Genomic DNA, 115,343 nt, shown 5'->3' with positions numbered 1-115,343 from the left:
GCAAAACGCGGTTATAACCGTTCATTAGAAACCTATAATGCGTATATTGCATCAATGCCTGCTGCACTTATTGTTGGCATTATTCCCAGCTTAAAAATATCGAAAGAATACTGGCGTCTTGATGAAGAGACGATTAAGTCTGAAGAATCACGTCGCATTAATTTTGACTAATTATCGATTCATTGCCATTTGGACAAATTATCGGAACAGCTTAGGACGTTCCGATAATTATCTGTGATAGAAAGCAGGGTATTTTATGGATTTTCGTAACGTCATACGTAAAAATAATATTCGGACTCGTTTTGTCGTGATGAGCTATGTTTTTATTATGCTTATCATTGGGTTATTAGCGGATATTGCAACGCATCCAAATGAACAGTTAGATTTGTTTGATAATGCAATAGAGTTTGTGACGTTAAAAGAAATGCCAATTGCGACATTTATCGTTTTAGGTTTGACATTCCTCGGGTTGGTTTATATTCATTTCCGTGGCCATAAAATGATGTTAGCAGGGATGAATGCGAAAGAAATTAACCCTGAAACTGCCAACAGTTCAGAAGAAAAACAGCTATTTAATATTATTGAAGAGCTGAGTTTAAGTGCGAGTTTAGGTTATATTCCTCGTTTATATATTTTAGAAAGTGATGAACCAAATGCATTTGCCGCAGGCTGGAATAGCAGTAATGTGCTGGTTGGGGTAACGCGAGGGTTACTACAAACGCTGAACCGCCAAGAAGTACAAGCAGTTCTGGCACATGAAGTCGGCCATATTATACATGGTGACTCGAAGCTGACTTTGTATGTGGGTATTTTAGCGAACGTGATTTTAACGATAACCAATGTATTTAGTCAGATTTTTATTCGTACCGCAGGGCGAAGCCGTAATAATGCGGCCAATAAAGCCCAAATGATTTTATTGGTGTTGAATTTTGTGTTGCCGTGGATCACGCAAATTCTGTATTTTTATTTGTCCCGTACCCGTGAGTATATGGCGGATGCGGCAGCGGTTGATCTTACCTCTGATAACCAAGCGATGATCAGCGCGCTGAAAAAAATATCGGGTAAGCATGAAACCCACGAATATGATGAGAGCAGTACAGGGCAGGCTTACCGTAAAGCGGCTTATATTTTTAATAAGGGGGATTCTGTTTTTTCCACTCACCCGTCTATTGAAAATCGCATTGCCGTTTTAGAAGGTAAAAAGCAGTTTTAGCCACATAAATTAAAGGGCTAATTAACAATTCGCCGTTTTTCAGCAAATATTGGCGTTTTTTTTAGCGAACTTTGCCGAGGGACGCTGGAACAACACGTCATTACCCCCTATAATTCCGCCAACGTAACATTTTGATGTTATGTATTTTCATTTCTAAAATATTTAACCAGGTTATCATTTTATGACTGACATAGCGCATCACTGTACCATTGTAGGTATATCGGGAGCCTCTGCATCTGGCAAAAGCTTAATTGCAAGCACTCTATATCGTGAATTACGAGAAAAGGTTGGTGATCATAATATCGGTGTTATTCCAGAGGACTGTTATTATAAAGACCAAGCAGATGTACCGATGGAAGAACGACTTAAAGTGAACTATGACCATCCTAATTCAATGGATCACAGTTTGCTTTATGAACACCTCAGATCGCTAAAAAGTGGTCAAGCAGTAGAAATTCCGCAATACGACTATGTCGCTCACACTCGCAAAGAAAAAACCATTACATTCAAACCTAAAAAAGTCATTATCATTGAAGGCATTTTATTGTTAACCGATAAACGCTTACGTGGTGAAATGGATTTTTCGATTTTTGTTGATACACCACTCGATATTTGCTTGATGCGTCGCATTAAACGTGATGTAAATGAACGAGGCAGAACATTAGATTCCGTGATTGACCAATACAATAAAACGGTTCGTCCAATGTTTTTGCAGTTTATTGAGCCATCGAAGCAGTATGCCGATATTATTGTGCCTCGTGGCGGGAAGAACCGTGTGGCAATTGATATCTTAAAAGCGAAGATCGGGGAATTTTGCCAAGAGTAATCAAGGTAAAAACTAACATTATGAAGGGGGAAACAGCCATGCGTCTTTGTGACCGCGATATTATTCAATGGATGGATGATGGTAAATTAGTCATTAGCCCGCGCCCACCTGTTGAACGGATCAATGGTGCGACCGCAGATGTCCGTTTAGGAAATCAGTTCCGTGTTTTTCGTGGACATACCGCGGCATTTATTGATCTAAGTGGCCCAAAAGATGAAGTGAATGCCGCGCTGGATCGTGTGATGAGTGATGAGATCGTGCTGAGTGAAGACGAGCCATTTTTCTTACATCCAGGGGAATTAGCGCTTGCAGTGACGCTGGAGTCTGTTACGCTCCCTGATAACCTTGTGGGTTGGCTTGATGGTCGCTCATCACTGGCTCGATTGGGCTTGATGGTGCATGTTACTGCACATCGTATTGACCCAGGGTGGAAGGGGCAAATCGTGCTAGAATTTTATAATTCAGGTAAATTACCCTTAGCATTACGCCCTGGCATGGTTATTGGGGCGCTAAGCTTTGAGCCGTTATCAGGCAGTGCAGATCGCCCTTATAATAGTCGCCAAGACGCAAAATATAAAAACCAACAAGGGGCAGTTGGTAGCCGTATCAGCGAAGACTGATACTCGCTAAACTTCGCGGAAATTGTGTTATTAATGGATTTTAATGGCGCAATTTTCGCCCATTTTCAGGGAAAGTAATGGTGTGAGTTCACGTTGGTGATTGTCGCAGGTAGAGTTTAAGAGAGGGAAGCATGAAACGTTTTTTAACGACACTGATTATTTTACTTGTCGTCATTGTTGCGGGTCTGACAACATTAGTGATGTTGGTAAATCCGAATGATTTTCGCCATTATATTGTCGAGCAAGTAGAGAAAAAAAGTGGTTATCAGCTGGAATTTAATGGGGATATGCGTTGGCATGTTTGGCCAACATTGAGCATTATCACCGGTCCCGTCTCTTTAACTGCACCAAATGCATCCAAACCTGCCTTGAGCGCTGAAAACATGCGCTTAGATGTTGAACTGTGGCCTTTGATTTCCCACCGTTTGTCTGTTGAACAAATTGTGATTGATGGTGCTGTGATCCGCAAAACGCCAGAAAGTGAGCCTCAAGCACACAGTAGCGACCCGATTGCACCTGGGGGCTCAACCTCTCAGACTCCCCCTATTGATAAGAATAACTGGTTGTTAGATATTGAAAAAGTTGATATTTCTAACAGTTTAGTGATTTGGCAAACACCAAAAGATGAATTTAACCTCCGCAATATTAATCTGTCGCTGAAAAAAAATAATAACAAACAAGTAGCGGTAAAGTTCAGCGGTAATCTAAATAAAAATCAACAAGAATTTGTGTTCGATACTCGAGCAGATTTTGATTTATCAGCGATAAATCAAAAAATTAGTGGTCAATTAACGCAGTTTGATTATTCACTTAGTGGTGTAGATTTACCTGAAAATGGCATTTCTGGGCAAATTACCACAGATTTTCTATATACCAAAGGGCAACAATCTAACGCGACTTTGACCAACCTATCGATTAAAGCCAATGAAAGCCTGTTAACAGGGAATATTCGTGTAAAACTGAGTGATATCCCACAGCTGGCTGTTGAATTAGCGTCTGAAAAGTTAGATTTAGATAGTTTATTGGGGACGGTAGTGACAGCTTCGGCTTCTGAGGTGGAAACCAATAATAACCGCGTTGGGGTCAAGCCTGTTATTTCGGGGGCAAATACGCAACGATATGATTTATCAGGTTTAAAATCATTCACGGCTAACGTTGACTTATCGGTAGGGAATTTAATTTACCGTGGAATGTCTGTAACTGATGTGGTGATTAGTGCCCAAAATCAAACCCCACGTTTAACGGTTTCTAAGTTACAAGGAAAAGCGTTTGGTGGTGAGTTTTCATTACCTGTTACTCTAAATTATAGCGTAACCCCCGTTACTGTTTCAGCAAAACCTGACTTTAAAAACATCGATTCAGCACCGTTGTTAAAAGCCTTCGATATGCCGCAAAAACTGAGTGGTATTATCTCCCTCAATGGGGCGTTATCAGGTGTCGGTTATGATGATTATGCAGTGAAGAACCAATGGCAAGGGCCTGTTAACTTTGAACTGAGAAATGCGAAATTACATGGGTTGAATATTCCACAATTAATTCAGCAATCAGTTTCCCGTGTGACGAATAAAATTAATGCGCCTGTGAATTCAGGGAATTATACAGAAGTTGAATTATTCACAGTTAAAGGCTATTTAAACAAAGGCAATATGAGCATTTCATCAATGAATGCGAAGTCTTCTTTAGTGAATATTAATGGACAAGGTCGCGTAAATATTCCAAATGAAACGATTGATGTGAATTTGGGCGTGAATATTTTTGGCGGATGGGCGGGGGATTCTCGTCTTGTGCAGCAATTGCAAGGGATGACTATTCCGCTGCGTATTTATGGTAATTGGCATAGCTTGCAATATCAGCTAGATGTAGAGAAATTACTGCGTAGTGAATTACGTACACAGGCCAAAGAGGCTATTGGTAACTTTTTGAAAAAAGAAGAGAATAAAGGGCTTAATGAGTTATTGAATGCATTGTAGAAGAAAATGCATTTATATTATAGAACAACCCCCTAGAGTTGGATTCCAACTTTAGGGGAGCTAAATAAATCTTAGAAAAGTCATCTATTATTCAAAGTATTACTGTAATCGGTTCTTTTAATAGCTCTTTCATTTGATTCTTGCATACGCTGGTTTTTTTCTACTTCAGGCTGTTTTGTTAGTTGATTATTTTTAATATTACTTTTAATTACTTCTGTTTCCATATTCTCAATTTTCTTTGTTAGCTTGTCTAGCGTAGTGCTTTTGCTAGCATTATGCTTATAAGAGCTTATAGAAAATGCGTTAGTTTTATAGTTAATGATTTGTGCTTTTAGGCGATCTAAACCTTCCTGCATATTCCTAGATTCGTTTTGATCTGGTCTTCTGCTTGCGTTACTGTCATTCGCTTTATCTAAAAAGTCTTTCGCATCTTTAATTACGCTATCTATTTGTTTTGATAATATTTTTAAGTCTTTGGTTACCACTGTTTTTGTGGTGACTTTGCTATTATCTTCTATTTTTGGTAAATGATTTGATAAGTTTTTAATAGTACCAATGACTTGTGCCATATTAGATTGATTTTTATGGCTATTAATGTAATTAATTGCTGGTTGATGTGATACGATATTTTGGTTGACTTTCATTGCTATATTCCACCTGTGATTGGGTTATCTTTGACTATTAAAATTATGTATGAATGAAAGTATTTTTCTTTAATAAAGCGATGCTCTATTTATCATTAATAAGCAAATTATTTTTAGATTTTTCAAAAAGGTTGTTCTTATATGTTCTATATAGAACATATAGATTTACTTATTGATATAAAAAAAATACCGACTCAAAGAGCCGGTATTTATCATTAGTTCAGAGCCAAAGATTAATCATCTTCATATTCATAACCATCCCCTTCACGGGCGGGTGGTGTGATTAATACTTTATTGACGCGGTGACTATTCACTTCCAATGGTTGGAATATGCAGCCATTAATGGTGACTTGTTCGCCCACTTCTGGAACACGTTGTAAATGCTCCATTAAAAGACCTGCAATGGTTTCGTATTCACGTTTGTCATCTAATTCCATCGGTACAAACATGATCAAGTCTTCCAGTGGCATAAAGCCATTGGCAATCCATGTACCATCATCAAGCTTCTGAATATCATGACGTGAATCATTCTCCTCATCACCAACAGGTAAGTTACCTGCGATAGTTTCCATCACGTCGGTCAATGTCACGATACCTTCAATTGAACCAAACTCATCAACCACAAAAGCAAAGTGAGTATGTGCTTTACGGAATTGTTCAAGGGCTTTGAGCAGTGATAGACCTTCTGGGAAAATCAGCGGTTGAGTGATTAATGCACGTAAATCCAGTGGGTTACCATTTAGTTGCTGTTTCACTAAATCCATCACATGTACAACACCGACAGGCTCATCACTAATCGTTTCATCAATCACCACAAGGCGCGAGTGTGGGTTTTTCTCCATCAATTGCAACAAATCGCTAGAAGATTTATTGATATCAAGATAGTCCACATCGTGGCGTGAGGTCATGATACTTTCAACGTTACGTTGCGCCATCCCTAACACTCGAGCAATCATTAAACGCTCTTGTGGGTCGAAGACAGATTTATTATCTGCGATAAGATCTGAGGTGTGAGGGTCTAATTCTCCACGCTCTGAATTACCACTTAATATGCGCAACACAGCTTCTGCTGTACGTTCACGCAGTGGGCGCGTCCCCGTTAGGAATTTACGGCGGTTAAATTGCGCGAATTGGTTTAGCACCTCAATCATAATGGAGAAGCCGATAGCGGCGTACAAGTAGCCTTTCGGAATGGCGTAGCCAAAACCTTCTGCCACAAGACTGAAGCCAATCATCAATAAGAAGCTTAAACACAGTATGACAATAGTAGGGTGGTTGTTCACAAAGCTGGTCAGTGGTTTACTTGCCCAGATCATCAGCAACATGGCAATCGTGACCGCCGCAATCATTACGCCGATATGGTCAACCATACCGACAGCGGTGATGACAGAGTCAAGAGAGAACACGGCATCAAGAACAATAATTTGTGCAACAACAGCCCAGAAATTCGATGTCTTTCTTTGGGTATTTGCGTGTTCGTCTTTCCCTTCTAGCCGCTCATTGAGTTCCATTGTTGCTTTAAACAACAGGAACAGTCCCCCAATTAACATAATTAAGTCCCGAGCACTAAAAGGATGCTCGAACAATGTGATTATCGGTTTTGTGAGGGTAATGAGCCATGACAGGCTGAATAGAAGCACAACACGCATAACTAAGGCTAATAAAAGTCCAGTTACACGGGCTCTATCACGCAGCTTTGGCGGGAGCTTATCTGCCAGAATGGCAATGAAGACGAGGTTATCAATACCAAGAACGATTTCTAGAACGATTAGGGTAGCGAGGCCCGCCCAAATCGAAGGATCTGCGATCCATTCCATACAGTTTGTTTTACCTTCTGATATGACGGCTTATACCGACTGAAGAATAATGCGGTTTGTTGAAAGAAATATCAATAAAAATCCACATTAGTTGGATAATTCTTGACAAAAAAAGGGGGAATACGTCATCGATTGCATCAATAACTACCATGCGAAACAATCCTAGGTTAATATGTGATCCCGTTAACAGAATGTCAGCACATTGAGGCTGACTTGGTCCTAATCAGACAGGAGTTGTTCATGTCAAAGCAGCAGATTGGTGTTGTCGGAATGGCTGTCATGGGGCGTAACCTTGCGCTCAACATTGAAAGCCGTGGTTACTCAGTGTCTATCTTTAACCGTTCTAAAGATAAAACAGACGAAGTAATTGCCGAAAATCCAGGGAAAAACCTCGTTCCCAACTATACAATTGAAGAGTTTGTTGACTCTCTGGAAAAACCACGCCGCATCTTATTGATGGTTAAAGCGGGTGAAGCAACGGACAAAACAATTGCCTCGCTGACTCCTCATCTGGACAAGGGTGATATCCTTATCGACGGTGGTAACACGTTATTTACGGACACAATCCGTCGTAACCGTGAATTATCTGCACAAGGTTTTAACTTCATCGGAACAGGTGTTTCTGGTGGCGAAGAAGGCGCATTAAAAGGCCCTTCAATTATGCCTGGTGGTCAAAAAGAAGCTTACGAATTGGTTGCGCCAATCTTAAAAGAAATCGCAGCGAAAGCAGAAGGCGAACCATGTGTGGCTTATATGGGGCCAGACGGGGCAGGCCATTATGTTAAAATGGTACATAACGGTATCGAATACGGTGACATGCAATTAATCGCTGAAGCCTATTCATTATTAAAAGGTTCATTGAATCTGAGTAATGAAGAGCTGGCAGGCACCTTTGCAGAGTGGAACAAAGGTGAATTGAGCAGCTACCTGATTGAAATTACCGCGGATATCTTCAAGAAGAAAGATGAAGACGGTAAGTACCTTGTTGACGTGATTTTAGATGAAGCAGCAAACAAAGGTACAGGTAAATGGACGAGCCAAAGTGCGCTGGATTTAGGCATTCCTCTGACATTAATCACGGAGTCTGTTTTCGCTCGTTATATTTCTTTCTTAAAAGACCAACGTGTTGCAGCGTCTAAAGTCTTAACAGGCCCAGTCTTAAAGCCTGTTGACGGTGATAAAAATGCGTTTGTTGAGAAAGTGCGCCGTGCGTTGTATTTAGGTAAAATTGTTTCTTATGCGCAAGGCTTCCAACAGCTAAAAGCAGCATCTGATGAATACAACTGGGATCTAAACTACGGTGAAATTGCGAAAATTTTCCGTGCAGGATGTATTATTCGTGCGCAATTCTTGCAGAAAATCACGGATGCCTACAACCAAGATGCGAAAATTGCTAACTTACTGTTAGCGCCATATTTCAAACAAATCGCGGACGAATATCAACAAGCACTGCGTGATGTTGTCTGTTACGGCGTGCAAAATGGCATTCCAACACCAACATTCTCTGCGGCAATCTCCTATTACGATAGCTACCGTTCAGCGGTATTGCCTGCAAACTTAATCCAAGCGCAGCGTGACTACTTCGGTGCTCACACTTATAAACGTACGGATAAAGACGGTGTATTCCACACTGAGTGGATGGAATAATTACAACATCATCCTTTACCGATGATGCAAAAGGCGCTAAATTTAGCGCCTTTTTTACCTTTCAAGGATAGAAAAAAGCCGCATCAAGAAATAATGAATTTATGTATTTTATTATTTCTTTTCTGATAGATAGCTTGATGTTTTTTCTACATTATTCATCACTCTTCGAGTGACATAACTTTTTATATTACGGCGTCTGAGCATAGTTTTATGCGTAACTTTCTAATTTTATTACTTTTATTAGTCTTGCTGGGTCCTTTGGGTATTGATTTATACTTGCCAACGATTCCTGATATTGCGAAAGATTTAGGCAGCAGTGAATCCGTTATTCAATCGACCATTGCGTTATTTATTTTAGTTTTAGGCTTGGGTCAATTGATTTCAGGGCCGCTGGTGGACAGATATGGACGCAAGCCTATCGCTATCGTGGGGATGGTGCTCTACATTATTGGCTCGGGTGTTGCCATAGCGGCCACAACACCAACGGTGTTTATTGCCTCGAGACTATTGCAAGGGGTTGCAGTCTGTTGCACTTCTGTGGTGGCATTTAGCAGTGTTCGTGACCGTATGAATGGCACTGAAGCAGCCCGTGCGTTTGGCTTTCTCAATGGTACATTGAATATTGTGCCTGCTCTCGCACCACTATTAGGTGGTTTGCTGGCCGAAGCATGGGGTTGGCGTGCACCGTTTTGGTTCCTTGCGTTATACGCCGTCATCGTAATGGTATTAATCGTGGTATTTTTACCTGAAACACGGCCAACAAATCTGCACAAAGTGAAAATTATTCCTTTGGAAACTTATTGCCGTATTTTAGGCCATCGCCAATTTATTATTTTTGCTCTCGTCAATGCAGGTACGATGGGGATGGCATTAACCTATGTTTCCCTTGCCCCAACGGTGTTGATGGGGGAGGCTCAGTTGAATCCGTTAGCGTTTTCCATTGTGTTTGGGATTAACGGTTTTTGGATTATGTTTGCCAGTTATGTCGCTAACCATTTTATTCATAAAATCGGGCGTCCAGCCTGCTTGTTGGTTGGTAGCTCAATGATGGCGATCGGCTGTTTAGGCTTGATATTAGGCTTCGTTGTGTTGCCAGAAGCTATTCAAAGTCATTGGGTTGTCTATATGTTGCCTGTGGCTTGTGCTTGCACTGGACTGGCCTTTATGATGGGAACCGCAACCAGTTATGCTTTGGAGCCTTTTGGTAATGAAGCGGGTACGGCATCTGCGTTAGTTGGGTTTGTGCAAATGGCTGGCGGTGCAGCATTAGGTCTTTTGGCGATTGCATTACCGATCGCGCCAAAACTATCGTTAGCAATTGTCATGCTCGTTGGTTGTATTTTTGGATTAGTGGCGAGAAAAACGAGTTTAAAGTTAATAGGATCCCATTAATGATGTAAGAGCAGGATGATAAGCCTGCTCTTATTCATATTGGTTTAAACGGTTAGTCCATTAATGGTCGTGGGTAATTTAAGTTCTCTAATTTCAATATCTTTAGATTCTTTTAGCTCACCTTTAATAAAAATTTTAACTTTAACAGGCTTTAAGTCTCTCTCAATATTCACATGAAAACGGTTCATATGAGATGCTCTGAAATTGCTCCCATGAAGTTTGTATTGTCGCGTTGTTCCATCTTCAAGGTCGAATTCCAAATAAGAAGAACAAGAGTCTAGTTTTTTATTGTCTTCATAAACCATGCCTGAAGAACCATATAAAATATCTTGTACATGGTTTGATTTTTGTGTTTCAGGATTGGTGACTAAAATTTGCCCTTCAGGATCATAAAAACCAAGTACGGTAATAACGGGAACATCTTGTTTTATTGGTTTTTTGTGTAACCCGTGACGATGAGATTTCACCCATGACTTACCATCGGAAATATAGGTTATTTTTTCATTTTTCTTAATTTCTTCAGTTTCACCATTAAGATGAACAGTCGTATCCCAGTCAGCCCAAGTTTCTATTATGATGGTATCTTCTGCATTTCTAGATGATGCGTCAGGTAAATGTATATTTTTGCTATGATAGCCATTACCTAATTGTATTTTTAGCACATCATATTTTTCGAGTGCTTTGCATAATTTGTATTGAGTGATCTCTTCACCATTTTCAACAGGAACATTAAATTGAAGAAAGCTTGGTAATTTTAAATAGGCATCTTCCATTTTTTTTGTTTTAGAGTTCCATTTTTGATAACCCGTTGAGGAATCAGTATTAAAGGCGTGAAGTTTTTCTAGCCGTTTTTGGATAGCGGCTAATGTATTTGGTGTATAGAGTGAATAAGCATTATTTTTTTTATCTTTCGGGCTTCCACCATTCATTGCATCATGGTCTGCCATCCCAGAGTGTTCGAAATTTGGGATAAACATATTGTTATCCGCATCCCAGCCCCATGTTGAGTTCTTCTGATGAGAAGGGCGATGGATACCAAGTTCTGTACGCCCACCATAAAAGTCAATAATATCAAAGTTATGACCTAATTCATGGCTAAATTCATTGCCTATTGAATCCTCAACAGAAGCAAGCCCTCCGACATAGCTACCGAGTCCCCCATGGACAACTCGACCATTTTGATATTGACCAACAGCGTTATAGACGACTATTTGAGGGGTCGGTACAAATGAGGGGCCATTAGCAGGTGAACTATTAATACCGGAGGTTGCCATATGAATACCTTCACCGTATGCCTTGCGAGTAATTTTTGAAATAGACTTTTCATGCCAATGGCCTTCTTCAGGAATAATATCGTTTAAAATTGTCCCATCACTGAAAACAAATTGATCGACACGCGTTGATTCATAGCGGTTTACAAGAAGTGTTGAGGCTGGAATGTGTTGATAATATTGCCGATTAAGCTCAGGTGTATCCCTAAAATCGTATTTATCTCTCGGTTCAGTGAAAATACCAATATCTAAGAGGTGCAACCTTAACGTCGTTGGTGCCCCTATGCTACTCTTGGGTAGGAGCCCCATTTTATTTTTATGTATAAAACCAATTTTTATATTAGGCTGAATATACTGACTAGGAATCGATGTTGACCACGTATTTTCCATATATTCAAGGTTATTCATATGTTCAGGAAGGACCATTATTGGGTTATTTCGCCACTTCTGAGTCTCACTGACAAAATCAAAATTTAATGGTTCCCCTTTTTTTAGCTCTACATATGTGCCATCAATAAAAATCGTTGTGTTCTTGCTTGCCGTCGTATTGAAGGTGATATAACAATAGCGATTTCCACCCGGTAATTCGATAGAATCAACCCAGTTGTCATCATTAATGTCTACCCTGATTTGCTTTTGATTTCGCAATAGTAAGTTTTTCATAAACTGAGTGCTTGCTTGCATTTGTTTTAGTTTTTCTTTCTCATTGATGACTTCATCATATTGGAAGTTTCTTCCTAAACTCAGTTTTGATACATCGGTATTGATTGGCAGTTTTCTCCAAATACCATTTTTATTACAGGTAAAATAAAGAAAATCTCCTTTTTTTAACGTTATCACCTTATTATTGAACTCAATTTTTTTCTTGTCCGTAGACTCCGAAGAAAATTGTATTAATTTTGAGGCATATTGCTTATTATTTTTTAATTTGAACGTTTTTACGTCAGCGTTATCAGGAACATTTACTTTTATACTAGAGTGATCTTTTAATAATAGAGAAAATTCGGAATTATAGTTATTTATTCTCTCTTTATCATTTAATTCATAATCGAAAGTTTTAGGGATTTTTTTCGCTATAGAGAGTTCTTTTAGCTGTTTGGTTTCAGATTTTGTTAACCATCTTCCATTGTTATCACAAATAAATAGGGTAGAATGGTTTTTTTCTATTTTATAATGTTGATTACTATATCGGATAATAATATTTGAATTAGTTGTATTATGTAAAAATATTTTTTTACCACGATAACGTGGGTCTGAATTAAGTTGGATAGGCTTAGCCAAATTATCGGGTTTTATACCACTGAAGGTAATTTTTATATTATCGGATTGAGAGATAAATTTGTTAAAATAATTAGGATTTTCAACTAGTTTATTCAGTTGACTGACATCGCTAATCTCTAAATCAAAAGAACACGGTTTTTTAAAATCTCGGGTTCTTAGATTTGTTTCATAAATGCTTAAGTAGGATAATTGGGGAAGTTTTGAAGGAGAGGAAAGCTTTTTAGTATATATTCCGGTTCCTTTGTTATCAGTGATTTCTATATAAACATCTTCGTTATCGGGGATCCTCTCTTGGGGTTTAAACATGATTAAGGTTTTTCGGTTAGCAACTAATGTTGGGTGTTTATCTCCTTCAATTCGATTAACCGCAGGGATGATTGAATTTTGTGCAAAATAAACGCTTCCTTTTAAATCACCATAAGTATCTGAGGTTTCTGTTTGTGTTGACATGCCAATGAATTTATTTTGGTTATAATAAAATTTTTTATCTTCTGTATTATAAATAGCAGGCATAAGAGGATAATAACTTTCTTTTGTATCTGACATGGAATATGTCTGATGTGGAAAAAAAACATGCCTCATACTGTTTAGTACATCCACAGAACTGTAAAAATAATTCATGCCATCTATTGAATAATTATTAGTTGGAATTCTGATGATTAACTTGCTTATTAATGTATCGAGTAAATGCGTATTTTCAGTCATGATATACCTTATGAGTAAACCTTATTTTTTATTAATATTTCAATATTAATTTATTAAATATTTAACTAAACGTTAAGTATTTATCTATGAATTTATTCTGAAATAAAATTCAATAATTATTAATTAGCTTTTTATTTAATAACATTTGTTTTTATGAATATGATATTATGTAAAAATTGATAGGAAGCCTGTGAGATAGTGTTAGATGTTAAATCCATTATTAAAACAGCCTCGAGTGGCTAAAGGTGATGTGTTTTGAGCGCGAATACATCACCATAGGCAGCGTTCTATGGTAATCATAAACAACTAAAATAGGTTTATTACCATGAATAAGAAACATTGGTCAAAATATCAGCTATTACATGAAGTTGTGAAAAATCCAAACATTCATATTAAAGGCTGCCATAGCTATTACAGTGATTGTTGGGATGACGGCTTTGAGAATTCCGTTGTGCGTTATTTGCAAGGGGACGAACAGAGCCTTGATTGGCAGCTTGCGTGGGATGTGGACCAACTGTATATCGGCGATTATGTCTGCATTGGCAGTGAAGTAGTAATTTTGATGGGGGGAAATCATACCCATCGAATGGACTGGTTCTGTTTGTATCCTTTTCTTGAATATATTGAGGAAGCCTATGTTGGCAAAGGGGATACCGTCATTGGTGACGGTGCATGGATAGGTATGCGGGCATTTATAATGCCTGGCGTTAAAATCGGTGAGGGTGCCGTCATTGCGACTAACAGTGTGGTCGTTAAGGACGTTGAACCTTATTCCATTGTGGGGGGGAACCCTGCGAAGCCAATTAAACATCGGTTTGCACCTGAAGTGATTGCCGAACTGTTGGCTCTGAAAATCTACGATTGGCCAGAAGCAAAATTTACTGCGTTAAAGCGTGTTATTTGCGGGAGTGATTTTCAAGCACTAAAACAAGCCAGTATCGAATATGACCAACAATTGAATCTATAATTGTTATAAGGGGAATTCTACGGGATCCCCTTTTTGCTATTAGCGATTAGCTTTCTTCTATGCGAATAAACTCAACCAACGTAGGGTTTGCAATTCGTTGGTAATCTTGTGTATTTAAAATAATTGACCGCTCTAACGTTCCTGCATTGAAGGCCAGTTCATCAAAACGTGCAAACAGTAACGGATCGGCAATAAGCCGTAAATTAGGGTGAAAGCTAAACGGGGGGATTGCACCAAATACACACTGAGTCAGTTCATCCACTTCTTTTGGGCTTGCCAGTGATGCGCGAGTTCCACCAATGGCGATGGCGATTTTGCTTAAATCGGCTTGCTTATCTGCAGGTAAAATGGCTAAAACATGCTGTTTAACCCCATTTCCTTTCACATGGCAAACTAAACCTTTAGCGCCTTGCCCTAATTGCGTTCCACGAATTTTCGCGACTTCTTCAGATTTCCCTGCGGTGGAGTGCTCCATCACACGGTATTTGGCTTGATTATCATCTAATAACTGCGTTAATTGCCTAAAAATTACGTTTTCTGACACCGTTTTTTCCCTTTAAAACCCCATCAATATCAAGGAATGATAACAAGTTCATTGGGAGATACAACCGCAAAACGTAAGAGCCAATAAAGGGGCTAATTTGGGAAATAGTATAAATTGCATATCAGATGCGTTTTTTATCTGTTTTGTCCATCTATCTACGGATTTTATTGCGGTATATTCTGAGGTGTTTTCATTTATCAATAAATTCAATTGGTTAAAAATAAAAAATTCATGTTAATAATGAGAATGAATATTGTTAAGAATTGAGCTTGATCATTTACGCTCTATTTTATTCTCGGTAATATAAATTTTTATATAACGAAAATAGATAACATGAAACGTAAAACTCACTTATATGTCATCACGTCATTGATCGCAGGGATCGCACCATCCATCGTTGCAGCTCAAGTCACCGAACAAATCAGCAAACCTAAACAAGACAAAATGTTAGTCACTGCCGCACCGACAGATGTCACTGGTGAAGCTCAAGCTGGTGCGGGTTTCTTTACTTCTCAAATTGACCTTGGGCCATTAGGCGATGTGGAATGGATTGATACCCCTTATTCCACCACTACGATCAGCCGTGAAATGATTGATAACCAGCAAGCGAAAAGTGTCAGTGAGCTGCTGAAATACGCCCCAAGCGCACAAATGCAAGCTCGCGGTGGGATGGATGTCGGCCGTCCTCAAAGTCGTGGTATGCAAGGAAGTGTGGTTGCCAATAGCCGCCTGGATGGGCTCTACATGGTGTCAACAACCGCATTCCCTGTGGAAATGCTCGACCGATTAGATGTCATCAACAGTCTAACTGGGGCATTGTATGGCCCAGCGAGCCCAGCAGGGCAGTTTAATTTCACTGCAAAACGCCCTGAAGATATTCAGCGTTTATCATTAGGTTACCAAAGCCGCAATGCTTATAGTGGGCACGTTGACCTTGGGGGGTATTTCGATGCCGATAAGCGTTTTGGTTACCGTTTGAATTTAATGGATGAAGAGGGGACGGGGAACGTAAAAGACAGCACCTTACGCCGTAAACTTGCATCTATTGCATTTGATTGGAACATTCAACCAGGCACACAATTGCAATTGAACGCCAGTCACTACAATTTTGTGCAAAAAGGCTATGTCGGCAGCTTTAGCTATGGTCCTGACATTAAATTACCCAAAGCACCAAACCCACAAGACAAAAACTTAGCCCTGCATACCGCGGGGAATGATTTAACCACTGATACCGTTAGCACTCGTTTAATTCATGATTTTAATGAAGACTGGAAACTGACTGCGGGTGTCGGCTTCCAACAAGCGGACAGGGCGATGCGTACGGTTTCAAGCCAAATTGTTGATAATCAAGGTGAGATAAAACGCTCATTGTCGGATTCCCCTGCATCGGGGCGTTTTCGTGTCCTAAGTAATTCTGCGGTTCTCAATGGCCATGTAGAAACCGGCTCAATTGGTCATGATTTATCATTTGCTACTAACGGTTATGTTTGGTCAATTTACAGCGCGAAAGATGGCAGTATTAAGCGAGATCTCGGTTCAACCAATATGTTCAACCCCTCGCCGATGGAGGAGCCATCTGATGGGCGAATTCATACAGGCGGCTCCCGTTATAAAGCCAGCGAAAACCGCCAACAAAGTATCACGGTGGGTGACACCATCACTTTTGACCCGCAGTGGTCGGCGATGTTTTATTTGAGCCAAAGCTGGATTGAAAGCCAAAGTTTTGACAAACAACACCATAAAACCAGCCAAACCAATGATAACGGGCTGAGCCCACAAGCGGCAGTGATGTATAAAATTACCCCGCAAGTGATGACTTACGTGAGCTACGCGGATTCTCTTGAAGAAGGGGATACCGCGCCAATGAATCAACATATTAAAAATGAAGGGCAAACGCTCGATGCCTATCGTAGTAAGCAATATGAAATTGGGGTTAAAGCAGATGTAGCTGATTTAAACCTTGGTGCAGCACTGTTTCATTTAGAGCGTCCATTTGCTTATGTTGATAATAATGATGTATTTCGCAAACAAGGGGAACAAGTCAATAGAGGGCTTGAGCTGACTGCTACAGGACACGTTTGGCAAGGGTTAAATGTGTATAGCGGTATTACTTTCTTGGATCCGAAATTGAAAGACACGAAAAAAATCGAGGCGCGTAATAAACGTGTTGTTGGGGTGCCTAAAATCCAAGCGAATATGTTAGTGGAATATGCCCTGCCATCTATGCCTGAATTGGTGTACAGCGCCAATGTGCATTACACCGGTAAACGTGCTGCTAATGATACCAATACCAGTTGGGCGGGAAGTTACACGACGTTAGACCTTGGCACACGTTACAGCACAAAAATCAATCAAACGCCGACAACCCTTCGTTTATCAGTGAATAACATCACTGACGAACGTTATTGGGCATCTATTTTCCCATCAGGGATCAATGGTGAAGGCCGTGGTGGTAGTGCCTTCTTAGGCGCAGGCCGTGAAGTTCGCGCAACCGTTACGTTTGATTTTTAATGATAAAAGTCTAGGAGCACGCCGTTTTGCATTAAGGCGAAGCGGCGAAATAAATATGAGAAAACCCCTTTTCCTGCAATCAGCCATTTTACTGTTTGGGTTGTTAATGGGCAGTGCAACACAGGCGAAGACAGATAACCCCGCATTGCGTATTGCGACGCCTTGGCCAGCACAAAATACCATTATTATGATGCTAGGTTACGGCGAGCAAATTGTTGGTACTTCGATGATTGCGAAAAAAATCCCACTGTTTCGCCAGATGCTGCCAAATATCGATGATGTTCCCGTGATCAGTATTAGCAATCAATTGAGCCCAGAACAGATCATTTCACTACGTACTGAATTACTGTTTGTCGCCAAAGGAATGGAAGTCCCACAACGCGATTTATTAAAAAGTGCAGGGGTAAGAGTGGTTGAATACCCTGCTAACTCTTTAAAATCGTTACAAGAAAGGGTACAGGAAACGGCAAAAGAGTTGGGCCCAGATGCACAAAGTAAAGCGGTTGAATACCAACGTTATTTCGACCGTAATGTCGCATTGGTTAATGCACGACTGGCAGGCTTAACGGAGGCGGAAAAACGTACGGTTTACCACAGTATGGGAAGTGCGCTGTTTACCTCGGGGCGGCCGTCGTTAAATCAAGATTGGATGGATTTAGCAGGGGCAAAAAATGTGGCAGAAACTTGGTTTGCAGATAAGAAAAATAACTCTGGTGAGGTATTACTGGAAACGGTGATCGCAGCTAATCCTGATGTGATTGTGGCGATGAATAGGGAAGATGCCAATATCATCAAATCGTCTTCCCAATGGCAAGAGATGGGCGCGGTCAAAAATCAGCAAGTTTATGTCAACCCCAAAGGTATGTTTTGGTGGTGTCGTGAAACCTCTGAAGAAGCACTACAGTTCTTATGGTTAGCTCAAACGCTGTATCCAGAGCGTTTTACGGATATCGATATGAGGCAAGAAACGGCTGATTTTTACCTGAAATTCTTTGGTATTTCACTGAGTGAGGTGCAAATCGATAATATTTTGCATCCATAAAATAAAACTGCCTGCTAAGCAGGCAGTTTATCAATTACTGATGACGTTCTTTCAAGCGTTTGATTATCGCGCTTAAATCGAGATCCTGATCTTGCAGCAATACCATTAAATGGTACATCAAATCCGCAGCTTCGTTAGTTAATTCAGCGCGGTCATTAACGGTTGCCGCCAGTGCAGTTTCAACCCCTTCTTCACCCACTTTTTGTGCAATACGCTTGGTACCACTGGCGTACAGGCGAGCTGTATAAGAGCTTTCTGGCGATGCCGTTTTGCGCTCTTTTAGCAGTGTTTCTAGTTCAAACAAAAAGCCCCAATCACTTTGTGCAGGTGCGAAACAGCTTTGAGTGCCGTTATGGCATGTTGGGCCATCTGGCAGGGCGAGTGCCAATAAAGTGTCACTGTCGCAATCAGGGTAAATATCTAATAAATTCAAAAAATTATTAGAGGTTTCCCCTTTTGTCCACAAACGCTGTTTGGTTCTTGAATAAAAGGTCACTTTGCGGCTCTCTAAGGTGACTTGCAGTGCTTCAGGGTTCATGTACCCCAGCATCAGCACATCCCCTGAAACTGCGTGTTGTACGATAACTGGCATCAGATTATCGACTTTTTCCCATGCCAGTTGGCTACATTGTTCTGTGGTTAACATACTCTAATTTGAACTCCATTTTCGGCTAGGTATTGTTTTAAGTCACCGATATTAATAATTTGTTTGTGAAAGACGGAAGCGGCTAAGGCACCATCAACACCAGCATCAGCGAAGGCATCAAGGAAGTGAACTTTTTCACCTGCGCCCCCTGAAGCAATTAACGGCACTTGGCAAACCTCACGCACTTTTTTCAGTTGTACCAGATCATACCCTTGGCGTACACCATCTTGGTTCATCATATTTAAGACGATTTCGCCTGCGCCGCGTTGCTGGGCTTCTTTGACCCAATCCAAGGTTTTCCAGCGGGTTTGTGTGGTGCGTTTTTCATCTCCCGTAAACTGGTACACTTGGTATTCATTGGTGCTGTCATCGAACCAAGTATCAATACCGACCACGATGCACTGAACACCAAAGCGGTCGGCTAAACGGGTGATTAACGTTGGATCAGACAGTGCGGGGGAGTTAATCGAAATTTTATCTGCGCCAAAGGATAAAATCTGTGCTGCATCTTCCACACTCTTAATGCCGCCTGCCACACAGAACGGAATATCAATCACTTCTGCAACTTTAGCAACCCAGCTTTTATCGACAACGCGGCCATCAGATGATGCAGTAATATCATAAAAAACCAACTCATCGGCACCTTCTTGCGCATAGCGCTGCGCTAATGGCACGATGTCACCGATAATTTCATGGTTACGAAATTGCACACCTTTAACGACTTGCCCGTCGCGAACATCCAAACACGGAATTATGCGTTTTGCCAACATTCGATTGCCTCCGCAACGGTAAATTTACCTTCGAGTAATGCTCTACCCACAATAACCCCCGCAGCACCTGAAGCAGGGATGGCAGCGATATCATCTAAGTCGCCAATACCGCCAGAGGCTTGAAACAAAATATCGGGGAATTTTTGACTGATTTCTTGGTACAGATTAACGTTTGAGCCTGCCAGCGTGCCATCTTTTGAAATATCAGTACAAAGAACATGTTTTAAGCCGTAAGGCCGATAAATTTCAATGGCTTGTTCTAATGTTAGATTAGAGTTTTCTTGCCAGCCGCTAATGGCGATTTCTTTTACGCCTTCGGCATTGATCCGCACATCTAGCGCCAACACGATCGCTTCGCCACCATAGGTTTCAAACCATGTTTTGACCAATTCAGGTTTGGTGACAGCCGTTGAGCCAATCACCACACGAGTCGCTCCCGCATTTAATAATGCTTTGATGTCATCTTCGGTACGAATACCGCCGCCCACTTGCACGGGGACACTCACACCCGCCAACAGTTTTTTCAGCAGGGGAATTTGGCGTTTTTGTGGGTCTTTCGCGCCCGTTAAGTCCACAAGGTGTAGGAGCTTAGCGCCTTGTTTTTCATATTGTTGTAAACGCGGTAGTGGATCAGTGCCGTAATCCGTTTGCTTAGCGTAATCCCCTTGATGTAACCGTACGACGGTACCATCGATTAAATCTAATGCAGGAATGATCATGGTTCTTACATCTCCAAAAAGTTTTGAATCAAGCGAGCGCCAGCGGCACCTGAACGTTCAGGGTGAAATTGCACGCCGAAAAAGTTGTCGCGATTCACCGCACTGCTAAATGGGTTGCCATATTGAGTTTGTGCGATGGTATTTTCTGAAATTGGCATCGAATAGCTGTGCACAAAATAAAAATAGGCGTCATCACCAATCCCTTTAAATAACGGGTTACCTGCGAGAGCTTTCACTTGGTTCCAGCCGCTGTGAGGGACGGGTAAACCATTGGCATCCATTTTGCGCACAGGGCTATCAATCAGGCCGAGTAATGGAATTTCCGTTTGGCCTTCCTCACTGATACTTCCCAGCAATTGCATGCCCAAACAAATCCCTAAAACAGGCTGAGTCAACGCTTTGATTAAGGGCACTAATTCACGCTCTACGAGTTTTTCCATTGCAGCGCTTGCTGTGCCTACACCAGGTAAAAAGACTTTATCGGCTTGCAAAATGGTGTTGGTATCACGGCTGACCACGGGGTTGTAACCTAGGCGTTGTACTGCATAGGTCACCGACGCTAAATTTGCACAGCCAGTATCGAGGATGACAACGTTCATCAAAGAACCCCTTTTGAGCTTGGTAAAGTATCCCCTTCAACACGGATAGCTTGGCGCAATGTGCGACCAAACACTTTAAATAAGCTTTCTGCTTTGTGGTGATCGTTTTTCCCTTTAGTTTTCAAGTGCAACGTACAACCCATAGCGTAAGACAATGAACTAAAGAAGTGCTCAATCATTTCGGTGCTTAAATCCCCAACGCGCTGGTATTTAAATTCGGCTTTATATTCAAGGTGAGGGCGCCCTGAAATATCCAGCGCACAGCGTGCTTGGCACTCATCCATCGGTAGCACAAAGCCAAAGCGTGCGATGCCGCGCTTATCGCCCAGCGCCACTCTCAACGCTTCGCCTAAAGCAAGGCCAGTGTCTTCGACGGTGTGGTGGTCATCGATAAATAAATCCCCTTTGACTTCAATATTTAAGCGGAAACCACCGTGGGTTGCGATTTGGTCTAGCATGTGGTCAAAGAAGCCAACGCCTGTGTTAATTTTGCTGCCACCTTCTTGGTCTAACCAAACTTCCACCAGAATATTAGTTTCTTTGGTGACGCGCTCAACACGTGCATGGCGGTCTCGTTTGGTTAATTGGGCAGTGATGGTTTCCCAATCGAGGTCGGTCGCGCTATAGCGTAACCCTTTGATCCCCATATTTTTAGCGAGTTGAAGATCCGTTTCACGGTCACCGATGACATAGCTATTGTCACTGTCGAGCACATTGCTGTCTAAATAACGCTCAACTAATTGAAGTTTAGGTTTGCGACAAGCGCAGTTATCTTCAGGTTTGTGCGGGCAAATCAGGACTTCATCAAATTTTACGCCTTGTGATTCAAAAACTTGCATCATCAAGTTGTGTGGTGGTTCAAAGTCTGCGGTTGGGAAGCTATCGGTGCCTAAGCCGTCTTGGTTGGTTATCATTACTAAACGGTAATTGGCTTTTTGCAGAGCAAGTAAACTTGGAATGACGGCCTTTTCGAAGGCGAGTTTACTTAAGCTATCCACTTGGAAATCAGTCGGTGGCTCGGTAATTAATGTTCCATCACGGTCGATAAATAAAATTTTCTGGCTCATGAGTCATTCCTAATTAGCAAAGTGCTTCAATAGCTTCAATAACACGGACATTTTCAATTTCTGTCCCGATAGTAATACGCAGGCAATTTTCCAGTCCCGGCTGCTTGCTTTGATCACGTAAGATAATGCCTTGATCCCACAGAGCTTTAAAGACTTTATTGCCGTCAGTAAAGCGCACTAAAATGTAGTTGGTTTCGCTTGGGTAAACTTTTTCGACAACCGATAAACTACGCAGAGCTTCAGACAGGGCAATGCGGTTTTCCGTTACCGTCGCAACACGGCTCTTCATGGTAGCGATACCTTGTGTATCAAGCGCTTGCGCTGCAATCATCGCGACTGGGGTCGATAATGGATAAGGGGCGATAACTTTTAATAAAACCTCAATGACTTCAGGTGACGCGAGTGTGAAGCCGCAGCGCAGGCCTGCTAATGCAAAGGCTTTTGATAACGTTCTTAAAATCACCAGATTTGGGTATTTTGCTAACCAGCTTGCGACACTGTATTGTGGGCAAAACTCAATATAGGCTTCATCGACCACTACCAGTGCACGACCTGCGGCCATCTCTAATACTTCCAGTAAGTCTTTGTTATCGATAATATTACCGGTTGGATTATTTGGGCTACAAATATAAATCAGTTTAGTATTTGTGAGGTTCTCGCGAATAGACGCCACATTTAATGACCAATCTGGCAGAGCCATAATTTTTTTCTGCTCGACACCAAAGGTTTCAGCACTGACGCTGTACATGCCGTATGTCGGAGGGCAGAACATTACCGCATCTTTACCTGGTTCACAAAATGCGCGGATCAGCAATTCAATAGATTCATCTGCACCGCGGCACACTAAAACTTGATCAGGTTCAATACCTGCGTATGTTGCATAGTTATTGATCACCGCAGCAGGTTGGCATTCAGGGTAACGGTTTAGGTTGCGCTCACTAAATTGGTAATCTGGTGCGATAGGGTATTCATTCGCATTGAGCCAAACGTCCCCATTTCCCCCTAAACGGCGCGCAGACATATACGGGGTCATGGTTTTGACATTTTCACGCGCAAGGCTGGCAGCATTAAATTTTTGGCTCATGACTTACTCCTGATTTTGTTTTTTTAGTTCTGTGACACGTAAAGTCACCGCATTTTTGTGGGCAGTCAGTTTTTCCGCCTGCGCTAACGTTTCAATGGTGTTGGCTAAGCCTAATAAACCCTGTTTAGACAGCTTTTGCACGGTCATGCGCTTCATAAAATCCGCAAGGCCGAGGCTTGAGTACGTTGCTGTGTAACCATAGGTTGGTAAAACGTGGTTGGTGCCTGAAGCGTAATCCCCAGCAGACTCTGGTGACCAATCACCAACAAAAATAGACCCTGCACTGGTGATGTCCGCGACTAAATCATCCGCATCACGAGTTTGTAAAATTAAGTGTTCTGGCCCGTAGCGGTTACTGATTTCCACACATTGTTTGATGGAGTCAGCAATAATGACGCGGCTGGCGCTTAGGGCTTCTCTCGCAATGGCTGCACGTGAAAGCTGGGCGAGTTGTTTTTCTGTTTCCGCTATCACGCGCTGGGCGAAGTTTTCATCGTCGGTTAGTAAAATGACTTGAGAATCTGGGCCGTGCTCCGCTTGGGATAATAAATCAGAGGCGGTAAACGCTGGGTTCGCTTGGCTATCGGCAATCACTAACACTTCAGATGGGCCCGCTGGCATATCAATTGCTGCCCCTTCGTGGCTTTGGCTGACTTGGCGTTTTGCTTCTGTCACATAAGCATTGCCTGGGCCAAAAATTTTATCGACCGCAGGGATGCTCTGTGTCCCAAAGGCCATCGCAGCAATCGCTTGCGCACCGCCGACTTGGAAAATTTCTGTAATGCCACACAGTTTTGCTGCATACAAAATTTCATCGGCAATAGGGGGTGGGGAACATAAAATAATTTTGCGGCAACCCGCAATATTAGCTGGTGTGCCTAGCATCATGACCGTTGATAATAACGGCGCTGAGCCACCTGGAATATACAAACCAACTGCATCAATCGGGCGTGTGACTTGCTGGCAAACAACACCCGCTTGGGTTTCTACCGTTATGGGGGTGGGGATCTGCGCTTCGTGAAAACGGCGAATATTGCTAATTGCTGTTTTCATTGCTGTTTTAATCTCATCACCGAGGCGTGCTTCAGCTTCATTAACCGCATTTGGTGCAACACGCACGGTATCAATTTCGGTTTTATCGAAACGGCGGCTTAAGGCTTGGAGGGCGCTATCGCCCTCACGACGGACTTGATTGATAATGTCACTGACTGCGGTGCTAATACTACCAGAGGCAGCAATAGCAGGGCGCATCAGTAATGCACTTTGTTGTTGTTTGTTGCAATCTGCCCAGCGAATTGGCTGGTTGAATCCCATTTCCATGACGATTTACTCCATCATTTTTTCGATTGGCAGAACAAGAATTGAACTTGCACCTAATGCTTTTAGTTTTTCCATGGTTTCCCAGAATAAGGTTTCTGAGCTGACCATGTGCATAGCGACACGGCTGTGGTCACCTGCTAGCGGCAGAATAGTTGGACGCTCAGCCCCTGGCAGTAACGCGATGATTTCATCCAGTGTTTCACTTGGTGCGTGCAGCATGATGTATTTAGATTCGCGAGCTTGGATAACGCCTTGAATACGGGTCATCATACGGTCGATAAGCTGTTGTTTGTCCGCAGACATTTCGCCATCACGCTGAATTAAACACGCTTTAGAGCGATAAATCACTTCTACTTCTTTCAGGCCATTAGCTTCTAAGGTTGCTCCCGTTGAAACGAGGTCACAGATGGCATCGGCTAAGCCAGCACGAGGAGCAACTTCAACAGAACCATTCAATAAGCAAGATTTAAACTGAATGCCTTTTTGGTCGAAGTAGCGTTTTAGCAAGTGTGGGTAAGAGGTGGCAACGCGTGAGCCATTTAAGCATTCTGCCCCAGTGTAGTTAAAATCTAATGGTGCAGCTAAAGACAGGCGGCACCCACCGAAATCCAAGCGGCGCAATGTTTTGTACTGAGGGTCTTCCCCTTGTGCGCGGCGGTTTAATAACTCTTCTTCAAGGACGTTTTCACCGATAATGCCTAAGTCCACAACACCGTCCATAACCAGCCCTGGAATATCGTCATCACGCACACGAAGTAAATCAATAGGCATATTTTCTGCATAAGCAATCAAACGTTGTTGTTGTAAATTGATTTTGATCCCGCAGCGAGCCAATAACTCTCTTGATTCTTCGCTTAAACGACCTGACTTTTGAATAGCAATACGTAAACGTGATTTATCCAACATAACCTTACCCCATATTCCTTTAGTAACTTTTTGTTTTAATATAAAAAAACCCTCGGAAGATTATCTTCCGAGGGTTCTCTCATTTGCATTTCAGCCACCGGAAGATTCGTTGATCGTCTTCCAGCACACATCGCCCGAAAGACTAATCAGGATGATGGTGATGATGATGGTTGCGTGAAATACGATTCATGATGTCTTCCGTTCTCTTATTTAACTGAATGACTAAACATTCACTGTGCTAACTAAATACTCATTGGTATCCAACCTATCCGATTTCCCCCTATGAATGCAACCTTTTTTTAAAAAATAACCAATAATAATTCGTTGGGCAGGTTTTATAGTGATTAATCCCTCCGAAAATCTATTCGGAAGTTTTATGGTTTTCAGCTAATCTAAGAAAAAACTCAGTGCCTTAGTAGATTTGGAGTCGAAGCATGAAAAAAGTCACAATTATTGGATTGGGTTGGCTGGGGTTACCATTAGCACAGGCTTTACTTTCCAAAGGTATCCAAGTGGTGGGAACTAAAACAACGCCAGATGGTATTGAGGCCGCTCGAAGTGTGGGGATTGAGTGTTACTCATTAAAACTGACGCCTGAGTTAGAATGTGACGCTGATGATTTAACGCAATTGATGGAAGACAGTGATGCGCTAGCCATTTTGTTGCCGCCCTCTAAAGTGAATGTGGAACATTATGTGTCAGCGATTGAAACGCTGGTAAATAGTGCGATTATCTTTAAGGTGCCCAAAGTGATTTTTACCTCTTCTACGGCGGTGTACGGGGAGCAAAATGGTGAAATGACGGAAGGTTCTCCGTTAGAAGGCGTGACGGCTTCCGCACAGGCGTTGATTGATACCGAAAATTGGCTACATCAATTGCCAAACATCTCTGTGGATATACTGCGTTTAGCGGGGCTTGTAGGGGAAAAACGCCATGCAGGGCGTTTTCTAGCAGGTAAAATAGGGGTTAAAGGAGCCATGCAGCCTGTGAATATGGTGCACCAAGACGATGTTATTAAAGCCATTTTAGCGTTACTTAACCAGCCAGAGGGTGGACATCTTTATAATTTATGCGCACCTATGCATCCAACACGAGGTGAATTTTATACACAAGCGGCGAAATCACTGGGGCTCGTTCCCCCTAAATTTATTGACTCAGTGAATGAAGCAGAAGGAAAGTGGATTAACGGAAATCGAATTTGCCAAGAAATCGGGTTCGAATACCAATACCCAAACCCGAATAGCATGTTGATGACTATTTAATTGGGATCATCACGATTTTTTGGAACGCGGGGCGTGTGGTGAGCAGCTGGTACCAGCGCTCTAAGTTCTTAAATTCAGGGCGTTCGGTGACAATTTCGTGCCATGGGTAAAATAATGGTGCAATAGCGATATCAGCAATACCGAATTTATCACCACTGAAATAGGCCTGATGGGCTAAAGCGTCATCGGCAATTTGCAGTAATTTATTGATATTGGCATAAATGATTTTTGCTTGCTCTGGGTCTCTATCGGCTTCTGGGACGCGGACGATTTTGTTCATCATCTGTTTGATGTGATCAAACAAATTCGCGTTGCTCCAATCCATCCATTTATCCGCTGCGGCTCTTTCTTGTACATCTTTAGCAAGTAATAAGTGAGAGTGATCAAACTTTTCCGTAAGGTAACGTAAAATCGCGTTTGATTCCCACAGCGCAAAGTCATCATCCTGTAGAGTTGGGATTGTGCTGTTTGGATTCATTTTTTTGTATTCAGGTGTATCAAGCCCACCAAATGGGCCACCTACATCTTTTTGATTATAAGCCACATTTAATTCTTCTAAGCACCAAAGTACTTTTTTGACATTGGAAGAATTGGCACGTCCCCAGACAGTTAACATTGCAGTCTCCTAATTGATTTTTGTCATTAGCCATGTCATTAACCATAGTTAAGATAGATTAAATTCGCTTTCAGGCAAATCTTTATTTCCTATAGGTGGTCTTAGTGGAAATAAAGCCTTATATTATGATGAGTTAGCAATTTTTATCACGGCGAAGGGTTCATCGTTTAGTGGTGGTGAGTAATACAATAGTGATTTTAAATGTGTAGTATTAAGTCAAGTGAAGGAATAACCGATGAGTAAAAAAATGTTGTCCCTAAAAACCCGCCGCGCTGGCATTGGGTTGAGTCTTTTGATGGCCGTTAGCACCAGTGTTTATGCGGCCGAGACACCGGTTGCTCCTCAAGTCGATGTAAAAGCGTATGTCCTGATGGACTACAATAGCGGGAAAATTTTAGCATCAGGTAACCCTGATGAACGTTTAGACCCAGCCAGTTTAACTAAGATCATGACAAGTTATGTGGTGGGGCAGGCCGTGAAGGCGGGGAAAATCACCACGCAGGACATGGTAACAGTCGGAGAGGATGCATGGGCGACAGGGAATCCAGTCCTGAAAGGCTCTTCGTTAATGTTTTTGAAGCCAAAAGACCGTGTTTCTGTATTGGATTTGAACAAAGGGATTGTTATTCAATCAGGTAACGATGCCAGTATTGCCCTTGCAGATTATGTCGCAGGTAGCCAAGATTCATTTGTGAGCTTGATGAATCAATATGTGCAGCAGATTGGTTTGAAAAACACACATTTTAAAACAGTTCATGGGCTGGACTCTGAAGGGCAATACAGCACTGCACGCGACATGGCGTTATTAACACAAGCAATGATCCGCGATGTGCCTGATGAATATGCTCTGCATAAAGAAAAAGAGTTTACCTTCAACAAAATTCGCCAGCCTAACCGTAACCGTTTGTTATGGAACCAAAACTTGAAAGTGGATGGCGTGAAAACGGGGCACACGAGCGGTGCTGGCCATAACTTAGTGGCATCAGCAACAGAAGGGGACATGCGTTTGATTTCGGTTGTGCTTGGCGCGCCGAGTGATCGTGTACGTTTTACCGAAAGTGAAAAGTTACTGACTTGGGGGTTCCGTTTTTTCGAAACAGTCACACCAATTAAAGCGGATGCGACATTGAAAAAGCAGCGTGTCTGGTTTGGTGATACCTCTGAAGTGGCATTAGGTGTGGCGGATGATGTGTCTGTGACTATCCCTAAAGGTCAGTTGAAAAATTTGAAAGTCGATATTCAGATGACCAATGATTCGTTAGAAGCACCATTAGCGAAAAACCAACAAGTGGGTACTATCAACTTTATCTTAAATGATGAAGTCATTGAGCAGCACCCACTTGTGGCAAAATCTGCGGTTGAAGAAGCGGGCTTTTTTGGGCGTATTTGGGATTATATTATGAAAACCATTAGTGGCTGGTGGAGCGCAATTTTTGGTTAATTAAAACAACGTTTAAATATGAAAAGACCTCAAATGAGGTCTTTTTTAATGTATTAGACTTGTAGTTATAGTAATTAAATTAAAAATAACATTCAGCAAAATTATTATTCTATGGGTAGCACTAGGCGATTTTACAGATAAACTTCAATTGAAATGTATTTAGGGTTATTTAATAATAAACCTAATCATTTACCTTTTAATGATTAATAAAATAATTTTTGTTTCAATATGGATTTTAAATATAAAATTAAATGGAGTTATATCTATGAATACATTATCTAATACTATCGATGCTAGACTTCAAGAGTTATTAGCAATGAATAACAAAAAAACAGGCGATAATAATATAGGTCACAATACAGTTTATGGTGGAGATGCCGTAAATCAAGGGATAAATAGTGGTGTAATGCAATCTGGCGATGGCATTGATTCAGGAAATGGTCATGGAACGGTTAAAGGGGGAAATACAGTCAATGAACATACGAATAATCATGTAATGATGGGGGCAAAGGCGCGTAATGACGGTACGAATAATGGCCAAGTTGAAGGCGGTAATAGCACTAATAAAGGGCTAAATAATAATGAACTAGTTGGTGGTATGGCTCAGAATGATATTGGAAAAACCAATGATAAAAACTCTTATATCAAGGGGGGTAATGCGCTTAGGGCTTTACAAAATGGCATAGAAAAATATGAAGGACTGCAAAAGCAACTCGCCGATGCTAATGTTGAATTAATTAAAAAAAATAAAGAATTAGAAATGGCTAAACAACAACTCGATACTCAAAAAGAGGACTTAAAAAATAAAAATAAAGAATTGGAAATGCAAAATGACAGTAATCAGGAGACTTTGGATAAATTAGATAGATTAACCCAGTCATTAGAGATGAAGGAAAAAGAAGTTGTTTCACTAAATGATGAAATCACCAAAAATAAAGAACAAATAACTAATTTAGAAGAAGGTATGGCATCTCAACGTAAAGAAATTGAATCGTTAAAAGTTAAATTAGAGAGTGCTAAGTTAGAAAGTGAAGAATTAAAAGTAAAGTTTGATGATATTAATAAAAAGAAAAATGATATTGAAAAAAGATTATTAAAACAGAGTGACAAAAACAAGGAACAGGAAAATAAAATTACTGGGCTTGAGTCAAAAATAAATATAAAAAATGATTTGATCCATAATCTAGCTAAACAGCTGGATGAAAACAGCCAGAATAATGGTAAATTGGAAAGTAAAATAGAAAAATTACAAAAAGAGGTGACTGAATTAAATACTAAACTTGAAAAATTAAAACAAGTTGAGAGCACAACTCGAGCTAAAGCCCAGGCACTACAGAAACGCATTGACTCGTTATTGAAAAAAGAAACCGAGTTATCAGAAAAAATCACCAGCCTAGAAAGTGAGTTAAAAATTTCACAAGAAAAATACGCTAAGTTCGAGTTATTAGTTGAGAAAGAAAGAAAAGATAATAACCAACGACTTAAGCAAATGTTCTCTGAAGTTAGTAAAATTGCGAAAGAGGGAGAGGAAGTATTAGACCAACCTGCAAGTGAACATACCAGAACAACGAAAGTGGTTGAGTATTCATCAAAAACAGAAACAACGAAACAAGACGATAAGGAACAAGGAAAATCCTCCGTTTTAGGTGGTTCTGCTCAAAATTTAGGTATGAATGTAGGCTTGATCCGTGGGGGGGATAGTTTTAGTCAGTCACTCGTTATTGATGGCGTTGTGGTTACCGATGATTCGCACATTGCTTCTTTAGCTGCAAGTATCAGTGAATTTAAACAAACTGTTGAAACAACCATTAATGATGTAGCTCAAGACACTAAAAAATCGGTGGAAACAGTATTGGCGGCGGTACAAGGTCAATCTTTCTTTTCATTATTTTAATGAATTTTAGGCAGTAATATAAAGCGGGAATGAAAAGGATGTTATCCCGCTTTATTTACAAAACCTATCCAATCTGTTGCTAAACATTGTACGTTTGCCCGCAGTTTGAAAAATGCCTGCTTATTGCAGGCATTTTTGTCGAGGAATAAATAAAATTACTCGCAGTGTGCCAGCTTTATGGCGAGTCCACCTTGTGATGTTTCTCGGTATTTTGCATTAATGTCTTTACCCGTTTCATACATGGTTTCGATCACTTTATCGAGGCAAACTCGCGGATCACTGACACGGCGCAATGCCATACGTGCGGCGTTAACGGCCTTAACAGAGGCAATTGCATTACGTTCAATGCAAGGAACTTGTACTTGGCCGCCTACAGGGTCGCAGGTGAGGCCTAAGTTGTGCTCCATTGCAATTTCAGCGGCAATACATACTTGCTCTGGGCTACCACCCATCAATTCCGCAAGCCCTGCAGCTGCCATTGAGCAAGCAACGCCCACTTCACCTTGGCAACCCACTTCAGCCCCTGAAATAGAGGCATTCATTTTATACAGTGCGCCGATTACCCCTGAAACAAGGAAGTAACGCGTATAGGAATTTTCATTCACTGGGCGAATGAATTTATCATAATAGGCGAGTACCGCAGGAACGATACCACAAGCCCCATTCGTTGGCGCTGTCACTACACGTCCACCCGCAGCGTTCTCTTCATTGACCGCAAGGGCGTACATATTGATCCAATCAATAACCGCCATTGGATCCATGTTAGTGCTATCCGTGGTGACAAGTTGACGGCGTAGCGCGGCTGCACGACGCGGAACACGCAGTGGACCAGGTAATAGACCCTCGGTGGTTACTCCACGTTCAATGCCTGCTTTCATCACATCCCAAACGGAGGAAAGATATTGTTGGATTTCATCTTTGCTGCGTAATGCTAATTCATTTTGCATGACAAGCGCAGAAAGTGATAACCCCGTTTCTTTGCAATGCTTTTGCAAATCAGCCGCATATTTAAAAGGATAAGGGACTTGAACAGCGTTTTCGTCGACTTTACCGAAATGTTCCTCATCAACGATAAACCCGCCGCCAATCGAGTAATAATTTTTGGTATACAGAAGGTTATCACCTGCAAATGCAGTGATTGTCATGCCATTTTCATGGAGTGGTAAATTTGTGCTGTGAAAATTCATGCCGCCATCGACAGGGAAATCGACTTCATGTTGCCCTTGAGCAAGTAAAAGTTTACCTGTTTGTTCGACGTTGCGCATAAATGCAGGAATAGCGTCAATATCAATGGTATCAGGTAAGTTGCCTGCGAGACCCATGATGATGGCCATATCGGTAGCATGGCCTCTGCCTGTCAAAGACAGCGATCCATAAACATCAACGGCAATACGCGTTGTGTTAGCCAGTAAATTTTGCGCGATAAGGTCATCAACGAATTGTTTGCCCGCTTTCATTGGGCCGACGGTGTGGGAACTTGAAGGGCCGATACCGATTTTGAAGATATCAAATACACTAATCATATTCAGTGCTTCCTTTTGTAGAAAGTCATTGAAATCAGGTAGCTATCATTATTAATAGCTACCTGGGGCTTCAATTAGAAGAATAACTTATATGTTGCCGCAGAGATAGCGACCAGACCCATAATTACGATAAATACATTGCTGATTTTGCCTGAGTATTTACGCATTGCAGGGACTTTACTGATGGCATACATTGGCATCAAGAACAGTAAGATAGCAATAACAGGGCCACCAAGACTTTCGATGATATCCAGAACGCCTGGGTTTAATGTCGCAACAATCCAAGTGGTCACTAACATAAAGATAGCGGTGCCGCGGTTTAATTTGCGAATATCGACAGTTTTGCCTTTTGCACGGTATGCACGTTCAACTAAACCATTGAAACCTTCACGAGCACCTAAGTAGTGGCCTAAGAATGATTTGATAATAGCAATAAATGCGATGATTGCTGCTGCATATTTAATGAATGGTTGATCAAAGTAGCCAGACAGGTAGTCAAGGATACTGATATTTTGTGCTTTTGCTTGCGCGAGGTCAGCTGACGATAAAGTAAATACACAGCTAATCACAAAGAACATGACTGTTAAAACCATCAGGATATGTGCTGATGCTAAAATGCGAGAACATTTTTGCTCTGCTTCATCGCCGTATTCTTCACGTTTTGCCACTGAGAATGCAGATATAATTGGTGAGTGGTTAAAGGCGAATACCATGACGGGGATGGTTAACCAAATGGTAATCCAAATGCTTTGACCCCCTGTATTTTTGGTCGCTTCTGCAATGCCTTCGAAGGTTAAGGTATTCAGGACATCACCAGACCAATGCGGGATCATATATAAAGAGAATGCAACCAGCACTGCAATGAATGGGAACACCAGCATACTCATCACTTTAACGATGTATTTTTCACCGAAAGCAACGATAGCCATAACACCCCCAACCAGAATTAAGGCCAGTAACCAACGTGGCGGCGCACCAACACCTAATAATTCGGTTAAGAATTTATTGACGTTATTGGTGATAGAAACACCATAAACGAGCAGAATAGGATAAATAGCAAAGAAATACAGCAGAGTGATCCAGTTACCTGCGGTACGTCCAAAGTGTTCTTCAACAACTTCAGTGATATCGCCATCTTTTTTAGAACCAGAAAGAACGAAACGTGTTAAGCCACGGTGAGCAAAAAATGTCATTGGGAAGGCTAGAACAAGCATCAACAGAACAGGAAGTAATCCGCTCATACCTGCATTAATAGGCAAAAACAGAACACCAGCACCGATAGCTGTACCATATAAACCCAGCATCCATACTGTGTCAGTTTTACGCCAAGCTTTACTGCTCCCTGTTTGCGAGGCTGTTTTGTCGATGGAACCAACTTTAGTTGCGTCCATAATAGTCTCCAAAAATAAAAGTCAAAAAATTCATTTTAAGTAACAGCCAACGGCGTTACTGGGTTTTAATCTTTTGGTACGAATAATCTCTTAATAAAAAGGGCTTTCTTTTACGTAACAATCTGATTGGAAATAAAACTAAATTTTGGACTAAATTCATTTTCAATCAGTTTTGTAATTTTATCAGTTATTTTTAAATCTGGTTTTTGAGGGTGTGAATTTATATTTTACCAGAACAAAATGCCGTGATCATTATCTCAAAAGAGAAATATCCCCTTAGATTGCGTAGAAACATCAGATTTTATAAAATTGTTAATAAAATTTAACTTAAGTTTATTTGTTGTCATGTTTTTCCTGTTTGGAAAATTCAATTCATTAAAATAAACAAGAGCAGAATAATATTCTGCGATAAAAATATTATTATATTAATGAATATTTTTGTGTTGTTTGATTTATAATCTATATTAATCTAATTATTGAGCTGTACTGTGATACTGCTACATAGAATATATAAAGAAAACCAATTAAGGTATTGATAAATAATCATTAATTTTAAATTTTAATAATGGTTTAGTGAGTGATTAATTAGGCCGTTTTGCCCTGATTTTAGGGGCACATATTAATTAATTTTTGTTTTTTTAGATAGTATTTAGTGCACTTTTTTTGCGTCGAAAAAAATAATTAAAAAAGGTAACAAAATATTTGTTATAGAGTTGTTTATTAATTAATTTGATAATCTAAAATTAATTTTATATACCGATAAAAAAATAAAAGGAAAGTTTGATTTAGCGCAATTTTTTAAAAGCGAAAAAGTACTGGTGTTTATTGCCACCAGTACTTAAAAAGAAATGATTAAGGTTGGAACCAACCTTTGCGGATAAATGAACCAAAGATGAAATGGTAGAGTTGGGTGATCGGTGCTTGGATTTTACTAATACCAAGTGACCACAGAATTTGGGCTAAACCACAGGAAACGATAGCAAGGATAAATGCGCCTGCCATGTCTAAAGGCCAGTGAACACCAAGGTAAATTCGTGACCAAGCAATCACAATGGCAGGGATCATCATCACAAGGCCAACCCAAGTGCGTAGCCAGAACAAGAAAGCAAATGCAAAGGTAAATACGATAGTGCCGTGGTTACTTGGGAATGATGGTGTTGCGTCGTGATCAGAGAAATTAGTGCCGATCCCCATCACAAATGGGCGGTCATGGGGGGCAAAATACCCAATTAGCCATGAGATAGTAAGCCCTAACACAATGGCAATCGCCGCTTTACAGGCAAAAGCGCGTTGGCGAGTCATGTTTGGCTGGGCACCCCAAAACCAACAAGCAACTGTAAATATTGGGAAAATAAGAACTAAGCGCTTAGCAATTACATTTGCCATCGCAATCGTTCCGCTTGCAGTTTCAGGTGCGGCATTGATCAGGTTAAACAGATCAAGATTGAGTTGTTCCAGCACAGTTTCGTACCTCAGACAGAGAGTGGGTCAGTAAGACAAAGAAAAACAGAGCTTAAAGTTTCAAGCTTCATAGGTAAAGCCCCTTTGTCTTATTATTGATACTATTACGCGACAAATTTACGTGTGGTTTAAGAATTACTCAATAATTATTTCACTTATCTAAAGCTCGATTTGGCGAAAGAAGGGGAGACAAATGTGGTGGCAAAAACAGATACAGCTTAATGCGCGGGAAAGAGGCTTTCATTTAGTCACTGAGGAGATTTTAAGGCAAGTTCCTGAGCTCAGTTCGCTTCGTATTGGGATGATGAATATATTCATTCAACATACCTCTGCCTCATTAACGATCAATGAAAATGCAGATTATACCGTACGAGAAGACTTTGAGAGCTTTTTCAATAAGGCAGTACCTGAAAATGAACCTTATTATAAGCATGACTATGAGGGTAGTGATGATATGCCGGCGCACCTGAAAAGTAGCTTACTGGGTGCGAGTTTAACAATCCCAGTGACAAACGGTCGTTTAAATATGGGGACGTGGCAAGGGATTTATTTATGTGAACATCGAAATTTTGCCACAAATCGCAAGGTAATCATTACATTGCAAGGTGAGGTCGTTAGTTAGAAATAGGCAATAAAAAACCCGATAGCATTAAAACAGAGAGTTGGCTATCGGGCTCCTCAATATGGGGACATCAAAGAAAAGCAGTGGCATAAATTAAGACTCCATCTAAAAAGGAAAGTTCTCTTGTTGATGAAAAAAAATGCAATTTTGGGTGGGATTTGACTTAAATAGCACAAAAAGAACAAGCAAAGCATACTTCAGCCTAAGTAGTGAGATGTTTTGCTTGTTAATAATCGAAAATTAGAAGGGATAACTATTTGTAAAGATTCAAATTTTCTTTTGCGTAAGCTTCAAAATCAGTGCAACCACCGATGTGCTTCTCATCAATGAAAATTTGTGGGACAGTTTCCACAGGTTTACCGACAGTTTTAGACAAATCTTCTTTTGAAATACCTTCTGCTTGGATATCGACATAGCGGTAGTCAAAATCTTCACGTTCATTTTTCAGTTTTTCTGCCAGTTCTTTCGCACGAACGCAGTATGGGCAGCCAGGGCGACCAAAAATAACAGTATACATAGTATCTCCTTTTTATCTCAAACTCAGATTCGAGTCACAATGCTCAATACTATGCCTATATAAATTATGAAATAAAAGTCGAATTTTCCTTTTATAGCTATAGGTATGTCATATAATTCGTGAAGTAAAATGCCAAATCACAGTGAAATGGGGGTTGAATGAACAATAAACCACAATCAAAGAGAACCATGCGTTCATTGGCAGACATGCCAAAACCTATCTTGATCTTAGAAGGTGTTGGGATAATCCTCTTGATTTTAATCTTACTCACGCTGAATGATTATATTGTTTTGCCTGAGCCACTTATGCACCAAGGGGCGATAGTGACCATTATTATGGTTGCGATTGGGTGTTTGATCCCTGCAATGATTAATATTGTGTGGCGAGCTATTCATGGGTTAACTTTTTTAGGGATAGATAATAAGCAGTCAGAAAACCCAAGGAATAAAAATAATATTCAAAATGATAAACAGGATGAAAAGCCCGAATAGCCGTGGTTTTGCTGGCATTTTTCTTGGTGATGTGTGAAAATTACCCGCTTTGCGCTAGGGGTTGCCATTCTCTAGCAAACTGTTTTTTGCATTATTATTTTTGAGTTGAAGAAGGTTATTGCCCATGGATTCTATTCGTTACCCTGACATTGCACAATTACGTGAATGGTTAGAACAACTCAAAACGTCTTATTTCGAGTGCGACTCTTGTGCTGCGCTGCATTTACCTCATATGCAAAATATTGAGGGAATTTTTGATGCAAAACTCGATATCGTCAATAATGTGTTGGTATTATCTGCATTAGCGGAGCTAAAACCCACCGCGATAATTACATTAGTGGCCAATATTAGCCAAATTAACGCAAGTTCATTGACGGCAAAAGTTTTTCTCGAAATAAATGATGAAAACCTGCCAAAGCTAGTGGTTAGCCAGTCATTTTCATTAGAGGCTGGGATGACCTACCGCCAATTCTGCCATTTCCTTCAGCAAGCAGAAGACCAAATTTCAGCGATTGTCTTTGAGATCTTCAGTAATAATTTACTGTATGCAGCTCAAGATGAGTTTAGCGAAGAAGAGGATAATGGCGAGGATGAGTCCGAACTTACCCCAGATGATAAACCCGCCATTATTATTCATTAAGTTTTAATTATGCATTGTGAAAAATATATTGCGGGTGAATGCCGATCTTGCCAATGGCTAGAATTCTCACCTGAGCAACAAATTGCCCAAAAGCAGCAGCAACTTTCCGCGTTATTGCCGACAATCGACCCTGCTATTTTTGTCCCACCCGTGACAGGGCCTCAATTAGGCTTTCGTAATAAAGCCAAAATGGTGGTGAGTGGAAGTGTAGAAAGGCCGATTTTAGGTATTATTGGGAAAGATGGTGCAGGTGTCGACTTAACTAGCTGTCCGTTATATCCCGCGTCATTTTCTGACGTTTTTAGCGTGATCACGCCGTTTATTGCTAGAGCAGGGCTCACACCATATAACATCGAACGCAAGCGCGGCGAACTCAAATACGTGTTATTAACACAAAGCTGGCACACCGGTCGGTTTATGTTGCGTTTTGTATTGCGCTCAGAAAAAAAACTGAAACAGCTCAAAAATGCATTACCTTGGTTGCAAGAACAATTACCTCAACTTGAGGTGATCACAGCAAATATTCAGCCAGTGCATATGGCAATACTTGAAGGCGATGAGGAGGTTTTCTTAACGGAGCAACACACGCTGCGTGAAGAGTTTAACCAAGTGCCTTTATTTATTCGCCCGCAAGGTTTTTTCCAAACGAATCCTGTTGTCGCGGCTAAATTATACCAAACGGCAAGGGAGTGGGTTAAAGCATTAGATATTCATAGTATGTGGGACTTGTTTTGTGGTGTAGGTGGCTTTGGATTGCACTGCGCTGAAAAAGATACACGTTTAACAGGCATTGAAATTAGCGCCCCAGCTATTGCTAGCGCACAACAATCTGCAGATGAAATTGGGTTAAAATATGTTGAGTTTAAAGCCCTTGATTCAACACATTTTGCCACCGCACATCAAGATATCCCTCAGCTTATTTTAGTTAATCCGCCACGAAGAGGAATTGGTAAGGCGTTATGTGATTACCTTTCTCATATGCAGCCTGAATATATCCTTTATTCAAGCTGTAATGCACAGACTATGGCGCAAGATTTACAATTGCTGTCGGGTTATCAAGTGTGTAGGGTGCAGTTGTTTGATTTATTTCCACACACGGCTCATTTTGAAGTACTGACATTGCTAAAGCGAAAGAATAATTAAAACGAATTTATGAAAAAAAAGCTTGGTATTTAGCCAAGCTTTTCTCTTAATGCATTGAATTAATTATTAATTTCTGTGTTCAAAAGCAAGTGCTTTGCGTTCGATTAAACGCATTAGAATGGTTAAGATGGCATTAACCACTAAATAAATAATCCCAGCCGCAACAAACGCCATCACATCCCATGTCTGACCAAAGACTTGGCTACTGTAACCCATGATGTCTAACATGGTTATCGTACTGGCCAGAGAGGTACTTTTAAACACTAACACCACTTCATTGGAATAAGAGGATAAAGAGCGTTTAAAGGCGTAAGGCAGGATAATACGCATAGTTTGTACTTTACTCATCCCCAATGCTTGGCATGACTGCCATTGCCCAGATGGAATCGCTTTTACGGCACCGTGGAACAGTAAAGTTGAATAAGCGGCACTGTTTAACGCTAATGCAATCATTGCACAGAACCAAGGTGTTGAAATTAGATCCCAAAATAGAGGATAGTTTTGCAACGACTTAAATTGGCTCGGGCCATTATAGATTAGGAAAAACTGCACTAATAATGGTGTGCCTGTAAAAATGGTGATATACACTTTCACAATTTGCGAAATGACTTTGGTTTTCAGGGATAAAATTAACGTAAATAACCCCGCTAACAGAAAAGCCACAAGTAACGCACTGAACGTTAGTGATAAACTGGTTGGTAGCCCAGGTAGAATTTTTAGGATCATGTCAATCATTTGGACTCACCTCGTTCAAAGCGCGTAGTTCGCAATTCAATACGCTTTAATACCTGCTGGCTAATCAACGTAATGACAAGGTAAATCAGACCGACGATAACGTACCAAGTAAAAGGTTCGCCAGTACGGTTAACAATAGTTTTTGTCTGTAACATCAAATCGTTCACGCTGATTAAAGACACTAACGCGGTATCTTTTAGCAGAACTAACCATTGATTCCCTAACCCAGGCAGGGCATGACGCCACATTTGCGGCATAATAAAACGAAAGAAAATCGTGCGTTTTTTGAGGCCGAGTGCAAAACCTGCTTCCCACTGGCCATAAGGCACAGCTTTGAGCGCGCCTCTTAACGTTTGTGAAGCATAAGAGGCATACAATAGGGCGAGGGCAATCACACCACAAACGAACGGTGTGTAGTCAAATTCGCCGCTATCGGCAAAGAAGATGCTGGGGTCAATTTGCACTGTGGTTTGCCAAAAACCGAGGTTAATATTAAACCCATCCCCGAGTAGGTTGATAAGCTGTAATGTCCCAAAATAGACGAATAGGACGACCAGCAGTTCAGGTAACCCACGGATTAGCGTCACCCAGCACGTGCCTAAAAAGGCAATTGGCTTAAAGCGGACAGACTCCCACGCGGTGAATAGCATGGCAAGAATTAAACCCAAGATCAGGGCAGAAACAGCAAGGCCGACGGTGATACCGGCGGCACTTGTTAAAAATAGAAGGTTGTTCATTAATTATATCGATTACTGTTGAAACCATTTTTTGTGGATAGCATCATAAGTGCCGTCAGCTTTAACTTCTGCTAAGGCTTTATTCATTTTATCCAACAACTCTTTATTTCCTTTACGCACTGCGATACCTAAACCGATACCGAAGTATTGTGGATCGGTAACTTTCTCACCCACAGCGGCTAAGTTTTCGTTGCCTTTGGTTTTTAACCATTCGTCAGCAACGGCAGTGTCACCGAATACAGCATCAATACGGCCATTTTGCAGGTCTAAAACCGCAGATTGGTAGTTATCATAAGGCACAGTGGTCATGCCTTTGTGTTGTTCCATGATATATTTTTGGTGAGTGGTTCCGTTTTGGACGCCGATTCTTTTGTCTTTCAGTTGGTCAACGGAGCTGATTTTTTCTTTTACTGCAATAAATTCTGCAGAGTTAGGGTAATAAGTTTCGGTGAAATCTACTTGTTGTTGACGCTCAGGGGTAATGTCGATACCTGCCATTAATGCTTCAAAACGACGAAATTTCAGGCTAGGAATTAAGCTATCGAAAGATTGATGAGTAAATGTACAAGTTGCATTCATTTTTTCACACATCGCATTAGCTAAATCAACGTCAAAACCGACGATTTGATTGTTTTTATCAAACATTTCAAACGGCGCGTAAGTTGCTTCAGTTGCAAAACGAATGGTTTCTTTTTCCGCAGCAGTTGCCGATAGGGTTACAGCGCCCAGCAGCGCAGCTAATATAATTTTTTTCATTGCTTAATCCTATATCTATTAATGTGACAGATAATTTGCAAAGGCGTCAGTTTGAGGTGCTGCGAAATGGCTAGCATCTCCCTGTTCTACGATATGGCCGTTTTCCATATACACCACACGGCTAGCGGTTTTTCGAGCAATCTCCACCTCGTGAGTGACGATCACTTGCGTAATACCTGTCGCAGACAATTCGCGAATAATATCGACAACTTGAGCCGTAATTTCTGGGTCAAGCGCTGCGGTTGGTTCATCAAATAATAGAACCTTAGGTTCCATCATGAGTGCCCGTGCAATTGCCACACGTTGTTGTTGACCTCCCGATAAATGCAGTGGATAACGGTCTGCAAATTGAGATAAACGTAAACGGTCTAAAAGCTTAGCGGCTTTTGCATGTGCTTCTTGCTTAGATAATTTTAATACACGGCAAGGGGCTTCAATTAAGTTGTCCATCACACTAAGATGTGGCCATAAATTATATTGTTGGAATACCATGCCAACATTTTGGCGTAAGTCACGAATAGACTTTGCATCTGGTGTCGATGAAAAATCAAATTGCTGCCCAGCAATATTCAAATGACCTGAACGTGGCATCTCTAATAAATTGAGAACACGTAATAGCGAACTTTTACCTGCACCACTTGGCCCGAGTAATACCATAGTCTCACCCGCAGAGCACTCTAGATTGATATCAAAGAGTGCCTGATGGGAACCATAGAAACAGTTGATGTTTTTTAATTGAATGCTCATGCTTACCAATAATATCCTTTTTAACTACCAGCGATATTAATCCTGTAAGCATATTTATGCAATAATTTCTGCATAAAAAATTGGTTTTTACACTGAAATTAGTCAGGTTTTTCGGTCGGATGATCTGTTTGCTGTTGTTTGGCGAGTTGTTTATCTCGTTCAAACGCGAGGTCGCTAATCCGTTTTGCCATTCCTTTGAAGATAAACAGGTGGGCAGGCATCATAGCAAACCAATAGAGTAGGCCGCAAAAACCCGCAGGGTGCCACCAAGCGCGCACATCTATAGAGCGTCGGCTGCCGCTATCGTGGATAGTAAAAGTTAAACGTCCCAGCCCTGGGGCTTTCATACCAAACAGTAAACTGAGTTGTTTGTTAGGCTCAAGGTTAATCACTCGCCAGCCATCAACTTCATCGCCAAGTTGCAAATATTCTCTGTCAGGGCGACCATATTTGATTTTATTCAACATCATGTCATCCATGATGGCACGGGTTTTCCATAGGCCATTGGCGTAGAAATAACCATCTTTCCCCCCAATTTGTTGTACGGTATGCCATAGGGATTCTGAGCTCGCTGTTGTGCCAAGGGTTGACCCTGCTTGTTTGGGATAATAGCCATAGCCTGGGCGCCAGCGTTTTCTTACTTCAGGGTCATAACCCCAATCAGCATTGTCTATCGCATCTGCTTCCTCAGCTAATGTGGTTCTTACCGCATCATCAAAGGAAATCAGCGTTTGTGGAATCAGTTCTCGTAGTGCTTTATCGTTAGCGGGAAGGTCGTGTTGTAGTCCTTGAATCAGCTCTTTTGCAATAGTCGGTGGCACCGAGGTAATCAAGCTAATAAAATGTACCGAAATCATGCTAATAGGAATAGGAATTGGGATCAGCAAGCGGCGTTTACCACTGACTTTGATAAATCGTTTGAAAAGCTCTTGATAGCTAATAAACTCAGGACCGCCTGCATCAAATATACGGTTTTCATTTGTTGGTGTTTTGGCGAGCTGAGTTAAGTAATATAGGATATTCGACAATGCGATAGGCGATGATTTAGAGCGTACCCAGCGTGGAGGCGTTAGAATCGCTAAGTTGTACACCATATCTCGCATAATTTCGAAGGCCGCAGAACCTGACCCAACAATAATTGACGAGCGAATTTCAGTAACAGGAATATTGCTTTCACGCAGGATATCCCCCGTTAAGCGCCTGGCTATCAGGTGCGGGGAATAGGTGTGGCCATGTTGTAATGCGCTGAGATAAATAACGTGTTTAACATCTGAACCTTCGAGAGCCTGTTGAACATTACGTGCAGCGCTACGCTCACGTTCAATAAGATTAGCTTGGTCAGCCATGCTGTGCACAAGGAAATAGACAATATCGATTTCCTTCATGACATCTTTTAAAGTCTCAGGGTCATGTAAGTCAACAAAGATACAGCGAGTATCTTGCCAGCCTTGAGAAAGCATCCAATCAACACGACGTGCAGCCGCAGTAACGTCATAACCTTGTTCAATCAGTTGGGGGATAAGATTCTGCCCAATATAGCCGCTAGCGCCCAACACTAAAACACGTTGTTTTTCTGTCATGTTAATTTCCTGTTTCACGCAAATTAACGGCTATTGTGACTGAAATTTTACCTATGTAAAGAAGGCCATAAGAATTGGCGTAATAAGACTCAGTACGAAGCCATGAACAATCGCGGCAGGCACAATCGAAACACCGCCACTGCGTTGCAAAACAGGAAGGGTGAAGTCCATGGATGTTGAGCCACAAATGCCCAAGGCCGTTGAACGGTAGCGATTGATAATGATAGGGATCAACATGATCGCGGCTAGCTCGCGGGCTAAATCATTAAAAAAGGCGGCGCTCCCCATCACAGGGCCATAGGCGTCAGTTAACACGATCCCTGTGAGTGAGTACCAACCAAAGCCCGATGCGAGAGCTAGCCCCATTTTAACGGGTAAGCCCAGTAATAATGCCGCCAGCGCGCCTCCCGCTAATGCACTTACTCCCATCACAAAGGCAATGGTTGTCCCGCGGCGATTAATTAAAATTTGTTTAATGCTCATTCCGCTGTTGCGTAATTGAATGCCGACCAATAATAACAGGAGCATTAGCGCAATTTGACTACCCTTATCCGCATAATGCAGAAAATCAAAACCCGTTAGGCCCACAATAAAGCCTAAAAGCAGGACGCCACACAATTGTAGAGATTCCAGCACCATTTTAATGCGTGACGGCGGTTTTTCTTGCTTATGTTGTGGAATTTTCCACGGATCTAACTTATCGAGTAATAACAGTGAGATAATATTAAGTGAAAAAATACAGGCAAAGAAGGTAATGGCATAAATGAGAATAGAAAAGAGGTGTTCACTTAAGTTTTCAAGCAGCGCGAGGGTGATCCCCATTAAAAATAAAATCACATACACCATTGAATTCAATGATTGATGCACACGGTGAAGAATTTGTTTGTTTTTAATAGGGATAAGATAACCGAGAGTTAACGGTAGAAGAATAATTAAGAGTCCTGAATACATCGCCGCATCCTTAGTGGTTACCTTATCAATATAATCAATGAGTTATATTTATTTTTTTATTTTCGTTATGTGAAATTTAACTCGCCATACTAATGCATTTTTTTCCGATAAAATTTTATTATTGGTGACTGAGTGAAAAATAGGTCAAAAACACTAAAAAAGAAAGTTTTACCATTTTATAACACTGCTATTGCTAGCTCAACTCAGTTGTCAATTTTGTTACAAAGATTTTTTATTTTGCAGACATACTTATAGTAAAGCCATGGGTTAATCGATAAGCTCTAAATGTGCGTTTTGTCAGTACAATTATTGATAATCTGAATGCAAATTGCCGAGTTCAGAGTATATTAAAGAAAATATGACAAGGAGTGAGATATGTATCTGGAACGTGTTGAGATATACGGATTTAGAGGGATCAACCGCCTTTCTTTAGAGCTCAATAACAGTACTGTTTTGATCGGGGAAAACTCATGGGGTAAATCCAGTCTCCTTGATGCGCTCGATTTGCTTCTCTCACCAGAACATCAAGATTACCAATTTAATCTGCACGATTTTCATCACCCCACAGGGGACAACGCTTCCCGTTATCGGTCATTGCAAATTGTTTTAAAATTTTGTGAAAGGCATAAAGGCCGCCACCAATCTTATCGTTTTCATAATCTTAGCTCAGTTTGGGTTGATAATGGTGATGATCTAAAACATATTTTTTATCGAGTGAGTGCTGAGCTGCGAGATGACAATACGATTGTGGTGGATAAAAGCTTTTTAAATTCAGGGGGAAATAAGCTTTCTCTGGATAATGTGGGTAAGTATATCAAAGAGATTATTCGATTATACCCTGTTATTCGCCTGCGTGATGCGCGTTTTTTACAAACCCTCAACCCTGAAACCATTGTCGTTGGTGAAAAAGAGTTTCGTGATGCATTTAATATACGTATCAAAGAATTAACCAGTGCCCTAGTGAATAATCCAGAACGTTTAAGTGATGATGAATTAAGTGACGGCGTAGACGCTATGCAGCAGTTATTAAGTCACTATTTTTCAGGGCAAAGTGCTCATATGATCAAGCTTAATGACAATATGGTGAATATTGAGCCACGCAAGCAAGGCTGGAAAGCGTTGGATAACATCAGTCGTTTGATTGCAAAACCTAATCAACGAAATATTCGTTTGATTATTTTGGGGATGTTTTCTTCTTTATTACAATCCAAAGGCAATATTCATTTAGACAAACACGCCCGCCCGCTCATTATTGTTGAAGACCCCGAAACTCGCCTGCACCCGATTATGCTGTCGATTGCATGGGGATTGCTAAGCTTGTTTGCGCTGCAACGGATTACCACGACAAATTCAGGAGAGTTACTTTCTCAAGCTCCCCTTGAAGATTTATGCCGTTTAGTACGTGATACTAATAAAGTCTCTGCTTATCGTTTAACGCCAAATGATCTCAGTACAGAAGAATTGCGAAAAATTTCGTTTCATATTCGTTTTAATCGACCATCATCGTTATTTGCACGTTGTTGGTTATTAGTTGAAGGCGAAACAGAGATTTGGCTAATGAGTGAATTTGCTCGCCAATGTCATTACTATTTTGAAACTGAAGGAATTAAAGTTATTGCGTTTGCACAAAGTGGCTTGAAACCGCTATTAAAATTTGCCAATAAAATGGGAATTGAATGGCATGTTTTAACCGATGGCGACGAGGCAGGGCGTAAATATGCAGCAACTGCGACCCACTATGCGAATAAGATCAATTCACCCGATAGGGATCGCTTAACCATGCTCACTGCGCCAGATATGGAACATTTCCTATATCGTGAGGGGTTTAAAAGCCTTTATCATGAAATTGCTGACATACCAGAAAATGCACGGGTGTCGACACGCCGCGTGATTATTAAAGCGATTTCCCGAACGTCAAAGCCTGACTTAGCGTTGGCTACGGTGAACCGTTCCGCAGAACTGGGCCCTGATAGCATACCATTACAACTAAAAAGTATGTTTTCTCGGGTAGCATGGTTAGCGAGGGGGAAAGCGTATTGATAACGAAAATGAATGTATTGTTGATTGAATATTTATAGATAGCGGGTGTTTATCTATAGTATGTTTAATTAAACGATAACTTAAGTGATATAGCATAGTATTTAGAAGGGGGCGCCGCCCTCTTTTTAATGATAGGAAGTGGAGAGTGATGAAGGTAAAACCGAAAAAAAAGTGGCCGATTTATTTGGTGATCCTGATTGTTGCCGTTGGCGCTGCTGTCTTTCTCTTTAAAGGCGAGAAAGAAGAGGTTTTCCAAACTGTTGACGTGACGCGTGGTGACTTAGATAAACAAGTTCTCGCGACGGGCAAATTAGACGCTGTACGTAAAGTTGATGTGGGTGCACAGGTTAGCGGGCAGTTACAAACTTTATATGTTAAAGAGGGTGACTACGTTAAAAAAGGCGATTTACTGGCGGTTATCGACCCGAAAAAAGCGCAAAATGATGTCACTGAGTCTGAAGCGACCACTCGTGAACTTGAGGCTAATTTATCGTTAGCACAAGCAGAGTTGAAACTGGCGCAACTGACTTACAAACGACACTTAAGCTTAGCCAAATTGCAGGCTGTCGCGCAACAAGAACTGGACAAAGCCAGAACTGATGTGGATATAAAAAAAGCGCAGGTAGCGACTTATCAAGCCCAAATTAAACGCAACCAAGCCACACTAGATACGGCAAAAACCAACCTAAAATATACGCAAATTACCGCGCCGATGGATGGAATTGTGACATTTATTAAAACGTTACAAGGCCAAACAGTGATTGCGGCACAAGAGGCACCAACCATCTTAACCTTAGCGGATTTAGACACTATGTTGGTTAAAGCCGAAGTGTCTGAAGCGGACGTGATTTATTTAGAACCAGGTCAAGAGGCTTCATTTACGGTACTCGGTGCGCCAGACAAAAAATTCTCAGGTCAATTGAAAGATATCTTGCCAACCCCTGAGAAAATCAATGATGCTATTTTCTATTATGCGCGCTTTGAAGTTCCTAATCCTCAGCATCTCTTAAAATTACAGATGACTGCACAGGTCAAAATCGAGCTCGATTCACGTAAAGATGTGCTGATATTACCCCTTTCTGCGTTAGGGGATGAAGTTTCACCGCAGGTTTATGATGTGGAAGTGCTAGAAGGGCAAAAAGCAGAGAAAAAACAGATTGAAATTGGTAGTCGCAATGATGTGTCAGTCGAAGTGATTAAAGGACTGAATGAAGGTGATAAAGTGATTATTGGGCACAGTGGTTCGGAGAGTTAAGATGGCCACACTCATTGAGCTCCAAGGGATCACTCGCCGTTATGGTGAAGGTGAAAATGAGGTTACTGTCTTAAAAAACGTTTCTTTGCAAATAAATGCAGGTGAAATGGTTGCGATTATCGGTGCTTCAGGTTCAGGTAAATCCACTCTAATGAATATCATTGGTTGCCTCGATAAGCCATCATCTGGGGAGTACCATATTGATGGGCAAAATATGGCGTTGCTAGACAACGACCAACTCGCAGAGCTTCGCCGTGAACACTTTGGTTTTATTTTCCAACGCTACCACTTATTAAACCACCTTAGCGCAGAGCAAAACGTTGAAATCCCAGCAGTATATGCAGGTTCTGGAAAAGCGGAGCGGCGCGAACGCGCGACGCAATTACTTCAGCGCTTAGGGTTAGGCGAGCGGGTTAATTACCGGCCGAGCCAATTGTCTGGTGGGCAGCAGCAGCGAGTCAGTATTGCGCGTGCATTAATGAATGGGGGGCAAGTTATTCTTGCCGATGAGCCTACGGGGGCCTTAGATAGCCATTCAGGTGAAGAGGTGATGAAGATCCTCAAAGATCTTTGTGCTCAAGGCCATACGGTGATCATCGTTACTCACGATCCATCCGTTGCACAACAAGCTGAACGTATTGTCGAAATCAAAGATGGCGAAATTATTCGAGATTCAGGTTCAAAAAACAGTAAATTAGCCAAATTGTTATCAAAAGCCCCTACAAGGAAACTATCCCTTGGGCAGGTTTATGGCCGATTTAGCGAAGCATTGTTGATGGCTTGGCGTGCCATGGTAGTCAATAAAATGCGTACTTTGTTGACTATGCTAGGGATTATTATCGGGATTGCTTCGGTGGTTTCTATTATGGTCATCGGCGATGCTGCCCAAGGTATGGTGCTTAATGATATCAAGTCGATTGGTACCAATACGATTTCGATTTACCCTGGCACTGATTTTGGAAGTGATGATGCACAAAATCGACAATCTTTAAAAGCCACGGATATTGATGCTCTTGCTAAGCAGCCTTATGTTCATGCGATTTCAGGCCAGCTAAATGGTTCCGCACGTTTAAGGAAAGGGAATTTAGATGCATCTGCACAGTTAACAGGAATTGGCCGCGATTATTTCAATGTGTATGCTTCAAAATTTTCAGAGGGCATGAATTTTACGCAAGACATGGCGGATAGGCGTGCTCAAGTGGTTATTATTGATGAGAACACGAAACGGCGTTTTTTCCCCAAACAAGCAAATGTAGTAGGGGAAACCTTGCTCATCGGTAATATGCCAGCGACAGTAATTGGTGTGCTGGAAGATCAGAAATCGGTATTTGGCTCCAGTAAATCGTTGTCTGTTTGGCTCCCTGATACCACGATGAACAGCAAGATTTTAAATCGACCTTATTATGACAGCATTACGGTGCGCGTTAAGGATGGGTATGACGCCAAAAACGTCGAGCAGCAATTGACGCGTTTATTAACGTTACGCCACGGCAAAAAAGATGTTTTCACCTATAACCTTGATACTTTTGTAAAAACAGCGGAAAAAACCACCCAAACTATGCAACTGTTTTTAACCTTAGTCGCGGTGATTTCGCTGGTGGTCGGGGGGATTGGCGTGATGAATATCATGTTGGTGTCGGTGACAGAAAGAACTCGCGAAATTGGTATTCGTATGGCAGTTGGTGCGAGAACCAGTGATGTAATGCAGCAGTTTCTCATTGAAGCGGTATTGGTGTGTTTAATGGGGGGCTTGATGGGAATTGCACTTTCTTATGGGATCAGTTTACTGGCACAAATGGCACTACCTGGTTGGACGTTCGCGTTTGACCCTGTCGCGCTTATTAGTGCGTTTGTCTGTTCAACCGCGATTGGGGTTATTTTCGGCTTCTTGCCTGCACGCAGCGCCGCACGTTTAAACCCGATTGATGCATTAGCGAGAGAGTGATTTGTTAATATATATTCTCCTCTGTAGTTCAGTGACGACAAAGGAGAATAAAGTAAGGTTAACGAAGCTGATAAAATATTTTTCCTAAAGAATTTATACAAATTTTTGCTGACGTTAATAAAGGAACTTTATTTATCGAGTTAGTGATTAACGCTATCGTTGAATGAATGTCACATAAGGTTGAATAAATGGTAAAAGTATCCCCCTCCTTTTTTAGTTTCATTGTCAGTTTATTATTATCTTGAGAATACTCATCAAAAGTTAGTTTGGTACTTTTATCTAAGTTGATACTTACTTTATTCTCAGTAAGCTGTTTTTTGATTTCAGATTGTAGTTCTGCATTGTTGACTTTCGGTAATTTCATTCTTTTTGAGAGTGTTCGTGTTTTTTGTAGTTTCCGTATACAACCAATAGTTACATCAGTCTTTGTTTTTTGTGTAGAAGCATTAGGAAGTGTAATTTTGAGGTTTATAATTTGTTTTAAAAAATCAATAAATTCTTTTGTATTAGATGATTGCATTAACCCATAATTTGGTTCAAAAAAACTAAAAAGGTATTTTTTTTCTTGTGGAGAGTATTTCCCGCAAATTGCCATTGCGTGGTTATTTGAACTGTAAATTATAGCGAGATCTTGTTTTTTAAGGTTTTTTTCAGTAATTAGTTCCTCTAGTTGTTTAAAGGATACACTTTCCCAGCTAGGTTCTACATTAATAGGGGACAAAGGAGAACAACGATTATCAATTGTTAACCCTGAATTTAAATTAAATAGTGCTGTTTCACTTGCATAATGTAACATACAATATGCATATATCTCTTTAATAAGGGAGTGCATTTCATTTAGAGTGATGTCTTTATCTTTTTGAATCTTATCATATAGGTTTTGTTCTGCTTTATATTTCGGTGGAGTAGGTGTTTTATTGCCAAATCTTATTTTGTTATATAGATCATAGGTGATTTCTCTTTCTATTTTAATATCAGGATTAAAACTGGGGTCTATATTCTTAGAACATATATTTTTGTTATTTTCTTCTAAGCATTGAATGATATATTCAATGTTTGTTATGCCTTTAGGTTTTGGTACTGTGTTAATGGTATTATAATTTTGATATAGGTTATTATAGCCGTAATATTGGTATTGATTTATCTGTATATCAAAAATATCAGTACAACGTTCAGCTAACAAATTTGACATGCATTTAGAATAAGCTTTCTCTACACATTTGTTGACTTCTTTATAAGCTGATGTTGGTGGTATAAAGGGAGTCAAGCAATTTTTGAGCTGATGTAGGGATTCAGCCCCCAGCCCGTTCATCTCATAAGCTGCGAATGTGTGTGATAAACCTTGGCAAGCACCATTTTTACATGCATATGTAATATTGGAGATGTTTTTGAGTTGTTGGGCAAGTTTGTTTATTAGCGGGTCATTCTTATATACATAGTTCAATAGGTCATTCTGACAAAATTTAATGGGGTAGTTTATTTCAGTTGGCATGCTATGTTTCCGATGTTAACTATTTATAGAAGCCTATCAACTCAGCATCCCCATTTCTTTCATAAATCATTTGTTCCCACTAAAGCTAAATTTTTTTTCTAATCGTATAACTTCGTACTCGGATACTCTAAATTGGAGTGATTACTGCTAGCTAGAGGTAAATTACCGCTAAAGAATAGTCCTATTTTATGGAACCGAGTTTCTCACTCCAATTCTGCTAATTAAACACGTAATTTTTAACCTATTCATTTATCGATGAAATTTTTTATTAGTGTGGTATTTCCTCGCTCCGCGAAATATTCCATAATAAAAAAGTTATCTGAAAAGATAAATTCTGCTTGCGATTCGATATCGATCATGGATATTATCTGCATGTAGAATAAATGAAACCTAGTTCCATATAATGGAACAAACAATTAAAGCCAGTAAAAACTAAGCAAAGACAACCACACAGCAGGTGCAAAATGGCGAATAAAGCAGGTGAAGATTATTCTTTGGCTCGAGTACCCCAAAGTGCTCGTAGACCGTTCTATGAAGTGTTAATTCTACGAATTGGCGCACTCGCTTGTGTTTCACAAGTGATGTTAGGTGCAGCCCTCGGTTATGGGTTAACTTTTTGGCAGGCGTTTTGGGCGACCATCCTTGGCTCTGTAATTTTACAGGTAGTCAGTTGGGGGCTTGGAGCAGCTGCATGCCGCGAAGGAATGTCAATCAGTCTACTGTCAAGGTGGTCTGGTTTTGGAAAGTTAGGTTCAGCTCTTATTGGTGGCGCGATTGCCATCTCCTTGATGGGCTGGTTTGGCGTCCAAAATGGTTTCTTTGCGGATGGAATGTATAAAGCGACTAATGTGCTAACACCAGGGACTTGGTCACTTATTACAGGTATTGCGGTGACGATTATTACGGTATATGGGTATCGATTTTTATCTATTACTGCCAATATTTCAACGCCGCTCTTTTTATTCGCATTAGGCTGGGCAACGTATAATTTATTATCAGGTCAGGATCTTGGTGCACTTATCAATGATACTGCCCCTGCTGGGTCTTTAATGACAATGCCTGCGGCAATTACCATGGTTGCAGGTGGTTTTATTATTTCAGCGGTCACCACACCAGATATTAGCCGCTTTATGAAAAAACCGAAGGATGTCTTTTGGATGACGTTAATCGGGACATTTTTTGGTGAACTTTTAGTCAATATGATAGCGGTACTGATGGCTCTGGCATTACGTACCAGCCAAGTATTTGATTTGATGATGGCATTAACAGGCTTATTAGGTGCATCGATTGTTATCTTTGCCACCATAAAAATGAATGATATTAATCTGTATTCATCATCACTCGGGTTTTCAACGCTGCTTAACGCCATCTTTAATAAGCGTTTTGACCGTCGCTATTTAACATGGGTGATTGGTGTTTTCGGTACGATTGCCTCCATGTTAGGTATTTTAGACAATTTTATTAGTTTCTTAATTTACTTAGGCATTGCTATCCCACCAGTCGCTGGGATCATGGTTGTTGACTATTACATCTTAAAACGCGATCGCAAAGAGCTTGATATCACCCGCGAACAAGGTGTGCTGCCATCTAGCTGTGAAGCTTATAACCCTGTGACACTCGTAGTGTGGTTGTTAGCTGTTATTGTGGGGTGGGGAACGTCAGAATTAGGTCCATTACATGCCGATTATGGTATTCCTGCACTTAACTCTTTAATTACAGGTGCGCTGGCTTATTGGATTGGCATGCGCTGGCAAGCGAAAGCAAAAGGTGTCGATACGGTGCATTTTCGCAAAGTGGCTCACTTAGATTAAGGAAAGTGCGATGTCAGGTAGCAAGGTCAAAGTTGCCCTTGCTCAGTTTGATTCTGAACTGGGGAATAAACAAGGTAACTTGCAGCGTATGGCGCTGTTATGTGAACAAGCGGCAGAGTCTGGAGCTAAACTTATTTGTTTTCCAGAGCTTGCCACAACAGGTTATCGCGGTGATTTGCTAAATACGAAGCTGTGGGATCTCAGCGATTCTACAGGAAGCGAAACATATCGTTTATTTAGCGAACTTGCGACACGTTTGAATATCACTATCGTGAGTGGTTTTGTGGAACGAGGTGACTACCTTGGGGACATCTATAACGCGGTTGGCGTGTGGAACCCAGGGTGTGAAGGTATCAGCGGTGTGTTTCGAAAAGTACATGCTTTTGGTATTGAGAAACAATGGTTTAGTCGTGGTGATAGCTTTCCTGTATTTGATACGCCAATTGGCAAAATTGGCATCATGATTTGCTATGACATGGGGTTTCCTGAGGTTGCGCGTATTTTGACCCTTCAAGGCGCAGAGCTGCTAATCGCACCTTCTGCTTGGTGTGTGCAAGATAAAGATATGTGGGACATTAATACAGCATCCCGTTCTTTGGAAAATGGTGCACATTTATTGGCTGTTAACCGCTGGGGTCATGAAGGGGATTTACACTTATTTGGTGGTAGCAAAGTGTTAGGCCCTCGTGGGCAAGTGCTTTGTAAAGCCACATGTGATGGTGAAGCGTTATTAATTGGCGAAATTGATTTTGTTTTACAAGCCCATACACGTTTAACCATTCCATATTTACGCGATAGAAAGCCTCAAGATTATGGCATTCTTACTCAAGGTTTTGATTCATGAGCATTTTAAATAGCGTCGTTGATGTTTATCAATTATTTCTACGCTCAGGTAATGAGCTTACTGTTACGACGTTAGTCAATGAATTAGGCATGCCGAAAAGTTCTGCTTCTCGTTTATTAAAGCAAATGTCAGAACTGGGGCTGTTAGAAAAGAAGAATAATGCTCCCATCTATCGACCAGGGTTATTAATCATGGAGTTGGCTCACCGTGCGCGTGGGATGAATCCATTGATAGACATGACGTTAGAAGCCCTTGATGAGTTGACGAAAGATACTGGGTTTACCAGCTATGTTTCGGCGCTTGATGATGAAATGGTGCGGGTTGTCCATGCACGGTTCGGTAATAGCATGTTGCAGGTGATCACACAGCCCGGTACACGCTTGCCAATTCTTGGAACTTCAACGGGGCGGGCTTTGTTAGCGCGCTTACCGTTGCAGGAAAGAGCAAGCATTATCGGCCGAGAAGATAAAGAATTACAAGTGAAGTTAACAGAGCAGATGAATCTGATCAATGAACGCGGTTGGGAATTTTCAATTAACGAGTCTGTTGCAGGTGTTGCCTCGGTTTCGAGTACTGTGTTTGATCCATCGCTCAACACGTTATATGCATTATGTCTAAGTTTGCCAGAAACCCAAATGAATGAACAGGTTATGGAACAACTTTCGGCTAACCTATGCCGTAAGGCCTCTTACCTTGGTTGTATGGTTGGAGATCCTTATTGGTTACAAAGAAGTACCAGCAAGTAACGTTATGTCATGTAGTAGTAAAAGTAAGTAGTGAAAGTAAGTAGTAAAAGTCAGTAGTAAAAGTAAGTAGCACACCATAAGTAGTTTATATTATTAGTATTTTATTTTAAGTGCGTGAATACGCCTTCATCAGGAAAAATAAGGCTTTTTTAGCAGTTAAGCCTTAACTTGGGTGAAATGAAATTAAGTCATATTTTGTGTGAGTTAATTTCAAAGTAGCCCTACAATCAAATAAAAATTATTAAAATTCAAGGAAGTACAATGAGTCTAAAGCAAACCCTTTGTGCGTATGAGCTAATCGATTGCGCGAACGTTAAGGGGGAAGATGTCGTTGCATTGTTCAAGGCTTTCCCAGCAATTCAAGTTTCTTCTAAAACGGTCAAAGACCTAAAAGGTCAAAGTGATTTTGTCCGTATTCTTATTCCTGGCACCCAAGGTAAATCGCAAGGTCACCAAGCACCTACATTAGGCATTATTGGCCGTTTAGGGGGGATTGGTGCAAGGCCGTCACGTATTGGAGTCGTTTCAGATGCCGATGGGGCGATTGCGGCCATTGCAACAGCATTGAAATTAGCGAAAATGCATGAAAAAGGCGATAAATTAGTCGGTGATGTGGTGATTACGACCCATATTTGCCCTAATGCGCCGACTCGCCCTCATACCCCAGTTGATTTTATGGACTCTCCTTTAGAAGATGTCACGATGAATCAACATGAAGCAATCCCTGAAGCGGATGCCATTTTGTCGGTAGATACCACCAAAGGTAATAATCTGCTGAATCATAAAGGTTATGCATTATCACCAACGGTTAAAGATGGGTATATTTTACCTGTTTCTAATGATTTACTCCGTTTAATGGAGTGGAGCAGTGGGCAGCGTGCGGTGACATTTCCTTTATCCATTCAGGATATTACACCGTATGGTAATGGCCTTCATCATATCAATAGTATTATGCAACCCGCGGTATCGACCTCGGCCCCTGTTGTTGGTGTGGCGATCTGTTCTGAAACTGTAGTACCTGGTTGCTCTACGGGAGCAAGTCATGAGATTGATATTGCTGCTGCGGTGAAATTTATGATTGAGGTGGCAAAAGCCTTTACGCAAAAACAGTGTGATTTTTATGATGCGCAGCAGTATGCATTATTGATGTCACTGTATGGTGATATGTCACATTTACAAACTTCGGGTCGTTGATCTTATAAAATAGCCACAGTTAATTATTAACGGCATCAATAATATAATTGAAATAATTAACTGTGCTCTATGCATGTAAGGGCTAAATTGATTCTGGTGCGCCTTCTGTGCTTTCTTCCATTTCAATGGGGATGATAACATCCGCATGATTACCTTTTGGTCCAATTGTCACGCTAAATTGCACTTTTTGACCTGCTTTTAGTGTCCTGTAACCGTCCATTTTGATGCAGGAATAATGAGCAAAAATATCCTCTCCGCCATCAGCCGGGCAAATAAAACCAAAGCCTTTTGCGTTATTGAACCACTTAACGATACCCGTCTCCATATTTTATCCTTTCGGTTTGCTAGTTGTGTTTTACAGATATGTATAAAATACACACAGAAACTAAGTAAATATACGCTAAAAACTGTTCGTAAAACATACTGTAGTAAATTGCATTCTAAGGTCAAGAGGGGAGATTCAGGAATTATGGTAAAGTGGTAAGAATTCGATAAGCGCCAAATGTTATTTTCTGTGATATTTGATATAGCTCACAGATTGCTAAAGATAAGCGTAGAGGTTATTAGCATGATACACTGCGAATGAAAGGCTTGATTAAGAAAAGCTATGGAAAAATTTAATGGTATAGTTTTATAACACTATCATGTGGATTGATAGAAATCGTTGATAATAAAGACTATGCTTAATTTGAAGTTAAACACTGAGCAAGAAAGTAATGAGCGATTTTCTGGGCACATTTAAAACAGACGTCATATTCAAAGACGAAGTGGAACAAACCTTACAGCCACCGTCGATGTATAAGGTATTATTGAATAATGATGATTACACTCCGATGGATTTTGTTGTCGAAGTGTTACAAAAATACTTTTCTTTTGATGAAGAACGCGCTACACAGATAATGTTAGATGTGCATATTCAAGGAAAAGGAATTTGTGGGGTTTTTACTGCAGAGGTTGCAGAAACAAAAGCGGCGCAGGTCAATACATTTGCCCGTGAACATGAGTATCCTCTGCTTTGCACTATAGAGAAAGTCTGATCTGGTTTAATATCAATTTTGGGAGGTGCTTATGCTCAATCAAGAACTGGAGCTTAGTTTAAACGTAGCTTTTACGAAAGCGAAAGACAGTCGCCACGAATTTATGACTGTTGAGCACCTATTGCTGGCGTTACTGAGTAATATCTCGGCACGCGAAGCTTTAGAAGCTTGTAAGGTTGATCTTGTCGCTTTACGTCAAGAACTGGAACACTTCATCGCGCAAACTACACCCTTGTTACCCGAAAATGATAACAGAGACACCCAACCGACGCTTAGTTTTCAGCGTGTGTTGCAAAGGGCGGTATTTCACGTGCAGTCATCGGGCCGTAGCGAAGTTAGCGGGGCAAATGTACTCGTCGCGATTTTCAGTGAGCAAGAATCTCAAGCTGCGTACTTATTGCGTAAGCACGATGTTAGCCGCTTAGATGTGGTCAACTATATTTCTCATGGTACGGTAAAAGGTGAAGAATCGTCATCGTCAGATAACGATATGTCCAATAATAGTGCACCGAATGAAGAGCAGCCAGTCTCAGAAGACCACATGGACAACTTTACCACCAATCTGAACCAACAGGCTAAAAAAGGGAATATCGACCCGCTGGTGGGCCGTCAGGCTGAATTAGAGCGCACGATCCAAGTCTTGTGTCGCCGACGCAAAAACAACCCGTTGTTAGTGGGGGAGTCTGGTGTTGGGAAAACGGCAATAGCGGAAGGCCTTGCATGGCGTATCGAACAGGACGATGTGCCTGATGTTATGAAAGGTTGCACGATTTACTCCTTAGATATTGGTTCATTGTTAGCGGGAACGAAATACCGCGGGGATTTTGAAAAACGTTTCAAAGCCTTGCTCAAAATGTTGGAAAAAGACCCCAAAAGCATACTATTTATCGATGAAATCCACACTATTATTGGTGCTGGGGCTGCATCAGGTGGGCAAGTGGATGCAGCTAACTTAATTAAGCCACTACTTTCGGGTGGGCGTATTCGAGTGATTGGTTCAACCACCTATCAGGAATTTGGTAGCGTGTTTGAAAAAGACAGGGCGCTAGCTCGTCGTTTCCAAAAAATTGATATTGTTGAACCGACACCAGAAGAAACTATTCGTATTATTAATGGCTTAAAACCGAAATATGAAGCACATCATGATGTGCGTTACACGGCGAAAGCCATCCAGGCAGCGGTAGATTTATCGATTAAATATATCACCGACAGGCATTTACCAGATAAAGCCATAGACGTGATTGATGAAGCTGGTGCGCGCACACGTTTAGTTGCGCCAAGCAAACGCAAGAAAACAATTGGTGTTCCTGAGATCGAAACTGTGGTTGCACGTATTGCGCGAATTCCAGAAAAAACAGTTTCATCGAGCGATAAAGACAAACTCAAAACCCTTGATTCACGCTTGAAGATGTTAGTGTTTGGGCAAGATAAAGCGATTGAGGCGTTGTCTGAAGCGATCAAAATGAATCGCGCAGGGTTAGGGTTAGAAAATAAACCTGTCGGCTCCTTCTTGTTTGCAGGGCCTACAGGGGTAGGCAAAACGGAAGTCACGGTTCAGTTAGCCAAAGCGTTGGATATTAAATTATTGCGTTTTGATATGTCTGAATACATGGAACGTCATACCGTCAGCCGTTTAATCGGTGCGCCTCCAGGCTATGTAGGTTTTGATCAAGGTGGTTTACTGACTGATGCGGTGATCAAGCATCCACATTCTGTCGTGTTATTGGATGAGATTGAAAAAGCGCATCCAGATGTATTCAATATTTTACTGCAAGTGATGGACCACGGCACACTCACTGATAACAACGGCCGTAAAGCGGATTTCCGTAACGTGATTGTCGTCATGACCACAAATGCAGGGGTTCAAGAAACACAGCGCCGCTCGATTGGTTTCGCTGAGCAGGATAACAGCACGGATGCGATGTCTGAAATCAAGCGTGCTTTCTCGCCTGAGTTCCGTAACCGTCTTGATGGTATTATCTGGTTCAATTCACTGACGCCAGAAATTATCACCCAAGTTGTTGATAAATTCATTGTTGAATTACAAGCGCAGCTGGATGAGAAAGGCGTGTCAATTGAAGTGAGTGCGGCAGCACGTCGCTGGTTATGTGAAAAAGGCTATGATAAAGCAATGGGTGCCCGACCTATGGCGCGCGCAATTCAGGATAACCTGAAGAAACCATTAGCAAACGAATTGCTGTTTGGTTCATTAACCAATGGCGGCTCTGTAAGTATCGGGCTTGATGAAAAAAGTAACACACTGACATACAGCTTCAGTAGCGTGCACAAGGCCTCTCCGGAGGATGCGGTATTCTGACATAATTAACCACAGGTGTCTCATGCACCTGTGGTAATGTCAGGCCTTGCCTGAAGAGGTAATCAACGGCTACGGAAAATGATTCGGCCTTTGCTCAGGTCATAAGGGGTTAACTCTACAGTTACCTTGTCGCCTGTCAGGATGCGGATATAGTTTTTACGCATTTTTCCAGAAATATGAGCAGTCACCACGTGACCGTTTTCCAGTTCAACACGGAACATTGTATTTGGCAGGGTATCTAAAACTGTGCCCTGCATTTCAATATTGTCTTCTTTGGCCATCTAATCCTCTAAGTTTAATAACCGTGATTTTTAACGGGCAAGATAATGCCCAAAAACCCGCACTAAGTAAAGAAGTGTCGCATTTTAATGCGATCTTTATGCTTATGTGAAGGAATAAAATTAATAATAAACCAACGTTCACTAATTGAAAATTGGCGGTAATTCAATCGATTGCGGTATCCAGCAGGCGGGGTCTATCCCTTTGTCACGCCACCGATAAAGAATATGTAAAAAATCCCTGCGGGATATTTCTTTTGCGCCAAGTGAGGCGGTGTGGTGGTTAAGTACCTGACAATCAAAAAGCTGCCCATTATAGCGCAAAAAATGAAAATAGAATGTAATAAAAGCAAATTTGGATGCATCATTCATTCTACTGAACATGGATTCCCCACAAAACAGATGGCCCATGTTCACACCGTACAGGCCGCCAACCAGTTTGTCGCCATACCAAGCTTCAATAGAATGAGCTATCCCTTCGTGGTGTAACTCAAGGTAACCTGCTTGCACTTCAGGTAAGATCCAAGTTCCTTCTTCACGCACAGAACACGCTTCAATAACATCCTTGAAAGCGTGGTTAACTGTAATACGATAAATCTGCTTTTTTAACACTTTTTTCATTGAGCGACTGATGTGTAAATCGCCCATCAATAATACCGCTCTTGGATCTGGTGACCACCATAAAGGCATCTCACTTGGATTGAACCATGGGAAGATACCATCATAATACGCTGCTTGCAGCCTTTTTGATGAAAGATCGCCTCCAATAGCTAATAAACCATTGGGTTCCCGCATCGCTTCCGAGACGGGAGGGAACAAATATGAGTCATCATCGAGTTGGTACATATTGCGCCTCAGTGTGTTTTCTGAGCCCAATGGCGCTGGCGAAATTGGTAATATTGGCCTTGCTTATCTAACAACGCTTGATGGGTGCCTTGCTCGACAATTTTACCACTATCCATCACACAAATGTTATCCATTTCTTCTAGGCCTTGCATGCGATGGGTAATCACAATCAAGGTTTTGTCAGCACATTTTTCTTTTAACAACGTTAAAATTTGTTGCTCAGTTTGTGCGTCTAATCCTTCCGTTGGTTCATCCATCAAAACGAGTGGTGTATTATGCAATAAAGCGCGAGCAATACCTAAACGACGCTGTTCACCACCAGACAGCTGGCGACCACCTTCCCCCATCCACGCATTGAGTTTCAATTCATTTTCGAGCAAATTGCCTAAGCCAACTTGTTGTAAAACCGCATTTAATTCGGCATCTGTCGCTTGTTCATTTGCTAATAATAAATTATTACGCAGAGTATCACTAAACACATGCACACGTTGTGGTACAACCGACATGATGCTACGGAGTGATTTTTCACTAAATGTGTTAATTGGCTGACCATTTAATGTAATTGTACCGCTATCGACATCCCATGCACGGGTTAATAATTGTAAGAGTGTTGATTTACCACAGCCTGTTTTCCCAAGTAGGGCGAGATGTTGCCCTTTAGTTAAGCACAATGACACATTATTGAGGACGGCAAATGGCTGCTCAGGGTAGGTGAACGAGATATTATCGACAGTCAGGCTTTCCAATGTTGTGATTGAAGGGCCTTCACTTGGGAAAGTGACCTCGGGTTTCGCGGTCATTAATTGGGAAACGCGGGTAGCAGACGCAATCACTTGCCCCATATGCTGGAAAGCAACAGCGACTGGGCCTAAAGCTTCAAAAGCGGCGAGTGCACAGAAAACAAATAACGCAATCAACGCCCCAGGCTTGGTGTCTCCACCAACATGCTCAGCGGCCATCCACAATAACAACGTTGCCGTTACACCTGATGCAAATAAAATAATCGCTTGAGAGAGTCCAGTTAGAGCGGCTTGCTGCTGTTGGCGCGCTTGCCAGCTATTTTCAATTTGCCAAAGGTTTTGGCGAAAACGTGCTGTCGCACCAAATAAGGTTAACTCCGCTTGCCCTTGCAGTGCTGAAGTTAAGATAGTGCGATAGTCGCCGCGAAGCTCAGTGAGTTCACGGCCGATTGGTTTACCTGCACGGTAAAAAACAAATGGCATTGTGAACAATAAGAACAACATCACACCACCGAGCGTCCAAGCAAGGCGTGGGTCAAGGTAGCTTAAACCGAAAATCAAGACAAATGTGACAAAAAATGCCGTGATAATCGGCGATAATACACGTAAATAGAGGTGATCAAGGGTTTCGACATCAGCCACTAAGCGGTTTAATAGCTCCCCTTGGCGAAAACGGCTAATTCCCCCTGGAGAAAGGGGCAACACTTTACTAAAGGCGAAAACACGTAAGTGAGCGAGGACTTTGAATGTTGCATCATGGCTGACTAAGCGCTCGCCGTAGCGCCCTGCAGTACGAAATATTGCCGCACCACGTACACCAGCTGCGGGCAGCATATAGTTGAAATAATATAAGCCAGGGAAGCCCGCAATCGCGGTGCCAGCTAAGAACCAACCCGAAAGGGTTAATAGCCCAATACTGGCAAGCAATGTTACGATGGCGAGTATGATCCCAAGCGTTATCAAAAACCAATGGCGGCGGTAGAGGGCTAAGAAAGGATATAAAATTTTCATTATCAGAGCTCCTCACTGCGATGGGCTAATAACTGGGCAAAAGCGCCTTCAGACTGACTAAGTTGAGAGTAATTCCCTTGCTGAATGATTTGGCCGTTTGCCATCACCCAAATTTGGTCGTAATCCAAGGTTTCTTCCAGTAAATGAGTGACAAGCAACGTGGTTTGCTGCTCAGATAGCTGGTTCAGTGTGTGCATGACGCGTTGCTCACTGTGCGAATCAAGGCTTGCAGCGGGTTCATCAAGCAGTAGTAACCGTGAGGGTTTTAATAAAACCCGAGCGACAGCAACACGTTGCGCTTGTCCCACTGAAAGCCGCGCGGCGTAATCACCAAGGCGAGTATTTAAGCCATTGGGTAAGTGAGGTAAAAACTCGGAAACATATGCTTTATCAATAGCATGTTGAATTTCTGCCTCAGATGCATTTGGTTTACCTAAACAGATATTTTCAATGAGTGTTTGTTCGGGTAAATGCGGGTTTTGCCCAACCCAGCCGAGCAGTTCACGCCATTTTTCAGGGCATAACTCACGTAGTTCAATATCATTAACTGTCACTGAACCGTGGTAAGGCAAAAAGCCGAGTAATAAGTTGAGTAATGAGCTTTTACCTGCACCACTTTGCCCAACCAGTGCGATACGCTGTTGTGGCTCGATGGTGAAATTTAACGGGCCAGCAAGGCGTACACCGTCGTGGGATAAAATTTCGAGCTGGCTAGCTTGAATGCGAATAGGGCCATCAGATAATGTTTTTATACCTTGTTGCGGTTTTTCTTCCCCTTCACTATTTAGCAATGTCTCTAAGGTTTCAGCAGCACCTACTGCTTGAGCTTTAGCATGGTAATAAGTGCCTAAGTCACGCAGTGGCTGGAAAAATTCGGGGGAAAGGATCAGAGCAAGGAAGCCTGCAAACAAGGTGACAGGTAAGCCATAGCTACCAAAATTCATTTCACCCAAATACGAAAAACCGAAGTACACGGCAACCACAGCAATAGAAATTGAGGCAAAAAACTCCAATACGCCAGAAGATAAAAATGCCATACGCAACACTTCCATCGTTCTGGAACGGAAATCTTCAGTGGATTCACGAATTTGTTGGATTTCTGCTTTTTCACGGAAGAACAGGCGAAGGGTATCGAGCCCTCGGAGTCTGTCTAAGAAGCTGCCACTTAAACGACCAAGTGCGATAAAATTGCGGCGGTTCGCATCAGCGGCGCCTAAGCCAACTAACGCCATAAAAATAGGAATTAAGGGGGCAGTAACAAACAGGATCATCGCGGCTGCCCAATTGAATGGGAAAATGGCGATAAGGATCATGATGGGCACAATCCCTGCTAAATACATTTGAGGAAGATAGCGTGAATAGTAATCTTGCATATCTTCAATTTGCTCAAGGATAATGGTTGCCCAACTTCCTGCGGGTTTACCTTTAACCCAAACAGGGCCGAGTTCTTGGAGTTTATCTAATACGCGAGTACGAATTTCTTGGCGTACAACTTGGCCACAACGAAAACCAACCCGTTCTCGAATGTAAGTCACAATGGCACGTAAAATAAATACGCCAATCAGAAGGCAAAATGGGGTCAATAGCTGTTCTCGCGGGGTGTCATCCATAATGAGTGCTTGTAGGATGACGGCTAAGAACCAAGCTTGAGCAATGATCAATAATCCACTTATCATGCCTAATAGCATGGAGATCCGCAACCAGCGCTTAGCAGGTGCACTGTGTTGTTTTAACCAACGTACCAATTCAGTCTGTCTTGATTTATCCATAATGATTTAGTTAGCAGGTGTCGTTTTAATGTCATTGAGTATAGTTAGGTTATGAAAACCTAACAGCGTTTTGTCGTTCACTGTGAGCCAAATAACATCAGGGCGGAAAATAATGATCAAACAACGCATTTAATAAAAATAGTGAGAGCGGTGTTTTTGATCTCGACCTGTAATTCGATTATTTACGCTACATCATAACAGCTTAAGTGGCAGATGTTGCATAATAAAAGTCGGTTATTTAAGGTGGAAAGTGCTTTGTTATCAAATTGTTCTGTAAAGGTAAACTGAATATTTCAACTTAAAAAAATATAAAAGTGATGGGATGCTACTGTATTTTTACGTAATGAGAAGACGGCTTAACACAAAATTGTTAAGCCGTTGGCATTTTTATGGAAACTTAAGGTGTGGGAGTTATATTTAGCCACTCTTTCGGTTTTAAGGTAAATTGCCCGTTAAGCAAATTATCCCAAGCTTTATCTTTTTTCTGCACGGTATTGAATGAATGGCTTTGTGTATCGACAACTTCCCAGCTTTGTTCTATTTCCTGCCAAATATTGCAATCAATAGTTGAGCTAGCCGGATAGGAATAACACATAACCACATCATCTTTTCCATCTTGATTCACATCTGCCATAAAACCTAAGCATGAATAAGGTTCATGCTTTGATGTGCAATACCACGCACTACTGAGGCTATCACCCAAATCAAACCAGCTATCTGGCAACGCAGGGCTGTTTTTCGCTTGTATGAGTACCTCTTTGAGTGGTTTTTGTTGCTCTTCAGCATAAGGGCTAGTTTGGAATTGCTTCTGGTATTCAGGATTGCTATTTAGTTGTTCAAACGCGAGTTTACCTTCAGCACCTAATTGCTTTAAGTCATATGCGAGTGAGCTATTCACTTTAATTTTGCCATTATTCACGCCCGCTACAATGCTATTGATGGTGATGGTTTTGAAATTAGCGATAGGGCTATTGATCACGAAAATAATGGCGATAAGGGAGAGAATACCGACTTTATTAATTGTGCCGAGTGAGGTCATCCACAATGTTTTTTTGCGAATGATTGCAAGGCTATAGGCCAAAACAACCAAAGCTAAAAATAGCGCGACGGTAAAAGCATATAACCGCTCGACGCTCCAACTGTATTGATTCACCCGCGCAAGAATGCCGTACAGTGAAAGCCCAGAAAAGGCATTAAGCAAGATAATATTTATTAAAACAAAGGCATTCAGCCCTTTACGGAATTGGTATTGTGTACTGCCATCCCCATAAACAAAATTAATAAAAATAAGATTAAGGATCACAAACCACAGCATTACGGCAGAGCCTAAGCCTGCGGAGTCCAATCCTGAAAAATAGGAAATAACAAAGCCACCTAAGAAAATGACCGCAACGATGTTTAATAATGGCAGGAAGAAACGGGCAATAAAGCTAGCGAAGTTACTGAGTTGAATATCAACAGTTGCACGTAAAAATGTTAAGCCAATATTAAAACCAAGGGTAAAACAGACCCAATAAATGACTTCATTATCAAGAATGTCACTTAAAAAGTGCAAATTAACAATGCCAAACAAAAAGCTGGCTAATTTCACAATTAAGGTCAAGAGCCCACCAATTGCCGAGGCTAATACACCTAAGAAGGTATTTTTAATATATAGCCCCATTAAGCAACCGTAATTGATTTTCCATGACTGTGTTGTTTGCAGTAATTGCATCCACGGGAGCATGAAAAATAACAGAACAGTCAGTGTAAGGAATGCAATAAAGGGGTTAGCATCAGAAGGGGTTTCAAAGTCTTGACTATGCCAAAAGTTAACCCAACAAGTCAAAGCAATAGTTAAAGCGATACTAAGATAGAAAACCACAGATTTGGCATTAGTGATTAAGTAGCTAACCACTGATGGCACGAATATCGCCAGTAACATGGGTAGGAATACCGTAGTTGCATCTAACTGGCTGTCAGAGCGAATAGAGTAATCCGTTGTTGCGGCAATGACGATGCCCTGAATGATGGCGAGTATGATAACAATAAAATACGAATAGCCACGAACGATATCACGCCCTGATGGTTGCTCCATATCAATACCTATAAAATTAAGATCATGTAAAAAACAGTATAGGCAGTGCAGGAGAAGGGCAATATAAACTTGCTCTTAAAAATACGTAGGATGTGAAGTATTGAACGGTAAACAATAAAAAAGGCAGTCACCGATTACGGTCACTGCCTAAACCAAAAGCATATAGCGATTATTTAGACGCTAAACCGTCAAGATAGCGCTCGGCATCTAGTGCCGCCATGCAGCCAGTACCCGCAGAGGTAATTGCTTGGCGGTATATGTGATCCATCACATCACCTGCTGCAAATACACCTTCTACAGAGGTTTGTGTGGCATTACCTTGGGTACCTGATTGTACTTTGATATAGCCATTATCTAAATCGAGCTGACCATCAAAAATAGTGGTATTTGGGCTATGGCCAATCGCGATAAAGGCACCCATTACTGGGATATCTTCAGTGGTATGCGTTTTCGTACATTCAAGGCGCACACCTGTTACACCCATATCATCACCTAACACTTCATTTAAGGTGCGATCCGTATGCAGTACGATATTGCCGTTTTCGACTTTATCCATTAAACGGTTGATCAGAATTTTTTCTGCGCGAAAGCTATCACGACGGTGAATTAAATGCACTTCAGAAGCAATATTGGATAAATACAAGGCTTCTTCAACCGCTGTATTACCACCGCCAACGACAGCAACTTTTTGATTGCGATAGAAAAAACCGTCACATGTTGCACATGCGGAAACGCCGCGACCTTTAAACGCTTCTTCAGAAGGCAAACCAATATAACGTGCAGACGCCCCCGTTGCGATGATTAGCGCATCACAGGTATATTCGTTTTCATCACCAAACAAGCGGAATGGACGTTGTTTTAAATCCACTTTATTGATGTGATCAGAGATAATTTCGGTTTCAAATTTTGCAGCGTGTTCATGCATACGGTCCATGAGGCCTGGACCTGTTAGGCCTTCAGGGTCACCAGGCCAGTTTTCGACTTCCGTTGTGGTCGTCAATTGACCGCCTTTTTCCACCCCAGTAATCAGTGCAGGACTTAAATTTGCGCGAGCTGCATATACAGCTGCTGTATAGCCTGCGGGGCCTGAACCTAAAATGATTAACTTGCGATGTGTGGTTGTGCTCATGAATTCCTCTTTTAATCTCAAAAAAAGCATGCTTAGGATTGTAGGAGAAATAGGAAGGTAACAAAAGTGATTTAAGTGCGACTTAGTTTTATGCCACTTATTTCTCTGATAGGCAAGACTCGCCAAATGTAAAAAAATGTGACAAAAAGGTAGGGGAGTCACGCTTCACGATTTTTAGGAATTATCTTGAATTAGCGCTGCGAAACGTTTTACTGGAAAAAAAAGCGAAATCTTGTACTGATTTTTATTCATTTGCTTTGACAATCGGCTGCGCATTTGCGAAAACATCTATGTAAGAGTTAATTATCTAGCAGGTCAATGGAAATGGCGCATTTTTGTTCTTGCTGGAAAGTTAGCTTTACACTACTTACAAACTTAAAAAATGAGTCACGATTGTGAATGATCATTACATTCACACGAACTTCAGCACTATAAATAGAATTTGCCCTGAACACGAATTCCTAATAAAAAAGGTAGTTGGCAAGGGGCTCATTTTATAGATGTAGAAAATAACAATTAGAGAAAGAGAGATAAAGAGATGATTGACAATAAAAAGCGTCCTGGCAAAGACCTTGACCGTATCGACAGGAATATATTAAACGAACTACAAAAAGACGGGCGTATTTCTAACGTAGAATTATCCAAGCGTGTTGGTTTATCCCCAACACCTTGTTTAGAGCGTGTGCGCCGTCTTGAAAGACAAGGATTTATTTCAGGCTATACAGCCTTGTTGAACCCGCATTACTTAGATGCATCCCTCTTAGTGTTTGTTGAAATTACATTAAATCGTGGTGCGCCTGACGTGTTCGAACAGTTTAATACTGCGGTTCAAAAGCTTGAAGAAATTCAAGAATGTCACTTAGTTTCAGGTGACTTTGACTACTTGTTGAAAACGCGTGTGCCTGATATGTCCGCATATCGTAAGCTACTAGGGGAAACGCTGTTACGTTTACCAGGTGTAAACGACACACGTACCTACGTAGTGATGGAAGAAGTTAAACAAAGCAACCGCTTAGTGATTAAAACTCGCTAATCAAGGCTTTTTTGACCTCACTTCAGCACAGCGTTATTGGCTTTGTTGTCGCACTGCAGTTTCAACGCTGAGTTTACTCAGCGTTGTTCCGTTTTAGCACCCCAATAATTTCTTCAATTTTTCCTTTTAAATCGGCAAGTTGACAGCTACTAGCGCCTTTCTTACGTTCTTTTACGAAATTCCTTTGTTTATCGATAAGTTTTATTATCAATTTATTGATTTTAAAGCTATAAATAATTAGGAGTTTTGACGATAAATAGAAATTGAATCCGAATACATTAGATGAAATACTGAGTTACTATATATTAATCGGGCATTTATTTGCCTTAGAGCCAGCAAAACAGGCATTTTAGGGCGATTAATGTTAGAATAATCAGAGTCAGTGAAGAACATCAGTCAGTAAAGAAACAATAATGAGCCAAGAATACACAGAAGATAAATACATCAAATTTAAAAAACTCAGTAGCGGAAGACGGCTATTAGAGGTGATTTTGCTCGCGATTTGCTTAAGTGCCGTTTTTCTTATGGTCGCGTTATTAAGTTTTAGCCCTTCAGACCCGAGTTGGTCACAAACAACATGGAACGCCCCTGTGAAAAACTTGGGGGGAAGTGTGGGGTCGTGGAGCGCTGATATTTTGTTTTCTGCTTTTGGCATTTTAGCTTTTGCTATTCCACCACTGTTATTATTGGGTTGTTGGGCTATCTATCATTATGAAAGCCAGCGCCGTTACATCGATTTTTTCTCGCTTTCTTTACGCCTTATCGGTGGCCTTGCATTGATCCTTTCTTCCTGTGGATTAGCCGCCTTGAATTTTGATGATTTACCTAACTTTGCTTCTGGTGGCGTGATTGGTAGCGTATTTAGCAGTGCCATTATGCCTTGGTTTAATTCATTAGGTGCCACATTGGCACTGTTGTTCTTATGGGCGATTAGCTTCACGTTGTTTACAGGTTGGTCATGGTTGACAATTGCAGAAAAAATTGGCGCGGCGGTCCTGCTTCCAATTACGTTATTAACTAACCGTGCTCGAGGCGATGACCTAGATGATTATGAGGTAGAGGAAACTGAAGATGCGCTACAACGAGCGCAAGAGGCTGAGCACTTAGCGAATGATAATGAACAATTACTCGATTCCGATGATGTGTTGTTTTCAGCGCCAACGGTTGCTGAGTTAGTCACTGAAAATACACCACAGCCAGAATCCATTGAAGTGCAAAGTCGTATTGAGACTCAGCCAGAAACTCCTGCGGCAGTAGAGCCAGATGCTTTACCCTCTTTCTCAGCGGTAGATGAACCGAATACATACCACTTTGAGGTTCCTGATGATTACCAGCCACAAGCCAGTGGTCGTTTTGATAGCTTAGCGGAGCCTGTTGTTTCTCAATCAGATTATGTTCCTGTAGCGCCATCTGCATTTAGTTCTGTCAATGATCATGAGTTAAAATATCAAGAAGAACAAATTGATAATGAATTCAAAACGTCAGCGATGCCTGTAGAACCCGCAGCACAAAACACATTCGCAGCTCAAGTTCCGCCAGAATTATTTACGCCAGCTGTCACCGATGTTCCTGTTAATTCTTCCGTTACTGAGCGGGTTGCCGATGCGAGTGCTTTAGCGGCTGCAGGCATTTCCATTGCTGCGCTTGAGCGCCACGCACAAGTTAAGCAAAATATGGAGCCTGAACTGCCAAGGCCTAATCCTGTTCGTTTGCCGACACGTCGCGAATTATATGGAATTCGGATCCCATCCCAGCGTGATGCAGAGTTACAACGTCGCCAAGAAGAAGCCTCTAAACGCGAAGAAATTTATCAACAGTGGTCAACAAATGACGTTGAAGATGCGCAAAATAGTGACGACGCACAACAAGATGAGTTACTACGCGCTCAATTCTTAGAACAGCAACGTGAGCGCTATGGTGAAGTGGATAGCACCGACTATGAGCCGCCTGTTACGCAAATCGCGCCAACAGAGTTCCCTGAAGTGCAGCATGTTGAGCAAGCAGAACAATCGCCTGTCAACACATGGACGCAGCCAACCATTGAGCATCGTTGGCCATCTTCATCTGATTTATCCGCCAATACGCATAAATTTGCTGAACCTGAAATGGCATCTATTATTCCTAGTGATGCTTTCGAAAGCCAATTTGAAGATGAGCAAAAAGGCGTCGAACCGAAGATTGATTTACGAAGAGAATTCTCGGTATTGGATAGCTTTTCTCCTGTAGATGATTTAGTGGATGATGAGCCTGCTGATCCACTCTTTATGCCAACATTTACCGCTGTTGAATCGCCAATAGTTCCACCAAATAATTCGTATTCAGGGCTTGGCAATAGCCAACCTGCAACACACACTTTTGCGCAGCCACAGCAGCCACAGCAGCCACAGCAGCCACAGCAGCCACAGCAGCCACAGCAGCCACAGCAGCCACAGCAGCCACAGCAGCCACAGCAGCCACAGCAGGATAGCTTATTCCACCCGTTCTTGGTGCGTAATGATCAACCATTACCAAAACCAACAACGCCGATGCCTTCTCTTGATTTATTGGCAAGTCCACCAGAGCAAGAAGAGCCAGTGGATATGTTTAAATTAGAGCAAACGGCAAGGCTGATTGAAGCACGGTTAAATGATTACCGAGTGAAAGCAGAGGTTGTTGGTTTTTCTCCTGGGCCAGTTATCACCCGCTTTGAGCTTGATTTAGCGCCAGGTGTTAAAGCTGCGCGTATTTCGACACTATCCCGTGACCTTGCTCGTTCATTGTCAACGGTTGCTGTGCGAGTTGTTGAAGTGATACCCGGGAAACCGTATGTTGGGCTTGAACTACCAAATGAAAAACGCCAAACCGTTTATTTAAGTGAAGTATTAGATTGTGATGATTTTAGAAAAAATCCATCGCCACTGACGATTGTTCTCGGTAAAGATATTGAGGGTGATCCTGTTGTTGCGGATTTAGCTAAAATGCCACACTTATTAGTGGCGGGTACAACGGGTTCAGGTAAATCGGTTGGGGTCAACGCGATGATCCTCAGTATCTTGTATAAAGCAAAACCTGAAGATGTACGCTTTATTATGATCGACCCAAAAATGTTGGAACTTTCTATTTATGAAGGTATTCCTCATTTATTGACCGAGGTTGTCACTGACATGAAAGACGCTGCGAATGCATTGCGTTGGTGTGTCAATGAGATGGAACGCCGTTATAAACTGATGTCTGCGCTCGGAGTTCGTAATTTAGCCGGCTACAATGAAAAAATTAAAGCTGCGGCGGATATGCAGCGTCCGATCCCTGATCCATTCTGGAAACCAGGGGATAGCATGGAAACGGAACATCCAATGCTGAAAAAAGAACCTTACATCGTCGTTATGGTGGATGAGTTCGCAGACTTGATGATGACTGCAGGGAAAAAAGTGGAAGAGTTGATCGCAAGGTTAGCCCAAAAAGCCCGTGCCGCAGGTATCCACTTGGTTCTCGCGACTCAACGTCCTTCAGTTGACATCATTACTGGGTTAATTAAAGCCAACATTCCAACACGTATTGCCTTTACGGTATCGAGCAAAATTGACTCGCGTACCATCCTTGATCAAGGTGGTGCAGAGTCGTTATTGGGAATGGGGGATATGCTTTATTTACCACCTAACTCATCAATCCCAATGCGTGTACACGGTGCTTTTGTTCGTGACCAAGAAGTGCATGCGGTGGTCAATGATTGGAAAGCGCGTGGTAAGCCGCAATATATTGATAGCATCACAACATGCAGTGATGATAGTGAAAGTGGTGGTTATGATGGTGGTGGTGAAGAACTTGATCCACTATTTGACCAAGCTGTTGAATTTGTTGTTGATAAACAACGTGTTTCCATTTCAGGCGTTCAACGTCAATTCCGTATTGGTTATAACCGTGCTGCGCGAATTGTGGAGCAAATGGAGCTCCAAGGCATCGTCAGTGAACAGGGTCATAACGGAAACCGAGAAGTGCTTGCGCCGCCATCAATGGGGCATTAAAAGTGGGTAGCAAATTAATAATTTAAGGTGCTAATTGCGGGTTTAATTTGAGGGGTGTATAACGTCATCACGCCTCTTAAGGTAATCATACTAAGGTCTTTGTTCGATGAAAAAAATGATGTTGTTAGGTGCATTAGCCTTCAGTTTACATATCGGCCAAGTGCTGGCCGATGCGAGTCAAGACCTTCAGGCACGACTGAATAAGGTCAATAGTTTCCAAGCCAGTTTTTCACAAAAGGTCACTAGCCCTGAAGGCGATCTGGTTCAAGAAGGAGTCGGTGATTTATGGTTAGAGCGCCCTAACTTATTTAACTGGAATATGACTTCTCCCGACGAAAGCGTGTTAGTTTCTGATGGCAAAAATTTATGGTTTTATAACCCATTTGTTGAGCAAGTGACTGTGACGAACTTAGCGGATGCAACGCAGGATACCCCATTTTTATTGATTACACGTAATGACCCGAAAGATTGGAAACAATATTCAATCATTCAACAAGGTAATACTTTTGATCTTAAACCTAAGCAAACCAATGGCACGTTGAAAAAATTCTCAATTACGGTTTCCCCAGAAGGGACTATTGAGAAATTTTCTGCGGTTGAGCAAGATGGGCAAACCAGTGCTTATCAGCTAAAACAGCAAAAAAATGGCCGTGTTGATGCCAGTAAGTTTAAGTTTACAGTGCCGAAAGGTGTGACGTTAGACGATCAACGTTCAAGTGCTAAATAAGTCTTAAACCCGTTATTATCGTTAACCATTAGTATTTTCTACTGGTGGTTAGCGAGTCAGCTATTCGCTTTTAAGCGGCAATAAAGAGGATATTGTGGGTAACCTGTCTCTCGATTTTTCGCAGAATGAATTTCAACCTTTAGCGGCGCGTATGCGGCCTGAAACCCTTGAGCAATACATTGGTCAACGGCATCTGCTGGCGGAAGGAAAACCATTGCCGCGAGCAATCAAGGCTGGCCATCTGCATTCTATGATTTTATGGGGGCCACCAGGAACAGGCAAAACGACACTGGCAGAAATCATCGGTCACTATGCTCAAGCGGATATTGAACGTATATCTGCGGTGACTTCAGGTATTAAAGAAATCCGTGAGTCCATCGAAAAAGCGCGCCAGAACCGCAGTGCTGGGCGTAGAACGATTTTGTTTGTGGATGAAGTTCATCGTTTTAATAAAAGTCAACAAGATGCCTTTTTACCACATATTGAAGATGGCACGATCACTTTTATTGGTGCGACGACTGAAAACCCTTCATTTGAATTAAATTCAGCATTGTTATCCCGTGCAAGAGTCTATTTGCTCAAGTCTTTAGAAGAGGGCGATATTGAGCAAGTGTTATTACAAGCGCTAGCAGATACGTCCCGTGGGCTTGGTGGGCAAAATATTGTCTTACCCGATAGTACACGCAAGATGATAGCCCAGCTCGTTAATGGGGATGCAAGGCGTTCGCTAAATTTACTTGAAATGATGGCGGATATGGCTGAAGCCGATAGCCAAGGCCAGCGAATTTTAACGGCAGAGTTACTCAAAGAAGTGAGTGGTGAACGTACCGCGAGGTTTGATAACAAAGGTGACCGTTTTTATGATCTGATCTCTGCATTGCATAAGTCAGTTCGTGGATCAGCGCCAGATGCGGCATTGTATTGGTATGCAAGGATCATTACTGCAGGGGGCGACCCGCTGTATGTGGCGCGTCGTTTATTAGCAATTGCTTCCGAAGATGTCGGGAATGCCGATCCCCGCGCGATGCAAGTGGCAGTGTCTGCTTGGGACTGCTTTACGCGAGTCGGGCCAGCTGAAGGTGAACGAGCTATTGCTCAAGCGATTGTATATTTAGCCTGTGCACCTAAAAGTAATGCAGTTTATACGGCTTATAAGGCTGCAATTAAAGACGCACAAATGCAGCCTGATTATGATGTGCCTAATCATTTACGCAATGCACCAACAAAGCTCTTAAAAGAGATGGGGGCTGGTCAAGAATACCGTTATGCTCATGATGAGCCCAATGCCTACGCTGCGGGTGAAAATTATTTCCCTGAGCCAATGCAAGCAAGCCGTTATTATTACCCAACAAAACGTGGCTTGGAAAGCAAGTTTGCTGAAAAATTAGACTGGTTAGCCCAACAGGATCAAATTAGTACCACAAAACGCTACCGCTAAACTGGGCAATGCGGTAAGGTTATATAGCGAAATACTTTACTTTATTGATGGTGCTAGAATGCACCATCAAAAGTATCATCTATTACTCACAATACTCACAGGATAAGCATGCTCGATCCCAATTTACTGCGTACGGAGCTAGACGCGGTTGCTGAAAAACTGGCTCGCAGGGGTTTTACCCTTGATGTGGAAAAGCTGCGTGAATTAGAAGAACGCCGCAAAGTTTTACAAGTTGAAACTGAAACCCTGCAAGCAGACCGTAACTCGCGATCGAAAACTATCGGTGCGGCTAAAGCTCGTGGTGAAGATATTGAGCCATTACGTCTGGAAGTTAACCAATTAGGCGAAAAATTGGATGCTGCGAAAGCAGAGCTAGACAAGCTGCAACAAGAAATCCGTGATATTGCTTTAAGTATCCCGAATATTCCAGATGACCAAGTACCAGATGGCAGAGATGACTCTGACAACGTCGAAGTTGCACGTTGGGGCGAGCCTCGCCAGTATGATTTCGAAGTTCGCGATCACGTTAGCCTTGGTGAATTAACAGGGGGGTTAGATTTCCCTGCTGCGGTTAAGCTAACAGGTGCGCGTTTTGTTGTTATGAAAGGGCAAATTGCGCGTATGCACCGTGCGTTAGCACAGTTTATGTTGGATTTACATACTGAGCAGCATGGCTATCAAGAACTGTATGTTCCGTATTTGGTTAACCATGATACGCTGTATGGTACAGGTCAATTACCAAAATTTGGTGAGGACTTATTCCACACTAAACCACTGGAAGAAGAAGCAGATAGCAGCACTTATGCGTTGATCCCAACCGCTGAAGTACCTGTAACTAACTTGGTTCGTGATGAAATTTTAGATGAGGATACACTTCCTCTGAAAATGACTGCTCACACACCATGTTTCCGTTCAGAAGCGGGCTCTTATGGCCGTGATACCCGTGGTCTTATCCGTATGCACCAGTTCGACAAAGTTGAATTAGTGCAAATTGTTCATCCTGAAAAATCGATGGATGCACTGGAAGAGTTAACAGGTCACGCTGAAAAAGTGCTGCAATTACTGAACTTACCTTACCGTAAAGTAATTTTATGTACTGGTGATATCGGTTTTGGTTCACGTAAAACTTACGATTTAGAAGTGTGGTTGCCAGCGCAAAATACCTATCGCGAAATCTCTTCTTGTTCAAATATGTGGGATTTCCAAGCGCGTCGTATGCAAGCACGTTTCCGTGGTAAGAGCGATAAGAAAACTCAACTCGTTCATACATTGAATGGCTCAGGTTTAGCAGTGGGTCGTACATTGGTCGCAATTTTAGAAAACTACCAATTAGCAGATGGCCGTATTGAAGTGCCTGAAGTATTACGCCCATACATGAAAGGCTTAGAATATATTGGCTAATTAATCGCCATATCATTCATGTATAAAAACCGTCTTGGGTAACCTTGGCGGTTTTTTTCTATTTAAATCAAACAATTCATTCCCCTCAATATTTACCTGAGCCCCTCTAAATATATTCCTGATAGTGATGTTTCTAAGCTATAGATAGGCTGTAAGCCATCACATGCAAGAGAGATAAACTAAATGGAAATAATAATTGGTGTTTTTTTATTGGCTGGAGTTATTAAAGGAGTGATAGGGCTGGGGCTGCCAACGATTGCAATGGGGCTTTTGAGCATGACAATGGAGCCTGCAATTGCCGCCAGTATTTTGATTATTCCGTCCTTAGTGACCAATATTTGGCAATTATTGATTGGGCCTCAATTTATTGAATTAATAAAGCGACTATGGGGATTGATGGCGGGAATAATTATTGGCACATTATGGAGCTTTTTACCTTCTTTAACTGAAACGTCAGGTTGGACATTGCCAGCGTTGGGGGCTGTGCTAGTACTTTATGGTATTTGGGGATTATTGGCGAAAAAGATGCCCGCCATTGGAAAGTCTGAGCGTTGGCTTTCACCACTAGTGGGCTACCTGACTGGCGTCATTACTGCCGCAACAGGCGTTTTTGTTATACCCGCTGTACCTTATTTGCAAACGCTTAAGCTAAATAAAGATGCGTTAATACAGGCGCTTGGTTTAGCTTTTACTGTATCGACTCTCGCTTTGGCAATCAAACTTTGGCGTAGTGACCAGCAAGAGTTTGTTGATTATGGCCTGTCTTTTATTGCACTACTTCCCGCATTGATAGGAATGTATTTAGGGCAATATCTACGCAAAATTATGAGCGAAAATATATTTCGCCGCGGCTTTTTTAGTGGATTGGTACTTTTAGGCGTGTATATGGCGATAAAACCTTAAGGGTTGCTTTGCCAATTAATTAAAAAGCTAATAAATTCATTGGTATATTCAGGAAGCTGATTAAAATCACGGGCGCAAATAACTAAATTTCGTTGTGCCCATTTCTCTTTCAGCGCCAGTATCTTTGTTTGGGAAGACAAAACACGTTGTGCCGCCTGTTTGGGAATAATGGCAATGCCAACGTCATTCGCTACAAGTTGCATAACAGCATCAAAGGTAGGAAGTCGGACTCGATAATTCAAGCGAAAACCTTGTTGCTTAGCATAGTCATCTATATGTTTTTGTAGCGAATTATCTTCAGATAACCCAATAAAATCTGAATGTATAATATCATTAAATAATACATGTTGTTGATTTGCGAGTGGGTGATGATAATGGACCAGTACAATAAGCTCATCCGAACAAAAAGGGTGAAATGCTAATCCTGATAAATCCGTAGAGTCTGCAACGATCCCAATATTAGCCATTTTATTCTTGATAACCGTGACAATTTCATGGCTTGGCATCTCTTTGACAGTGATTGACATATTCGGTTGCTGTTGCAAATATGCACCAATGCGTTCAGGTAAAAACTCCATTTGGGCAGAAGCATTACATAAGAGATTAATGTGCCCGCGTAGTCCTCGGCTATATTGGCGCATTTCATCTTTCATTAAATCAATGCGATGTAAAATACCATTAGCATGCTCAATAAAAGCAAAGCCTGCATTTGATAAAGAGATACCTCTAGCTGAACGAATAAATAAGAGAGTGCCGAGCTCACTTTCAAGACCTCGAATCCGTTCACTTGCGGATTGCAGCGTAATATGCGTTAAATTTGCACCACCCGTGATGCTGCCTGCATTGGCGATATTTAGGCATAATTGCAGGTCTGTAATATCAAAGTGCATAGCTCGGTAACTCCCATTTAGGGTAATGATGTATATCTATTTTTAATTATTAGGCTAATTAATTAGATACTCGCGATTAAGAATAGCATTATCACATCAGTTTTCCCGTTTTAAAGACGATTTTGCAATAAGAGGTGGAATGATAGGAACCTCTGATGCGTTATCAATATCTAGCTGAGTCATTTGGAATTCAACAGGGAAATGTTCTCTCTCTGTTCGGCGTACTGGCTCAGTATTTCGCCATGTATAAAGGCAGCACTGGCACTGATATATTATCCATATCCCTTCGACGGGGGAGTTTGCCATGACTTCTATTTTATCACTTGCACAACGAGGGCAAATCATATGACCTCCTTATTGACGGTTAGCGAGTAGGGTTGTTAATTTATCAATCCACAGTGCTGTCTCAGGTAAATCCTTGACGGGTTGGCCATATCGGCCTCGGTTATCGGGGGCAACAGGGGTTGTCGCATCAATAATTAATTTATCGGTGATCCCAGCAGGGCTAGAGCTTGGATCCAGTCCGAGTACGGGCATATTTGGTATTTGAACAAGGTCGCCTGCTGGATTAACTTTAACTGACAGCGCCCACATCACTTGAGGTAAATTGAAAGGGTCAACATCTTCATCAACCATAATGACTATTTTGGCATAACCTAGGCCATGTGGGGTGGTCATCGCCCTCATACCAACGGCTCTAGCGAAACCGCCATAACGTTTTTTGGTGGAGATAATAATGAGAAGACCGTGGGTGTACATGGCATTGACTGCCTGAACTTCTGGAAAATCGGCTTTCAGTTGTTGATATAGGGGAATGCAAGTGACGGGGCCGATGAGATAATCAATTTCTGTCCAAGGCATGCCCAGATAAAGGGATTCGTAAATGGGGTGCGTGCGATAGGATACTTTATCAATACGGATTATCGGTATATTACGCCCACCAGAATAGTGTCCTGTAAACTCGCCGAAAGGGCCTTCAATTTCTCTTTGTCGACTCTCAATCACGCCTTCAATAATGACTTCTGATCCCCATGGAACATCAAATCCTGTCAGCGGTGCGGTTGCTATTGGGTAAGGGCTTTCACGGATTGCTCCAGCCATTTCATATTCGGATTGATCATATCTCAGCGGTGTTGCACCCATTAATGTGATAATCGGGTCATTACCAAGAGCAATAGCAACGGGAAGGTCTTCACCATACTCTTCAGCCTTGTGAAGCTGTAAGGCGATATCATGCATGGGGACAGGTTGTATGCCAAGCTTACGCTTACCCTTAACTTCCATCCGATAGATACCCACATTTTGCTTACCAAAATGTTCAGGATCTCGTGGATCACGAGAGATAACACAAGCCTTATCAAGGTAGAAACCGCCATCCCCATCATTTAGACGAAACAGCGGAAGGATATCAAATAGATTAATATCATCACCGCTTACTTCATTTTGAGCCCACGGCGGATTGCTTCGGCGTTCAGGTGACACAGGAAATTTGTCCCAACGGCGAATAAGCTCTTTGATTTGCTGCTTAACTGGAGTGGTTGGAGGAAGACCAAGTGAAATGGCGTGATTTTTCCAAGACCCGATCGTATTCATCACAACATGAGCATGCTTAAACCCTTTTATTTTTTTAAATGAAATTGCAGGAGCGTCTTCGCCAATCCTTCCTGTTGCGTTTGCTGCTGCTGCGATATCAGGCTCAGCTTGTACTTCTTCTTGAATTTCCAGTAGTTGTCCTGCATTTTCAAGTGCCACTAAATAACTACGAAGATCATCATAAGCCATTTTTAATTCTCCTTTTTGTTAGTATCTTTGTGGTTTTTATTTGAACTCGCCTCGCATTTTGCAAATTGATGCTGTACTAAATAGTGCTGTGTTCAGAGCCACTTCAGTTGTGGTAACGGTGGAGAGAGCTACTGCCATGTCTTTTGCTTGACGGATAATTTTAAAAGTTAACCTTATTAATTAATAAGGACAACTTATTGTAAGCAATGTATTTACTTGGTGCTTATTTCTATTTTTCCCGAATTTAGACGGTAGTAACATTTATACTAGTACTCTTTGGGGATTGAGTAGATTGAAATGATGGGTTGAGTGATACAAAGGTAAATGAGTGGTTGAGAGATGAAAATTATCGTAGGTTTACTTTTGAAAAGGGAAAGCAAATGCTTTCCCTTTGAGTATGATTGAATAACGTTGTTATTCAGGTTTATTTCACTTGTGAGAAAAACAGGCTACGGTAGCTGCTGTAATAACAAACATACATAATTGGCATAGAAACTAATAAACCTAAGCCTAATGGGATCACAGAAATAATCATTAAAATAGACAGAACGATAAAGAATAGGATACCTGGCAGGATATTTTTCTTAACCGCTTGTAGGCTAGCTGAAATTGCAGCGCCAACAGTAAAATCGTGGTTCATAACCAGAGCAGGGGCAAACCAAGTTAATGCGGTACCGACTAAACCAGCGACAGCCATCACGATAATAGCAAAGAAGAATGAACCTGAGGACGCTAAAATAGCCGCATCAGATGGTGATCCGTATTGGCTGCTTTCCATTAATAAACCAAACATCGCAGAACCGCCAATGATGAAAGCGATGATCATACCGACTAAGTTTGCTGCAAAGTTAATAGCACCAACAGCAAACAGTGCACCGAATTTGTTTTGGAAACCTGCAAACAGTAAACCGATTTCTGTTTGGCCAGTTTTACGCTGATTTTCACTGATAGCAATAATACCACCAACAAAGATTGGTGTAATAAAGGTGATCAGTAAGTTTAAGAATGGGATCATGGAGATGATCAGAATCAACGCAAACAATACGATATTGATTAAGATCCACATACCCAGTTTTTCTTTAACCAGTGACCATGATTGGCTGATCCAGTTAACACCTTCACCCGCATCAACAGCGCGAGGTTCTGCGTGAAAAACAAAAGTATCAACTTGAGTCTGAGCGTTAGTGTTTGGTGCAGGGTTGTTATCTGCACTGAAGTTTTCATTGTTCATGATAAAAAAGGAACCTATTTGTCGTAGTGAATTAACAATAATTATTATAAAAAGTTTGTGAGTTTATATGCACTCTTTTACTTTATCGGCAGTAGTATGCAGATAAGTGAATATATTATAAAGCAGACTATTCTGGTAAGGTATTTTTGATTAATTTTTTCTTAATACAACATTTTTTAGGGTAATAAGGTCATTACTCATTTGATATTGAATTTATAGACTGTTTAGTTTGGTGTTTTTTGGTTAAATATAGGGTTATTTTAGCTTTAAATAGGATGGTTGTTTATGAAAAATGGTTATTGTGTGGAATAAAATATAACTAATAACCATTATAAAGAATAAGGTAAATATCGATAAGTTATTCAAAAATAGATATAGGGTACGCATCGAGTGGCTTGATTTCTTTTAATACAAACATACTTTGCATTTCTTTAATACCTGGCAATCTGCGAATAACCGACATGGCAAAATCAGCGTAAGAATCTAAATCATGAGAAACCACTTGCAGTAAAAAGTCAGTATCACCACCTATACTATAACAGGCGACCACGTTCTCAAGCTCGCTAACTTCCTGTTCAAATTTTTGTGCTTCTGCCTCGCTGTCACTGTCAATAATCACACGTACAAACACCATAACACCAAGGCCAATTTTCTTGCGGTTTAAAATAGCGCGATAACCTTGAATAACATTATCTTCTTCAAGTTTTTTAACTCTCCGCCAGCAGGGTGAGGCGGACATTCCTACTTTTTCAGCCAGTTCATGGTTGGTGATCCGTGCATCCTCTTGCAGCAGTGAGAGAATTTTTGTTTCTGTCTTATCAATTGCCATAAATGAATTTTTCTACCTATTTATTGTGGAATAAAGAAAAAAATTACCGAATTACTAGCTTGCCATAGCTCACTTAGAAAGCCTATTTCTTTCTTTAAATGCCATAATTATTGGGAAATTGAACACAATTAAAAACAGTAGGGGACATAAATGATATTTAATCCAGCCGAGCATCGCTGCGCTATCGTGGTTAATCAGGATTTATCTAACGGGCTTGCTATGAATGCCGCCAGTGTGATTGGTGTCAGCTTAGGAAATAAAGTTAACAATATGGTGGGAGCGGATTTAAACAGTGCAGATAATATTCATTACCCAGGAGTGATTTATGCCCCTTTACCAATTTTAAAATCACCAGAGCAGTATATTAAAGACATAGAAGAAGCTGCATTAAAAGAAAGTGAAATTTATATCATTCCTTTTAGTCTATTGGCGCAATCGTGTCGCACTTATGATGAGTATCAGCAAAAGTTGTCAGAATATGAATATAAAAATATTCAGTTAGCGGGTATTGGGCTGGTGGGAAATAAAAAGGCGGTGACTCAGCTTATTGGCCATTTGCCTTTATTTAGATAGGAATAATGGCAAATAAAGAAGAGGCTCAATGCTGAGCCTCAACTTATTTAGTACATGACTTTATGGCCATAACTTTCGAGGATATTTTTGACGCGTTCCATTACTTCTTTTGATGGTGGTTTAACTCCATCAAGTTTGTATTCTTCACCCATGGTTTCCCACTTGTGTTTACCAAGTTCATGGTAAGGTAATAATTCGATTTTTTCGATATTACTCATATCTTTGGTAAATTCACCGAGCAGATGTACCGAATGTTCATCATCACTCCAGCCTGGTACAACAACATAACGCACCCACGTTTTTTGATTACGCTTAGCTAAATATTGTGCAAATTCCAACGTTCGGTGATTGGAAACGCCGACTAACTTTTGGTGAATATCATCGTTGATTTGTTTTAAATCTAACATCACTAAATCAGTGACATCCATCAGTTCGTCAATAACAGGGTCATAGCGACGAACAAAACCGTTAGTGTCTAAACAAGTATGGATATTCTCTTTCTTACAGGCTCGGAACCAATCACGGACAAACTCTGCTTGTAAAATAGCCTCACCACCTGAAGCGGTGACACCGCCGCCCGTTGCATTCATAAAGTGACGATAGGTGACCGCCTCCTTCATTAACTCATCGACGGTGACAATGTTGCCGCCGTGGGTATCCCAAGTATCGCGGTTGTGGCAATACAAGCAGCGCATTAAACAGCCTTGGAAAAAGACAATAAAACGAATACCAGGGCCATCAACAGTGCCGCAAGATTCAAATGAATGAATACGGCCTAATGTTGCTGGCGATTCTGTTTTAGTGATATCAGTTGTTGTAATAATTTCGGCAGACATAGCAGGTACTCCAAAATATCCGTCATACTTCTAAGACATTATGCATAATATAATGATTTGTAGTCTTTAATTGACAGTATAGATAAAAAGACCCCATAGAGTGGGGCCTTTAATTTAGTTACTTTATTTTAATGAGCTAATTATTACATTGAACTTGTGAAAGTACGAGTAATAACGTCTTGCTGTTGTTCTTTGGTTAGTGAGTTAAAACGCACCGCATAACCTGAAACACGGATAGTCAGCTGTGGATACTTCTCTGGGTTTTCCATTGCATCTAACAGCATTTCACGGTTCATGACGTTAACGTTCAGGTGCTGACCGCCTTCAATAGACGCTTCGTGGTGGAAGTAACCATCCATCAGACCTGCTAAGTTAGTTTTACGCACATCGTCATCTTTACCTAACGCATTTGGTACGATAGAGAAGGTATAAGAGATACCGTCTTTCGCGTAAGCAAATGGCAGTTTAGCAACAGAAGTCAGAGAGGCTACAGCACCTTTTTGGTCACGGCCGTGCATTGGGTTTGCACCTGGTCCGAATGGCGCACCTGAGCGACGACCATCTGGCGTATTACCTGTTTTCTTACCATACACAACGTTTGAGGTGATGGTCAGAATTGACTGAGTTGGTACTGCATTACGGTAAGTATGCAGTTTCTGAATTTTCTTCATGAAACGTTCAACTAAGTCACAAGCGATGTCATCAACACGTGAGTCGTTGTTACCAAATTGTGGGTATTCACCTTCGATTTCGAAGTCGATAGCGATGCCGTCTTCGTCACGGATAGGTTTAACTTTTGCGTATTTGATAGCAGACAGTGAGTCAGCTGCAACAGACAGACCTGCGATACCACATGCCATTGTACGGTAAACATCACGGTCATGTAGAGCCATCAGCGATGCTTCATAGCTGTATTTATCGTGCATGTAGTGGATGATGTTCAGCGCAGTGACATATTGTGTCGCTAACCAATCCATAAAGTGGTCCATTTTGTCCATCACGATATCGAAATCAAGGACTTCATCCATGATTGGTGCGTGTTTAGGGCCCACTTGCATTTTCAGTTTTTCGTCCACACCACCATTGATGGTATACAGCATGGTTTTCGCTAAGTTAGCGCGAGCACCGAAGAACTGCATTTGTTTACCCACAATCATTGGGCTAACGCAACATGCGATTGCATAGTCGTCGTTATCAAAGTCAGGACGCATCAGGTCATCATTTTCATACTGAACTGATGAAGTATCGATAGACACTTTCGCTGCGAATTTTTTGAAATTCATTGGCAGTTTTTCTGACCACAGGATAGTCATGTTTGGCTCAGGAGATGGGCCCATGGTATACAGTGTGTTCAAGAAACGGAAAGTACTTTTTGTTACCAGTGTACGGCCATCAAGACCCATACCTGCTAAAGATTCTGTTGCCCAAATTGGGTCACCAGAGAACAGCTCATCGTATTCAGGGGTGCGTAAGAAACGGACCATACGTAGTTTCATGACTAAGTGGTCTATCAGTTCTTGCGCTTCTTGCTCAGTGATTTTACCTTCTTCGATATCACGTTGGATATACACGTCTAAGAAAGTGGAAACACGACCAAATGACATTGCCGCACCGTTTTGTGATTTAACCGCAGCTAAATAGCCGAAGTAAGTCCACTGTACTGCTTCTTGTGCGTTAGTTGCTGGTGCAGAAATATCGTAACCGTATTTTGCAGCCATTTCTTTCATTTGACCCAATGCACGGTGCTGCTCAGCAATTTCTTCGCGCAGTTGGATTGTCATTTGTAAATCTTCACCTTTTTCTAATTTTTCTTGCAAAGAGGTGAATTGTTGGAACTTGTCTTTCATCAGGAAATCAATACCGTACAGCGCAACGCGACGGTAGTCACCAATGATACGACCACGGCCGTATGCATCTGGTAAACCCGTTAATACACCCGATTTACGACATTTTAAGATATCTGGCGTATAAACGTCGAAAACACCTTGGTTATGGGTTTTACGGTATTCTGTGAAGATTTTTTTCACAGTTGGGTCTAATGTACGGTCGTATGCTTTACATGAGCTTTCAACCATTTTGATACCACCGAACGGGATAAGACCACGTTTCAGAGGTTCATCAGTTTGTAAACCAACGACTTTTTCTAATTCTTTAGTAATGTAACCTGCATCATGGGAAGTGATGGTTGAAGCAACATCTGTATCAAAATCAACAGGCGCATGTGTGCGGTTTTCGATTTTGATCCCTTCCATAACTTTATCCCACAGCGAGTCAGTTGCTGGAGTAGAGCCTGCTAAGAAAGATTCATCACCTTCATATGGAGTGTAGTTTTTCTGGATGAAGTCACGTACGTTGACGTTTTTCTGCCAGTCACCTTGGTTAAAACCTTGCCATGCTAAAGCGAATTTTTCATTTAATTCGGACATGATACTTTTACCTTTTAACAGTGGATCTTTTAGGGATCTTAATAAATCTTTTCGTGTGTGTCAGTGGCGATTAATGTTTCTGGCCACCGCGTAAATGCATAAACCAATAAATGAGGCCGACTAAAAGCGCGCCGCCAATAATATTTCCGATAGTGACTGGAATTAAGTTATCTGTAATAAAATTTCCAATCGTTAAGTGTGAAAACTGCTCAGGTGCCATATTGATTTGTGTCCAATATTCAGCTGGAGCGAATTCTTTAATCATGATGCCCAATGGGATCATAAACATGTTTGCGATGCTATGCTCAAACCCACTGGCGACGAACATCGCAACAGGGAGAACTAACACAACCAGTTTATCGGTTAAACTGCGACCTGCATAACTCATCCAAACTGCCAGACAAACCATTAAGTTTGCTAAAATTCCGAGTGCAACAGCCTCAATAAAGGTGTGGTGCAATTTATGGCTACTGGTTTGTAAGACATTTAATCCCCATTGGCCATTAGCCGCAGTGTATTGCCCCGCAAACCAAATGATAGCCACAAAGAACAACGCGCCAATTAAGTTGCCAATGTATACATTGAACCAATTGCGGAACATTTGTCCCCAGGTAATTTTACCAGTGGCTTTAGAAACGATAGTTAAAACAGTGGAAGTGAAAAGGTCGGCACCACAAACAACAACTAGCATTAAACCAAGTGAGAAACAAATTCCGCCAATCAGTTTGGTAAAGCCATACGGTGCGCCGGCCGCCCCAGTTGTTGCAGTAATATAGAAAACAAAAGCAATAGAGATAAAAATACCGGCAGTGAATGCTGACAAGTAAGTAATTACAGGATGTTTGTTCGCTTTATAAAAGCCAGCGTCATCCGCGACTTGAGCCATTACAGCAGGTGGCAATAAATTAAAAGGGTTGTCAGCTTTCATACCAACACTCTCTTACAAAGTTGATTAATTATAGCACGCAATAATAGTAACAAAGGGGATAAATGAGAAATTTGATATGGATCATGAACACTCGCAAGAATACCGTTTAAATAGTTAATTTTTTGTTAAAATACAACCTAAGTAATTGAAATTTAAAAAATAAATATTTTTTAAATTTTATTAAAAATTTTTATAAAGAGCATTTTTAGCGACATGGAAAGTGAAAATATGCATATAAATGTTAATTATTTAAGTGCAATATGATCCCTTTGCTAAGGTATTTAACTTATGTCTAAATTTAGCGCTAGATTTATTGATATAAACCTCAGAAACCATCTGTTAAATTCTCGCCAAATTGTCATATCTTGCTAACAATCAATAAAATAATATGGCATACAGAAACCGTTGTTCCAGATCATTTTAGACTATATTTTCGAATATTGAATTTTATTATCTATAGAATTCAATGTTATCTAGCGTGTTAAGTTCTTGTTCGATGCGTTCGCGGCTGGTTAACAGCGTTTCGATGACTTGGGCTGTTTTTTCATCGTTACTGCGGAAGGTGGGGATAGACACACTGATAGCGGCAATAATTTTGTTTCGTTGGTGCAATGCGACAGCATAACAAATAGTTTCTTCATTAATTTCTTTATTATCAATGGCATATCCATTTTCTTTTACTGCGTTTAGTTGGGCACGTAATTGTGGCAAAGTATGAACACTGTATTGTGTCAGCGGAGTGAAACCTGCGGGGTAAAGTTGGGAAATTTGTTCGTCACTGTAGTTAACAATCATTGCTTTACCTAGCGCAGAATAGATAGCTGGTAAGCGAGTGCCAATACTGGAGACTAACTGAACTTTTTGTGCAGATTGTACTTTATCAATATACAGGACATCAGCACCATCTAAGATACCCATTTGGCAAACTTCATTACACCGTTCGACAATAAGGTCCATCTCGCGATGGATCATTTTCAGCCAATACGATTTTTCGAAGAAAGCGCGAGAAAGAATGGAACAAGCGATACCAAGATAGTAAAGCTGGCTATTATCATCGTAACTAATATAGCGGTGCTCAACCAATGTTTTTAGAATGGGGTAAATAGTGCCTTTCAGAATTCCAGTCTTATCAGACAGTTGTGTTAAAGATAGCCCCGTATTTTCTGCTGCCAATACTTGAAGCACCTCTAAAACACGAATTGTCGGCATGTGTCCCGTAGACATTAAACCACCTCCCTGATTAATTGTGCCGCTATTCTAGGTTCAAAACTGCGCTATGTAAATCACTCGCAAAAACCCATTTCTTTTCTGAATCGATCGAATGACATTGTGCTATTGGCAGTAAAAGTCGTGATCCTGTTCAAAATTTACCAATAAAAAATGACCTTCTTGCTTTTAATACAATCAGTAACTTCTTGTTTATGCCTTTTAAATCAATTGATTAATAAGTTTTTATTTTAACTTTGTTCAAATTTGACTCAATTCATTTTTCGTGGTTATTTAATGTTGTTTTTATTTATGAATAAGGTTTGTATATATGAACAATAACCAAGTGGAGCTATTAAGTATGGAAAGTCGCTATATCACCCCTGTTGTCACTATTTTTGATGACAAAGGCCGCGTTGATATTGAACAAAATCGACAAGTTTATGATTCACTTAGCACAAAAGTCTCGGGTTTTGTCACGATGGGCAGTACGGGGGAATTTTTTGCACTCGATATGAACAGTTCGAAAACCTTGATTGACCTTTGTGGCAATTACCCTAAAAGGGATATGAAGGTCTATGCAGGAGCAAGTCGGCTAGATGTCAATGAATCGATTGAACTTGCCAATTATGCGAATGAGCAAGGGGTCGATGGGGTAATGATTATCAGTCCCTATTATTTTCCGTTAGATGACGAGGGGGTATTTCGCTTTTACAGCACAATTGCAGAAAAAACCTCAGCAAAAATCTTTATTTATAACTTTCCTGAGCGTACGGGATACTCTGTATCACCTGAAGTGTGTTTACGCTTAGCAGATAAATACCCTCATATTATTGGTTTGAAAGATACCATTCCTGATACTAATCATACGGCGCAAGTTATTGATGTTGTGAAATCCCGTATTCCACACTTTGAAGTCTATGCAGGTTACGACAACAACTTTGCTCATGTCGTGCTATCAGGCGGAAACGGTTGTATTGGTGGGCTTTCCAATATTATTCCACAGTTTTTTGCTTCATGGATGCAAGCTTTTGCAAAAGGCGATTTAGCGCTCGTCGCTAAACATCAACAACGTGTTGATCAACTGATGGCGATTTACGGGGTGAATGCTCCTTTTATTCCAACCTTTAAAAAAGCGTTGCAACTGAAAGGGGTGATTAACTCAGACCGTTGTACTTCACCATTTATTGGATTGAACAGTGTACAGACAGAGCAACTTCAGCAATTATTAGCACTAGCTGATTCACCGCTCTGATCTTTCCTATAACAACACAATAGAACATCTTACCGACAGGGAAAAATATCATGGCGACAACACAAGCTTATAACAATCCTGTTTTAAACTCTGCGATTAAAAAATCGTGGAAACGTTTAGTACCCCTGATGTTTATTTTGTATTTCGTTGCATTTATTGATCGGGTGAATGTTGGTTTTGCTAAAGATGCGATGCAGTTAGATATCGGGTTATCGGACTCTGCATTTGCGTTTGGGGCAGGGATTTTCTTTGCGGCCTATGCATTATTTGGTATCCCCGCCAACTTAATTTTAAATAAAATAGGTGCCCAAAAATGGTTGAGTATCACCACAATCATTTGGGGCGTGCTCTCTGCGATGACAGGCTTTGTCACTAATGAAACGCAATTTATTATTTTGCGCTTCTTATTGGGGCTTGGGGAGGCCGGTTTCTATCCAGGAATTTTATTATTAGCGTCAATCTATTTTCCGAATAATGTCCGCGGCTCTGTGATTGGTATATTTGTTTTAGGGGTGCCATTAGCCTTGACGCTAGGCTCTCCACTTTCTGGCGCATTATTAGAGTTGCATGGCTGGTTAGGCCGTCCAGGTTGGTTCTGGATGTTTGTTATCGAAGGTTTACCTGCGGTTGTTATTGGTATTTTTGCCTTCTTTTATCTGGATGATAGCCCTGAAAAAGCGCGTTTTTTAACCGATGAAGAGAAAAAGGCATTAACGGAGCAACTTGCCAAAGAAAATGCAAAAACAGAAACTACCTCTGTGCTTTCGGCGCTCAAAAATGCCAAAGTGTGGCACCTTGCATTGATTTACGGCACCATCCAAATATCCGTGTATGGTTTGATGTTCTTTTTGCCTTCCCAAGTGGCTTCATTAATGGGGGAAAGCTTAGGGTTCAAACAATCGTTAGTGGCAGCTATTCCATGGGCTTGCTCAGCCTTTGGCGTCTATTATATTCCGCGCTTTGCCGACCGCCATCCAACAAAACGTGTTGAAATATCTGTTCTGTGCATGTTAGCCGCGGCGGTGGGCTTAGCGTTATCTGCATTTGCTAGCCCAGTTTTTGCTATTGCAGCACTGTGTTTAAGTGCGGTGGGCTTCTTATCAGTTCAACCTGTCTTCTGGACGTTTCCGCCTCAGTTACTCAGTGGTCCTGCATTAGCAGCGGGGATTGGTTTTTGTACCACTATGGGGGCATTTTGTTCATTCCTTGCACCTATCATCCGCGTTGAAGTGGATAAAATGATGAACAGCAATACCGCAGGGATCATGACATTGTCGGTGATAACAGTGGGTTGTGCTGTGTTAATTGCGCTCCTTAAAAAGAACTCTCATAAAAATGGCCATAAAGTTTTGTCATCAAATTAATGGCAACAATTGGAAGGTGTGACATGCAAAAGATTTTACGAATTGATGAAAGCGACAACCTGATTGTTGCCTTAAAAGACTTGTACGCTGGGGAAGTTTACCATTGGGGCAATGAAGAAATTGCCTTAGTCACTGACGTGAAGGCCAAACACAAATTTGCCATAGAGGCGGTGCCCATTGATGGTGTGGTATCGATGTATGGCACCGCGGTAGGTAAAGCGACGCAACCCATTGCAAAAGGCGAAGCCATTACGGTGAACAATATTCGCCATTATGCAGCCCCTGTTTCCTTAGAAAATGATTCACTGTACGAATGGAAAGCACCTGATGTTTCCGCTTATAAAAAGCGAACTTTTCAAGGATATGTTCGAGGAGATGGGCGTGTAGGAACAGCAAATTACTGGCTAATTTTCCCATTAGTTTTTTGTGAAAACCGCAATGTGACGAAATTAACCGATGCTTTAAATGATGCCTTAGGCTACACCAATAATAGCTTAAAAAGCTTTGCACTAGACTTAACTGCAGGAACGCAAGCGCCGACAGCAAAACCAAAACTGTTCCCGCATATCGAAGGTGTTCGATGCATTACTGTCACCAGCGGCTGCGGTGGTGCGACATCGGACAGTAAAACCATGTGTGATGTGCTGGCGGCTTATGCAGATCACCCCAATGTGATTGGTATTACGGTATTTAGTTTAGGGTGTGAAAAAGCGCAGCGCAAAATGTTTAAAGAGTCACTGGCAGCTCGCAACCCAAACTTTGATAAGCCCGCACTGTATTTTCGTCAGCAAGAGTGGGATAGCGAAGAAGAAATGATGCAAACTGCGCTCAAACAAACTTATGAGTGCATGAAAGCGGTTAAGCCACAATCGAGGGTTGATGTACCATTATCCCACCTAAAATTGGGCGTAAAATGTGGTGCTTCTGATGGTTTTTCAGGGATTTCCGGTAATCCTGCTATGGGGCTTGTTTCAGATTGGTTAGTCACGTTAGGTGGCGCATCTGGCTTGGCAGAATTCCCTGAATTATGCGGTGCAGAAGGGGATATGGTGAAACGTTGCGTATCTTTCGATGACAAAAAGAAATTTCTTGAATTGATGGAGCGCTATGAAAAAACGGCAAATTTCTTTAATACCACCATTGCAGATAACCCAAGCCCCGGCAATATTGCAGATGGCTTAATTACCGATGCGATAAAATCCACCGGTGCGGCTAAAAAAGGCGGCACTTCGCCAATTAGTGCGGTGTGTGATTATGCAGAGCCAATGCCAGAGAGCGGTTTGTCGCTCGTTTGTACGCCAGGTAATGATGTGGATGCGGTGACTGGCCTTGTTGCCGCGGGCTGTAATGTGGTTATTTTCTCGACAGGGTTAGGGACACCGACGGGTAACCCAATTGTGCCCGTACTAAAAATTTCGACTAATAGCGCAATAGCAGAACGTTTGTCCGATATGATCGACTATGATTGCGGGCCTATTATTGATGGTGTACCTCTACCAACAATCAGTCATGGGCTTTTTGAACGAGTGATTGAAACGGCAAGTGGGGACTATCAAGTGAAAGCAGATCGCTTAGAGCAATTTGATTTTTTATTGTGGAAGCGTTCATTAGATTTATAATTTAACTAAATCAATATATTAGGAAAGGTTAGCGGGTGAAGTTGCCCGCCAACCTATGACTTCAATTACGCGTTAGCGCGTTTGGCTTTTTGCAGTTTTTCATACGCTGCAAGTAGCGCTTGGTGAGCAGGCAGTGCTTTTAGCTCATCATCGATTGACCATAAACCATAGAAGCAAGACTCACCCGCAACAGCTGCTGAAGCTGCATCGACAGCTTCTTGCCCATACATACGGACAAATGCGTTGTAGTATTGCGCAGGGTTTCTTTCTTCTTCTTGCGATAATAACAATAACGTTTGTAAGCAACGATAATAGTTCGCACGTTCTGGCGTGAACACTGAACTGTTAAAGTCTTGTGTCCATTCAACCCAAGCTAAAGCTTGTTCAAGGTCACCACCCGCAAGGGCTAACATTGATTTTAATTCACCGATACGCAGGTTGCTCCAACCATTATCTTTACCAACCGCTAAACCAAGCAGCTCACGCACACGGGTGAAATCATCTAAACCGTCGTCATCCAATTGCTCAATCAGGGCAAGGTAGTCTTGCTTTTCCCATTGGCTATCAGGCAAACCGATGATGGTGTCACGTAAGTAAGCGCCCATTGCATTATTCGCAATATGTAAATCTTCAACAGGGTAAATATCTGACATACCTGGCACTAAAATACGGCACGCATAAACGCCTAAATGGTTATAATCTGCGATGTAAACTTCGGCATCTAACGTATTGAAAATACGGATAAGCGTCGCAAACTCTTCCTGCGTCGTACCTTTGAAACTCCAATCTGCAAATTCATAATCCGCATCGTCTTTAAACAGATCCCAGCTAATTAAGCCACTTGAATCAATAAAATGTGTTTCAAGGTTGGTGTGCTCAGCCACTTCTTCATCATCAAAGGTTGGGGCGTTAAACACATCTAAGTCTTTTAAGCCGCGGCCTTGTAATAATTCAGTGACGGTACGCTCAAGGGCAACACCAAAGTCAGGGTGTGCGCCAAATGAGGCGAAGCAAGTACCGTTTTGTGGGTTAAACAACACCACGCAGATAACAGGGTATTTTCCACCTAATGAAGCGTCGTAGCAGAAAATAGGGAAGCCTTCTTTTTCAAGGGTATCAATTGCTTCTACCACGCTTGGGTAACGAGCCATCACTTCTGTTGGAATAGTTGGCAAGCTGATGCTTTCTGCAATAATTTTATTTTTTACAAAGCGTTCAAACACTTCTGAAAGCCCTTGAACACGCGCTTCGTTAGCTGTGTTACCCGCAGACATACCGTTAGAAACGTATAAGTTCCCAACGATATTCATTGGAATATAGACAGTTTTGTCATCAGATTGACGCGTAAAAGGTAGCGCACAAATACCGCGTTCTTCGTTGCCAGATTGCAGGTCAATGAGTTGGCTTGCGGCTAATGCTTCATCAGGGTCATAGAATTTAATCAAACGACTGTCTAAAAGCCCTTCTGGTAAGCTGTCATCTTCTGTTAGTGGGAACCACTTTTCATTTGGGTAGTGAACAAAATCACCTTCTGAAATGGATTTACCTAAGTAAAAGTCAGCGAAGAAGTAGTTAGTCGATAAACGCTCGAAATACTCGCCAAGGGCAGAAGCTAAAGCGGCTTTTTTGCTTGCACCTTTACCATTGGTAAAACAAAGAGGGCACTCTTTATCGCGAATATGTACTGACCAAACGTTTGGTACAGGGTTTAACCATGACGCTTCTTCAATATCAAACCCCAATTTTTTTAATTTGGTCTGGAATGCATCAATGGAGTCTTCAAGAGCGGCGTCTTTGCCGGGAATAAATGTTTGGCTCATTGTCAGTCACTTGTGAATAGAGTGTGTCAAACGGGCTATGATACGGATTTTTGTCGCAACCTCACGCTTTTTATTCATTCATAGAGAAATCATCTTAAAATTCATTATTTCTCCTAAAATAATTGCATAGATCACAATAAATTCAGCATAAATCCACATAATAACTGAAGTTTATTAATGAAAGGAAAATAGGATGAAAAACAGAAATAAAGCGCTGCTCGCAACACTGGTTTCACTGTTTACCGTATCTGCCTTCGCTTTACCGAATATTACGGTATTAGCAACGGGGGGAACCATTGCTGGGGGCGGGGATTCAGCCACTTCGTCTAGTTATCAAGCGGGTAAAGTGGGAATTGATGCGTTAATTAATGCAGTTCCAGAAACCAAGAAAATGGCTAATTTAAGCGGCGAACAATTGGTGAATATCGGTTCGCAAGACATGAATGACCAAGTTTGGTTGACGTTGGCGAAAAAAATCAACCAAGACTGCGATAAAACCGATGGCTTTGTGATCACTCATGGGACGGATACATTAGAAGAAACGGCCTTTTTCCTTGATTTAACAACCTATTGTAAGAAACCAATTGTGTTGGTCGGTGCAATGCGCCCATCAACAGCACTGGGTGCTGATGGGCCACTAAATTTGTATAACGCAGTGGTGCTTGCAACGGATAAGTCAGCTGGTGACCGTGGCGTGCTAATGGCAATGAATGACAAGGTGGTTCAAGGCCGAAATGTGATGAAGATGAGCACCACAGAAGTTCAAGCATTTGATGCAGTTAACGCAGGTGCGGAAGGGTTTATCCACGATGGCAAAGTGACGTATTTCCAAGCACCTCAGCCACGGGAAAATAACGCTGCGTTTGATGTGAGTAAACTCGATAAATTACCTGCAGTTGGCATTGTTTATAACTATGCAAATGCTTCCGCAGCACCTGTTAAAGCTCTAAGAGAAGAAGGGGCCGAAGGTATTGTTAGTGCAGGGGTTGGTAATGGCAACATGTACAAAACGGTATTTGATGCACTAGCAAAAGCGGCAAAAGAGGATGTGGTTGTCGTACGCGCTAGCCGTGTTCCAACAGGCTATACCACACGTAATGCAGAGGTTGATGATAATCTATATGGCTTCGTGGCATCTGAAAGGTTAAATCCGCAAAAAGCACGCGTATTATTGCAGCTGGCGTTGACTGAAACGAAAGATCCGCAAAAAATTCAGGCTCTATTTGAGAAGTATTAAGCTCAATGTATTTTGATACTTAAGGTAGCGGGGTGCAGTTTTCTGTCCCCCGTTATTGTCTTGCTACTCGGTAATCAATACATTAAACAGTAAGCATGTTTATGATTAAATAATGTCGTCAATGACTCCGCCATCAACGCGTAATGCCGCTCCAGAGGTTGCAGAGGCTTGTTTCGAACACGTATAAACCACCATATTTGCCACTTCTTCGACAGACGCTGCACGTTGAATAACTGAACTTGGTCTGTGCGCAACGACAAATTCGTTAGCCAGTGCTTCGATTGACTTACCTGTTCTCGCTGCTTCGTCTTCCATCAAATTGGCAAAACCATCAGAAAGTGTCGGGCCAGGGAGAACACTATTGACTGTCACACCAGTACCAGCAACATATTTAGCAAGTCCTCGTGAAAGGGAGAGCATTGCTGTTTTTGTGACACCATAGTGGATCATATCCGCAGGAATATTGCGTGCAGATTCAGATGAAATAAAGACAACTCGCCCCCAGCCTTTTTCAACCATTGAAGGCAATAGTGCTCGGGATAAACGTACTGCAGACATCACATTGGTTTGCCAGTAATTATCCCAAGTAGCATCGTCGGTTGTGTAAAAGTCCTCAGCACCATAAATGCCAGCATTGTTGACTAAAATATCGATCTCTTTGATTTCACTGAGTAGCAGGTTGAGCCCTTCAGGGCAGCTCACATCAGCGACGGCTGGGGATACTTTGGCGCTAGGGAGCTCTTTTTGTAGGCGGGATACAGCATCATCAACACTTTTCTTATTACGACCGTTAATCAATACTTCTGCACCGCTACTTGCAAGCCCTTTTGCTATCGCAAAGCCAATACCCGCGGTTGATGCACTAATTAAGGCGCGTTTTCCTGTTAAATCAATATTCATTTTTGTACGCTTTTTGTTGAAATGGAAATTTCATAGTAGCAGATGAAAACAGGGGAATTATTCTCAATAATGCTATCGTACTATTGAGTATATTAATGCAGAAAAGTCGAAAAATGATAAAGAATAATTATTATCAATTTATTCAGATGATTAAGCTAAAACAATAAAACGAATTTAAAAGGCCTTATTTCGTTTACCTTTCTCACAAAATTAAGTCAATGTGGTGATAGATGGTGTGCAATGGCACTTCATTTGGTGTGTTTGCCTTGTATCAAGGTAATCTATTCACATGTTTTTAAGTTTTACTATCTCATCAATTTCCATTTATTTTTTTATATTCATCAAATAGTTACGGTTGATCAATTTATGGGTCATCATCCGTGATAATGACTGTTAATTAAAATTAATGTGCCATTGATCATATTTTGGCAACAAAGCCAGTATCAGTGTTGATAATTCGCGTCGCAAAAAATAGGCTAATTACATCACAAGCAACATAAGTTGTTGTGAATATTTGGATTTAAATGGAAAGTTAAATCGTATTTCGGCCGAATAATAAAACATAAAAAATATTAGAGGAATACAAGAATGGTTAATAAACATGTCAATACTGGCAGGAAGTTGCTCGTCTTAAAAATCGCAATCGCGATGTTGCCTATCGCGTATCAACCTATTACTCACGCTGAGCAGTTTTTCGAAGATTCAAAACTCACCGGTGGGCTTTATTACTGGCAAAGGGATCGTTCTCGTAAGGATTTAGACCCAAATAGCGATAAATATAAAAAATATGCAGATAATCTGAAGCACTCTACATTCAATGCTAGCCTAGACTTTTCATCGGGCTATTTTCAAGATGTTATCGGTTTGGATTTGGCGGGTTTTACTGCTATCGAGTTATCTAACAGTGGGCCTGCAGCCCCCAATGAAATCGGTTTTAGTGACGCTAAATCACGCTGGGATGAAAAATGGACAGGTGATCGCAGTGGGGTGACATTTTATAAAGCCGCTGCAAAATTAAAATATGGCCCTTTCTGGGGGAAAGGGGGATATATTCAGCCAACGGGTCAGACCTTATTAGCTTCGCACTGGAGTTATATGCCTGGGACTTATCGTGGTTTAGAAGTTGGTGGTGTGTTTGATTTTGAACAAAACGGTGAGCTGAGTATGTCTTATATGTGGGCAGACCGTTATAAAGCACCATGGTACCGTTCAATGTATGATTTCCGTGAAGCGGATGGTAAGACAGGGATCAGTTACTTGCACTCAATTGGGTTTAAATACGATTTTAAAAATAATTTAGTGTTAGAAGGGGCTTATGGCCAAGCAAAAGATTATATGGATCAGTATTTTGCTAAAGTTTCATATGCCGTACCTGTGGCTGAACGCGATTTACGTCTCTCCTATCAATTCTATGGTTCAAAAGACAAAGTTTCTGATGGCGGTGTTAATGATGTTTATGATGGATTAGCATGGTTGCAAGCGATGACATTAGGGTATACCTATGAAGAGTTTGATTTTAAAGTTGAAGGAACTTATGTTAAAGCAGAAGGTAATCAAGGCTACTTCTTGCAACGTATGACTCCTGGTTGGGCGACATCGAATGGACGTATGGATATTTGGTGGGATGGTCGTTCAGACTGGAACGCCAACAATGAAAAAGCGTTGTACGCTGGTGTGATGTATGATCTTAAAAACTGGGATCTTGCGGGTTGGAAAGTGGGGACATCCTATATTTATGGTTGGGACGCAAAACCAAGTACTAACTCCCAATATGCCCAAGATGTGCGTTTAAAAGAAAGTGCGTGGAACTTTGATATATTATATACCGTTCAAACAGGCCGAGCAAAAGACACTCTCTTTAAGTTACACTTTACCAAATATGATAATCATACCGATATCCCTAGTTATGGTGGTGGTTATGGAAATATCTTCCAAGACGAAAAAGATATTAAATTTATGGTAATGATGCCATTTACGGTTTTTTAATGAGTTAAGTAAATAGCGGTTACCATTGTAATATCTATAGTGGTAACCAACTAAAAAATACACATAGCATACATATGCAATATCAAACCGTTAAATAGAATAAGAAAATATACTTATATTAAAAGTTTGAAATTTAAAAATAAGGTGGGGATAGATTCACCTTATTTTTAATATGTAGTCATTATCCTAGTACAGAAAAGCAAATATTTATAACGAAGCAATTCCTTTATCACTTTCATTATTAGTGATAGGTGTATCATGTTTTACTTTATCTTTTAATTGTGTGACCTTATCCGTATGAGAAACACTATTTTTGACTTTAGCTTGCCCTGAAAGGATGCCGCCTTTTTTAATCGATAAACTGCTATAGTGAATTGTTCCATGGACTTCGCCATTATTTTCGATACTAATGGACTCAGAGACGCACTCGCCCTCAACTTTACCATTAATAATCAATTCTTTACAAGTAATGTTACCAGTCACTTGGCCGTTGAGCATAACTTTTACAGTATTATCTTTCCCTGTAATATTGCCAACCACCTTACCGTAAATATGCACTTGCTCATTAGATGTTATGTTGCCTTCAAACATAACATCCCTTGAGATAATTGTATTCGATTTTTCTTCACTAAGCGTTGGGGTTGATATCGTAACTTGTTCTTCTATCTTAGAAATAATCTCAGGTTCACGAGTTGTAGTCGTTTCTTCTAGAGCTTGTTTGTTTTGTCTTTTGGTGAACATTTTACTTACCTTTTTTTGATTGAAGTATAAGATCAAGAACAGAATTGATAATACAAATGAAAATAAGGTGATGGTAGTATGACGAAAAAACCATCCTATTAAAGTAAGAAACCAGAAGAAAAAACTAGTGTTAATAAAAAGATATGTTTTTTTCATCAGTTAATCTCTTACGAAGTACGAGAGCAATCTAAATAAGTCTAGCTAAAAATACATGAATTACATCATATAATTGTAATTTAACTTTTTTATTACACTCATATTGCTTATTAAATTAAAAGCAAGCCAAAATTTCGGTCGTAATATGTTAAACTTATTTTAGACAATAATTAGATAAATCATATAACAGTAATATAAAAAATAGATGCAATGTATATTTTAAATGACGTTATGCATCACTATGATACCATTGTAAATATTTTAAAATAGAGAGATGAATTTATCCGTCAAACAATATAAAGGATTTGAAGTGAATTGCAACTTATTATAGAACACTTCAATATTTCACCTTAATGACATATTTTAGTGATAAATATAAAGTGAATAAGATAAATTATGGGTATTCTAACTGGGAAAGGTTAATTTATCGGTGAATTGATGCAATAAAAAAGCCTGATAACGATAGCATCAGGCTTTTGAAGAATAGGTCACCATCAAGTTACGATGGCGATTAATTTATTACTCTTTTGCTTCGTGTGCGTCAGCGTTATCGCGGCAATCACCATCAGCGCAGTGACCATATAAGTATAAGCTGTGGTTAGACAGTTTAATACCATGGCGAGCAGCGATATTTTTTTGGCGGGTTTCAATCGATTCGTCAGTAAACTCAATCACTTTACCACAATCTAAACAAATTAGGTGGTCATGGTGATGTTGCTGAGTTAATTCGAATACAGATTTTCCACCCTCGAAATTATGGCGTGTAACGATACCTGCATCATCAAATTGGTTCAATACACGGTATACAGTCGCTAGCCCGATCTCTTCGCCCATGTCGATCAGCTTTTTATAGAGATCTTCCGCACTGACGTGGTGGCACTCAGGCTCCTGAAGTACTTCCAAAATCTTAAGTCTTGGAAGAGTGACTTTGAGTCCAGCATTTTTCAATGCTTTATTGTTGTCTGTCATGCGGGTTGTCCTGTATCTTAAATCATAAATTTAACAATAATGAGACATTTTTAACATAAGTTCAGCTGTCTTCTAAACTGATTTACAATTATAGGCATGGAAAATAAAAATAGAAACCATGCACTGTCTCATTATTTTGATAATCTCTTATAAGTCTATCCAATGAGGATATTTAATCGATTATTTTAGACTGAATGATGTTCTGAGATGGTACATTTTGAGCGGAAAATCATTCAATCTATCAGTAACACGTATTTTAATCGACTAGCCGAGAATTTCAGCCAATGACATTTCTTCAGAGATTTGTTTGACCCATGCATCCACTCGTTCATCTGTTAATTCAGGTTGGCGATCTTCGTCAATCGCTAAACCGATAAAGTGGTTGTCATCTGCCATACCTTTAGAAACTTCGAAGTGGTAACCTTCAGTAGGCCAGTGCCCGACAATCACCGCACCACGTGGCTCGATGATATCGCGAATGGTGCCCATCGCATCACAAAAATATTCTGCGTAGTCTTCTTGATCTCCACAACCAAAGAGTGCGACAAGCTTACCGTCAAAATCAATTTCTTCTAATGTTGGGAAAAAGTCATCCCAATCACATTGTGCTTCGCCGTAATACCAAGTTGGAATACCAAGAAGTAGAATGTCAAAAGCCTCAATGTCTTCTTTGCTGCACTTAGCAATATCATGAACTTCTGCTACATCTTTGCCTAATCTTTCTTGGATCATTTTGGCAATATTTTCTGTGTTACCTGTATCACTTCCGAAGAAAATACCGATGACTGCCATAAACTGATTAACCTCTTGTTTTTCTAAGAGAGAAAGAAGGAATTTCTCAACTTCTAGAACTCATTTAGAACGAAAATAAATAGAATTTTATGCCTTATTCTGGCGAAAAAACTTTTATAAGTCTGTCAAATTTGTGTGATTTACTAAGAGAACGTTACTTGAGTATTGTCTCATCAACGTACTGAAGTTGTGACATCAAGATTTCTTCTATTAATTCACTGCGGCTTATATTTTTTTCTTCAGCTAACTGATTGAGCACAGTAACAGCTTCTTCATTTAGTTTAAGTTCAACTCGGCGCAACCCCTTCACTTTATCGCGTTTTAGTTGATTGCGTTTGTTTATCCTTAATTGTTCATCCCGTGATAGCGGGCTTGTCTTAGGTCGCCCAGGCCTTCGTTCCTCAGCGAACAAATCCAGAGTTGTACGATCAGTTTGTTCTTTTGCCATGTCTATAATTGCTAAAAGGGTGTGCCAATAATTCAGCGCGCCATGATACCCTAGCTCATCACGCAGTGCTATAGCTTGGAGGTAAGCGAGTGAGCCTGATAGGTTAAAAAAAGTACGCTTTTAGGAAAAAAGCACCACTTGCTATCTAAGTGATGCTTTTTTAGGCATTTTATTGCGTTTGCTGTTGCCATAAACGAGCATAAAGCCCATTCGATGCAAGGAGGTTTTTATGCGTATCCATTTCAATAACTTCCCCTTGTTGAATAACACAAATTTTATCAGCGTGCATAATTGTGTTTAGCCGATGTGCGATGCTAATAACTGTTCTACCTTGGGCAATTAAAGGCATATTTGCCATAATTGCAGCCTCTGATTCATAATCGAGAGCCGAAGTGGCTTCATCAAGAATTAAAATATCTGGTTCAGTTAGCAAAGCGCGTGCCAAGGCAATTCGTTGGCGCTGCCCCCCAGAAAGGTTCAACCCTTTTTCTGCTAAGGCTGAATTGAAGTTATCTGGTAAAGACATAATGAAATCATAGGCACCCGCGAGTTTTGCCGCTTGGATCACTTTTTCATCTGATGCTTGGGGGGCACTTAAGCGGATGTTATCAGCAATACTTCCAACAAAGAGTGTACTTTCTTGTAAAACCACACTCATTTTTCGGCGCAGTGATACGGTATCTGCGACAGCTAAATCCATTCCATCTACAATAACCTGACCATGCTGCGGTACATAAAGCCGCTGTAACAGCTTAGTCAACGTACTTTTCCCTGAGCCTGAAGGGCCAGTAATACCAATAAACTCGCCTGCTTTAACCGATAACGAGAGATTATTGAGAACCTCAGGCGTATCGGGCTGATAACGAAAGCGAATATTTTGAAACTCGATTTGCCCCTGAATAGCGGAAGAACTTGAAATACCTTTTCGTTCATTTTCTACCGGTTTATCAAGAATATCACCGACACGACGAAGGGAGACTATAGTGTGTTGAAAATCCTGCCAAACTTGCGCAAATCGAAGAACAGGCTGAGTCACATGTGCACTTAGCATATTAAATGCCACTAATTCACCAGGGGTTATTCCTCCGTTTAAAACCTCTTTAACACCGACCCACAATAGGATTGCGGTGGTGATTTTACTCACTAGGGTCATCAATTGTGTTGCAATTTCACTGCGCATGGAGACTTTGAAGTTTTGCTGTAATTGCTTACTGAATATTTTTTTCCAACGATTATTAAAATATTTCTCTGTGGCAGTGGTTTTAATAGTTTCAATCCCTGTAATACTTTCGGTGAGAAATGTGAGCCCATTTTCATCCGCTTGGTAGGATTTTTCAGTTTGTTGGCGGATCATGGGGCCTAAAGCCATCCATAAAATAAAAAATACCCCCATTGAACCCAGTAAAATCCAAGACATCACACTGCTATAGGAAAATAAGACAACGATAAATAAGATCACAAAGACAAAATCAATAAACAGCATTAACGTAGAGCCAGTTAAAAATTGCCTGATATGTGCGAGTTCACGGATCCGCGCAATAATTTTCCCTGTTGGGCGTAGCTTAAAATAATTGAGTGGCAGTGCCATTAAATGGCGATAAATTTTCCCAGATAGTTCAGCGCTAATCTGGCTACTGGTATGGCTGAAAATTTTATTGCGAATAAAGCCGTACAAAGGTTCAGCAATTGCAATCGCAAAGATAGCTAACGCAATGATATGCAGATTAGAGAGGCTTCGACCCACCAAAACTTTATCAATCAAGTTTTGAAATAATAAAGGACTCACTAATGCAAAGAGTTGAATTACTGCTGAAAGAATAAAAATATTTCGTAATTTTGCCGTCTGCCGCATGATAGAGGGAATAAACCAGCTAAAGCCGAAGGCTTTTTTTTGTTCAGGTTCCAATTGCTCTTTGAATAACAAAATGTCGAGCTCAGTATGCTGCTCAACCCCTGCATCTAAAATTGCGTGCTGCTGATTACCTACGGGGTCAATTAGGATAAGCACTTTTTCTTGATGTAACACTTGCCAAGTTCCCTTTATATAAGCAAGTGCGGGGAGGGGAATATGTTCGAGTTTTGAATACGGCAAAGCAACCAGTTCTGTTTCATACCCTAACATATGGGCACATTCGCGCATCTCCCAATCTGTTGGGGAGGTGTTTTGCATTCCAACCGCATGCCTAAGTTGGTCAGCAGAGACATTTTTATGGTAATAATTTGCCATCCAAACTAAAGCATCTAAGCCATGGTTATTGATTTGTTCCATTGATTATTTTTCTCTCATCGCGTTAGAGGTATATTCATTAATAGGGCTAAGTAGGTAATCAATAATTCGGCGTTTATCTGTTTTTATTTCAGCAACGATGGAAAGCCCAGGCGTGAGTTCGATATTTTCACCGTCAACGAATAGTTCTTTTTTGTTAAGCCCTATTTGGCCGAGAAAAACTAACCCAAGGTTTTCGTCTTGTGTGCTATCGCGTGAAACAGAGATAATTTCACCGTCAATGGTGCCATAGCGGGTGTAAGGGAAGGCGTCAATTTTGACATCGGCTTTCAAACCTTCGTGAATAAAGCCAATATCTTTATTTAAGATTTTTATTTCAGCGAGTTGGACATGGCTATTTGGCACGATCACCATAAGTTGTTGAGCGGGTTGGAGTACAGCGCCAAGGGTATAAGTGGCAAGTTGTTGAACGGTACCATCAACAGGCGCTCGAATAACTTCTAATTGGTTCCTTTCTTGGTTTTTCAATAATTCTTGTTGGAGTGAAACTTGTTTAAACACCGCTTGTTTGTATTTATCATCCCATTCTTGTTTTTTTTGCGCCTTGAGTCTGTCTTGCTTTTCGATTAATGCATGGTGCTGAGCGAGTAATGTAGACAGCTCAGATTGCTTAGTGATTTTTTCTTTTTTTGCAATTAAGAGCTCCCGCTCTTGTTCTAAAAACTCTTTTTGGCTGATCAACTGTTTTTGAGTCAATGAATGGTGTGCATCAAGGCGTTTTTTGATATTACTCATCAATGCATTAATTGAATTCAGCTCATTTCTTCTAGCTTGTTGATTAACAACATTAAGTTGCATTTCATTGCTAATTTCATTAATGAGTGACTCAAATTCAGCTTGTTGAGTTTGATAACTTTCCAACGCACTTTTTTGCTCGGTGTCGGTTAATTGATTAAACGGCGGTAATTTAGCAATGGGTTGTTGGGACAGCAAAGCTTGATGAATTAAAGCCTCTGCCACGTGAAAACTATGTTGATAGTTTAGGCTCAGAATATCTTGGTCAACACCGAGCACATTAACGGTTAATAATGGATCACCTTGTTTGACACTCTGACCATCCTCTACATGAATATGTTGTAGGCGACTTAATTCAAATGCTTGAATTAATTGTGTACGGCCAGAAACGATCAATTTTCCCTGTGCAGTGGCTTGAATATCTAACTTGCCAAAATATGACCAAGCCACGGCAATAAAAATACCAAAGCTAATGGTTATCGCGACATACATGGCTAAATATGAAGGTGGTGTTTTTAAAATAGCCAAGTGCGAAGGTAAAAAACTGTTATAACGGTTTCGTTCTAATCGATGTTTCATGTTACATCCATGCCTTATTTTAGAGACTGTTGTAGTGTCCATAGGTGCTTATAAAAATTACCTTGCTCGATAAGCTGCTGATGGCTACCTTGCTCAATAATTTTTCCTTCTTGCATCACAATGATCCGCTGGTGGTGGCGGATAGTTGATAAACGGTGAGCGATGGTAATCACAGTTCTCCCCTTGGCTATTACATGCATATTTTCTTGAATAACCGCTTGGGACTCATCATCTAAAGCACTAGTTGCTTCATCAAAAATAATGACTCTAGGGTTTGCCAGTAAGGTGCGAGCAATTGCGATACGCTGTCTTTGCCCTCCAGAAAGCGAAGTTCCACCTTCTGCGAGTACCGTGTCATAACCCAATGGTAATTTAAGAATAAAATCATGAGCGCCAGCCATTTTGGCGGCATAAATGACCTCATCCATTGACGCGTTCGGGACTGTCTGAGCAATGTTATGAAAAACTGATTGGCTAAATAGATAATTTTCTTGTAATACAATGCCGATTTGTTGCCTGAGTGAGTTTAAATTGATAGAGGATAAAGGCATATTATCAACATATACGGCGCCGCTTTCCGGTGTATAAAGTCGCAATAGTAGGCGAGCAAGGGTACTTTTCCCTGATCCTGATGTACCGACAATCCCGATGGTTTCCCCCGCCTGAATATTTAAATTAAAGTTTTTAAGGATATAAGGCATGTTGGGTTGGTAGCGAAATGAGATATCTTTAAGAACAATATCTCCTTTGATGGATGGAGTATTTTCTTTGTTATTTTGTTCGATAGGTAAATTTATGATTTGTGATAATTTTTCTATAGCAACATTGGTACGGATATAGTCTCCCCATAATTTAACCAGTTTCACCAGCGGCTGATTGGCGTGACTCACCATCATATGAAAAGCGATAAACTGACCGATTGTCATTTGCAAGGCTAATACTTCAGAAGCGCCAACCCATAACACAATGGCACTCGTGACTTTCTCAATGACCATGACTAAATGTTCAGAACGAGAACTAATTTGGCCAGAAGCGAAGTTAGTTTGGCTCATATCAGAGGTTTGATGATCCCAACGACGGATAAAATTAGGTTCAACTGATAAGCTTTTTGCTGTTTCAATACCATTAATGCTTTCTGTTAGGAAAGAGGTATTAATGGCAATATTGGTAAATTGTTGCTGGGCAGCGGATTCAATTTTAGGGGTTAACCACCAAGCTAATACCAGATAAAGAGGGATAGAACATAAAAATATTAATGTGAGTGTTGTAGAGATTAAATTCATCACATAAATAAAGACAAATAAAAATAAGACATCTACGCACAATGTGAAAAAACTACTGGTTAAAAATTCTCGTATTGTTTCTAATTCTTTGACTCGAGTAACAATAGCACCGATTTGTCGATTTTTGAAAAAAGGAATCGGGAGCCGTAATAAATGATTGACAAGTTTAAGGCCAAGGGTCATATCAATACGATTTACAGTATGATGGTAAATATATTCACGCAGTCCCTTTAATATTACCTCGATAAATGCCGCAACGATTAAACCAAAAATTAAAACATCTAAAGTCATTAAACTATTATGAATTAAAACTTTATCCATAATAACTTGCATTACAATAGGTGAGACCAATGCTAAAATTTGGAGAATAAATGAGAAAAATAAAACCCAAAGAATAATGGCTTTATATTTCATAAACTCAACTTGAAACCATGTTATATCAAATTGGCCTTGTTTCAGACTGACATGCAACCAGTCTCCACTCCAATGTTGTTGTAGTTTTGTGATATCCCAGATTTCAGGGGGAGAGTTACCAAACTTCTGAATAAGGACTTGTTCATTATTTTTATTAGCTAATAAAAATGCTTCACCCTGTTTATCATATAAAATAACAGGGCAAGTGAGCTTAGAAATATCTTTTGATTTTTGATGTTTTTTTTTGCAGTTAATACCATGATTTTTTTTGATTAGTTTAATTTTTTCATTATAGCTGATGGTTTTATGTATTAATCCCTCAAGTTTATTGGTGTTAGTTTGCCCTGATAATTTGGCAATGATATTAATAAAATATAGAGTTGATTGTTCATGAATACTTTTCATTATTTGAATTAATCATTCCTTTGAATATATAAAGCAAAGATAAGTTATGGCTATATTTTGTATTTAATTTAATAAGATAATACAGGCTTTAATATTGCCTGTGTATTGAAGTTTGTCTTATTCTTTTATTCAAAGTTAAATTATTATGGTGAATGGCTAAGATAAAGATATTGAAATAGAGTGTTACTTTTCAATATCTTTATCTTTAATTTAATAAAGAAAGGAACTAATGAGGAATAGATAAAAAACGGTGGATAGCCCTTAATACATGGTCGGGTTTTTCTGCGTGCACCCAGTGCCCTGTATCTGCAACAACCCACGCCTTTGCGTTTGGGAATTGCTTTGCAATCTCATCTTTATACTCTGCCTGTACATAAGGCGAGTTACCGCCAGGGATCAATAAGACGGGTTTATCCCATGCTGGTACTGTTTCCCACCCAATAATTTTTTCATAATTCGCTTTAAGTGCAGGAATATTAAACTTCCATTCCCCTTGTTTAAAGGATTTAAGCAAAAACTGGATAACACCTTCTTCGTTTATTTCGTCTCGCATAATAGCCGCGGCTTCTTGGCGATTTTTTGCTTGCTCAGTGGTCACTGCATCTAGCGCTGCAAAAATTTTATCGTGACGGCGCACTTTGTATGAAACTGGAGCAATATCAATGGCGACAATTTTTTCAATAAAATCAGGGGCAATTTCAGTTGCTGCCATAGCAATTTTACCGCCCATAGAATGACCGATTAAAATCGCACTTTCATAACCTAATGATTTAATAAGAGTAATAACATCTTGTGCCATTTGTTGGTAAGACATCTGCTCAGCACGAAAAGAATCGCCATGGTTGCGAACATCAATTTGAACAGTATCGAAATAGTGTTGAAGGTCGCGACCAAGTACACCCAAATTATTGAGGTCGCCAAACAATCCATGAATAAGAACGACAGGGCTATTGCTCAGTGGATTTTCGGGTTTATGAATAGTATGGTTGAGTAACAGAGTCATATTTTTCTTATCAAAAATTAGGGAAGTGAGTCACTTATCATGTCATGGCTATAAAGAAAATCCAAATATTCGAATAAGCATCTTAAATATTAAGGCCATTGGCGAGGTCAATAAGAATAACAGGCGCGAGAAGTTAAATTCAGAAAATTGGATATTATCACGGATTAAAAAGACCTAAAGCGATAGAACGATAACACACTGAAATATCATCAAACTTAGACGAATGTTTACTTTAAGTTATTGAAATTTTAATTGTTTTGTTTTTTTTAAAACTGTCTTATAATCACACCGCAAATTTTAGTTAAATAAGTACTGGGAAAAAATGAAAACGATAGAAGTTGATGAAGAGCTTTACCGCTATATTGCGAGCCATACACAGCATATCGGTGAAAGTGCATCGGATATCTTGCGCCGTATGTTAAATTTCAAATCCGGGCAGCCAGTACCAGTTAAAGAGATTAGTCAGGCACAACCGGTAGTTAAGGTCGAACCCGCAGCGAGTACACCTGTGGTGGCACAAAATCCAGTTAGAGTCGTTCGAGAATTATTATTGTCTGATGCTTATGCTGAAAAAAGCAAAGCTATCGACCGCTTTATGTTGATTTTATCAACACTGTACAGTTTAGATGCAAAACGTTTTGCTAGCGCAACTGAGCTCATGCATGGTCGTACTCGTGTTTATTTTGCGGGTGATGAGCAAACATTGCTTGCTGCAGGTAAACAATCTAAACCTCGTCATATCCCAGGTACGCCTTACTGGGTGATAACGAATACAAACACGAATCGCAAACGCAGTATGGTTGATGCCATCATGCAGGAAATGCAATTTCCAGCCAATGTGATTGAGAAAGTGAGTAATACAATTTAATAACTGAACTTCACTGATGTTGATAACCAAGCATCAGTGCTTTGGGAGAAAACAAGTGACAATACATGAACGTGCAGGGCAGCTTCCGTTTCAAAGTGACTTGATCAATGTCGCTCAATTAACCGCTCAATATTATACGCAGCAGCCTCAGCCAGGAAATGCTTCACACGCTGTTAAATTTGGTACTTCTGGCCATCGCGGTAGTTCGTTACGCAAGAATTTCAATGAAAATCACATATTAGCAATTGCACAGGCTATTGCGGATTTACGTAAACAACAAGGTGTTACGGGGCCTTGTTATGTTGGTAAAGATACACATGCATTGTCTGAAGCGGCGTTCATTACAGTGGTTGAGGTACTAGCAGCGAATCAAGTTCATGTGATTGTTCAGGAGAATAATGGCTTTACGCCAACACCTGCGGTCTCTCATGCAATTTTAAGTTATAACCAGTCTCATACTGATATAGCGGATGGCATTGTCATCACGCCATCCCATAATCCACCGGAAGATGGTGGGATTAAATACAATCCAGCTAACGGTGGCCCAGCAGATACTGATTTAACATCAGTCATTGAAAAACATGCCAATCAATTATTGGTAGATAACCTCGTTGGTGTTAAACGTTTAAATTTTGATGTTGCAATGGCGAGTGAATACGTTACAGCACAAGATTTGATTATGCCTTATGTGGTTGCGCTGGGTGACGTTGTTGATATGGCTGCAATTGCAAAGTCAGGGCTGAAAATAGGTGTTGACCCATTAGGCGGCTCAGGCATTGAATATTGGAAAAAAATTGCAGAATATTATCAACTAGATATCGAGATTGTTAATGACCAATTAGATCAAACTTTTCGTTTTATGCCTCTTGACCATGATGGTGTCATCCGTATGGATTGCTCATCTAGTTGGGCAATGGCGGGCTTATTAGGGATGAAAGAGAAGTTTGATTTAGCATTTGCTAATGATCCCGATTATGACAGACACGGCATTGTGACACCAGATGGTTTAATGAACCCTAATCATTATCTTGCCGTTGCGATTGACTATTTATTTCAACATCGCCCGCAATGGGGGAAAGAGGTCGCTGTTGGCAAAACACTGGTTTCCAGTGCGATGATTGACCGCGTTGTTAACGACATTGGTCGTGAACTGGTTGAAGTGCCTGTCGGGTTTAAATGGTTTGTTGATGGCTTATTTAGTGGGAAACTGGGTTTCGGTGGTGAAGAAAGCGCGGGTGCATCATTCCTTAAATTCGATGGTACGCCTTGGTCAACAGATAAAGACGGTATTATCCTGTGCTTGTTAGCTGCTGAAATCACAGCGGTTACGGGCGAAAACCCGCAGCAACGTTATAATAAATTGGCCAAAAAATTCGGGGCCCCAATTTATAATCGCATTCAGGCTAAAGCCACACACGAAGAAAAAGCTAAGCTGAGCAAATTATCTCCAGAAATGGTTGCAGCTGATACGTTAGCAGGGGATAAAATTACCCAGCGCTTAACTGCAGCACCAGGTAATGGCGCATCCATTGGGGGGCTAAAAATCATGACGGATTATGGCTGGTTTGCAGCAAGGCCTTCAGGAACAGAAGAAGCTTACAAAATTTATTGTGAAAGTTTCCGTGGTGAAGAGCACCTTCGCCTCATTGAAAAGGAAGCAATCGAAATTGTGAGTAAAGTGATCAGTTAATCAATCCTTCGTTTGAATATCCCGCATTGTTACTTTCGGTAGCAGTTCGGGATATTATCTGTTTTTTATCGTTAATCTCTTCATAAAATTAGGGTTGTTGAGAGTGTGACGAGATTAACAAAATTCTTTTCTTTATTCTGCCCAAAATTCCCCTACGACTTTTCATTATCGCGCGACAATAACCGTTGCAGCTAAAAGCTCACAATGGTACAACTTTAAGCATCTGTGTGAATTTTGCTAACGATAATTGAAGATAGGGTGAGGTCAATGAGTCAGGTTTATAATTTCAGTGCAGGTCCAGCAATGCTACCTGTTGAAGTGATGCGTCGTGCTGAACAAGAATTTTGTAATTGGAAAGGCTTAGGCGTTTCGGTGATGGAAGTCAGCCATCGTGGAAAAGACTTTATTGAAGTGGCGTCCGAAGCAGAACAAAACTTACGTGACTTATTAAATATTCCAGATAACTATAAAGTACTATTCTGTCATGGTGGAGCCCGCGCTCATTTTGCTACTTTGCCAATGAATTTATTAGGGAGCAAAACAACTGCAGACTATATTGTTAGTGGTTACTGGTCTGAATCAGCAGCGAAAGAAGCTGAAAAATACTGCAAGCCGAACGTCATCGACATTACAGAAGAAAAAGATGGCGTTGTAAGCTTAAAACCTATGAGCGAGTGGCCTTTGAGTGATGATGCAGCCTATGTACATTATTGCCCTAATGAAACGATTGGCGGCTTAGCAATCCATGAAGAACCTGATTTCCCTGAAGATAAAATTATCGTTGCGGACTACTCATCTTCCATCCTTTCTAAACCTATCGACGTTAGTCGATATGGCGTGATTTACGCAGGCGCTCAAAAAAATATTGGGCCTGCGGGGTTAACTATTGTCATTATTCGTGAAGACTTATTAGGTAAAGCATCACCGCAAACGCCGTCAGTGTTTGATTACACAGTATTAGCAAAGCACGATTCAATGTTTAATACACCACCAACATTTGCGTGGTATCTAGCGGGTATGGTTTTCAAATGGTTGAAAGCGCAAGGCGGCTTGCAAGAAATGGCAAAACGCAATTATGAAAAATCACAGTTACTCTATAATGCGATTGATGATAGCCAGTTTTATATCAACCGCGTTGCGGTAGAAAACCGTTCTTGGATGAATATACCGTTCCAAATGCAAAACCCTGCGTTAGATGCCAAATTTATCGAAGAGGCAAAAAACCAAGGGCTACTTTCACTAAAAGGCCATAAAGTGGCTGGTGGTATGCGTGCGTCTATCTATAATGCGATGCCATTAGATGGTGTGCAGGCATTGGTTGATTTTATGGCTGATTTCGAACGCCATCACGCTCAATAATGAGACTCACCGGCTGAAATAGGATGTTCAGTCGGTTATTTGTGCCCTCACGATTCGCTTAGAAAGAAAATAGGGCCAAATTTTATTTACTTGCTAACTTCACTGGAGAAACTGCTTTTTATGCAATCCCTGACATTACAACCTATCTCTTCAATTAATGGCACCATCAACTTGCCAGGGTCAAAAAGTGTCTCAAATCGTGCACTGTTATTAGCTGCCATGGCCAAAGGAACGACCACACTCACTAACTTATTAGACAGTGATGATATTCGCCATATGCTGAATGCATTAAGCTTGCTAGGTGTGAATTATCAACTTTCTGAAGATAAAACACGTTGTCGAGTGGAAGGTTTGGGGGGGAATTTATCTCACCCTGATGCGCTAGAAATATTTTTAGGAAATGCGGGAACAGCAATGCGCCCACTAACCGCTGCTTTGTCATTGAGCCACAATAACATTGTGCTCACAGGCGAACCTCGTATGAAAGAGCGTCCAATTGGCCACTTAGTGGATTCGCTAAGAGAAGGCGGTGCTGTCATTGAATATTTAGAGCAAGAAAATTACCCCCCAATTCGCCTGAAAGGTGGTTTTGTCGGTGGGAAAATTTCGGTTGATGGCTCTGTATCAAGCCAGTTTTTAACTGCGTTATTAATGGCGGCTCCTCGAGCTGAGCAAGACACGACCATTTCAATTATTGGAGAATTAGTCTCTAAGCCGTATATTGATATCACATTAGCATTGATGAAAACCTTTGGTGTTGAAGTCGAAAATAATCAATACCAGAACTTTATCATTAAAGGCCAGCAGCAATATCAATCACCAGGTGAATATTTGGTCGAAGGTGATGCATCTTCTGCATCTTATTTCTTAGCGGCAGCGGCGATTAAAGGCGGCACTGTACGCGTCACAGGTATTGGCCGTAACAGTCTGCAAGGGGACACTAAATTCGCAAATGTTCTCGAAAAAATGGGAGCAACTATTCGCTGGGGTGATGATTTTGTGGAATGCGAGCGCGGAACATTAACAGGGATTGATATGGATATGAATGCGATCCCTGATGCTGCAATGACGATAGGTACTGTTGCATTATTTGCTGAAGGTGAAACTGTTATTCGCAATATTTATAATTGGCGTGTAAAAGAAACTGACCGTTTATATGCGATGGCAACAGAACTACGTAAAGTGGGCGCAGAAGTAGAAGAAGGGCACGATTATATTCGAGTGATACCGCCGAAAAAATTACAGCATGCTGAAATTGAAACTTACAATGACCACCGTATCGCGATGTGTTTTTCTCTAGTTGCCCTCTCGGATACCCCTGTGACTATCTTAGATCCAGGTTGCACGGCAAAAACCTTCCCTGATTATTTTGAACAATTGGCTCGTTTAAGTTAATCATTCGATGAAAAGGGTTGATAATAAAGTCTAAATATCAACCTTTTTCATTCCGCATAGATATCAACTTTCTCCTATTTTATTGCAATCATCAGAACCTGCTTATTTCACAAAACTGATGAATTGGTATAATACCTTCACTGAATTCAATTGTAGGTAGCCGAGGCTATTTGCAGGAAAGGAGATTTTTTTATGGTGGCAATCGCCCCTGTAATCACGGTTGATGGGCCTAGCGGAGCAGGTAAAGGGACTCTTTGCCAAGCATTGGCAAACGATTTTGGATGGCAACTTCTAGACTCAGGTGCGATATATCGTGTACTGGCATTAGCTGCACTGCATCACCATGTTGATATCCAATCAGAAGATGCACTAGTGCCATTGGCTGCAAACTTAGATGTCCGCTTTGTTCCTGAAGAAAATGTATTAAAAGTGATCTTAGAAGGGGAAGACGTTACCAATCAGATCAGAACAGAAACTGTTGGTAATACAGCCTCACAAACCGCGACATTTCCTCGTGTTAGAGAAGCGTTATTAAGACGTCAACGCGCATTTCGCACGCAGCCAGGTTTAATTGCAGATGGCCGTGACATGGGAACTGTTGTGTTTCCTGACGCACCAGTGAAAATTTTCCTTGACGCCTCAGCGGAAGAACGCGCACATCGACGCATGAAGCAGTTGCAAGAAAAGGGCTTTGATGTTAATTTTGAACGTCTTTTAAGCGAAATAGAGGAGCGTGATTTTCGTGATCGTAACCGTTCCGTCGCACCTCTTGTTGCCGCGAAAGACGCGTTAGTGCTGGATTCCACAAGTATGTCCATTGAGGAAGTTATTGAAAAAGCACGCACCTACGCAAAAAAAATTCTACAATTATCGTGATAATAGGCTTTATTTTAGCTTATAATTAGATAATATACGCACTTACCGCTATGTTGGTTATTTTATTAGCATAGCATCAACCTTGCGACACGGAATGTTGTCGGGTATGTGAAACAACCCCATTTGGCGGGAAGCTAAGTGGACGTTAATTAAAAACTCTTGAAGATCATTAATATGACTGAATCTTTTGCTCAACTCTTTGAAGAATCCCTGCAGAATATTGAAACTCGTCCTGGTTCTATCGTCCGTGGTACTGTTGTTGCCATCGACAAAGACGTAGTCCTGGTTGACGCAGGTCTTAAATCAGAATCTGCTATCCCAGTAGAACAGTTCAAAAATGCTCAGGGTGAGCTAGAAATCCAAGTTGGCGACGAAATCGATGTGGCTCTGGATGCAGTAGAAGATGGTTTCGGTGAAACTATCCTGTCTCGTGAGAAAGCGAAACGTCATGAAGCATGGCTGATGCTGGAAAAAGCTTACGAAGAAGCTGAAACTGTAACTGGTGTTATCAACGGTAAAGTTAAAGGTGGTTTCACTGTTGAACTGAACGGCATTCGTGCGTTTTTACCAGGTTCACTGGTAGATGTACGCCCAGTTCGTGATACTACTCACTTGGAAGGCAAAGAGCTTGAGTTCAAAGTAATCAAGCTAGATCAGAAACGCAACAACGTTGTTGTTTCTCGTCGTGCTGTAATTGAATCTGAAAGCAGCGCTGAGCGCGATCAACTGCTGGAAAATCTGCAAGAAGGCATGGAAGTTAAAGGTATCGTTAAGAACCTTACTGACTACGGTGCATTCGTTGATCTGGGCGGTGTTGACGGCCTGCTGCACATCACTGACATGGCTTGGAAACGTGTTAAACACCCAAGCGAAATCGTCAACGTTGGTGATGAAATCAATGTTAAAGTTCTGAAATTCGACCGTGAGCGCACTCGTGTTTCTCTGGGTCTGAAACAACTGGGCGAAGATCCTTGGGTCGCAATCGCTAAACGTTACCCAGAAGGTACTAAACTGACTGGCCGCGTTACTAACCTGACTGACTATGGTTGCTTCGTTGAAATCGAAGAAGGCGTTGAAGGTCTGGTTCACGTTTCAGAAATGGATTGGACTAACAAAAACATCCACCCATCTAAAGTTGTTAACGTTGGTGATGTTGTTGAAGTTATGGTTCTGGATATCGATGAAGAACGTCGTCGTATCTCACTGGGCCTGAAACAATGCAAATCTAACCCATGGCAGCAATTTGCAGAAACTCACAACAAAGGCGACCGCGTTGAAGGTAAAATCAAGTCTATTACTGACTTCGGTATCTTCATCGGACTGGACGGCGGCATCGATGGCCTGGTTCACCTGTCTGACATCTCCTGGAACGTTGCAGGCGAAGAAGCAGTTCGTGAATACAAAAAAGGTGACGAAATCGCAGCTGTTGTTCTGCAAGTCGACGCAGAGCGTGAGCGTATTTCTTTAGGTGTTAAACAGTTAGCTGAAGATCCATTCAATAACTACTTAGCAGCAACTAAGAAAGGCGCAATCGTAACTGGTAAAGTTATTGCGGTTGATGCTAAAGGTGCAACTGTTGAGCTGACTCTGGGCGTTGAAGGTTACCTGCGTGCATCAGAAGCTTCACGTGACCGTGTTGAAGATGCAACACTGGTTCTGAACGTTGGTGATGATGTTGAAGCTAAATACACTGGTGTTGATCGTAAAAACCGTGTAATCAACCTGTCTGTTCGCGCTAAAGACGAAGCTGATGAGAAAGACGCTGTTGCAGCTGTGAACAAGCAAGAAGATACAGCATTCGGCAACAACGCTATGGCTGAAGCTTTCAAAGCAGCTAAAGGCGAATAATTAAGTGGGGGCAACGGTAATGTTGCCCCTTTGTAGCGGTAGTTTAGGGAGGTACTATGACCAAGTCTGAGTTAATTGAAAGACTGGCTAGCCAGCAATCTCATCTTTCAGCAAAAACCGTTGAGGAAGCTGTAAAGGAAATTCTTGAGCATATGGCTGATACGTTAGCTAGCGGTGAGCGTATTGAAGTCCGTGGTTTCGGCAGTTTTTCTCTTCACTACCGTGCACCACGAGTTGGCCGTAACCCAAAAACAGGTGATAAAGTGGAACTGGAAGGTAAATATGTTCCTCACTTCAAGCCAGGTAAAGAGTTACGTGATCGTGTAAATATTTACGGTCAATGATATAGACTGTAAATCTTAATTATTACATCAAACAGCGCTTGTGTTTAACATGGGCGCTGTTTTTTTATATCCTGACCAACACCAACACCAACACCAACACCAACACCAACACCAACACCAACACCAACACCAACACCAACACCAACACCTGTCTCTTATACACATCT

General features: G+C 41.1%; 95 protein-coding genes and 1 other annotated feature (1 of these 96 running past the window's edge). Of the genes, 45 read left to right on the top strand and 50 right to left on the bottom strand.

Features of this window, described 5'->3' with window-relative positions; genetic code table 11:
• From KDJ85_RS11665 to asmA, 5 genes are all read left to right on the top strand, one after another.
• On the top strand, positions 1–171 hold the final stretch of the coding sequence (locus tag KDJ85_RS11665) for a LemA family protein (protein ID WP_225819824.1). It extends 390 nt beyond the left edge of the window; 171 of the gene's 561 nt are visible here — the last part of the coding sequence; the start codon falls outside the window, past its left edge; it ends in the stop codon at positions 169–171.
• An 85-nt stretch (positions 172–256) separates the two neighbouring features.
• Positions 257–1,213 (top strand): zinc metalloprotease HtpX, encoded by a 957-nt coding sequence (htpX, locus tag KDJ85_RS11660; RefSeq protein WP_225819823.1) that lies wholly within the window; start codon positions 257–259, stop codon positions 1,211–1,213.
• Between the two features lie 181 nt (positions 1,214–1,394).
• Entirely contained in the window at positions 1,395–2,039 is a 645-nt protein-coding gene (udk, locus tag KDJ85_RS11655) for a uridine kinase (protein WP_206085395.1), read from the top strand.
• A gap of 38 nt (positions 2,040–2,077) precedes the next feature.
• Positions 2,078–2,659: a dCTP deaminase gene (gene dcd, locus KDJ85_RS11650; protein WP_206085396.1), complete on the top strand. Its 582-nt coding sequence runs from the start codon at positions 2,078–2,080 to the stop codon at positions 2,657–2,659.
• A gap of 131 nt (positions 2,660–2,790) precedes the next feature.
• Positions 2,791–4,629, top strand: coding sequence for an outer membrane assembly protein AsmA (gene asmA, locus KDJ85_RS11645; protein ID WP_225819822.1), 1,839 nt, complete (start codon positions 2,791–2,793; stop codon positions 4,627–4,629).
• An 80-nt stretch (positions 4,630–4,709) separates the two neighbouring features.
• Here the strand turns inward: asmA and KDJ85_RS11640 are convergent, their stop codons facing one another.
• Entirely contained in the window at positions 4,710–5,273 is a 564-nt protein-coding gene (locus KDJ85_RS11640) for a hypothetical protein (RefSeq protein WP_225819821.1), read from the bottom strand.
• Positions 5,274–5,506: 233 nt separating this feature from the next.
• Positions 5,507–7,090 (bottom strand): TerC family protein, encoded by a 1,584-nt coding sequence (locus tag KDJ85_RS11635; RefSeq protein ID WP_225819820.1) that lies wholly within the window; start codon positions 7,088–7,090, stop codon positions 5,507–5,509.
• 240 nt (positions 7,091–7,330) lie between these two features.
• On the opposite strand from KDJ85_RS11635, the gene gndA reads away from it, so the two are divergent.
• Positions 7,331–8,737 carry an NADP-dependent phosphogluconate dehydrogenase gene (gndA, locus tag KDJ85_RS11630; protein WP_225819819.1) on the top strand — a complete coding sequence of 469 codons (1,407 nt, stop codon included), beginning with the start codon at positions 7,331–7,333 and terminating at the stop codon, positions 8,735–8,737.
• 210 nt (positions 8,738–8,947) lie between these two features.
• A complete protein-coding gene (locus tag KDJ85_RS11625) occupies positions 8,948–10,129 on the top strand; it encodes a multidrug effflux MFS transporter (protein ID WP_225819818.1) in 1,182 nt (393 codons plus the stop codon).
• Positions 10,130–10,173: 44 nt separating this feature from the next.
• Here KDJ85_RS11625 and KDJ85_RS11620 read toward each other — a convergent pair whose 3' ends face one another.
• Positions 10,174–13,386 carry a M66 family metalloprotease gene (locus KDJ85_RS11620; RefSeq protein ID WP_225819817.1) on the bottom strand — a complete coding sequence of 1,071 codons (3,213 nt, stop codon included), beginning with the start codon at positions 13,384–13,386 and terminating at the stop codon, positions 10,174–10,176.
• Between the two features lie 325 nt (positions 13,387–13,711).
• On the opposite strand from KDJ85_RS11620, the gene KDJ85_RS11615 reads away from it, so the two are divergent.
• The gene (locus tag KDJ85_RS11615; protein WP_225819816.1) at positions 13,712–14,353 is read left to right on the top strand and encodes a CatB-related O-acetyltransferase; all 642 of its coding nucleotides are present in this window, start codon (positions 13,712–13,714) and stop codon (positions 14,351–14,353) included.
• A 46-nt stretch (positions 14,354–14,399) separates the two neighbouring features.
• Here the strand turns inward: KDJ85_RS11615 and KDJ85_RS11610 are convergent, their stop codons facing one another.
• Entirely contained in the window at positions 14,400–14,897 is a 498-nt protein-coding gene (locus tag KDJ85_RS11610) for a YbaK/prolyl-tRNA synthetase associated domain-containing protein (protein ID WP_275967692.1), read from the bottom strand.
• Positions 14,898–15,230: 333 nt separating this feature from the next.
• Here KDJ85_RS11610 and KDJ85_RS11605 point away from each other — a divergent pair, with 333 nt between their 5' ends.
• Both KDJ85_RS11605 and KDJ85_RS11600 read left to right on the top strand, forming a co-directional pair.
• The gene (locus KDJ85_RS11605; RefSeq protein ID WP_225819815.1) at positions 15,231–17,408 is read left to right on the top strand and encodes a TonB-dependent receptor; all 2,178 of its coding nucleotides are present in this window, start codon (positions 15,231–15,233) and stop codon (positions 17,406–17,408) included.
• Positions 17,409–17,463: 55 nt separating this feature from the next.
• Positions 17,464–18,450, top strand: a complete 987-nt coding sequence (locus tag KDJ85_RS11600; RefSeq protein WP_225819946.1) for an ABC transporter substrate-binding protein — start codon at positions 17,464–17,466, stop codon at positions 18,448–18,450.
• 34 nt (positions 18,451–18,484) lie between these two features.
• On the opposite strand, the gene hisIE is transcribed toward KDJ85_RS11600, so the two are convergent.
• The 8 genes from hisIE to hisG are packed head-to-tail and all read right to left on the bottom strand — an operon-like array spanning position 18,485 to position 25,561.
• Positions 18,485–19,096 (bottom strand): bifunctional phosphoribosyl-AMP cyclohydrolase/phosphoribosyl-ATP diphosphatase HisIE, encoded by a 612-nt coding sequence (gene hisIE / locus KDJ85_RS11595; RefSeq protein WP_225819814.1) that lies wholly within the window; start codon positions 19,094–19,096, stop codon positions 18,485–18,487.
• Positions 19,090–19,866: an imidazole glycerol phosphate synthase subunit HisF gene (gene hisF / locus KDJ85_RS11590; protein ID WP_219244200.1), complete on the bottom strand. Its 777-nt coding sequence runs from the start codon at positions 19,864–19,866 to the stop codon at positions 19,090–19,092. Before hisF ends, hisIE begins: the two co-directional genes overlap by 7 nt.
• Positions 19,848–20,585, bottom strand: coding sequence for a 1-(5-phosphoribosyl)-5-[(5-phosphoribosylamino)methylideneamino]imidazole-4-carboxamide isomerase (gene hisA / locus KDJ85_RS11585; RefSeq protein ID WP_225819813.1), 738 nt, complete (start codon positions 20,583–20,585; stop codon positions 19,848–19,850). The genes hisF and hisA overlap by 19 nt, the downstream gene beginning before the upstream one ends.
• A gap of 5 nt (positions 20,586–20,590) precedes the next feature.
• The gene (hisH, locus tag KDJ85_RS11580; protein ID WP_225819812.1) at positions 20,591–21,184 is read right to left on the bottom strand and encodes an imidazole glycerol phosphate synthase subunit HisH; all 594 of its coding nucleotides are present in this window, start codon (positions 21,182–21,184) and stop codon (positions 20,591–20,593) included.
• Positions 21,184–22,251 (bottom strand): bifunctional histidinol-phosphatase/imidazoleglycerol-phosphate dehydratase HisB, encoded by a 1,068-nt coding sequence (gene hisB, locus KDJ85_RS11575; RefSeq protein WP_225819811.1) that lies wholly within the window; start codon positions 22,249–22,251, stop codon positions 21,184–21,186. Before hisB ends, hisH begins: the two co-directional genes overlap by 1 nt.
• A gap of 13 nt (positions 22,252–22,264) precedes the next feature.
• The gene (gene hisC / locus KDJ85_RS11570) at positions 22,265–23,335 is read right to left on the bottom strand and encodes a histidinol-phosphate transaminase (RefSeq protein WP_225819810.1); all 1,071 of its coding nucleotides are present in this window, start codon (positions 23,333–23,335) and stop codon (positions 22,265–22,267) included.
• Positions 23,336–23,338: 3 nt separating this feature from the next.
• On the bottom strand, positions 23,339–24,655 hold the full coding sequence (gene hisD / locus KDJ85_RS11565) for a histidinol dehydrogenase (RefSeq protein WP_225819809.1): 1,317 nt from the start codon (positions 24,653–24,655) through the stop codon (positions 23,339–23,341).
• Between the two features lie 6 nt (positions 24,656–24,661).
• Entirely contained in the window at positions 24,662–25,561 is a 900-nt protein-coding gene (hisG, locus tag KDJ85_RS11560; protein WP_219244194.1) for an ATP phosphoribosyltransferase, read from the bottom strand.
• A 40-nt stretch (positions 25,562–25,601) separates the two neighbouring features.
• Positions 25,602–25,728 (bottom strand) — a sequence feature (His leader region).
• 267 nt (positions 25,729–25,995) lie between these two features.
• Here hisG and KDJ85_RS11555 point away from each other — a divergent pair.
• Entirely contained in the window at positions 25,996–26,823 is an 828-nt protein-coding gene (locus KDJ85_RS11555; RefSeq protein WP_225819808.1) for an SDR family oxidoreductase, read from the top strand.
• On the opposite strand, the gene KDJ85_RS11550 is transcribed toward KDJ85_RS11555, so the two are convergent.
• A complete protein-coding gene (locus KDJ85_RS11550; RefSeq protein WP_225819807.1) occupies positions 26,816–27,439 on the bottom strand; it encodes a glutathione S-transferase family protein in 624 nt (207 codons plus the stop codon). The genes KDJ85_RS11555 and KDJ85_RS11550 overlap by 8 nt on opposite strands.
• Before the next feature lie 235 nt (positions 27,440–27,674).
• On the opposite strand from KDJ85_RS11550, the gene KDJ85_RS11545 reads away from it, so the two are divergent.
• Complete coding sequence (locus KDJ85_RS11545; protein WP_225819806.1) at positions 27,675–28,880, top strand: serine hydrolase; 1,206 nt, start codon at positions 27,675–27,677, stop codon at positions 28,878–28,880.
• Between the two features lie 265 nt (positions 28,881–29,145).
• A complete protein-coding gene (locus KDJ85_RS11540; RefSeq protein WP_225819805.1) occupies positions 29,146–30,774 on the top strand; it encodes a coiled-coil domain-containing protein in 1,629 nt (542 codons plus the stop codon).
• 155 nt (positions 30,775–30,929) lie between these two features.
• Here KDJ85_RS11540 and KDJ85_RS11535 read toward each other — a convergent pair whose 3' ends face one another.
• The 3 genes from KDJ85_RS11535 to ybjG all read right to left on the bottom strand — a co-directional run bounded on the left by KDJ85_RS11535 (position 30,930) and on the right by ybjG (position 35,149).
• Entirely contained in the window at positions 30,930–32,297 is a 1,368-nt protein-coding gene (locus KDJ85_RS11535; protein ID WP_225819804.1) for an L-serine ammonia-lyase, read from the bottom strand.
• Between the two features lie 74 nt (positions 32,298–32,371).
• Entirely contained in the window at positions 32,372–33,688 is a 1,317-nt protein-coding gene (locus KDJ85_RS11530) for a serine/threonine transporter (protein WP_206085419.1), read from the bottom strand.
• Between the two features lie 852 nt (positions 33,689–34,540).
• Positions 34,541–35,149, bottom strand: a complete 609-nt coding sequence (ybjG, locus tag KDJ85_RS11525; protein ID WP_225819803.1) for an undecaprenyl-diphosphate phosphatase — start codon at positions 35,147–35,149, stop codon at positions 34,541–34,543.
• A 193-nt stretch (positions 35,150–35,342) separates the two neighbouring features.
• On the opposite strand from ybjG, the gene KDJ85_RS11520 reads away from it, so the two are divergent.
• Positions 35,343–35,771, top strand: a complete 429-nt coding sequence (locus KDJ85_RS11520) for a secondary thiamine-phosphate synthase enzyme YjbQ (protein WP_225819802.1) — start codon at positions 35,343–35,345, stop codon at positions 35,769–35,771.
• Positions 35,772–36,024: 253 nt separating this feature from the next.
• Here the strand turns inward: KDJ85_RS11520 and KDJ85_RS11515 are convergent, their stop codons facing one another.
• On the bottom strand, positions 36,025–36,288 hold the full coding sequence (locus tag KDJ85_RS11515; protein WP_047756603.1) for a GrxA family glutaredoxin: 264 nt from the start codon (positions 36,286–36,288) through the stop codon (positions 36,025–36,027).
• Positions 36,289–36,446: 158 nt separating this feature from the next.
• Between KDJ85_RS11515 and KDJ85_RS11510 the strand changes: the two genes are divergently transcribed.
• The 3 genes from KDJ85_RS11510 (at position 36,447) to rlmC (ending at position 38,562) form a co-directional block, all read left to right on the top strand.
• Positions 36,447–36,779: a YbjC family protein gene (locus KDJ85_RS11510; RefSeq protein WP_225819801.1), complete on the top strand. Its 333-nt coding sequence runs from the start codon at positions 36,447–36,449 to the stop codon at positions 36,777–36,779.
• 124 nt (positions 36,780–36,903) lie between these two features.
• The gene (locus KDJ85_RS11505) at positions 36,904–37,419 is read left to right on the top strand and encodes a YbjN domain-containing protein (protein WP_206085423.1); all 516 of its coding nucleotides are present in this window, start codon (positions 36,904–36,906) and stop codon (positions 37,417–37,419) included.
• A 9-nt stretch (positions 37,420–37,428) separates the two neighbouring features.
• Positions 37,429–38,562 (top strand): 23S rRNA (uracil(747)-C(5))-methyltransferase RlmC, encoded by a 1,134-nt coding sequence (gene rlmC / locus KDJ85_RS11500; RefSeq protein WP_225819800.1) that lies wholly within the window; start codon positions 37,429–37,431, stop codon positions 38,560–38,562.
• Between the two features lie 66 nt (positions 38,563–38,628).
• Here rlmC and artM read toward each other — a convergent pair whose 3' ends face one another.
• The 6 genes from artM to KDJ85_RS11470 form a co-directional block, all read right to left on the bottom strand.
• Positions 38,629–39,297, bottom strand: coding sequence for an arginine ABC transporter permease ArtM (artM, locus tag KDJ85_RS11495; protein WP_225819799.1), 669 nt, complete (start codon positions 39,295–39,297; stop codon positions 38,629–38,631).
• On the bottom strand, positions 39,294–40,034 hold the full coding sequence (gene artQ / locus KDJ85_RS11490; RefSeq protein WP_225819798.1) for an arginine ABC transporter permease ArtQ: 741 nt from the start codon (positions 40,032–40,034) through the stop codon (positions 39,294–39,296). Before artQ ends, artM begins: the two co-directional genes overlap by 4 nt.
• Before the next feature lie 12 nt (positions 40,035–40,046).
• The gene (gene artJ / locus KDJ85_RS11485; RefSeq protein ID WP_225819797.1) at positions 40,047–40,790 is read right to left on the bottom strand and encodes an arginine ABC transporter substrate-binding protein; all 744 of its coding nucleotides are present in this window, start codon (positions 40,788–40,790) and stop codon (positions 40,047–40,049) included.
• An 18-nt stretch (positions 40,791–40,808) separates the two neighbouring features.
• Positions 40,809–41,537, bottom strand: coding sequence for an arginine ABC transporter ATP-binding protein ArtP (gene artP / locus KDJ85_RS11480; protein WP_225819796.1), 729 nt, complete (start codon positions 41,535–41,537; stop codon positions 40,809–40,811).
• Between the two features lie 98 nt (positions 41,538–41,635).
• Positions 41,636–43,117: a DUF2867 domain-containing protein gene (locus tag KDJ85_RS11475; protein WP_225819795.1), complete on the bottom strand. Its 1,482-nt coding sequence runs from the start codon at positions 43,115–43,117 to the stop codon at positions 41,636–41,638.
• A gap of 51 nt (positions 43,118–43,168) precedes the next feature.
• Positions 43,169–44,068: a LysO family transporter gene (locus KDJ85_RS11470; RefSeq protein WP_225819794.1), complete on the bottom strand. Its 900-nt coding sequence runs from the start codon at positions 44,066–44,068 to the stop codon at positions 43,169–43,171.
• Between the two features lie 375 nt (positions 44,069–44,443).
• On the opposite strand from KDJ85_RS11470, the gene KDJ85_RS11465 reads away from it, so the two are divergent.
• From KDJ85_RS11465 to macB, 3 genes are all read left to right on the top strand, one after another.
• Positions 44,444–46,108: a DUF2813 domain-containing protein gene (locus tag KDJ85_RS11465; RefSeq protein WP_225819793.1), complete on the top strand. Its 1,665-nt coding sequence runs from the start codon at positions 44,444–44,446 to the stop codon at positions 46,106–46,108.
• A 148-nt stretch (positions 46,109–46,256) separates the two neighbouring features.
• The gene (gene macA / locus KDJ85_RS11460) at positions 46,257–47,363 is read left to right on the top strand and encodes a macrolide transporter subunit MacA (RefSeq protein ID WP_225819945.1); all 1,107 of its coding nucleotides are present in this window, start codon (positions 46,257–46,259) and stop codon (positions 47,361–47,363) included.
• A 1-nt stretch (position 47,364) separates the two neighbouring features.
• Complete coding sequence (gene macB / locus KDJ85_RS11455) at positions 47,365–49,308, top strand: macrolide ABC transporter ATP-binding protein/permease MacB (RefSeq protein ID WP_225819792.1); 1,944 nt, start codon at positions 47,365–47,367, stop codon at positions 49,306–49,308.
• 58 nt (positions 49,309–49,366) lie between these two features.
• Here macB and KDJ85_RS11450 read toward each other — a convergent pair whose 3' ends face one another.
• Positions 49,367–50,800, bottom strand: coding sequence for a YopT-type cysteine protease domain-containing protein (locus tag KDJ85_RS11450; protein ID WP_225819791.1), 1,434 nt, complete (start codon positions 50,798–50,800; stop codon positions 49,367–49,369).
• A gap of 464 nt (positions 50,801–51,264) precedes the next feature.
• Here KDJ85_RS11450 and KDJ85_RS11445 point away from each other — a divergent pair, with 464 nt between their 5' ends.
• The 4 genes from KDJ85_RS11445 to KDJ85_RS11430 all read left to right on the top strand — a co-directional run bounded on the left by KDJ85_RS11445 (position 51,265) and on the right by KDJ85_RS11430 (position 55,395).
• Positions 51,265–52,611 (top strand): purine-cytosine permease family protein, encoded by a 1,347-nt coding sequence (locus KDJ85_RS11445; protein ID WP_225819790.1) that lies wholly within the window; start codon positions 51,265–51,267, stop codon positions 52,609–52,611.
• Between the two features lie 10 nt (positions 52,612–52,621).
• Positions 52,622–53,455 (top strand): nitrilase-related carbon-nitrogen hydrolase, encoded by an 834-nt coding sequence (locus tag KDJ85_RS11440; RefSeq protein WP_225819789.1) that lies wholly within the window; start codon positions 52,622–52,624, stop codon positions 53,453–53,455.
• Positions 53,452–54,201: an IclR family transcriptional regulator gene (locus KDJ85_RS11435; protein WP_225819788.1), complete on the top strand. Its 750-nt coding sequence runs from the start codon at positions 53,452–53,454 to the stop codon at positions 54,199–54,201. Before KDJ85_RS11440 ends, KDJ85_RS11435 begins: the two co-directional genes overlap by 4 nt.
• Positions 54,202–54,462: 261 nt before the next feature.
• A complete protein-coding gene (locus KDJ85_RS11430) occupies positions 54,463–55,395 on the top strand; it encodes a DUF1177 domain-containing protein (RefSeq protein ID WP_225819787.1) in 933 nt (310 codons plus the stop codon).
• Positions 55,396–55,477: 82 nt separating this feature from the next.
• Here the strand turns inward: KDJ85_RS11430 and cspD are convergent, their stop codons facing one another.
• The gene (cspD, locus tag KDJ85_RS11425; RefSeq protein WP_225819786.1) at positions 55,478–55,720 is read right to left on the bottom strand and encodes a cold shock domain-containing protein CspD; all 243 of its coding nucleotides are present in this window, start codon (positions 55,718–55,720) and stop codon (positions 55,478–55,480) included.
• 391 nt (positions 55,721–56,111) lie between these two features.
• On the opposite strand from cspD, the gene clpS reads away from it, so the two are divergent.
• Positions 56,112–56,432, top strand: coding sequence for an ATP-dependent Clp protease adapter ClpS (gene clpS, locus KDJ85_RS11420; RefSeq protein ID WP_206085439.1), 321 nt, complete (start codon positions 56,112–56,114; stop codon positions 56,430–56,432).
• Positions 56,433–56,463: 31 nt separating this feature from the next.
• Positions 56,464–58,749 carry an ATP-dependent Clp protease ATP-binding subunit ClpA gene (gene clpA / locus KDJ85_RS11415; RefSeq protein ID WP_225819785.1) on the top strand — a complete coding sequence of 762 codons (2,286 nt, stop codon included), beginning with the start codon at positions 56,464–56,466 and terminating at the stop codon, positions 58,747–58,749.
• A gap of 62 nt (positions 58,750–58,811) precedes the next feature.
• Here clpA and infA read toward each other — a convergent pair whose 3' ends face one another.
• From infA to trxB, 6 genes are all read right to left on the bottom strand, one after another.
• Positions 58,812–59,030: a translation initiation factor IF-1 gene (gene infA, locus KDJ85_RS11410; protein WP_004244560.1), complete on the bottom strand. Its 219-nt coding sequence runs from the start codon at positions 59,028–59,030 to the stop codon at positions 58,812–58,814.
• Positions 59,031–59,171: 141 nt separating this feature from the next.
• Positions 59,172–59,873: a leucyl/phenylalanyl-tRNA--protein transferase gene (aat, locus tag KDJ85_RS11405; protein WP_225819784.1), complete on the bottom strand. Its 702-nt coding sequence runs from the start codon at positions 59,871–59,873 to the stop codon at positions 59,172–59,174.
• Positions 59,874–59,881: 8 nt separating this feature from the next.
• The gene (cydC, locus tag KDJ85_RS11400) at positions 59,882–61,624 is read right to left on the bottom strand and encodes a heme ABC transporter ATP-binding protein/permease CydC (protein WP_225819783.1); all 1,743 of its coding nucleotides are present in this window, start codon (positions 61,622–61,624) and stop codon (positions 59,882–59,884) included.
• 2 nt (positions 61,625–61,626) lie between these two features.
• Positions 61,627–63,393, bottom strand: coding sequence for a heme ABC transporter permease/ATP-binding protein CydD (gene cydD, locus KDJ85_RS11395; protein ID WP_225819782.1), 1,767 nt, complete (start codon positions 63,391–63,393; stop codon positions 61,627–61,629).
• A gap of 397 nt (positions 63,394–63,790) precedes the next feature.
• Positions 63,791–65,470 carry a DUF7057 domain-containing protein gene (locus tag KDJ85_RS11390; RefSeq protein WP_225819781.1) on the bottom strand — a complete coding sequence of 560 codons (1,680 nt, stop codon included), beginning with the start codon at positions 65,468–65,470 and terminating at the stop codon, positions 63,791–63,793.
• A 169-nt stretch (positions 65,471–65,639) separates the two neighbouring features.
• On the bottom strand, positions 65,640–66,599 hold the full coding sequence (gene trxB, locus KDJ85_RS11385; RefSeq protein ID WP_225819780.1) for a thioredoxin-disulfide reductase: 960 nt from the start codon (positions 66,597–66,599) through the stop codon (positions 65,640–65,642).
• A 538-nt stretch (positions 66,600–67,137) separates the two neighbouring features.
• Here trxB and lrp point away from each other — a divergent pair.
• From lrp to KDJ85_RS11355, 6 genes are all read left to right on the top strand, one after another.
• Entirely contained in the window at positions 67,138–67,632 is a 495-nt protein-coding gene (lrp, locus tag KDJ85_RS11380) for a leucine-responsive transcriptional regulator Lrp (protein ID WP_004918089.1), read from the top strand.
• Between the two features lie 413 nt (positions 67,633–68,045).
• A complete protein-coding gene (locus tag KDJ85_RS11375) occupies positions 68,046–71,633 on the top strand; it encodes a DNA translocase FtsK 4TM domain-containing protein (RefSeq protein ID WP_225819779.1) in 3,588 nt (1,195 codons plus the stop codon).
• 106 nt (positions 71,634–71,739) lie between these two features.
• Positions 71,740–72,360, top strand: coding sequence for an outer membrane lipoprotein periplasmic chaperone LolA (lolA, locus tag KDJ85_RS11370; RefSeq protein WP_206085447.1), 621 nt, complete (start codon positions 71,740–71,742; stop codon positions 72,358–72,360).
• A 94-nt stretch (positions 72,361–72,454) separates the two neighbouring features.
• Complete coding sequence (locus KDJ85_RS11365; RefSeq protein WP_225819778.1) at positions 72,455–73,798, top strand: replication-associated recombination protein A; 1,344 nt, start codon at positions 72,455–72,457, stop codon at positions 73,796–73,798.
• A gap of 108 nt (positions 73,799–73,906) precedes the next feature.
• Positions 73,907–75,199 (top strand): serine--tRNA ligase, encoded by a 1,293-nt coding sequence (gene serS / locus KDJ85_RS11360; protein ID WP_225819777.1) that lies wholly within the window; start codon positions 73,907–73,909, stop codon positions 75,197–75,199.
• A gap of 183 nt (positions 75,200–75,382) precedes the next feature.
• The gene (locus tag KDJ85_RS11355) at positions 75,383–76,102 is read left to right on the top strand and encodes a sulfite exporter TauE/SafE family protein (RefSeq protein WP_225819776.1); all 720 of its coding nucleotides are present in this window, start codon (positions 75,383–75,385) and stop codon (positions 76,100–76,102) included.
• Here KDJ85_RS11355 and KDJ85_RS11350 read toward each other — a convergent pair.
• The 5 genes from KDJ85_RS11350 to KDJ85_RS11330 all read right to left on the bottom strand — a co-directional run bounded on the left by KDJ85_RS11350 (position 76,099) and on the right by KDJ85_RS11330 (position 80,834).
• Positions 76,099–76,992 (bottom strand): LysR family transcriptional regulator, encoded by an 894-nt coding sequence (locus KDJ85_RS11350; RefSeq protein ID WP_225819775.1) that lies wholly within the window; start codon positions 76,990–76,992, stop codon positions 76,099–76,101. The genes KDJ85_RS11355 and KDJ85_RS11350 overlap by 4 nt on opposite strands.
• 96 nt (positions 76,993–77,088) lie before the next feature.
• Positions 77,089–77,337 carry a non-oxidative hydroxyarylic acid decarboxylases subunit D gene (locus tag KDJ85_RS11345; RefSeq protein ID WP_225819774.1) on the bottom strand — a complete coding sequence of 83 codons (249 nt, stop codon included), beginning with the start codon at positions 77,335–77,337 and terminating at the stop codon, positions 77,089–77,091.
• A 9-nt stretch (positions 77,338–77,346) separates the two neighbouring features.
• Entirely contained in the window at positions 77,347–78,774 is a 1,428-nt protein-coding gene (locus KDJ85_RS11340) for a non-oxidative hydroxyarylic acid decarboxylases subunit C (RefSeq protein ID WP_225819773.1), read from the bottom strand.
• A gap of 424 nt (positions 78,775–79,198) precedes the next feature.
• Positions 79,199–80,005: a BPSS1780 family membrane protein gene (locus tag KDJ85_RS11335; RefSeq protein WP_225819772.1), complete on the bottom strand. Its 807-nt coding sequence runs from the start codon at positions 80,003–80,005 to the stop codon at positions 79,199–79,201.
• Positions 80,006–80,363: 358 nt separating this feature from the next.
• A complete protein-coding gene (locus KDJ85_RS11330; protein WP_225819771.1) occupies positions 80,364–80,834 on the bottom strand; it encodes an Lrp/AsnC family transcriptional regulator in 471 nt (156 codons plus the stop codon).
• Between the two features lie 150 nt (positions 80,835–80,984).
• On the opposite strand from KDJ85_RS11330, the gene KDJ85_RS11325 reads away from it, so the two are divergent.
• The gene (locus tag KDJ85_RS11325; RefSeq protein WP_225819770.1) at positions 80,985–81,407 is read left to right on the top strand and encodes a DUF2000 domain-containing protein; all 423 of its coding nucleotides are present in this window, start codon (positions 80,985–80,987) and stop codon (positions 81,405–81,407) included.
• Between the two features lie 47 nt (positions 81,408–81,454).
• Here KDJ85_RS11325 and pflA read toward each other — a convergent pair whose 3' ends face one another.
• From pflA to KDJ85_RS11305, 4 genes are all read right to left on the bottom strand, one after another.
• Positions 81,455–82,243: a pyruvate formate lyase 1-activating protein gene (pflA, locus tag KDJ85_RS11320; protein ID WP_225819769.1), complete on the bottom strand. Its 789-nt coding sequence runs from the start codon at positions 82,241–82,243 to the stop codon at positions 81,455–81,457.
• A 143-nt stretch (positions 82,244–82,386) separates the two neighbouring features.
• Positions 82,387–84,669, bottom strand: coding sequence for a formate C-acetyltransferase (gene pflB / locus KDJ85_RS11315; RefSeq protein ID WP_225819768.1), 2,283 nt, complete (start codon positions 84,667–84,669; stop codon positions 82,387–82,389).
• A 70-nt stretch (positions 84,670–84,739) separates the two neighbouring features.
• Positions 84,740–85,597, bottom strand: a complete 858-nt coding sequence (focA, locus tag KDJ85_RS11310) for a formate transporter FocA (RefSeq protein ID WP_225819767.1) — start codon at positions 85,595–85,597, stop codon at positions 84,740–84,742.
• Positions 85,598–86,047: 450 nt separating this feature from the next.
• A complete protein-coding gene (locus KDJ85_RS11305) occupies positions 86,048–86,821 on the bottom strand; it encodes an IclR family transcriptional regulator (protein ID WP_225819766.1) in 774 nt (257 codons plus the stop codon).
• A gap of 343 nt (positions 86,822–87,164) precedes the next feature.
• On the opposite strand from KDJ85_RS11305, the gene KDJ85_RS11300 reads away from it, so the two are divergent.
• The 3 genes from KDJ85_RS11300 to KDJ85_RS11290 are packed head-to-tail and all read left to right on the top strand — an operon-like array spanning position 87,165 to position 91,041.
• Complete coding sequence (locus tag KDJ85_RS11300; protein ID WP_225819944.1) at positions 87,165–88,058, top strand: dihydrodipicolinate synthase family protein; 894 nt, start codon at positions 87,165–87,167, stop codon at positions 88,056–88,058.
• A 50-nt stretch (positions 88,059–88,108) separates the two neighbouring features.
• Positions 88,109–89,422 carry an MFS transporter gene (locus KDJ85_RS11295; RefSeq protein WP_225819765.1) on the top strand — a complete coding sequence of 438 codons (1,314 nt, stop codon included), beginning with the start codon at positions 88,109–88,111 and terminating at the stop codon, positions 89,420–89,422.
• A gap of 23 nt (positions 89,423–89,445) precedes the next feature.
• Positions 89,446–91,041 carry a UxaA family hydrolase gene (locus tag KDJ85_RS11290; RefSeq protein WP_225819764.1) on the top strand — a complete coding sequence of 532 codons (1,596 nt, stop codon included), beginning with the start codon at positions 89,446–89,448 and terminating at the stop codon, positions 91,039–91,041.
• A 65-nt stretch (positions 91,042–91,106) separates the two neighbouring features.
• Here KDJ85_RS11290 and ycaO read toward each other — a convergent pair whose 3' ends face one another.
• Positions 91,107–92,861: a 30S ribosomal protein S12 methylthiotransferase accessory factor YcaO gene (gene ycaO / locus KDJ85_RS11285; protein ID WP_225819763.1), complete on the bottom strand. Its 1,755-nt coding sequence runs from the start codon at positions 92,859–92,861 to the stop codon at positions 91,107–91,109.
• 193 nt (positions 92,862–93,054) lie between these two features.
• On the opposite strand from ycaO, the gene ansB reads away from it, so the two are divergent.
• On the top strand, positions 93,055–94,098 hold the full coding sequence (ansB, locus tag KDJ85_RS11280; protein WP_225819762.1) for an L-asparaginase 2: 1,044 nt from the start codon (positions 93,055–93,057) through the stop codon (positions 94,096–94,098).
• A 105-nt stretch (positions 94,099–94,203) separates the two neighbouring features.
• Here the strand turns inward: ansB and KDJ85_RS11275 are convergent, their stop codons facing one another.
• Positions 94,204–94,998, bottom strand: a complete 795-nt coding sequence (locus KDJ85_RS11275) for an SDR family NAD(P)-dependent oxidoreductase (protein WP_225819761.1) — start codon at positions 94,996–94,998, stop codon at positions 94,204–94,206.
• 588 nt (positions 94,999–95,586) lie between these two features.
• Here KDJ85_RS11275 and chiP point away from each other — a divergent pair.
• Entirely contained in the window at positions 95,587–96,984 is a 1,398-nt protein-coding gene (gene chiP / locus KDJ85_RS11270; protein ID WP_377210608.1) for a chitoporin ChiP, read from the top strand.
• Positions 96,985–97,191: 207 nt separating this feature from the next.
• Here chiP and KDJ85_RS11265 read toward each other — a convergent pair whose 3' ends face one another.
• The 8 genes from KDJ85_RS11265 to ybfF all read right to left on the bottom strand — a co-directional run bounded on the left by KDJ85_RS11265 (position 97,192) and on the right by ybfF (position 106,796).
• A complete protein-coding gene (locus tag KDJ85_RS11265) occupies positions 97,192–97,725 on the bottom strand; it encodes a bactofilin family protein (RefSeq protein ID WP_225819760.1) in 534 nt (177 codons plus the stop codon).
• A 675-nt stretch (positions 97,726–98,400) separates the two neighbouring features.
• On the bottom strand, positions 98,401–98,850 hold the full coding sequence (gene fur / locus KDJ85_RS11260) for a ferric iron uptake transcriptional regulator (RefSeq protein WP_004256285.1): 450 nt from the start codon (positions 98,848–98,850) through the stop codon (positions 98,401–98,403).
• A 264-nt stretch (positions 98,851–99,114) separates the two neighbouring features.
• Positions 99,115–99,642, bottom strand: a complete 528-nt coding sequence (gene fldA / locus KDJ85_RS11255) for a flavodoxin FldA (RefSeq protein ID WP_206085466.1) — start codon at positions 99,640–99,642, stop codon at positions 99,115–99,117.
• 154 nt (positions 99,643–99,796) lie between these two features.
• Positions 99,797–100,090 carry a LexA regulated protein gene (gene ybfE / locus KDJ85_RS11250; RefSeq protein ID WP_225819759.1) on the bottom strand — a complete coding sequence of 98 codons (294 nt, stop codon included), beginning with the start codon at positions 100,088–100,090 and terminating at the stop codon, positions 99,797–99,799.
• A 169-nt stretch (positions 100,091–100,259) separates the two neighbouring features.
• Positions 100,260–102,359, bottom strand: a complete 2,100-nt coding sequence (locus tag KDJ85_RS11245; protein ID WP_225819758.1) for a type I secretion system permease/ATPase — start codon at positions 102,357–102,359, stop codon at positions 100,260–100,262.
• A gap of 3 nt (positions 102,360–102,362) precedes the next feature.
• Entirely contained in the window at positions 102,363–103,691 is a 1,329-nt protein-coding gene (locus KDJ85_RS11240; protein ID WP_225819757.1) for an HlyD family type I secretion periplasmic adaptor subunit, read from the bottom strand.
• Between the two features lie 14 nt (positions 103,692–103,705).
• Positions 103,706–105,793, bottom strand: a complete 2,088-nt coding sequence (locus KDJ85_RS11235) for a peptidase domain-containing ABC transporter (RefSeq protein ID WP_225819756.1) — start codon at positions 105,791–105,793, stop codon at positions 103,706–103,708.
• A gap of 226 nt (positions 105,794–106,019) precedes the next feature.
• On the bottom strand, positions 106,020–106,796 hold the full coding sequence (gene ybfF, locus KDJ85_RS11230; protein ID WP_225819755.1) for an esterase: 777 nt from the start codon (positions 106,794–106,796) through the stop codon (positions 106,020–106,022).
• A gap of 322 nt (positions 106,797–107,118) precedes the next feature.
• On the opposite strand from ybfF, the gene seqA reads away from it, so the two are divergent.
• The 7 genes from seqA (at position 107,119) to ihfB (ending at position 115,176) form a co-directional block, all read left to right on the top strand.
• Positions 107,119–107,664, top strand: coding sequence for a replication initiation negative regulator SeqA (seqA, locus tag KDJ85_RS11225; RefSeq protein ID WP_206086637.1), 546 nt, complete (start codon positions 107,119–107,121; stop codon positions 107,662–107,664).
• 55 nt (positions 107,665–107,719) lie between these two features.
• A complete protein-coding gene (gene pgm / locus KDJ85_RS11220) occupies positions 107,720–109,354 on the top strand; it encodes a phosphoglucomutase (alpha-D-glucose-1,6-bisphosphate-dependent) (protein WP_225819754.1) in 1,635 nt (544 codons plus the stop codon).
• Between the two features lie 267 nt (positions 109,355–109,621).
• On the top strand, positions 109,622–110,713 hold the full coding sequence (gene serC / locus KDJ85_RS11215) for a 3-phosphoserine/phosphohydroxythreonine transaminase (RefSeq protein ID WP_225819753.1): 1,092 nt from the start codon (positions 109,622–109,624) through the stop codon (positions 110,711–110,713).
• Positions 110,714–110,833: 120 nt separating this feature from the next.
• The gene (gene aroA / locus KDJ85_RS11210; RefSeq protein WP_225819752.1) at positions 110,834–112,108 is read left to right on the top strand and encodes a 3-phosphoshikimate 1-carboxyvinyltransferase; all 1,275 of its coding nucleotides are present in this window, start codon (positions 110,834–110,836) and stop codon (positions 112,106–112,108) included.
• 192 nt (positions 112,109–112,300) lie between these two features.
• Positions 112,301–112,984, top strand: coding sequence for a (d)CMP kinase (gene cmk / locus KDJ85_RS11205; RefSeq protein ID WP_225819751.1), 684 nt, complete (start codon positions 112,301–112,303; stop codon positions 112,982–112,984).
• A gap of 174 nt (positions 112,985–113,158) precedes the next feature.
• Complete coding sequence (gene rpsA / locus KDJ85_RS11200; RefSeq protein WP_004909559.1) at positions 113,159–114,832, top strand: 30S ribosomal protein S1; 1,674 nt, start codon at positions 113,159–113,161, stop codon at positions 114,830–114,832.
• 56 nt (positions 114,833–114,888) lie between these two features.
• A complete protein-coding gene (gene ihfB, locus KDJ85_RS11195) occupies positions 114,889–115,176 on the top strand; it encodes an integration host factor subunit beta (protein ID WP_006813582.1) in 288 nt (95 codons plus the stop codon).
• Positions 115,177–115,343: the final 167 nt, after the last annotated feature.

Source organism: Providencia vermicola (assembly GCF_020381325.1).
In the GTDB taxonomy this organism is placed as follows: Bacteria; Pseudomonadota; Gammaproteobacteria; order Enterobacterales; family Enterobacteriaceae; genus Providencia; species Providencia vermicola.
Note: the sequence above shows the minus strand (reverse complement) of the source record. Positions and strands in the feature narration are given on the sequence as shown.

Bases quoted from the DNA above. Each gene is read 5' to 3' on its own strand.
- hisC (WP_225819810.1), bottom strand. From the start codon at position 23,335: ATGAGCCAAAAATTTAATGCTGCCAGCCTTGCGCGTGAAAATGTCAAA.
- KDJ85_RS11470 (WP_225819794.1), bottom strand. From the start codon at position 44,068: ATGTATTCAGGACTCTTAATTATTCTTCTACCGTTAACTCTCGGTTAT.
- KDJ85_RS11465 (WP_225819793.1), top strand. From the start codon at position 44,444: ATGTATCTGGAACGTGTTGAGATATACGGATTTAGAGGGATCAACCGC.
- KDJ85_RS11605 (WP_225819815.1), top strand. From the start codon at position 15,231: ATGAAACGTAAAACTCACTTATATGTCATCACGTCATTGATCGCAGGG.
- cydC (WP_225819783.1), bottom strand. From the start codon at position 61,624: ATGAAAATTTTATATCCTTTCTTAGCCCTCTACCGCCGCCATTGGTTT.
- ihfB (WP_006813582.1), top strand. From the start codon at position 114,889: ATGACCAAGTCTGAGTTAATTGAAAGACTGGCTAGCCAGCAATCTCAT.
- KDJ85_RS11625 (WP_225819818.1), top strand. From the start codon at position 8,948: ATGCGTAACTTTCTAATTTTATTACTTTTATTAGTCTTGCTGGGTCCT.
- trxB (WP_225819780.1), bottom strand. From the start codon at position 66,599: ATGAGCACAACCACACATCGCAAGTTAATCATTTTAGGTTCAGGCCCC.
- KDJ85_RS11550 (WP_225819807.1), bottom strand. From the start codon at position 27,439: ATGTTAACTGTCTGGGGACGTGCCAATTCTTCCAATGTCAAAAAAGTA.
- KDJ85_RS11390 (WP_225819781.1), bottom strand. From the start codon at position 65,470: ATGGAGCAACCATCAGGGCGTGATATCGTTCGTGGCTATTCGTATTTT.
- gndA (WP_225819819.1), top strand. From the start codon at position 7,331: ATGTCAAAGCAGCAGATTGGTGTTGTCGGAATGGCTGTCATGGGGCGT.
- KDJ85_RS11510 (WP_225819801.1), top strand. From the start codon at position 36,447: ATGAACAATAAACCACAATCAAAGAGAACCATGCGTTCATTGGCAGAC.
- KDJ85_RS11240 (WP_225819757.1), bottom strand. From the start codon at position 103,691: ATGAAACATCGATTAGAACGAAACCGTTATAACAGTTTTTTACCTTCG.
- chiP (WP_377210608.1), top strand. From the start codon at position 95,587: ATGGTTAATAAACATGTCAATACTGGCAGGAAGTTGCTCGTCTTAAAA.
- hisA (WP_225819813.1), bottom strand. From the start codon at position 20,585: ATGATCATTCCTGCATTAGATTTAATCGATGGTACCGTCGTACGGTTA.
- serS (WP_225819777.1), top strand. From the start codon at position 73,907: ATGCTCGATCCCAATTTACTGCGTACGGAGCTAGACGCGGTTGCTGAA.
- KDJ85_RS11325 (WP_225819770.1), top strand. From the start codon at position 80,985: ATGATATTTAATCCAGCCGAGCATCGCTGCGCTATCGTGGTTAATCAG.
- KDJ85_RS11340 (WP_225819773.1), bottom strand. From the start codon at position 78,774: ATGGCTTATGATGATCTTCGTAGTTATTTAGTGGCACTTGAAAATGCA.
- rlmC (WP_225819800.1), top strand. From the start codon at position 37,429: ATGCATTGTGAAAAATATATTGCGGGTGAATGCCGATCTTGCCAATGG.
- fldA (WP_206085466.1), bottom strand. From the start codon at position 99,642: ATGGCAGTCATCGGTATTTTCTTCGGAAGTGATACAGGTAACACAGAA.
- KDJ85_RS11615 (WP_225819816.1), top strand. From the start codon at position 13,712: ATGAATAAGAAACATTGGTCAAAATATCAGCTATTACATGAAGTTGTG.
- KDJ85_RS11535 (WP_225819804.1), bottom strand. From the start codon at position 32,297: ATGATTAGTGTATTTGATATCTTCAAAATCGGTATCGGCCCTTCAAGT.
- KDJ85_RS11640 (WP_225819821.1), bottom strand. From the start codon at position 5,273: ATGAAAGTCAACCAAAATATCGTATCACATCAACCAGCAATTAATTAC.
- macB (WP_225819792.1), top strand. From the start codon at position 47,365: ATGGCCACACTCATTGAGCTCCAAGGGATCACTCGCCGTTATGGTGAA.
- lolA (WP_206085447.1), top strand. From the start codon at position 71,740: ATGAAAAAAATGATGTTGTTAGGTGCATTAGCCTTCAGTTTACATATC.
- ycaO (WP_225819763.1), bottom strand. From the start codon at position 92,861: ATGAGCCAAACATTTATTCCCGGCAAAGACGCCGCTCTTGAAGACTCC.
- ansB (WP_225819762.1), top strand. From the start codon at position 93,055: ATGAAAAACAGAAATAAAGCGCTGCTCGCAACACTGGTTTCACTGTTT.
- artJ (WP_225819797.1), bottom strand. From the start codon at position 40,790: ATGAAAAAAATTATATTAGCTGCGCTGCTGGGCGCTGTAACCCTATCG.
- artM (WP_225819799.1), bottom strand. From the start codon at position 39,297: ATGATTGACATGATCCTAAAAATTCTACCTGGGCTACCAACCAGTTTA.
- asmA (WP_225819822.1), top strand. From the start codon at position 2,791: ATGAAACGTTTTTTAACGACACTGATTATTTTACTTGTCGTCATTGTT.
- clpA (WP_225819785.1), top strand. From the start codon at position 56,464: ATGCTCAATCAAGAACTGGAGCTTAGTTTAAACGTAGCTTTTACGAAA.
- KDJ85_RS11330 (WP_225819771.1), bottom strand. From the start codon at position 80,834: ATGGCAATTGATAAGACAGAAACAAAAATTCTCTCACTGCTGCAAGAG.
- dcd (WP_206085396.1), top strand. From the start codon at position 2,078: ATGCGTCTTTGTGACCGCGATATTATTCAATGGATGGATGATGGTAAA.
- infA (WP_004244560.1), bottom strand. From the start codon at position 59,030: ATGGCCAAAGAAGACAATATTGAAATGCAGGGCACAGTTTTAGATACC.
- htpX (WP_225819823.1), top strand. From the start codon at position 257: ATGGATTTTCGTAACGTCATACGTAAAAATAATATTCGGACTCGTTTT.
- hisB (WP_225819811.1), bottom strand. From the start codon at position 22,251: ATGAGCCAGAAAATTTTATTTATCGACCGTGATGGAACATTAATTACC.
- KDJ85_RS11300 (WP_225819944.1), top strand. From the start codon at position 87,165: ATGGAAAGTCGCTATATCACCCCTGTTGTCACTATTTTTGATGACAAA.
- artQ (WP_225819798.1), bottom strand. From the start codon at position 40,034: ATGAACAACCTTCTATTTTTAACAAGTGCCGCCGGTATCACCGTCGGC.
- KDJ85_RS11445 (WP_225819790.1), top strand. From the start codon at position 51,265: ATGGCGAATAAAGCAGGTGAAGATTATTCTTTGGCTCGAGTACCCCAA.
- KDJ85_RS11275 (WP_225819761.1), bottom strand. From the start codon at position 94,998: ATGAATATTGATTTAACAGGAAAACGCGCCTTAATTAGTGCATCAACC.
- KDJ85_RS11520 (WP_225819802.1), top strand. From the start codon at position 35,343: ATGTGGTGGCAAAAACAGATACAGCTTAATGCGCGGGAAAGAGGCTTT.
- KDJ85_RS11235 (WP_225819756.1), bottom strand. From the start codon at position 105,793: ATGAAAAGTATTCATGAACAATCAACTCTATATTTTATTAATATCATT.
- KDJ85_RS11355 (WP_225819776.1), top strand. From the start codon at position 75,383: ATGGAAATAATAATTGGTGTTTTTTTATTGGCTGGAGTTATTAAAGGA.
- aroA (WP_225819752.1), top strand. From the start codon at position 110,834: ATGCAATCCCTGACATTACAACCTATCTCTTCAATTAATGGCACCATC.
- artP (WP_225819796.1), bottom strand. From the start codon at position 41,537: ATGAGCATTCAATTAAAAAACATCAACTGTTTCTATGGTTCCCATCAG.
- hisD (WP_225819809.1), bottom strand. From the start codon at position 24,655: ATGGAAATGGGATTCAACCAGCCAATTCGCTGGGCAGATTGCAACAAA.
- macA (WP_225819945.1), top strand. From the start codon at position 46,257: ATGAAGGTAAAACCGAAAAAAAAGTGGCCGATTTATTTGGTGATCCTG.
- KDJ85_RS11430 (WP_225819787.1), top strand. From the start codon at position 54,463: ATGAGTCTAAAGCAAACCCTTTGTGCGTATGAGCTAATCGATTGCGCG.
- KDJ85_RS11345 (WP_225819774.1), bottom strand. From the start codon at position 77,337: ATGATTTGCCCTCGTTGTGCAAGTGATAAAATAGAAGTCATGGCAAAC.
- KDJ85_RS11620 (WP_225819817.1), bottom strand. From the start codon at position 13,386: ATGACTGAAAATACGCATTTACTCGATACATTAATAAGCAAGTTAATC.
- KDJ85_RS11515 (WP_047756603.1), bottom strand. From the start codon at position 36,288: ATGTATACTGTTATTTTTGGTCGCCCTGGCTGCCCATACTGCGTTCGT.
- ybfE (WP_225819759.1), bottom strand. From the start codon at position 100,090: ATGGCAAAAGAACAAACTGATCGTACAACTCTGGATTTGTTCGCTGAG.
- KDJ85_RS11505 (WP_206085423.1), top strand. From the start codon at position 36,904: ATGGATTCTATTCGTTACCCTGACATTGCACAATTACGTGAATGGTTA.
- KDJ85_RS11350 (WP_225819775.1), bottom strand. From the start codon at position 76,992: ATGCACTTTGATATTACAGACCTGCAATTATGCCTAAATATCGCCAAT.
- KDJ85_RS11295 (WP_225819765.1), top strand. From the start codon at position 88,109: ATGGCGACAACACAAGCTTATAACAATCCTGTTTTAAACTCTGCGATT.
- fur (WP_004256285.1), bottom strand. From the start codon at position 98,850: ATGACAGACAACAATAAAGCATTGAAAAATGCTGGACTCAAAGTCACT.
- KDJ85_RS11375 (WP_225819779.1), top strand. From the start codon at position 68,046: ATGAGCCAAGAATACACAGAAGATAAATACATCAAATTTAAAAAACTC.
- hisIE (WP_225819814.1), bottom strand. From the start codon at position 19,096: ATGTTAACCACAGAACAATGTAGCCAACTGGCATGGGAAAAAGTCGAT.
- KDJ85_RS11545 (WP_225819806.1), top strand. From the start codon at position 27,675: ATGAGTAAAAAAATGTTGTCCCTAAAAACCCGCCGCGCTGGCATTGGG.
- cspD (WP_225819786.1), bottom strand. From the start codon at position 55,720: ATGGAGACGGGTATCGTTAAGTGGTTCAATAACGCAAAAGGCTTTGGT.
- KDJ85_RS11435 (WP_225819788.1), top strand. From the start codon at position 53,452: ATGAGCATTTTAAATAGCGTCGTTGATGTTTATCAATTATTTCTACGC.
- hisF (WP_219244200.1), bottom strand. From the start codon at position 19,866: ATGTTGGCAAAACGCATAATTCCGTGTTTGGATGTTCGCGACGGGCAA.
- clpS (WP_206085439.1), top strand. From the start codon at position 56,112: ATGAGCGATTTTCTGGGCACATTTAAAACAGACGTCATATTCAAAGAC.
- cmk (WP_225819751.1), top strand. From the start codon at position 112,301: ATGGTGGCAATCGCCCCTGTAATCACGGTTGATGGGCCTAGCGGAGCA.
- KDJ85_RS11245 (WP_225819758.1), bottom strand. From the start codon at position 102,359: ATGGAACAAATCAATAACCATGGCTTAGATGCTTTAGTTTGGATGGCA.
- KDJ85_RS11450 (WP_225819791.1), bottom strand. From the start codon at position 50,800: ATGCCAACTGAAATAAACTACCCCATTAAATTTTGTCAGAATGACCTA.
- KDJ85_RS11635 (WP_225819820.1), bottom strand. From the start codon at position 7,090: ATGGAATGGATCGCAGATCCTTCGATTTGGGCGGGCCTCGCTACCCTA.
- KDJ85_RS11305 (WP_225819766.1), bottom strand. From the start codon at position 86,821: ATGTCTACGGGACACATGCCGACAATTCGTGTTTTAGAGGTGCTTCAA.
- KDJ85_RS11600 (WP_225819946.1), top strand. From the start codon at position 17,464: ATGAGAAAACCCCTTTTCCTGCAATCAGCCATTTTACTGTTTGGGTTG.
- KDJ85_RS11540 (WP_225819805.1), top strand. From the start codon at position 29,146: ATGAATACATTATCTAATACTATCGATGCTAGACTTCAAGAGTTATTA.
- udk (WP_206085395.1), top strand. From the start codon at position 1,395: ATGACTGACATAGCGCATCACTGTACCATTGTAGGTATATCGGGAGCC.
- focA (WP_225819767.1), bottom strand. From the start codon at position 85,597: ATGAAAGCTGACAACCCTTTTAATTTATTGCCACCTGCTGTAATGGCT.
- KDJ85_RS11475 (WP_225819795.1), bottom strand. From the start codon at position 43,117: ATGACAGAAAAACAACGTGTTTTAGTGTTGGGCGCTAGCGGCTATATT.
- seqA (WP_206086637.1), top strand. From the start codon at position 107,119: ATGAAAACGATAGAAGTTGATGAAGAGCTTTACCGCTATATTGCGAGC.
- serC (WP_225819753.1), top strand. From the start codon at position 109,622: ATGAGTCAGGTTTATAATTTCAGTGCAGGTCCAGCAATGCTACCTGTT.
- hisG (WP_219244194.1), bottom strand. From the start codon at position 25,561: ATGTTGGATAAATCACGTTTACGTATTGCTATTCAAAAGTCAGGTCGT.
- aat (WP_225819784.1), bottom strand. From the start codon at position 59,873: ATGTACCAACTCGATGATGACTCATATTTGTTCCCTCCCGTCTCGGAA.
- pflA (WP_225819769.1), bottom strand. From the start codon at position 82,243: ATGTCTGCCGAAATTATTACAACAACTGATATCACTAAAACAGAATCG.
- hisH (WP_225819812.1), bottom strand. From the start codon at position 21,184: ATGAACGTTGTCATCCTCGATACTGGCTGTGCAAATTTAGCGTCGGTG.
- KDJ85_RS11290 (WP_225819764.1), top strand. From the start codon at position 89,446: ATGCAAAAGATTTTACGAATTGATGAAAGCGACAACCTGATTGTTGCC.
- pflB (WP_225819768.1), bottom strand. From the start codon at position 84,669: ATGTCCGAATTAAATGAAAAATTCGCTTTAGCATGGCAAGGTTTTAAC.
- KDJ85_RS11265 (WP_225819760.1), bottom strand. From the start codon at position 97,725: ATGTTCACCAAAAGACAAAACAAACAAGCTCTAGAAGAAACGACTACA.
- KDJ85_RS11440 (WP_225819789.1), top strand. From the start codon at position 52,622: ATGTCAGGTAGCAAGGTCAAAGTTGCCCTTGCTCAGTTTGATTCTGAA.
- lrp (WP_004918089.1), top strand. From the start codon at position 67,138: ATGATTGACAATAAAAAGCGTCCTGGCAAAGACCTTGACCGTATCGAC.
- KDJ85_RS11335 (WP_225819772.1), bottom strand. From the start codon at position 80,005: ATGAACAATGAAAACTTCAGTGCAGATAACAACCCTGCACCAAACACT.
- KDJ85_RS11530 (WP_206085419.1), bottom strand. From the start codon at position 33,688: ATGGACGCAACTAAAGTTGGTTCCATCGACAAAACAGCCTCGCAAACA.
- ybfF (WP_225819755.1), bottom strand. From the start codon at position 106,796: ATGACTCTGTTACTCAACCATACTATTCATAAACCCGAAAATCCACTG.
- KDJ85_RS11555 (WP_225819808.1), top strand. From the start codon at position 25,996: ATGAAAAAAGTCACAATTATTGGATTGGGTTGGCTGGGGTTACCATTA.
- rpsA (WP_004909559.1), top strand. From the start codon at position 113,159: ATGACTGAATCTTTTGCTCAACTCTTTGAAGAATCCCTGCAGAATATT.
- cydD (WP_225819782.1), bottom strand. From the start codon at position 63,393: ATGGATAAATCAAGACAGACTGAATTGGTACGTTGGTTAAAACAACAC.